At 62.8% G+C, this 84,908-nt stretch carries 39 protein-coding genes and 2 tRNA genes; 21 read left to right on the top strand and 20 right to left on the bottom strand.

The window, feature by feature from the left end; translation table 11 throughout:
* Nucleotides 1–66: 66 nt before the first annotated feature.
* From GE027_RS13315 to GE027_RS13305, 3 genes are all read right to left on the bottom strand, one after another.
* The gene (locus GE027_RS13315; protein ID WP_153557690.1) at nucleotides 67–1,647 is read right to left on the bottom strand and encodes a sulfatase-like hydrolase/transferase; all 1,581 of its coding nucleotides are present in this window, start codon (nucleotides 1,645–1,647) and stop codon (nucleotides 67–69) included.
* A 201-nt stretch (nucleotides 1,648–1,848) separates the two neighbouring features.
* Complete coding sequence (locus tag GE027_RS13310; RefSeq protein WP_153557689.1) at nucleotides 1,849–3,282, bottom strand: hypothetical protein; 1,434 nt, start codon at nucleotides 3,280–3,282, stop codon at nucleotides 1,849–1,851.
* Nucleotides 3,279–4,319 carry an alkaline phosphatase family protein gene (locus GE027_RS13305; protein WP_237607522.1) on the bottom strand — a complete coding sequence of 347 codons (1,041 nt, stop codon included), beginning with the start codon at nucleotides 4,317–4,319 and terminating at the stop codon, nucleotides 3,279–3,281. Before GE027_RS13305 ends, GE027_RS13310 begins: the two co-directional genes overlap by 4 nt.
* Nucleotides 4,320–4,630: 311 nt before the next feature.
* Here GE027_RS13305 and GE027_RS13300 point away from each other — a divergent pair, with 311 nt between their 5' ends.
* From GE027_RS13300 to GE027_RS13240, 13 genes are all read left to right on the top strand, one after another.
* Entirely contained in the window at nucleotides 4,631–5,227 is a 597-nt protein-coding gene (locus GE027_RS13300) for a superoxide dismutase family protein (RefSeq protein ID WP_237607521.1), read from the top strand.
* Nucleotides 5,228–6,052: 825 nt separating this feature from the next.
* Entirely contained in the window at nucleotides 6,053–6,535 is a 483-nt protein-coding gene (locus GE027_RS13295) for a Na+/H+ antiporter subunit E (RefSeq protein ID WP_153557687.1), read from the top strand.
* A 77-nt stretch (nucleotides 6,536–6,612) separates the two neighbouring features.
* Nucleotides 6,613–6,882, top strand: coding sequence for a monovalent cation/H+ antiporter complex subunit F (locus GE027_RS13290; protein ID WP_315852915.1), 270 nt, complete (start codon nucleotides 6,613–6,615; stop codon nucleotides 6,880–6,882).
* Entirely contained in the window at nucleotides 6,879–7,250 is a 372-nt protein-coding gene (mnhG, locus tag GE027_RS13285; protein ID WP_153557685.1) for a monovalent cation/H(+) antiporter subunit G, read from the top strand. Before GE027_RS13290 ends, mnhG begins: the two co-directional genes overlap by 4 nt.
* Nucleotides 7,247–7,822 carry a DUF4040 domain-containing protein gene (locus GE027_RS13280; protein ID WP_153557684.1) on the top strand — a complete coding sequence of 192 codons (576 nt, stop codon included), beginning with the start codon at nucleotides 7,247–7,249 and terminating at the stop codon, nucleotides 7,820–7,822. The genes mnhG and GE027_RS13280 overlap by 4 nt, the downstream gene beginning before the upstream one ends.
* A complete protein-coding gene (locus GE027_RS13275; RefSeq protein WP_237607520.1) occupies nucleotides 7,819–8,262 on the top strand; it encodes a Na(+)/H(+) antiporter subunit B in 444 nt (147 codons plus the stop codon). The genes GE027_RS13280 and GE027_RS13275 overlap by 4 nt, the downstream gene beginning before the upstream one ends.
* 9 nt (nucleotides 8,263–8,271) lie before the next feature.
* Nucleotides 8,272–8,823: a sodium:proton antiporter gene (locus tag GE027_RS13270; protein WP_153557683.1), complete on the top strand. Its 552-nt coding sequence runs from the start codon at nucleotides 8,272–8,274 to the stop codon at nucleotides 8,821–8,823.
* Nucleotides 8,820–10,301: a monovalent cation/H+ antiporter subunit D family protein gene (locus GE027_RS13265; protein ID WP_237607519.1), complete on the top strand. Its 1,482-nt coding sequence runs from the start codon at nucleotides 8,820–8,822 to the stop codon at nucleotides 10,299–10,301. The genes GE027_RS13270 and GE027_RS13265 overlap by 4 nt, the downstream gene beginning before the upstream one ends.
* Complete coding sequence (locus GE027_RS13260; protein WP_153557682.1) at nucleotides 10,298–11,779, top strand: monovalent cation/H+ antiporter subunit D family protein; 1,482 nt, start codon at nucleotides 10,298–10,300, stop codon at nucleotides 11,777–11,779. The genes GE027_RS13265 and GE027_RS13260 overlap by 4 nt, the downstream gene beginning before the upstream one ends.
* Nucleotides 11,776–12,051, top strand: coding sequence for a hypothetical protein (locus GE027_RS13255; RefSeq protein ID WP_237607517.1), 276 nt, complete (start codon nucleotides 11,776–11,778; stop codon nucleotides 12,049–12,051). The genes GE027_RS13260 and GE027_RS13255 overlap by 4 nt, the downstream gene beginning before the upstream one ends.
* Nucleotides 12,041–13,750, top strand: a complete 1,710-nt coding sequence (locus tag GE027_RS13250; RefSeq protein ID WP_153557681.1) for a Na(+)/H(+) antiporter subunit D — start codon at nucleotides 12,041–12,043, stop codon at nucleotides 13,748–13,750. The genes GE027_RS13255 and GE027_RS13250 overlap by 11 nt, the downstream gene beginning before the upstream one ends.
* Before the next feature lie 42 nt (nucleotides 13,751–13,792).
* Nucleotides 13,793–14,632, top strand: a complete 840-nt coding sequence (locus tag GE027_RS13245) for a histidinol-phosphatase HisJ family protein (RefSeq protein WP_237607516.1) — start codon at nucleotides 13,793–13,795, stop codon at nucleotides 14,630–14,632.
* 141 nt (nucleotides 14,633–14,773) lie between these two features.
* Nucleotides 14,774–16,498 carry an AAA family ATPase gene (locus GE027_RS13240; RefSeq protein WP_153557679.1) on the top strand — a complete coding sequence of 575 codons (1,725 nt, stop codon included), beginning with the start codon at nucleotides 14,774–14,776 and terminating at the stop codon, nucleotides 16,496–16,498.
* Nucleotides 16,499–16,674: 176 nt separating this feature from the next.
* Here the strand turns inward: GE027_RS13240 and GE027_RS13235 are convergent, their stop codons facing one another.
* On the bottom strand, nucleotides 16,675–18,108 hold the full coding sequence (locus GE027_RS13235) for a sulfatase (RefSeq protein WP_153557678.1): 1,434 nt from the start codon (nucleotides 18,106–18,108) through the stop codon (nucleotides 16,675–16,677).
* A gap of 99 nt (nucleotides 18,109–18,207) precedes the next feature.
* The gene (locus tag GE027_RS13230; RefSeq protein WP_162006718.1) at nucleotides 18,208–18,996 is read right to left on the bottom strand and encodes a class I SAM-dependent methyltransferase; all 789 of its coding nucleotides are present in this window, start codon (nucleotides 18,994–18,996) and stop codon (nucleotides 18,208–18,210) included.
* A gap of 138 nt (nucleotides 18,997–19,134) precedes the next feature.
* On the opposite strand from GE027_RS13230, the gene gap reads away from it, so the two are divergent.
* Together gap and GE027_RS13220 are read left to right on the top strand one after the other, a co-directional pair.
* Nucleotides 19,135–20,160, top strand: coding sequence for a type I glyceraldehyde-3-phosphate dehydrogenase (gene gap / locus GE027_RS13225; protein ID WP_153557676.1), 1,026 nt, complete (start codon nucleotides 19,135–19,137; stop codon nucleotides 20,158–20,160).
* A 96-nt stretch (nucleotides 20,161–20,256) separates the two neighbouring features.
* Nucleotides 20,257–20,760 (top strand): Coa1/Tim21 domain-containing protein, encoded by a 504-nt coding sequence (locus GE027_RS13220; protein WP_153557675.1) that lies wholly within the window; start codon nucleotides 20,257–20,259, stop codon nucleotides 20,758–20,760.
* Between the two features lie 191 nt (nucleotides 20,761–20,951).
* On the opposite strand, the gene GE027_RS13215 is transcribed toward GE027_RS13220, so the two are convergent.
* Nucleotides 20,952–21,785, bottom strand: a complete 834-nt coding sequence (locus tag GE027_RS13215; protein WP_202617406.1) for an ABC transporter ATP-binding protein — start codon at nucleotides 21,783–21,785, stop codon at nucleotides 20,952–20,954.
* A 126-nt stretch (nucleotides 21,786–21,911) separates the two neighbouring features.
* Here GE027_RS13215 and cbiE point away from each other — a divergent pair, with 126 nt between their 5' ends.
* Nucleotides 21,912–23,153, top strand: a complete 1,242-nt coding sequence (cbiE, locus tag GE027_RS13210) for a precorrin-6y C5,15-methyltransferase (decarboxylating) subunit CbiE (RefSeq protein ID WP_153557674.1) — start codon at nucleotides 21,912–21,914, stop codon at nucleotides 23,151–23,153.
* A 138-nt stretch (nucleotides 23,154–23,291) separates the two neighbouring features.
* On the opposite strand, the gene GE027_RS13205 is transcribed toward cbiE, so the two are convergent.
* Nucleotides 23,292–23,852 carry a TPR end-of-group domain-containing protein gene (locus tag GE027_RS13205; protein WP_153557673.1) on the bottom strand — a complete coding sequence of 187 codons (561 nt, stop codon included), beginning with the start codon at nucleotides 23,850–23,852 and terminating at the stop codon, nucleotides 23,292–23,294.
* 455 nt (nucleotides 23,853–24,307) lie between these two features.
* Here GE027_RS13205 and GE027_RS13200 point away from each other — a divergent pair, with 455 nt between their 5' ends.
* From GE027_RS13200 to GE027_RS13190, 3 genes are all read left to right on the top strand, one after another.
* Nucleotides 24,308–42,253, top strand: a complete 17,946-nt coding sequence (locus GE027_RS13200) for a tandem-95 repeat protein (protein ID WP_153557672.1) — start codon at nucleotides 24,308–24,310, stop codon at nucleotides 42,251–42,253.
* Between the two features lie 162 nt (nucleotides 42,254–42,415).
* Nucleotides 42,416–60,619: a tandem-95 repeat protein gene (locus GE027_RS13195; RefSeq protein WP_153557671.1), complete on the top strand. Its 18,204-nt coding sequence runs from the start codon at nucleotides 42,416–42,418 to the stop codon at nucleotides 60,617–60,619.
* 108 nt (nucleotides 60,620–60,727) lie between these two features.
* Nucleotides 60,728–60,801: transfer RNA gene (locus tag GE027_RS13190), tRNA-Val, on the top strand.
* Nucleotides 60,802–62,293: 1,492 nt separating this feature from the next.
* Here the strand turns inward: GE027_RS13190 and GE027_RS13185 are convergent.
* Nucleotides 62,294–63,427, bottom strand: a complete 1,134-nt coding sequence (locus tag GE027_RS13185; protein WP_153557670.1) for a hypothetical protein — start codon at nucleotides 63,425–63,427, stop codon at nucleotides 62,294–62,296.
* A 132-nt stretch (nucleotides 63,428–63,559) separates the two neighbouring features.
* Complete coding sequence (locus tag GE027_RS13180; protein ID WP_153557669.1) at nucleotides 63,560–63,940, bottom strand: hypothetical protein; 381 nt, start codon at nucleotides 63,938–63,940, stop codon at nucleotides 63,560–63,562.
* Between the two features lie 515 nt (nucleotides 63,941–64,455).
* Between GE027_RS13180 and GE027_RS13175 the strand changes: the two genes are divergently transcribed.
* Nucleotides 64,456–64,905 (top strand): hypothetical protein, encoded by a 450-nt coding sequence (locus GE027_RS13175; protein ID WP_153557668.1) that lies wholly within the window; start codon nucleotides 64,456–64,458, stop codon nucleotides 64,903–64,905.
* Between the two features lie 64 nt (nucleotides 64,906–64,969).
* Here the strand turns inward: GE027_RS13175 and GE027_RS13170 are convergent, their stop codons facing one another.
* From GE027_RS13170 to GE027_RS13150, 5 genes are all read right to left on the bottom strand, one after another.
* Nucleotides 64,970–66,127: a cytochrome P450 gene (locus tag GE027_RS13170; protein WP_153557667.1), complete on the bottom strand. Its 1,158-nt coding sequence runs from the start codon at nucleotides 66,125–66,127 to the stop codon at nucleotides 64,970–64,972.
* A complete protein-coding gene (locus GE027_RS13165) occupies nucleotides 66,124–67,623 on the bottom strand; it encodes an outer membrane protein assembly factor BamB family protein (RefSeq protein ID WP_153557666.1) in 1,500 nt (499 codons plus the stop codon). The genes GE027_RS13170 and GE027_RS13165 overlap by 4 nt, the downstream gene beginning before the upstream one ends.
* Nucleotides 67,624–67,663: 40 nt before the next feature.
* A complete protein-coding gene (ric, locus tag GE027_RS13160) occupies nucleotides 67,664–68,368 on the bottom strand; it encodes an iron-sulfur cluster repair di-iron protein (protein WP_153557665.1) in 705 nt (234 codons plus the stop codon).
* Nucleotides 68,369–68,482: 114 nt separating this feature from the next.
* A complete protein-coding gene (locus tag GE027_RS13155) occupies nucleotides 68,483–70,801 on the bottom strand; it encodes a nitric-oxide reductase large subunit (RefSeq protein ID WP_153557664.1) in 2,319 nt (772 codons plus the stop codon).
* Between the two features lie 2,882 nt (nucleotides 70,802–73,683).
* Nucleotides 73,684–73,767, bottom strand: a tRNA-Leu gene (locus GE027_RS13150).
* Between the two features lie 212 nt (nucleotides 73,768–73,979).
* Between GE027_RS13150 and GE027_RS13145 the strand changes: the two genes are divergently transcribed.
* Nucleotides 73,980–76,289, top strand: coding sequence for a response regulator (locus GE027_RS13145; protein ID WP_153557663.1), 2,310 nt, complete (start codon nucleotides 73,980–73,982; stop codon nucleotides 76,287–76,289).
* Here the strand turns inward: GE027_RS13145 and GE027_RS13140 are convergent.
* The 6 genes from GE027_RS13140 to GE027_RS13115 all read right to left on the bottom strand — a co-directional run bounded on the left by GE027_RS13140 (nucleotide 76,286) and on the right by GE027_RS13115 (nucleotide 84,498).
* Nucleotides 76,286–76,519: a hypothetical protein gene (locus GE027_RS13140; RefSeq protein WP_153557662.1), complete on the bottom strand. Its 234-nt coding sequence runs from the start codon at nucleotides 76,517–76,519 to the stop codon at nucleotides 76,286–76,288. The two genes, GE027_RS13145 and GE027_RS13140, sit on opposite strands and share 4 nt — an antisense overlap.
* Before the next feature lie 237 nt (nucleotides 76,520–76,756).
* Nucleotides 76,757–77,581 (bottom strand): formylmethanofuran dehydrogenase subunit C, encoded by an 825-nt coding sequence (locus tag GE027_RS13135; RefSeq protein ID WP_153557661.1) that lies wholly within the window; start codon nucleotides 77,579–77,581, stop codon nucleotides 76,757–76,759.
* Nucleotides 77,578–78,480, bottom strand: coding sequence for a formylmethanofuran--tetrahydromethanopterin N-formyltransferase (gene fhcD / locus GE027_RS13130; protein ID WP_153557660.1), 903 nt, complete (start codon nucleotides 78,478–78,480; stop codon nucleotides 77,578–77,580). Before fhcD ends, GE027_RS13135 begins: the two co-directional genes overlap by 4 nt.
* Entirely contained in the window at nucleotides 78,477–80,201 is a 1,725-nt protein-coding gene (locus GE027_RS13125; RefSeq protein ID WP_153557659.1) for a formylmethanofuran dehydrogenase subunit A, read from the bottom strand. Before GE027_RS13125 ends, fhcD begins: the two co-directional genes overlap by 4 nt.
* A 71-nt stretch (nucleotides 80,202–80,272) precedes the next feature.
* The gene (gene pepF / locus GE027_RS13120; RefSeq protein WP_390621596.1) at nucleotides 80,273–82,072 is read right to left on the bottom strand and encodes an oligoendopeptidase F; all 1,800 of its coding nucleotides are present in this window, start codon (nucleotides 82,070–82,072) and stop codon (nucleotides 80,273–80,275) included.
* Nucleotides 82,073–82,437: 365 nt separating this feature from the next.
* Nucleotides 82,438–84,498, bottom strand: a complete 2,061-nt coding sequence (locus tag GE027_RS13115) for a spermidine synthase (RefSeq protein ID WP_153557658.1) — start codon at nucleotides 84,496–84,498, stop codon at nucleotides 82,438–82,440.
* Nucleotides 84,499–84,908 lie beyond the last annotated feature (410 nt).

The raw sequence follows: 84,908 nt of genomic DNA, 5'->3' as shown, positions 1-84,908 counted from the left end.
AAATAGTAGCTCGGCTGTCCCAGCCGAGGATTAACCAAGACCCGTTCCAAACTCTGGCGAGTTCGGCTACGGCACTTCGGGGAAGACCGGCGTGGGATCGTCTTGGCTGGCGATCGGGTAGACGGCGTCGTGGGCTTTGAGCGACTTGCTCAAGGCCTGCATCATTCGCCGCAGCACCTCGGGACGCGATTCGGCCAAATTATTCTGTTCGAACGGATCTTCGCTCAGGTGGAACAGTTGGTAATGGCTGCCCGCGGAGACTTCGGGCGTCTGGGAGGGAAAGTAGTGGTAGACCACTTTCCAGTCGCCTTCGCGGTAGGATGTGAAGTAATCGCTGCGGTGAGGAGCGTGCGGGTAGTGCATCAGGAAGCTCTGGTGCCGCGAGTCGTCCGCTTCACCGCTCAGCAACGTGTCCAGCCGTTGGCCGTCGACGATGGGCCGGTCGTCCTCAGCGCCATCTTCTTGTTCGGCACCGGCCAGTGCGACCAGCGTCGGGTACAGGTCTTCGACGCTGGCGATCTGGGACTGGATCGTGCCTTGGGCGATCGGCAGTCGCTGTTGGACCGGGCTGGACGCTTCGGGCCGAGCCCAAGCGGCGATGAACGGCACGCGCATGCCGCCTTCGTAGTGCGAACCCTTCTTGCCGCGCAGCGGTGCGGATGAAGCCACGGCGTGTTGATGGCCCAGCGGTGCGTCGGAGCCGTTGTCGCCCAGGAAGATGACCAGGGTGTTCTCGGCGACGTCCAGTTCATCCAAATGATCCAGCAGGTCGCCCAGCGATTTATCCATGCCTTCGATCAGCGTCGCGAAGGCCTGCGCCTTGGCGGATTTGTCGCTGTCGCGGTAATTCGCGGCAAAGCGTGGATCAGAATGAAAGGGGGCGTGCACGGCGTAGTGGGACATGTGCAGGAAGAACGGCTGGTCGTCCTCGACCGCTTGTTTGACGTGGCGTTTGGCTTCGATCGTCAGGGCTTCGGTCAGGAAGGTTTCGCTGCCGTGATACTTTTCCAGGTCCGGCACCGCATGCCGTGCTTTCTTCCGGCCGTTGCCGTAGTTCTTCGTGCCGTAGTAGCTGGCTGGCGCCCCGAACGACGCTCCGGCGACGTTGATGTCGAAGCCCAGGTTTTCCGGATCCGCCCCTTCGCTTTCTTCGGGACCAAAGTGCGCTTTGCCGACGTGGATCGTGCGGTAGCCGGCCGCGCCGAGCACCCGCGGCAGGGTGACATCGCCGGAATCGAGTCCTTGCCAATCCCAATCCGGTGGGCCCAGCGGACCGCGATTGTCCCGGTAGGGATTGATCCAGTTGGTCGCGCGGTGCCGCGCGGCATTCTGCCCGGTCATGATCGAAATCCGCGTCGGCGAACAGACGCTCATCGCACAAAAGTTGTTGAAGCGGATGCCGCGGTCGGCCAATCGCTGCATGTTGGGCGTGCGGTAGTAATCGTTCAGCGGATAGCGTTTGGCTTCGCCCGCAGCGTCGGTCAGAAAGGCGACCGACGTATCCATCACGCCCATGTCGTCGACCAAAAAGACCATGATGTTGGGCTGGTCGTTGTCGGTCGCGTCGTCGGCCGGTGCGGCCAGCAGGGGCGATTGAAGGGACCCGATCAAGCCGAGAAGAAGCAGGAGGTAACGGAAACGCAACATGGCAAGCTCAGGGGGGAAAGGGTGCGAAGTTGGAAGGCTCTTTCTGAAAACCTGAGCCGAACGCGCCAGCGTCGGGCCCTACCAGCGAGCTGAACCATTCCAGCAATGTCTCTGCAGCGGCTCTTCAGATGTTCATTCCATTCAACCAGGTTTTCAGGCAGAGTCTAGGCGATTGTGTTGGAAACGGTCGAAAGCTGGAGGTCAATGGTCGAGCCGCCAGAGCCAGTACTGTTGTTGCTCGCGGGTACTTTCGTCCATCGACGCTAGGTCAGGCGGTTCGTTCGGGACAGCGTAGGGCGACGAAGCGGAGTGCAGATCGAAACCCCACAGCAGGGCATGGTCTTCGCCGGGGCGGTAGCCGAAGGGTTTCGTCCCCAGTGGCTGCAGCGGCGCGAGGTCCGTGTCCAGCTCGGCCAGTTCGTCCAGCGAGGCGGGCAAGCGGTCGAATTGGTGCTGGTACAGCCGGATGCCGATGGCCGTCTTGGCGATCCGCGTTTCCATTTCGGCACGCACGAAAGCTTGGCCAACAGCTCCCATGGCGGGAACCACTAGGCTGGTCAGGATCGTATCGTAACGGCGGAGCAGTCCGGCTTCATCTTGCTGCTGTTGAAACTCAGCTTCGATCCGCCGGGATTCGGCAATGAAAGTGTCCAGGGATTCGGTGTCGATCGTCTCCATCTGTGCGTACAGCTCCAGAGAGGCCAGTGCATCGATGGGACGGGGGCCCAATGGGCCTATCGGGGACATGTCCTCGTCAAGCTGTCCGGGATTATCAAAAGCCGGTAGCGCCATGGCTCGTTCGCCCTGAATCGCCCAGCGGTAACGGTCGCCTATTGGAGGCAGCTGTTGCAATTGGTCGAGCAGCGTGCGCAACTGGTCGTCGTTTAACCGGTCCAGTTCCAGCGACATCTTCAGCTGACGCAGGGCAACACCCAGCGTGGCCAGGTGCACCAGTTGCGAGATAACCAGCGGCTCCTTTTCCATCGTGCGGGACACACCGATCAGAGCCAGCAGGCTGCGGTAGGCTTGTTCATCGTCACCGCGGCGCACCGCGTCGATGTGTTCCAGGGTCAGGATGCGGGAGACGCCGCGGGTGGCTTGGATGTAGGGCAACAGCGTCGCAAACGAATCGAACTCGGTGTACGTCCAGATCGCACCGGTCTGTTCGGTAACGTCGTGGATGTCTTGCAGCAGTGACTCATGCTGGGCCAGAAAAGCTTCCACGTCCGCCGCGTGCCGCCACGGCTCGCCCGGCACAAACGGTTGCTCGTTTTGGGGAACGCCCAGGACCGGCAAGTGCTTCAGCGGATTGTTGAACTCGGTCGATTCGACGACCTCCAAGATCTGCACCCACGCATCGGACTTGTCCTTGTCCATCATCTGCTCGCGGTAGACTTCGAGCGATTCATCGTCGACCGGCAACTGTTGTTGCCGCAGTTCCGCGATTTTCGTGTCCAACTTTCGCGTGGCGACCGCTTGCCGGCCGAACCACCAGGTGAGCGGCCCAGCGCACAGTAGGACCAGCAAACCCAGGCAGACGACTAGAAGGATGCATCCCGTACGGCTCTTGCGAGGCGGGTCGACCGCCGGAGGCGCAGCGGATGCATCGGAAGGCGGGGGCGCAGAGGTGCTCATCGTCCAGAGGTTTCCTTGGTTGTCCGCAGCCATCCGGCCGCGCTGCCGGCCAGGTGCCAGTCGGGATTGATGTCGATGCCCAGGTGGGTCAGGGCCACCGCGACGATGTCCGTCGTCGCGGTGGGGCGAGCCACATCGGTGCCGCGAGCTGCGGCCGGACCGCTGACGATCATCGGCACGCGGTTGATCTGCGGGTTGTCGCGGCCGCCGCCGTGGCCCAGTCCTTCGCCGCCGTGATCGCTGCTGACGACGACCAGCCAGTCCTCCGAATCGCGGCTGGAACGCTGTTCGATGGCGTCGAGCAATTGGCCGATCAATTCGTCGGTGATTTCGATCTGCCGTGTGTACGGTTTGACCGAGGGGTGAAAGCCGTGGCGATGTCCCGTTTCATCACAGGCGCCATAGTAAACGAAGACAAAGTCGACGGGACGTTCGCGAAGGGTCGCCGCCGCCATGGTGGCCAGCGAGCGGTCCATGCCCACGTACTCGTTGACCGCTTTGTTGGGCGTGGCGATCACATTCAGATCCGCGTCGCGGACCACATGGTCGCCCAGCGGCGTCCAGTCCAAAAAGGAAGCCGTCTGCAGCTCCGGACGCTGTTGTTTGACCAGGGTGAACACGTGAGGGCCGCGTTCGCGGTCACGTCCCTTGAAGGTATTGTCGACCACGCCGTGGCGATCGGCCCAGACGCCCGAGAGAAACGTCGTCCATCCAGGTCCGCTGATCGTGTCGCTCTGACGGACATCTTCGGAGATCACGCTGGTTTGCAGATCGATGATGCCGTCTTCCGCCAGGGCATCCAGGTGGGGCGTGTGCGCGGCTTGGAAGGCATCGACGCGGAATCCGTCGATGCCGATCAGCAGGACTTTCGGAGTGGGCTCGCGGTCGGTCGCCGCGGCGGCGGGCTGCTGGGCCGGTGCCGGCGATGAAGTCAGGCAGAGCGCCAGGCAGGCTGCGGCGAGCAAGCAGCGGATCGAAGAGAGCAACAAGCGGGCGGAAGACACGCCGGGGGTGGAGAAACGCATCGGGACAAGCATGGTGGTACGCGGCGGTTGATGGGAAAGTGGAGGCCGTTCGCCATGGCGGCAACCGGTCCGGTGGCGGGATGCCGTTGGTGGGTCGGTGGCAGGCTATTCTAATCCGGCGGGGGACGGCGGATCTGATTGTAGCGGCCGGCGAGGCGGACGCAGGGTTTTCGAGGGAATTCGAGGGAATTCGAGGGATTGCGGTCTCTTTTTCGTTATTCTTTCACCAGCTTCACACCACCGCTCGTCGCAATCGCGGTACACTATCGTGGCGACGATTGGTTTGTGTGTTTTGGAAAATCACCTCAGGAGAAAAAACTGCTATGACACGAATGTTTACGTCTGTCACGATGATGTTGGCCGCCGCCTGTTTTGTGTGCTCGCCGGTCGCGGCCGATGATCACAAAGACGCCCACGGCGATCACTCCCACGCGCACGCCGAGGTCGAGCTACCCAAATTGGGGATTGCCGTGATCGTGCCGACCAAGGGCAACAAGACCCGCGGTACGCTGCGATTGATGCAGAAAGGCGGAGACCTGCACATCACCGGTAAGGTTCGCAATTTGAGCGAAGGCGAGCACGGTTTCCACGTTCACGAGTTTGGTGACCTGCGCGACATGGCCGAAGGCAAGAGCGCCGGTGGGCATTTCAATCCCAGCGGCACCGACCACGGCAAGCCGGGGCATGGGCACGCCGGCGACTTGGGCAATATCACCGCCGGTGCCAACGGAGTGGCCAATGTGGATCTCACCATCAAGGACACCAAGCTGCACTTCTTCCTCGGACGCTGTTTCGTCGTCCACGCCGACCGTGACGATTTGACCAGCCAACCCAGCGGCAACGCGGGTCCACGCATCGGCCTGGGCCTGATCGGCGTCGGCAACCCCGACTTCAAAGCCGCCGGCAAGAAGAACCGTTAACCAGCGGTTTGATCGGGCCAAGTTAATTGCGGCTGGGGTCAGACCCGGCCGCAACGGCCTCATAGGTGTTGGGGCAGGTCTGCGTGCACTGTCCCCGCGGTCTTTCGGTAGCTAGCAACCCTTGCCAGACGGTTGAGCGTGCCTGGTTCTGGCGGTCTCTTCCGCGGACTTCTTGTCGGAGCCAGTTCTTGTCGGGGCCAGAGGTCTCTAGCCGCTGGAAGCGGCGGCAGCCCCTTGCCGGTGGTGAAACCACCGGTCAGGTCCCTCCACTGATTTGCTAGCCTCGGAGCGGCGACAGCTTCGGCACCAGCCGGTCGGGGACAGTGCTTGCGCGGTCCGCCTGTCGCTCCTCCCGAGCTAGCAACAGAGCCGGGCGGGGACAGTGCTTGCGCGGTACTGCTGTCGCTCCTCCGGAGCTAGCAATTCGCTTCTTGCGGCCTCTGCCGGTGGCTTACCCGCTGGCAGAGGACTGCCCCCGCTCCATGGGGGTGCGGCGGCGTGCACTGTCCCCGGTGCGTATGCTGTCCCTGCTTCATGGGATTGCGGCGGCGTGCACTGTCCCCGCCCGGCCCCTGTCCCCGCCCGGCCCGTTCCGGTCGTGCACTGTCTTCGGTCCTGCACTGTCCCCGGTCGTGCACTGTCCCCGCCCTCGCTCGGGTTTTCGGGGGTGTTCGTGCTAGCAAAGCGGGGCTTTTCGGAAAACGGTCACTAGTTATCGTTTCTGGACGCGGTTGGCACTTCTAGCTTGTTGGCTGGGGCGTTATATTTCTCGCAGCGCCGTGGTCCGGCGCGGTTGCCCAAGCCGATTCGAGAGCCTGCTGGCACGTGAAATACTCGCTCACTCTTGTCGTCACCCTGGTCGCCACGTGGTTGATGTGGTCGGGGCATTTTGAAAACCCGTTTCTGCTGGGATTGGGTTTGTTGTCGTGCGCGTTTTGTTTGGCGGTGACGCTGCGGATGGGCATCGTGGACGAGGAAGGGGCTCCGGCGCAGCTGGGGTTGCGACCGTTCACCTCCTATGCCCCCTGGTTGATCAAGGAGATCGTGGTCTCGAACCTGGCGGTCACGCGGGTCATCCTGGCGCGTCGAATGCCCTTGGAGCGGTCGATGGTCGAGGTGACGCCGAGCCAGAAGACGACGATCGGACGCGTGATCATGGCCAATTCGATCACGCTGACCCCCGGCACCGTCTCGGTGAATATGCACGACGACCAGATCACCGTGCACGCGTTGACGGCGGCCGGTACGGCCCCGGACGCCAACGATGAAATGGACCGCAGGGTTTCTCGATTGGAAGGGGATTCCTGATGGTCGAGGCGGCCCCGATGTTGGTTGCGGCCGCCGAGGCGGTCGCTGCGCTGGGCGGAAGCCGACAAACCGAATGGATGTGTGCCGTTACCGCGATGGCCATCCTGGTAACGATGACCCTGGCTCTGGTGCGAGCGATGCTGGGGCCGACGGTGTTTGACCGCGTGCTGGCTCTGAATATGTTTGGCACCAAAACGGTGCTGTTGATCTGCGTGGTCGATTTTCTGCTGAACCGCAACGATTTTTTGGACCTGGCCCTGCTGTACAGCCTGATGAACTTCATCGGCATGGTGGCGCTGTTGCGGTTTACCGAGTACGGCAGTTTTGGCGGGGACCGCATCCGATGAGCTTGTTCGTCGACATCCTCAGCTGGGCCTTGCTGTTGGCCGGATCGTTTTTCTCGATCGTCGGAGGGATCGGGATCGTTCGTCTGCCGGAGTTTTTCTCGCGGATGCACGGCGGCGGGATCACCGACACGCTGGGAGCGGGATTGATCGTGACGGGATTGATCTTTCAAGCGGGCTGGACGCTGGTGGCGGTCAAGCTGGCCGCGATTCTGTTTTTTCTGATGATCACCAGTCCCAGCAGTTGCCACGCCTTGGCCCGCTCGGCGTTGGCTCACGGGCTGCGGCCGGAGCTGGATCGGCGACCCGATAAGCTGCCCGAGTTGCCGGGCCGGCGGCGTGAAGAACCCGATTCCGGAGCATCGCGATGATCAACGAATTCACCATGATCGACGTCGCGATCTTGACGTTGCTGGCCGCCACGGCGGTCACGGTCGCGCGCATCCGCGACCTTTGGGCGGCGATCATGTTCACGGGCATCTACAGCTTTTTGAGCGCCAGTTGGATGCTCAGCCTGGACGCTCCGGACGTGGCCTTTACCGAGGCGGCCGTCGGAGCGGGGATCGCTACGGTGCTGTTTCTGTGCACGTTGGCGCTGACGGGCAAGAACGAAAAACGTTTTCCTCGCTTCTCGCCGGTGCCCTTTCTGGTGGTCACGATCACCGGCGCGGTCCTGGTCTACGGCACGCTGGACATGCCGCACTTCGGCGATCCCGACGCCCCGGTGCATCAGTACCCCAGTCCGTCCTTCGTCGAGCGTTCCCAGGACGACATGCACGGTTTGCCCAACGTGGTCACCGCCGTGCTGGCCAGCTACCGCGGGTACGACACGATGGGCGAGACGGCCGTGATCTTTACGGCCGGAACCGCGGTGATCTTGATCCTGCGCAAAGAGGAGGATCCCGATGACAAAGCGGACGGATCCGAGGAGGAAGCGGCATGAGCATGAATACGTTTCCGATCATCCGCGTCGTCACCAAGCTGTTGATCCCCTACATCCTGCTGTTCGCGCTGTACGTCCAGTTTCATGGCGATTACGGCCCCGGTGGCGGGTTCCAGGCCGGAGTGATCCTGGCCGCGGCGCTGACGCTGTACGGGTTGGTGTTCGGACTGGAAGCCGCCAAACGCGTGGCGCCGCCGAAATTGATGCAGCGGTTGATGGCTCTGGGCGTCCTGATCTACGCCGGGACCGGCGTGGCAACGATGCTGATGGGCGGTAATTTTCTGGATTACAACCATCTGACCCACGACGTTTGGCCCCAGGTATTGCCCAGCGGCCAACACCTGGGGATCTTTCTGGTGGAACTGGGCGTGGGCGTCACCGTGACGGCGGTGATGACGATGATTTTTTATACGTTCGCAGGCCGGCAACACATCACTTAGGAAACGCCAATGAGCCTGGAACAGTTTCTGGGACTGTATAACTACTGGATCGTCATCTTTTTGATGATGACCGGGTTTTACATTGTGATCTCCCGCGGCAATCTGATCCGGTCGATCATCGGGCTGAACATCTTTCAGACCTCGGTGTTCTTGCTGTACATCACGATGGGCAAGATCAGTGGCGGAACGGCTCCGATCATTCCGCCGGCTCTGGCCGCCGCGCACAGCCCCCACGACGAACACACGCTGGACGCCCACGGCGAACACGCTCTGAACGGGCACAGCGTAGACGAGCCTGGCGCGGCCGCCGGTGAGCCCATCGCAAACGGCGCCGCCGAGCTGGCCGAGCACGTCGAGGAGATCGCCGAGCCGGTGTCGGCGGCGGTGACGATTGCCGACGGTCCGATCTATTCCAATCCCCTGCCCAGCGTGTTGATGTTGACGGCCATCGTGGTGGGGATCGCGACGACGGCCGTTGCCCTGGCGTTGATCGTTCGCATCCGAGAAGACTACGGCACGATCGAAGAAGACGAAATTCTGGCCGTGGATCGAAGGTCGTGATCGCAAGCCAATTACCCGTTCTATTGATCGTCCTGCCGCTGATGACCGCACCGCTGTGCGTGTTACTGGGTGGCCGGCGCCTGGCCTACCTGCTGGCTTTGACCGTTTCGGCCTGCGTGTTTGGCATCTCGCTGGCGTTGATGGCTCGTGTGCTGCAAAGCGGCCCGATCCACTACGACATCGGCGGGTGGCAGCCGCCCTACGGCATCGAGTACGTGGTCGATTACCTGAGCGGCTTTGTGATGCTGTTCGTCTCGGCAATCGCCGCCATCGTGCTGGCCTATGCGCCGCGGACTGTGGAGCTGGAGATCCCGGGATCCAAGCACACGCTGTTCTATGCCAGTTACCTGCTGTGTCTGACCGGGTTGCTGGGGATGTGCATCACGGGCGACCTGTTCAACGTGTTTGTGTTTCTGGAAATCTCCTCGCTGTCCTCCTATGCGATGATCAGTCTGGCGCGGACGCGGCGGGCTCCGCTGGCGGCGCTGCGGTATCTGATTCTGGGAACCGTCGGGGCCACGTTCTTTCTGATCGGGATCGGCTTGGTCTATCAGATGACCGGGACGCTGAACTTGGACGACATCGCCCATCGTTTGCCTCGAGAAGGCGGACCCCGCACGATCCTGGTGGCGTTTGCCTTCATGACGATCGGGTTGTGCATCAAGATGGCGGTGTTTCCGGTGCACAGCTGGTTGCCCAACGCCTACACCTACGCTCCCTCGGCGGTTACCGCGTTCATCGCCGCCACGTCGACCAAGGTTTCGGTCTACATCTTTATCCGGCTGGTGTATGACATTTTTACGCCCGAGTTCGCTTTCGATCTGTTGCCCCTGGACTCGGAGCTGACGACGCTGGCCTTGGTGGGCATCTTCGTCGCATCCACGTCGGCGATCTATCAGAGCGACGTCAAGCGGTTGCTGGCCTATTCCAGCATCGCGCAGATCGGTTACATGTTGCTGGGCATTAGCATGGGGACCCAGGAAGGCCTGACCGCGGGGATCGTCCATATGTTCAACCACGCGTTGATCAAAGGCGGATTGTTCATGGTCGTGGGTTGCTATGCCCTGCAGCTCCGTTCGGTGCAACTGGAAGATTGGCGGGGTGCGGGACGAACGATGCCCTGGACGTCGATGGCCTGGGCGCTGGGCGGGCTGGGATTGATCGGCGTGCCGGTAACGGTCGGTTTTGTCAGCAAGTGGTTGTTGCTGACCACGGCCGTGCAAACCGAACACTGGGCCGTGGCCGTGTTGATGTTGGTCAGTTCGCTGTTGGCGGTTGTGTATATCTGGCGAGTCGTCGAGACGTTGTATTTTCATGAGCCCAGCGGACGAGCGGCCCGAGCCAAGGAGGCACCGCTGAGCATGTTGGTGCCGACCTATGTGGTGATCGCGGCGACGTTGTTGTTCGGCGTCTGGACGACGTACTCGGCTGGCCTGGCCGGACGCGCGGCCGCGGCGCTGTTGGGAGCCGGTTCATGATCGATCCCGATAACCTGATTTGGATCACGATTGGGCTGCCGCTGGTGGCGCTGGCCCTGATTAATTTATTTGGACGCAGCCCCAACCTGCGCGAAGGCTGCACGATCCTCGTATCGAGCGTGTTGTTTGCCGGCACCTGTCTGCTGGCCACGGATGTCTTTGCCGGCGGACGTCCGCAGTGGACCGTGGGCGAAATGGTGCCGGGATTCTCGATCGCCTTTCGCGTCGAACCACTGGGAATGCTGTTCGCACTGGTGGCCTCGGGGTTGTGGATCCTGACCACCCTGTACGCGATCGGCTACATGCGCTCGCACAACGAAGGCCATCAGACGCGGTTCTACAGTTGTTTTGCGGTGGCGATTTTCGCGGCGATGTCGGCGGCGTTTTCGGCCAATCTGTTCACCTTGTTCGTGGCCTATGAGGTGATGACGATCTCGACCTATCCGTTGGTCACGCATCACGGCAATCGGGAGGCCCGCGACGGCGGACGCGTCTATCTGGGGATTCTGCTGTCGACATCGGTCGCCCTGTTCATGATGGCCGTGGCTTGGACGTGGTCGATCGCCGGCACGCTGGATTTCCAGACCGGCGGCATCCTGCGGACCGCTTTCGAGCGAGGCCAGATCAGCGAGACTCAGTTGGGCGTCTTGCTGGGGTTGTTTGCGTTTGGGATCGGCAAAGCGGCGTTGATGCCGTTTCATCGTTGGTTGCCGGCGGCGATGGTCGCGCCGACGCCGGTCAGTGCGCTGTTGCACGCCGTGGCGGTGGTCAAGGTAGGCGTGTTTTCGGTGATGAAGGTCGCGGTGTTCGTGTTCGGCATCGACTTGTTGGCCGAAACCGAAGTCAGCCGGTGGCTGTGTTACGTGGCCGGCGCAACGATCCTGCTGGGGTCGCTGGTCGCGATGACCAAGGACAACCTGAAGGCTCGCTTGGCCTACAGCACGGTCAGCCAGCTTGGGTACATCACCTTGGGGGCGGCACTGGCCACGCCCGACAGCGTGATCGGCGGCGGGATGCACATCGCGATGCATGCGGTGGGCAAGATCACCCTGTTTTTCTGTGCCGGAGCGATCTATGTCGCGACGCATAAAAAGAACATCAGCGAGATGCGGGGGTTGGGCCGCGCGATGCCCTTCACCTTTATCGCGTTTGCGATCGCGGCGATCAGCATCATCGGGCTGCCGCCCGGCGGGGGCGCCTGGAGCAAGTGGTTCCTGGCCGTGGGGACGGTGGAGAATCACCTGTACTGGTTGACCGCCGTGCTGATGATCAGCTCGCTGCTGAACATTGCCTACCTGCTGCCCATTCCAATGCGGGCCTTCCTGTCGCCGGCCGATACGAAACCACCGGCGGGGCTGCGCGAAGCGCCTTGGATGTGCGTGGTGCCGCTGTGCATCACGGCGGTGGGCACGGTCGTGCTGTTCTTTGCGTCGGAATGGATTTACAAAGTTTTGCTCCCCATCACGGCGGGCTCATGAAGACCGATCAAACATCCCACGAGGCGGACGCCGCGCCCAGTTGGTTCGAACGCCCCGAGAACATTCGGCGGATGATTTTGGCCCTGTGTGTCGCTTGTGCGATCGTGGTGCTGGCCGATTTGTTCTACGAAAACCATCACCCTCATTTCGATCTGGAAACCTCGTTCGGATTCCAGGCTTGGTTTGGGTTCGTCGCGTTCGTGGCCGTGGTGGCGCTGGGGACGGCGCTGCGAACGGTGGTTCGCCGCGAGGAGGATTACTATGACCGGTGATCTGTTCATCCCGCCCGGGTTGATCATGATCCTGGGCGCGTGGTTGTTGCCGTTTCTCGGTCGCCGCGTGCAGGCCTGGTCGGTGCTGGTGCTGTCGTCGCTGAGTCTGTTGGCGTTCGGATTGACCGCGGCCGACAGCTACGGTCAGATCGAATGGTTGGGCATCGAGCTGGTCGTCGCTCGCGTCGATTCGCTCAGCCGGATCTTCGGCGTGATTTTTCATCTGGCCGCCATCCTCAGCGCGATCTATGCGCTGCACGTCCGCGATGCGCGCCAGCATGTGGCGGCGCTGGTGTACGCCGGGGCGGCGATCGGAGCCTGCTGTGCCGGCGATCTCGTCACCTTGTTCGTCTACTGGGAACTGACCGCGCTGTCGAGCGTGTTTCTGATCTGGGCCAGCGACAACGAGCGGGCCTACCGCTCGGGCATGCGGTACTTGATCATCCAGGTCGGTTCGGGCGTGTTGCTGTTGTCGGGCATCATCGTGCGCTATGTCGCGACCGGATCGGTGGAGTTCGTTCGGTTCACGCCCGAGGGCGGTGCGATGGACGCGGCCGCGATGTTGATCCTGTTGGCGTTTGGGATCAAGTGTGCGTTTCCGTTGCTGCACAATTGGTTGCAGGACGCGTATCCCGAAGCCACGCCCAGCGGGACGGTGTACCTGAGCGGGTTTACGACAAAGCTGGCCGTGTACGCCTTGGCTCGCGGCTTTCCCGGCACCGAACTGTTGATCTGGGTCGGATGTGCGATGACGTTGTTTCCGATCGTCTACGCGGTGATCGAGAACGACCTTCGCCGCGTGTTGGCCTACAGTCTGAACAACCAACTGGGCTTTATGGTCGTGGGCATCGGGATCGGTACGGAGCTGGCCATCAACGGCACGGCGGCTCACGCCTTTTGTCACATCATCTACAAAGCGTTGTTGTTCATGTCGATGGGGGCCGTGCTGTACCGGGTGGGCACGGTCAAGGCGACGGAGCTGGGCGGGTTGCACAAATCGATGCCGTGGACGACCGGGTTTTGCATGGTCGGCGCCGGAGCGATTTCCGGCTTTCCGCTGCTGAGCGGGTTTGTCAGCAAATCGATGATCCTCTCCGCCGCCGGCGAGCAGCATTTGTTCTGGGTCTGGATCGTGTTACTGATCGCCTCGGCGGGCGTGATGGAACACTCCGGCATCAAGATCCCCTTCTTCGCCTTCTTTGCCCATGACAGCGGCAAACGGCCCAAGGAAGCGCCGCCGCACATGCTGGTGGCGATGGCCCTGGCCGCGGGACTGTGCGTGCTGCTGGGCGTGGCGTATCCGCTGCTGTATCGGTGGTTGCCCTATCCGGCCGACTACCATCCCTATACCGCGGCCCATGTGGTGACGCAGTTGCAGTTGTTGTTGTTTGCGGCGTTGGCGTTTGTGTTTCTGATGAAAACGGGACTGTACCCGGCAGAGCAGCGAGCCACCAACCTGGACACCGATTGGGTGTATCGCCGAGCCTTCCCGATGTTGATTCACGGCGGTTCGGTGGTCTTCGGTGGGCTGGATCGCGGATTGCGACGAGCGGCCCTGGGCAGCCTGCAGGCGTTTTTGCGAGGCGTGCGAACGTTGTTCAGCGAACACGGTCTGTTCGGACGCGCCTGGTCGACCGGCATCATGACCTTTTGGGCCACGATCCTGTTGGCGTTTTGCCTGCTGCTGTACTATCTCTAAGCGTTTTTGTCATCGCCACGTTTATGTCGAAAGGTTGTTTTGTTGACTGCCCCGTTGTTGTATGAATCCCATTCCCACACGCCCCTCTGTAAACACGCCGTCGGTGACCCCGGCCAGTACGCGGCGGTTGCCCAGCAGCGGAACCTGAAAGGGCTGCTGGTCACCTGCCACAACCCGATGCCGGGCGGTTTTTCCCATGCCGTACGGATGCGGGAAGACGAGTTCGAGCAGTACGTCGAGATGGTCCGGCAGGCTCGCGAGCAGTGGGCCGGACGAGTCGACGTGCGGCTGGGCCTGGAGGCCGATTATTTCGAAGGCTACGAAGATTATCTGCAAAAGCAGCTGGAGTCGGCCGAGTTTCATTACGTGCTGGGTTCGGTGCACCCGCAGATTCCAGAGTTTCGCGAGCGTTACTGGCAGGACGACCTGCGCGGCGTCCAGCGAACGTATTTCCAGTTGTTGGCCAAAGCCGCCGAGAGCGGGTTGTTCGATTCGCTGGCCCACCCCGACCTGATCAAAAACTTTACGGCCGAGGTGTGGGACCCGGAGGCGGTGCGCGACGTGATCGCCGCCTCGCTGGACCGGATCGCGGCGACCGGCATCGCGATGGAACTGAACACCTCGGGCCTGAACAAAACCATTTCGGAAATGAATCCGTTTCCGGCGATGTTGGTCGAAATGCGCAAGCGCGATATCCCGGTGACGCTGGGCGCCGACGCGCACCAGCCCGAACGGGTGGCCGACGGGTATGAAGCCGCGTTGGAATTGTTGGCCGAGTGCGGATACAGCGAAGTTAATTTCTTTCTGGACCGCCAGCGACAAAGCGTGTCGATCGAAGCGGCGCTGGAGAGTTTGGTCGCGTTGTCCCACAACGCTGAGTGACGAGGGCGGGCGGTTCACGCTTTGCAATCGACCGTCAAATCGGCGACACTGATAGCTCATCGGGCCGGTCGCGACCGCGCTGACAGGCTCGCCCAGGCCCGCCCTCTTTCCGCTCATCCCACCGCCGCGTTTGTCTTGTTGATGCTGGACGATAACGACCTGACCGCACAGCTGCGACGCGTCCTTCGTGATTGCCGCAAACTGTACGCAAACAGCGCTCGGCAGCTCAGTCGCCGCCATCCGCACCTGCTCGAGGGGCCGCCGCAACGTTTTGTGGAACTGATGGACGACCTGCATCGCGGCCTGATCGTCAAGGTCTACACCACGGTGGTCCGCAGCGATGGGCAGTGGAGCCGGATGGAGAAGTTTGTCGGCAGTTTGCTGATCGAACATCTCTGGGACCAACGCTTGAAAGGAGCGGCTCTGCGCGAGGCGGCCGAGAATCTGCTCGAGCAGGCCGACCATCTGCAGTGGGAAACACTGGTCGGCCCTTTCGTCCGCTTCGAACCGCTGCGCGATTCGATTTCCCATGTCGAGACCGTGGTGATGCGGCTGGCGAATCTGGTGGCCAAGTGCGACGGGCTGACCACGCCGGAAGAAACCCTGACGCTGCACACTCTGCAGCAGGACATCGACCTCGCGCTGCGGGGCAACGTCGCGGCGGACCCGTCGCCGGACGCCGTGACCGCCGGGGCCGGGGCGGGAATGCCGGGCAATTCCTCGGCAGCGGGCACATCCGCGACAGCGGGCAATTCCGCGACAGCGGGTGGGGCTGGCGTCGCGGGCCGTTCGGGCGTTGCTGGTTCGCCCGCGAGCGTGGGCCAAGCCGAATCGTCACCGCTGGCCGAAGTGGTCGAAGCGGAACCGCTGTCGGCCGAACAGCAGCTGCACAACGCCCTCGAAGAACTGGAGCAATTGATCGGGTTGGAGGAAGTCAAAGACCGGGTGCGTTCGCTGTCGAATTATCTGCGTCTGCAGCGCGAGCGCGAGCAGGCCGGGTTTCCGACGATGCCGATCAGCCTGCACATGGCGTTCGTCGGCAATCCCGGCACCGGCAAGACGACCGTCGCCAGAATCGTCGGCCAGGTGCTCGGCGCGATGGGCGTGCTGGAAAGCGGCCACTTGGTGGAAACCGATCGCAGCGGTTTGGTGGCCGAGTACGCCGGGCAGACCAGCGTCAAGACCAACAAACTGTGCGACGCGGCCCGCAACGGCGTGCTGTTCATCGACGAAGCCTACAGCCTGGTCGACGCCTCGGGCGACGATCCGTTTGGACGCGAAGCCCTCCAGACGCTGCTGAAACGTATGGAAGACGATCGCGATTCGTTGGTCGTCATCCTGGCGGGGTATCCCGACGAGATGGACGCGATGATCCGTTCCAATCCCGGGTTGTCCTCGCGGATCAATCATCGGCTGAAATTCGATGACTACGGACCGGCGGATCTGGGCCGCATCTTTGAATGCCTGTGCGAAGCCAACAAGTATCGCTTGCCGGCGTCCAGTCGGTTTCGTCTGCTGGTCGGCCTGGACGAACTGCATCGCGAGCGCGACCGGCACTTTGGCAACGGCCGGCTGGCTCGCAACGCGTTCGAAAACTGTGTCCGGCGGTTGGCCGACCGCATCGCCAGCATCGTTCCGCTGACCCCGCAGCTGCTCTGCGAATTAACTCCGGCCGATATCACCGTGCCGGGACTGAGCGACGAGCGGCTGGAGCAGTTGCAATCCGAATCGCTGACCTTGCGGGTCAGTTGTCCGAAGTGTGGCAAGCGGCTGAAGACCAGCGGCCGATTGCTGGGACGTCTGATCCGCTGTCCCAAGTGCCAGCATCCGTTCCAGTCTCCCTGGGCCGACGTCGAACGAGTCTAGTGGCATAGGCTTCCAGCCTGTGAACCCTCGAACACGATTACGAGTACTGTCGCTGTGCGACTGAGTACGAGCTGGCAGTGGCATAGGCTTCCAGCCTGTGAAACAGAGTCGCTCGGCTGTCCCAGCCGATTGACCTGACGGCTGAGACAGCCGTGCTACTTTGAAAGCCTGTACCGCTACTTTTCGGCTTTGGCGATCGCTCTGGCTTCGGCCTCGGCATCGAAGCGCGGGTTCGGCTCGCTGGGCACCGGCGCCCCGATGTCCGCTCGCCAGGCTTTGAGCTTGGCGTGCAACTGGGCCGCCTTCGCCGCATTGGATTCCGCCAGGTTACGCCTCTCGCCGATGTCCTCGCGCAGGTTGTACAGCTCCAGGTCGCCGCTTTCAAAATACTCGTGCAGTTTCCAGTCGCCCTGGCGAAGGATGCTGCAGGGCCGCGCGCGAAACAGCGGATCGCGCTGTTCGTCGGTGACGCGGTAGGACTGCAGGTAGGCCGGAAAGTGCCAGTACAGAGCACGCTCGGGCAGCCGATCCGTTTCTCCGCACAGCAGCGGCAGCAGATTCACTCCGTCGAGCGGTTGACCGTCTGGCAAGGACGCCCGGCCGAGGGCGCACAGGGTCGGATACAGATCGACGTTGCTGACCGGTATCGTGCTGCGGACGCCTGCCGGAATGCGGCCCGGCCAGGTAAAGAACAGCGGCACGCGGATGCCGCCTTCGTAGTACGTACCCTTGTACCCCTTCAAGGGATGCATGTCGGTGGCCGGACCGTAGCCGCCATTGTCGGAACTGAAGACGATGCAGGTCTGTTCGCTCAAGTCCAGGGCGCGCAGGGTTTCAACGATCCGCCCTACCCCGTCGTCGACGGCCTGGATCATGGTGCCCATCGCGACGTGGTCGTGCAGTCGGCCCGGCGGTTTGTTCTGGTACTTGTCGACCAGTTCCCGTTTGGCGTCCAGCGGCGTGTGAACGGCAAAGTGCGTCAGATACAGCGCCCAGGGTTTTTTCTGGTTCTTCTGAATGAAGGTGATCGCTTCGTCGGTCAAGCGGTCGGTCAGGTACTCGTCGCGCGGCGCATCCTCGAGGCCGGGAGCGCGGCCGTGCGGTGGGTAGTACCCTCGCGGTGGGCTGCCCGAGTGCGTGCCGCCGATGTTCTCGTCGAATCCGTAGGGCACCGGGTCGTCGCTCAGGTGCCACTTGCCGATTGATGCGGTGCGGTAACCGGCATCCTGCAATTGCTCCGCCCAGGTGCGAATCGACGGGTCCAGCGTGTCGGTGCCGGGAACATGCTGCAAGCGGCGATGCGCGGCCTTGCCCCGGGGGCCGGTGCCGACGTTGTAGATCTCGTGCCGCGGCGTGTACTGTCCCGACAGCAGGCAGGCCCGCGACGGGGCGCAGTTGGCCGCCGCGGCGTAGGCATCGGTGAATACCATGCCGGCGTTGGCCAAGCGATCCAAGTGAGGTGTTTCGTAGAAGTCGGAACCCATAAAGCCGGCGTCGCGCCACCCAAAATCATCCAGGTAGATAAAAAGGATGTTGGGACGCGAGTCGTCGGCGCAGAGCGGACCGGCCAGCAGCACCAGCGGAACCAGGTGAAGAAGCAGTCGCAGCATGGAGGCGGGCCCCTGTGGAAAGGACGGAGTGAGCGAGGATGGAACCACGATTGCGGTTTGCCGATTTTAACATGCAGCGGGCGCGCGCACCGGCGGCCCTTAGCGTTTGCTGGCAACCACGAAGAAGCCGCCGGCGATCTCTGGGGCGAAGCGCGACAGCACGCGTTCGCCGCGGATGTCCAGCCGCAGCAGATGGTCGATTCTCAGTCCGGCGTGCCGCACATCGGCCTTCAGTTCGCCGCGTGAGAACGAGTGTAGGAACATGTCCGACAGGCCCCGATAGGCGTACACCCAGTCGCCGAATTCGTGATCGGTTCGCCGCAGGCGGTACCAGAGGCTGGTCGCCAGGCGTTTCAGGCCGCCGGGGTGCCGCAACCAGGCTCGTCGATGATGGGCGTGCACCAGCAGGCGGCCGCCGGGGCGGAGGATGCGATGGCAATGGGCGAGGAACCGCCGGCGATTTTTTCGGCCGCGGATCATTCCCAGCGTGCTGAACAAACAAATCGCGTGGTCCACGCTGGCGTCGGCCACCGCTTCGAGCTGCACCAGATTGGCGCGCAGAACGTCCATTTCGACCCCGGCTTCGGCGGCCGCCGCGCGGGCCCGCCGCAGCATCGATTGGCTCAGATCGATGCCCAGGACGCGGTATCCGTCGGCCGCCAGAGGGATCGCCGAACGGCCGTTTCCGCACCCTAGGTCGGCGATCACGGTGGTTGCTTCTTGCCCTGGTGGCGGAAGGTGACGACGGGTCAACCGCAGGTCCAGCTGGACCAGGGGGGTGTCCCGCAGGACGGCATCGTAACCGTCGGCGATCGCCGGCTGGTGGGTGTAATCCCAGGTGCCCGGCGAGACGCCCGGAGGAAGCTGCCAGAGAGGGGGGCGTACCACGATCGTTGATCGCCTTAAAGTCGGGGGCTGGTTCGGTAAGAAATTTGACCGCTATAATCCGCGTCCGGTCGGTCGGCAACAGTGCACCCGGACCGACACCACTCTGCCTTCTAACGATACCAATCCGGGAGAAATACCGTGACGATTCGAGTCGCCATTAATGGCTTTGGACGCATTGGTCGATTGACGTTCCGCAACCTGATCGAGCGTGGAGACGATTTCGAAGTCGTCGCCGTCAACGACTTGACCGACAACCGCACCCTGGCCACGTTGCTCAAGTACGACAGCATCCACGGTCGCTTCGATGGCACCGTCGAATATGACGACGAAGCCCTGACGGTCAACGGCAAGAAGATCCACGCTCTGGCCGAGCGTGACCCCCGCAACCTGCCCTGGGGCAAGCACGACGTCGACGTGGTGATCGAGTCGACCGGATTCTTCACCGGTCGTGCCACCGCCGACGCTCCCGGCTATGACAGCCACCTCGAAGCGGGCGCCAAGAAAGTCGTGTTGAGCGCTCCGGCCAAAGACGGCGCGGACCTGACCTGCGTGCTGGGCGTCAACGACGACAAACTGACGGCCGACCTGAAGTGCATCAGCAACGCCAGCTGCACCACCAACTGCCTGGCCCCGGTCGCCAAAGTGCTGAACGATACGTTCGGCATCGAATCCGGGTTGATGACCACCGTGCACGCTTACACCAACGACCAGAACGTTCAGGACCAGCCGCACAAGGACCTGTACCGGGCCCGCGCCGCGGCCTTGAACATCATTCCTACCTCGACCGGTGCGGCCAAAGCCGTGGGCCTGGTGATTCCCGAGCTGCAAGGCAAATTGACCGGCATCGCCATGCGAGTGCCCGTGCCCACCGGCAGCGTCGTGGACCTGACCTGCAACCTGGCCAAAGACGCCGACAAGGATGCGATCAACGAAGCGATCAAGGCCGCAGCCGAAGGTTCGATGAAGGGCATCCTGTTCTATGCCACCGATCCGATCGTCAGCAGCGACATCGTGCACGACTCGCACAGCAGCATCTTTGCCTCCGATTTCACCCAGGTTTTGGGCGATTCGGGACGCCTGGTGAAGGTCGTCAGCTGGTACGATAACGAGTGGGGCTACAGCTGCCGTACGGCCGACTTGGTCGCCCGTATCGGCAAAATGTAGTCGCCGCGCAAAGCGAGTCATCGTGAATTCGAGGTCGAGCCGCCGGCGGGTCCCCGTCGGCGGCTCGGCCTATTTTCTCTTCCGGAGCCTTCGACGATGTCCAGTTCACCCTACTCCGCGACCGACCCCTCGCAAACGCCTCAGCAAGACAACACGTTAAAGATCGTCTTGATCGTTCTGGGCGTGGTGCTGTTGGCGGTGATGCTGGTTTGCGGAGGCATTATGGCCGCCGGTTATTTCGCCGTGCGACAGGTGGCTACCGAATTCGAAGAAGGATTCAGCGAAGCCTTCGGCGGCGGTTTCACACGGCAGTATTTGGACACACCGGAAGCGAAAGAGGCGCTCGGTGAAGTGCAGAAGACGGCGCTGTTGTTCGAAAACACCGCCGACGATGACGACGGCAATCTGGAGATCCGCGTCGAGGGCAGCAAGGGCAGTGGCACCCTGATCATCGGTGCCGACGAAGAGGGCAACGAACTGGTCCAGTTGGTCATGGATGATGGCCGGATCATCGATCTGCCGCCGGCGGCGGCCTATGAAGAGCCCAATCTGGAAGAGGCTCTGCCCGAGCAAGAGGTCCAGCCGCAACCGTTGAGGTAGGCGAGGGGGAAGCTCAGATTCGAGATTTGAGATTTCCGGCTCTAACGGATTTTATGTACGAGTAGAATCGTTTTCTCCCCTCTCCCCCGAAGCCTGGCGAGCCTAAGCGAGCCAGGCTTCGGGGGAGAGGGGAGAAGACATTGCCTTCTACCGCCTCAGCTGGGCAGCCCTGCGTCAGCCCTGGGGTTGGCCTATCGCCGGCCCGTTGCCCCTTCTCGTTCCACCCTCAGGGTCCAGTGTTGGTCGTGGCGGCCGACGGCGACGGGCGTTTCGAATACGTCGCTCAGCCGGTCGTCGGTCAGCATCTGCTCCGTCTCGCCGACGCCGTGGACGCGGCCCGCTTTCAGTAACACCACACGGCGAATCGCCGGAAGGATCTCTTCGACGTGGTGGGTCACCAACAGCAGCGTGGTGCCGCCGGCGGCCAGTTCGCCTAGTTGTTTCAGGAGGGTCGCGCGGGCGGCGATGTCCAGGCCTGTGGTGGGTTCATCAAGGACCAAGGCGGCGGGGCCGTGAACCAGGGCGCGGGCGATCAGGGTGCGGCGCCGCTCGCCGGTCGACATCGTTTCCAGCGTCCGCTCGGCCAGGTGGCCAGCGTCCATTCGCTCGAGCGCCTCGCCGGCTCGCCGCACGTCGCGCTTCCCATCGTATTTCAGGTGGCGGGCGAGGCGAACGCCGCTGAAGCCCGACAGCACGGTCTGCAGGGCCGTCATCCGCCCGCTGCGGCCGCTGGCAAAGGCCTGATCCAGTTCGTTGCTGACGATGCCCAGCTGGCGCCGCAGGCTGTCGATGTGCCAGTCCGAACGGCCCAGGATGCGAACCGTGCCCGCATGTTCGCCATCGACCGACGGATAAAACTGGCGGATCAATAATTTTAACAGGGACGTTTTGCCCGAACCATTGGCGCCCAGGATCGCGGTGTGCTGGCCCTGCGGCAGCGTGATGTCGACGCGATCGAGGATCCGCACCGGTCCGCGGGTGACGGTCACCTGTTCCAGTTCCAGCAGCGGCGGTGAGTGGGACACTTGTTCTCGTTGGTTGATGCGGTAACCCTTGTTGCCAAGAAGCCTTGTTGCCAAGAAGCTGGGCGGGCGGTCACAATTCTAGCGACCTGGCTTGTCCCTGACACTCGGTTTGAAAGGAAAACCGCTTTGAACTCCGCACCTCGCATCCAGATCATCGGCGTCGGCGACGATGGCCAGGACGGCCTGACCGGGCACGCCCGCCAACAGATCGAACAGGCCGATGTTTTGTTGGGGCCCGCGAACCTGCTGAAACGCATCAGTATCGGCCCGGAGCAGCGGCTGGAAATCGGCACCGACCTGCAGCAGCTTCGCGAGTCGCTCGAGCAGGTGGGCTCGCGGCGGGCGGCGCTGCTGGCGGTCGGCGACCCGCTGTTCTATGGCATCGCTCGCTACTTGACCGACACCCTGGGCAAGGATCGCTTTGAGGTGCTGCCGCACGTCAGCAGCATGCAGTTGGCGTTTGCCCGAGTGAAGGAGAGTTGGGATGACGCCTACCTGACGAACCTGGCCACCCAGCCGCTGGACCGGGTCGTGGACACGGTGCGCACGGCCGAACGCGTGGGATTGTTCACCACCGAGCAGCTGACCCCGTCGGTGGTCGCCGAAGCGTTGCTGGACCGCCGGATCGATTACTTCACCGTGTACGTCTGCGAAAACCTGGGTTCTCCGGCCGAAACCGTCACCCAGGGCGACCTGCAGGACATCAAGGGGCAGACGTTTGCGCCGCTGAACGTGATGGTCTTGGTCCGGCGGCGCGGATCGGCCGACCGGCCGGCCGGTCACGGCAAGCAGCGTCTGTTCGGAAACGCCGATGACCGGTTTCTGCAGTCGCGGCCCAAACGTGGTTTGTTGACTCCCGTCGAGGTTCGCTGCATCGCCCTGGCCGAGATGTCGCTGCAGGCCGACAGCACGGTCTGGGACGTGGGCGCGGGCAGCGGTTCCCTGGCGATCGAGGCGGCCTCGATCGCCCGTCGCGGCAAGGTGTACGCGATCGAGATGGACGCGGAGGATTACGGCCTGATGGTCGAGAACGCGCGCACCTTCGATGTCCCCTCGCTGGTTCCGGTTCACGCTCAGGCGCCCGAAGCCTTCGACGACTTGCCGGATCCCGACGCGATCTTCGTGGGCGGCAGCGGCCGTGCCGTGCCCGGTTTGGTGCGTCAGGCGATCAAGCGGTTGCCGCCGCAGGGGCGGATCGTGATCAACGTGTCCAGTCCGGACAATCTGCTGGCGGTTCAGCAGGAACTGGACGCGGCCGATCTGGTGCCGGAGGTGCGGATGATCAACATCGCTCGCGGACAGTACCAGCTGGATCGCACCCGGTTCGAAGCCCTAAACCCAACGTTTTTAATTTCCGCCGGCCGGTAAACAAACCAGCTCGGCTGTCCAAAGTAGCTCGGCTGTCCCAGCCGAGACAGAAACCAAGTAGCTCGTCAGCTACGGTCCAAAGTCTGGCGACTTCAGCTGCGATCCAAAGTCTGGCGACTTCGGCTACGTGCAGCGGCGTCACACGGCCAGATGGCTGAGAGCTTGGAAGGCGGGGTCGAAGCGGATGGGATCGAAGTCGGCTTCGGCGTCGATCCGGCAGCGAAGTTCCGGTTCCAGGTCCAGGGCCCAGACCAGTTCGGTGATCGCGTCGTCGCCCTGGCCCATGGCCGCCAAGTAGCAGGCCAGGTTGAAGTGCAGCGCCGCGTTATCGGGCGTGAAGTACAGGCCGCGGGTCACCACGGTGACGGCGTGGTCGAGGCGTCCGGTTCGGCGGAGGCACCAACCGAGAGCCAGCCAGATCCCGGGCCGATGCGGTTGGTCGCGGGCGGCTTTCCAGAGACAACCGGCGGCCGCGCCATAGCGCCGCAGCAACCGCAGGCATTGCCCCATCACCAGCAATCGGCGCCATGCCAGGACTTCGGGGACCGGGGCATCGCGAGCCATTCGCAGAGATTTCAACGCCAACTGTCGCCTCAGGGCGGGTCGCAGGCCCAGTTTGGAAGCCACGGACGTAATCAGCTGCAGGTAACCTTCAGCCTGTTCCAGTTGCTGGCAGCCTTGAAAGCGGTGGTCGTTCATCGCGGACGTTCCCCGAAAGCGAACTGCGTGGTGTCGAAGCTGTATTCTACCGCCCGAGGCAAGCGGGAGAAGGGCGAAAATGGGTCGATGCGCTCGGAGGAACCGTAACGATTGGGAAGTTTTTCTGGGGAACTTTCCATTTTTCCTGGCGTCCAAGGCTCGACGCGAAAGTCTGTCCCGATTGAGAGGGGGCCTGCGGGGCCGACGGTGGCCCGCCGGGTGCGGGGGGGGCGTCGTAGACCGTTTGATCACTACAGCCGCACATGTTCGGGTCCGCCACGACGTTTGAATGCGTCATTTCGGACCGGAAATTTGCGGGCTCTGCGGCCCCAACTATACTCGCAACTGCTTTTATTGGCGGACCTCCTTCGCGCCACCGGCAAACAACGACTGAACTAATCCCCGCTGGTTGTTCCTCGAACGGCCAGCTGCAACACGCTTCGTAAGGTTGGTTTATGGCCTCCCGTAAACGGCAACGCTCGCTGCTCGAATCGCTTCGCAATTCCGCACTCAAGACGGGCACCCGTCCCCAGAGGGCCACGCGTGATGCGCGGCGCCGCAATCTGCTGGAGAAACTGGAGCAGCGTCAGCTGTTGGCCGGTCCCCAGTTGATCGGTATCCAGCCCAACGAGGGGGCGTTGATCATCGATGGTACGGTCCGCGAGGTGTCGCCTCGCTTGTTGACCTTCCGCTTTGACGAAGATCAATCGATCAGTTCCGCAACGACCGACGCGATCCGGATCACGCGAGCCGGCGAGGACGGCGCGCTCGGCACGGCCGACGACCAGGTCGTGTCGCTGCCCGATGGTTCGGTCGTGGTCAATAGCGAAGCGTCCAACGAGGTCCTGGTACGCTTTCCCAACGCCTTGCCGGACGATCGTTACCGCATCGAAGTCTTTGGTTTCGATGATCCGGGCCGTGGAATCGTGGGCCTGCGCAATACGGCGGCCGACGGCAGCCCCGGCGACCTGCTGGTGCCCAGCGAAGCCGGCGCGCGGAAAGAGCAGGTGGATTTCGAGCTGCGATTGGGGGCTTTGGTCGAAGCCGTCGTGCCGCAGCCGGTGGTCCGCTTGGCCGATGGTTCGCTGGAGCAGCGTCGTGATCAGGTCGTCGTGTACTTTAACGAAGACGAGTTGTTTGCCGAAAACGATGCGTCCGGTAATCCGACCTTGCGCTCGGTGGAAAATCCTCGCTTCTACCAGTTGCTATATACCCGGGACACGGTTCGCACCACCGACGACGACCTGTACCTGCCCACCAATGTCCGCTACGACGCGGCCAGCCACACCGCGACGCTGACCTTCCAGGACGACATCAGCAACCTGGCCGGCGCGGCCAACGTGACGGCCGGCCCGGCATCGATCAGTGGCGGTACGTTCCGCCTGCGCGTGGGCACGGCGGTCGACGATCGGGCCGAATTAATTATCCAGCCTACGAATGTGGCCGTGGTGGCTTCGGTCACCAGCGATCTGTTGACCCGTGGCGCGGCCAGCGTCACGTTCGTCTCGCGCGTGGCCGGCGAGGCCGGCAGCGGCGCGTCGGTGCGGTTCGAGCGAACCGGCACGGCGACGACGACGGTGCGGGTCGAAAACGATCGCGAGGTCGTCATCAGTTTGGCCAGTGGTGCCGAAGTCTCCGATGTGCGCGACGCGATGTTGGCTTCGCCCGAAGCCAACGCGCTGTTGGAGGTGCGGATCAGCGGCGATCCCGGTGCGGCGGTCGGCGAGGGGATCGAGTTTCTGCCGGCCCTCGAGGTGGTGGCCGTCGGCGACACCTTCGAGACCGCCTTCGATGTGGGCACGTTCGGCGAGAGCACCGCGACGCTGACCAGTTTGATCGTTTCGGAGCAGATCGATCCGCAGCCCTACCTGTTGGAGCTGCTCGGTGGCAACGACGACCCCGGCCACCGCCAGTTGGATGATTCCGCCGGTTCGGGCCTGCGGCAGCACATCTCGCACTTTCTGACCCCGGACATAACCGCGGGCATCACCACGATTCCCTATAACTTCCAGACGGTTTACGGAACGACCAACACGGGGGCCGACGCGACCAACAGCATCACGCCCGGCCAGAAGGAACGGGTCCGCGAAGCGTTGGCGTTGTACGCGGCGGAGATCGGGGTGCAGTTCACCGAAACCGCCGATCAAGGGATCACGTTTGCCGTTGGCGATCTGAGCAATCTGCGCGGCGGCAATGTGTTGGTCACGCCCGGGTTCGGTTTGGGCATCCGGATCGATCCGACGTTTGCCACCAGCGCGGTGGTGTTGAATTCGCAGATTCCGTTTAGCAACCAGTACGGCGAGCGTTTCTTCCGTACCGCACTGTTGGGGATCGGCGATGTGTTGGGGCTGGAGCAGGCGGGCGAGTTGCCCATGTCCACGCTCTCCACGCGAACGATTGAGTTCCTGACCGGCACGATCGACCAGAACCTGACGAATCTGGATCGCGACTTGTTGTTGCCGGCCGGGCCGTTCCCCGGAACCGATACGGAGCTGATGGCCGCTCGGCCGCTGGAGCCGATCTTCCCGGGCGATCACGACATCCTGCATGCCAAGTACCTGTACAATCCGGACAGCATCGATATCGATCTGTACCGCTTTGAAGTGGACCTCGGCGATGGCGATAAGGTCGGTTTGCTGACCGCCGAAACCTTTGCCGAACGGTTGTCCGACAGCAGTCTGTTGGACACCACGTTGACGTTGTACCAGCAGCAGCAAGCGACCGTGACGACCGATTTCGAAGTCGGCACGGATCTGTCGGTCGAGTTCGAAGCGGTCCGCCCGGCGCTGCTGGGGAACCGGACGCAGATCGAGTTTGCCCAGGTCGACCGCATCGGCGGCAGCACCGCCGTAGAGGTCGTGCCGACTTCGGAAAACTCGTTCCGTGTCGAGATTCCTCGCCAGAGCCTCAGTACCGGTTTGCCGGTGGTCACTGTGGGCAGCATCCTGGATGCGATCAACAACGACCCCTTTGCGTCCTCGTTGGTGACCGGCCGCATTGTCAAAGGCGATGCTGGCATGGATGTGGGCGGTTTGAGTTTGGACTTCAATCCGCTGATGCTCAGCGGTGGCGACCTGATCGAGCTGTCGCGCAACGACGACTACTTCAGCGAAGATTCACGAATTCGCGCGACGCTTGGAAACGGCGTGTATTACGTCGGCGTGGCGGCCAGTGGCAACGACCTGTACGACCCCACGATTCCCGGCAGCGGTTTCGGCGGACGCAGCCAGGGCAAGTACGACCTGCAGTTCGTGTTCGAAGCCCAGGTCGACGAAGTGGACGTCATCCGTGATCTGGACAGCGGTCGCGCTGGCGTGCCCGGGGTGGCCCTCGACGGCGACGGCGACGGGGTTCCCGGTGGCGCCTACAACTACTGGTTCCAGTCGCGTCCGCTGCAGCGACAGGTAGAGTTCAGTGCCGGTGGCGACGGCATCACACCGTTGTCGACGATCCGCATCGAAGGCGGTCAGGGCGTCGAGCGGGTGTATCAGTTCGTGCCTCAGGGCAGCACCGGCGACCCACGGTTCACTTCGGTGATCTATCGCACCGATGATTCGGCCGCGGTGCTGGCCATCAAGTTACGCCAAGCGATCAACACCAACACCGGCTCGACCGGCGTGAGCGCCGCGAGCAGCAACGGCATCCTGACGCTGAGCAACGAGCGCGAGATCGACCTCTCGCCGGGCTTCGTCGGTGCCGAGGTGCACGGCAAGACGATCTTCGTCGACAAACTGGCCGGTCCCAACGCCGACGGCACCACCGCCCGGCCCTTCAACAATATCAGCTCTAGCGACGTCGCCAATGCGTTCGACGCCGCCGAACCGGGGGACATCGTGCGGATCGTTGGCAACGGCGGCAGCGACCAAACGCTGGCCACCGAAGCCGATAACTTTGCCTATGAGTTCGGGTTCGCCGAAACGGCCGGACAGATTCTCGAAGACGGCGCAGCGATGGAAGTGCCGCAGGGCGTGACCACGATGATCGATGCGGGAGCCGTCTTCCGGTTCCGCAACTCGCGGATCAGCGTGGGCAGTTCGGACCTGTTGGTCGATCGCAGCGATGGGGCCCTGCAGGTGCTGGGCACGCCGCGGTTGCTGGACGTTAACGGTAACGTGACCAGCGAAGACGGCAGCGTGATCTTCACCAGTACGCGCGACAGAAGCGCCGGCCAGGCGCTGCCTGCGAATTCGCCGCCGGCGGCGCCCGGCGACTGGGGCGGCTTGGTCTTCCGCAGCGACTTCGACGATGCTCAGGGCCGGTTGAACCTGGAGGACGAAGGCATCTTCCTGCAGTACGTCAACCACGCCGACATCCGGTTCGGTGGCGGCGGCAACGTCAAAGTGGGCGGGTTCCAGCAGATCGTTAATCCGATCCAGATCATCGATACGCGGCCGACGATCACCTTCAACCGCATCTCGCGCAGCGCCGGGGCGGCGATGAGCGCCGCGCCGAACAGTTTCGAAGAAACCAGTTATCAGGCGCCTCGCTACCAGCAGGCCGGAGCGTTCACCAGCGACTACGATCGCGTCGGGCCGGACATTCACTTCAACGAATTGATCCAGAACAGCTTCAACGCCCTGTTCGTGCGGGTCGACACGCTGTTGGGATCCGAGCCGCGTGAGTTGACGTTGGCCGGTCGCTTTGACGATACCGACGTCGTGCACGTGTTGGCCGAAAACCTGAAGCTGGCCGGTACGCCCGGCGGAGCGATCACCGATGGTATCCAGCCGGCGGTGGACCTGATCAACGCCGCCTCACGCGATGGCGGAACCCTGACGCCCGGCGATTACGCCTATCGCATCACGTTTGTCGACGCCAACGGTTTCGAGAGTTTGCCGTCGGACGCCAGCAGCACGTTTACGGTGGCCAACGGTGACAACGCGATCCTGCTGAGCAATCTGCCGCCGGCGGCGGAGGGTTATCAAACGCGGCGCGTCTATCGGGCCTCGCTGGGCGGACCGCATCCTGGTGAGTTCCGCCTGGTGCGGGAAATCGACGCCTCGAGCAGCACCTTCTTCGACGACGGTCAGACGACCGAAGGCGTGTTGGATCTGACTCGCAATGGAACGCGGGGGCGATTGGACGCCAGCCTGGTCTTCGATCCGGGCCTGGTTACCAAATTGATCGGCTCACGCTTGGAACTGGGCGTCGGAACTCAGGTGCTGGCCGAAGGTTTGCCCGGCCAGGAGGTCGTGTTCACCAGTATCAGCGACGACCGCTACGGCATCGGTGGCACCTTCGATACCAACAACAACGGCAACCCGGCCGGCGACGCCAAACCCGGCGACTGGGGCGGCATCTATGTGGGCCCGACGGCGCATCTGAGCCTGGACAACGGCGTGGTGGCCTACGGTGGTGGACTGACGCGAATCGAAGGTTCCTTCAAAGCCTTCAACCCCATCGAACTGCAGCAGGGTACCGGGCGCATCACCGACACGGTGTTCAGCGACAACGCCAACGGTCAGGGCGGACAAGGGCCGACGGGACGGTTCGGACGCTTGGCCAATACGCCGGCGACGATCTTCGTTCGCGGCAGCCAGCCGACGGTTGTTAACAACCAATTTATCAATAACGGCGGCAGCGTCATCGATATCGATGCCAATAGCATGGTCGCGGACTTGAGGCCCGATATCGGTCGTCAGACCGGCGGAATCGAACGGCTGTCGACGCTGGACGACAACAGCGGACCGCTGGTTCGCCGCAACCGCTATGACAACAACGACATCAACGGGATGGAGATCCGCGGTGCGACGTTGACCGTGGAAAGCATTTGGGACGATACCGACATCGTGCACGTGGTCTACGATCCGATCGTCGTCGACAACATGCACTCGGCCGGTGGACTGCGGCTGGAAAGCCGACCGGACGAGAGTTTGGTGGTCAAGTTCTCCGGTGGCGCTACTCCCTACGCGGCCGAACCCGGCACGGGGCTGACCGCCAAGGGGACCCCCACGGACATCCGTGACCGGATCGGCGGTACGTTGCACATCATCGGCCAACCCGGATTCCCCGTCGTTCTGACCAGTTTGAAGGACGATACTGTAGGGGCGGGCGTCAAACCCGACGGCTCGCGGCAAACCGATACCAACAACGACGACCTGGACAGCCGCCCGGAACCCAACGACTGGCGGGGCATCCTGCTGGACGAGTACAGCAACGACCGCAACGTCGAAACGGTTCTGGAGCTGGAAAGCAGCGTCGTCGAAGCTCGCGGCACCAACGGCACGGTCGGCACCGCCCAGGTGCTCGGTGACTTGGCCCCGAACTTCTATTCCACCGACGAATACCTGCGGCTGGGCTTCACCGTCGATGGCTACCTGGCCAGCCCCAGCGACGTGGACGTTTACAACTTTACGGGCGAAGCCGGCACGGTGGTGTGGTTCGACATCGACAAAACCACCCATTCGCTCGATACGGTCATCGAGCTGCTCGACAGCGATGGCAATCTGCTTGCCCGTTCGAACAACAGCACCGGTGAAGTCACTGATCCCTCGGGCATCGTGATCCGTTCGCCGCTGGTCGAAGGGCGCGTCGGGCCGCTGGCTCGTGGCGACGAGGCGTTTCATCGGTTGGGCGTCGAAGGCCAGTACAAAGACTACGGCACGACCAATCCCCGCGATGCGGGTTTCCGCGTGGCCTTGCCCGGCGTGACCGGCAGCCGCTCGGCCTACTCCTTCCGCATCCGTAGCGCCAGCGTGCAGCCCGATGACGTCGGCGGCGGCACCACGCACGGGGCCTACACGGTCCAGTTGCGGCTGCGCGAGGACCAGGAGTTTGGCGGATCGGTGGTGCGTTTCGCCGACATCCGTTACGCCAACCACGGCGTGCACATGCGGGGCGTGATGCAGAATTCGCCGCTGTTGGGCGATGCTCAGGAGAACGAAGAGGTCGATGATTTCCGGTCCAGCAACGATTCGCTGGTGTTCGACCAGGACCGCACCGGCAACCGTCCCCAGTACTTGGGCAACCTGCTGGAGACCGACGACGTGTCGCTGACCGTCGGCGGCAATCTGTTCAGTTCTGGCGACGTGGACTTCTATAAGTTCGATATCGACTACGAGGACCTGCCGGGCGAATTCAATCCCCTGCAACACTTCTCGACCGTGTTCGATGTGGACTATGCCGATGGTTTGGCGCGGCCCGACACCAGTCTGGCCGTGTTCTGGGACCCGGACGGCGAGGTCGACCAGAATTTCAATCGCGAGCGAGCTCGGCTGGTGCTGTGGAGCGAAGATGGGAATATCGGCGAAGACCAGACCAGTCCGCTGGGGCCGGATCCGGCCGAGTTGTTCGAGCGCGGTTCGCTGGGCTCCGGCGACCCGTTCATCGGTCCGGTCTCCGTCCCGGCAACCGGCGTGTATTACGTGGCGGTGGTCAGCGACTCCCGGGCTCCGTCCGAACTGCTGAACAACCCGACGGTGCGGCGAGACCCGCTGCCGAGTGTCGCCCGAATTGCCGACGACCAGATCGATACCACCGGAGCCCACACGGCCGAACCGCCGGCGGTACCGGTTCTGATCCCGCGGACCGGCCTGCCGGCCGATTGGCAGATCGGCAACCAACGCAGTGCCAATGGTGGACATGGCGACCCACAGTACTTCGACAATACCAATACCGGGCTGACCAACCCGGGCCCGACGATTGTCAATGAGTTTGAACGCAATGACCCGCAGCTAAGTCGCGCCCAAAACCTGGAGTTCTATGATTGGAACCTGAGTTACGACGGCGATGTGGGTGACACCAGTCGAAATACATCCTTGTTGTATCCGTGGATCAAAGTCCGAGGCACGGGTGACGGAACGATCGACGCCTATTCCTTTACCGTCCCGGCCGATGGCAAGGTCATCATCGACGTCGACGAGGTCTCCAACGGGTTCACTCAGGAGGACGATGAGTCGCCGTTCCTGCCGGCGGACCTGCGATTGGTGGTGGTGGATTCCGCCGGCACGATCGTGGGCACCGACGACAGTTCGCCGGCCTCCTTCGGTGCCGGCGGCAGCGACAGCAGTCGCGACCCCTTCCTGGAACTGGACCTGACGGCCGGTACCTACACCTTTGCGTTGGGGCTGGATGACCTGAGCTTTTCCGATGGCGCGTTCACCGGCGAAGGCGTCACCGACCAGACGCTGTACACGGTGAACGTCTCGGTCGAGGGCCACAGTTTCCGTCCCAATTTTGGGGCCAACCAGGCGCTGCAGTTCGTGCCGGCGACGACCGCGCCGTCGACCTTCGAAACCAACGCCTTTAATCTTGGCAACTACACCGCCCAGGACCAACCGTATCTGTACTTCAACTATTACCTCGCCGAGACGGCGTTCACCTCGTTAGAGGTTCAGGCGGTAACCGACAGCGGCACGTTCGCCCTGCCCTTCGCGTTCCAGCAGAATTATTTCGGCTCCTTCCGGCAGGCTCGGATTTCGCTGGATCCGGTGGTTGGCCAAGACAACATCCGGCTGCAGTTTGTCGCCCAGTCCAACCGGGTGGCCAGTCCGGCTTCGCCCCCGCTGACCTTGGACGATTTTGTGATCGGCTTTGCGGAACGCGGCGAGCGGATCTCCAACGCCTCGCCCGGTCAGGACGGATTCAGCTTTACCGGATCGAGCAGCTCGATCCTGCAGGGCGAGTACCAGCTGGAAATCCGTCAGGGTGCGAGCTACTCGACCAGCCAGAACGCGACGCCTCAGCAGGTCTTGACCGAGACGTTCGACACCAATGCTCGCTTGGCTCCCGAATCGGTGACGTTGATCGCCCCGGCCGGCCGCGACCTGCGCGACGGCGACTTCTTTGAGCTGAGCGACGGTGCGACCACGGTGCGGTTTGAGTTCAACAGCACTGGCGGCGTGTCGCTGGGCAGTCTGCCGGTGCCGTTCACTGCCTCCGACACCGACTACGAAGTCGCCCAGGCCATTCGCAATGCCATCAACGGGTCGACTGTCCAGGCGGTTCTAAATATCGAAGCCTCCACCAGTGGCGGCATCGACAATGGTCCCTCGCGGGACAACCGGATCGATCTGTTTGGACCGGTCGAAGCCGATTTCAACGCGGTCCAGCCGACTCCGCTGGTCGTCACGGCTCAGAACGACCCGGTGCAGCTGGCCGATGCGGTCAGCGGTGGCGGGATCGCCCGTCTGGGTGGCGAGACGGCCAGTGGCGGCGCTGGTTTGGGACAGTTCGTCGACGGAGCTTACAGCATCAATCTGGATCGCGGCGTGATCCTGTCGACCGGTCGGGCTGCCGATGCGGCCGGGCCGAACCTGTCGGAAACCACCTCGGGGACGGCCAGCGGCAGCGGCGACGCCGATCTGGATGCGGCCACCGGCATCGCCTCGGTCGACTCGTCCTCGTTCGCCTTCGATTTCCAGCTGGCCGGCAGCTCGCCCTCGCATGTCTACCTGCAAGCGGTGTTCGCTTCGGAAGAGTACGTGGGCGACGCGACCGCTCCGGAGGACCAGGTGGCCGTGTTGATCACCGACCTCGATTTCGGCGGCACCGTCAACCTGGCGCTGACGCCTTCGTCCGATCCGGTCAACAGCACCAGCATCGCTCCGGGATCCTCGCTGTACAACGACAACAGCCCATCGCGGGGCGGTAAGCAGTTGAATGAGTTCGGCCTGGACGGCTACTCACAGGTGCTCACCTTCAGCACCGAGAACACCGATTCCGGCTCGATGATGCTGCAACCCGGACGACGTTACTCGATCAAGTTCGTGGTCGGTGACGGCGAATCGGACGCGATCGATTCGGCCTTATTCCTCGGCGCGGAATCGTTCTCGACCACCGCTCCGGCAGACGTCAACCGGGCAGCCGATCCGGCGACCGGACGAGTGACCTTCGATGCGCGGGTGCAGAACAGCTTTGGTGACCGTAACGTGGCCCGCACGCAAACCCAGATCATCATCGATTCCAGTACGATCAGCCATTCGCATGTGTACGGCATCTGGTCGGAACCGGCGCGCCGCAAGATCGACTTTACCGATGCTCGCTATGACAACCCGTTGTTCGGTTCGCAGACCTTTGTGAACGACTACATCCAGACCGCCCGCTTGGGCAACACGGGGATGGGCGCGGTGCGCAATTTGCCGACGCTGAACGACAGCGTGATCGGTGGTTTGGCACCCGGACCGTACATCGTCAACAACATCATCGACGATGCGCAGTTGGCCGGCGTCAACATCCAGGGCGAATTGCGTCCCTGGGTGATCGATCCCGATTCCAGTATCTTGGATCCCGATTCGGTCGCGGTTCCGGCAGGCACCTGCGTGGTGCATCACATCGGTGACTGTGTCGTCGATGGCGCGCTGTTGACGATCGACGCCGGGCGGACGCGGGTGGTCTTTGAATTTGAAGACATCCAGTCGGGACCGGGCGGTGGCGGCGATGGTGTTCGCGATGGTCACATCCCGATCTACTACCGCCCCGAGGCCGGAACCCAGAAGAACCGTCGTAATTACGGTTACAACAAGCACGAACTGCTGTTGTCGATCCGCGAAGCGATTCTGGCCAGCCCCTTGGTCCAGAACGACATGGTCCAGTTGGTCGATCCGGTGATCGCCAACAATGTGGTGACCAGCAGCCCGATCGATCGGATCCGTAACGATTTCAACTTCTTCAACAGGTTCACCACGTATCAGGAACCGGCCCTGTACCTGTACGGTGCGACCAACGTCTATATGACCGCGGGCATCCCGGTCGCCACCTACCAGGCGCCGATCCATGAAGGCGTCCAGCCGTTTGCGCGGTTGGTCAACAACACCATCGTGGGCCGTGACGGCACGCTTTCGACCGCGGCCGGTTCGGCCACCGATGAACCCAACGATACGATCGCCACGGCCGTGGAAACGCAGATGGGCGTTTCCCACACGCCGGATCTGTATACCACCAGCGGTACCATCGGCGACAACCAGTTGCTGGACGCCGATCAGGACGTCGACTTCTTCAAGGTCGAACTGAACGTCGGCGATCGGCTGCGAGTCAATGTCGACACCGACGGCAGCGTGGATACCGTGCTGCGGCTGTTCAACAGCAGCGGCCAGGTGGTCACGTTCTACGACGCCCAGAACAACCCGTTGACGGTCAGCAACAACGCGGCGGCTCCGGGCGAGACCGTCGGCGTCGACCCCTATATCGACTACACCGCCACGGGCAAGGACAGCTACTACGTCGCGATCAGCGCCTCGGGCAATGACCAGTACGACAGCCTCTCGCTGGGGCAACGCTTGCCCGGCAGCGGCACCGGCGACTATGACCTGTCGATCGAAGTGCTGGCCCCACGCCAGTTCGTGATCGATGCCCAGGCCGGCAGCGCCTATTCCGATGGCGACCAGTTTACGATTTACCAGGTTCCTGATCTGCCGGCGGGCAAACAGGCACCGGTTGCCGCCGGGGCCAACGCGGTGGTGTTCGAATTCGTGTCGGGCACCGGCGGCAGTTCCGCGGGAACGATTCCGATCAACTTCGACGCCGACTACACGCCCGCCGACATGGCTTTGGCGATCGCCGGTGCGATCAATGGTTTTGTCAATAATCCCCGGCTACCCAACCACGAGGAAACCGATCTTCCCGATGGTCGCAGCGGGCCGATCGACCGCGTCACCGCCCAGGTGCTCGGTGGGATCGCGGCCGACGACCAATTCCTCGAGAACTTTACCTTGCGTCCGCATCACGCCGGTTCCAATGCGACCGCGCCGGAAAACATCGGCAGCGACTCGCGCAACGGCTACGGCTTTGATGACGTCGATACCGGCCGGCTGTCGGTTACCAGCAGTGGCGAGGGCGAGACCGAACGCTATGTGATCGTCAAACGCGCCGCCCATATCGATCCCAACGGTTCAATCCGGCTGGATCCGGTACCGGGCCGCAACAACGACCAGTTGATTCCCGAGACCGGCGTGCTGGCGACCCAGGGAGCCAGCCCGACGCTGCTGAACAACGTGATCATCAACACCAACGGTGCGGTGGTCAACGAAGAGACGCGGTTCAACGGGTTTGGTCCCAATCGCGGCACCGACCGTCATCCCAAAAAGGGCGAGGTCGTTGTCGGGGGGTCGATCTTCCAGGCCACCGAGAGCGAGAACTTGTTGTTCCGGACGATCCCGCGGTTCTTCACTCGGGACATCGGCATCGAAGCCGGACCGACCAACACGAACAATCCCAGCGACGACTTCAACGTCGTGTTGAACGTCGGAGCGGATTCGTTGGTCAATCCGCTGGGCGGCGATTTCCTGCCGATCGGCGGATCCCTGGTCATCGACAGCGCGATCGACTCGCTGGCCGAACGCTCGGCTTTTGCGACGCTGAAGCAGTCGCTGGGGATTGCCGTGTCGCCGATCCTGGCGCCCAATCGCGACAATTCCGGGCAACTGCGGGCCGACGATCCGGACACCCAGACGCCGCCCGGACTGGGGGCCAACGTGTTCAAAGACCGCGGTGCTCTGGACCTGGCCGACTTTGTCGGTCCGGTGGCCACGCTGGATGTACCCAAGGACAACGATGCCGAAGGCGTCGATACCGATCCGGCGGTCAGCTTCCTGCAGTTGAGCGACGGCTCCTACAGCCAGTTCCGCATCCAGTTGACCGATGCCGGTGACGCTTCGGATCCGTTCCCCGGCAGCGGCATCGACGACGACACGGTGGTCGGTCCGGACATCCCGGGACTGCGCAAAGAAGGCGCGGCGGTGACCGTGTTCGAAAACGGTCGCTTGCTGACCGAAGGCATCGATTACCGCTTTGCCTACGATGCGACCAAGAATCAGATTCGTTTGACGCCGCTGGCCGGCATCTGGCGAAACGATCGCTCCTACCGCATCCAGTTGAACAACGAAGATCGCTTTGTGGTGATCGCGCCTTCGGCAGCGACCATCAACGATGGCGACCAGTTGACGATCACCGACAACAACGGTGGCGTGATCTCGCTGGAATTCGAAGCCGGCTATGAAGTGGAACTGCCCGAGATCCTGACCTTGATCGTACCTCCGGCCGGGACCGGCGCGGGCGGGATCAGCGATTCCGATCGCTTTGTCATCGACGACGGTACCAACGCCCCGGTGACGTTCGAATTTGACTTGGCAACCGAAAACAACATTCTGCCTGGCAGCGTGCGGGTGCCTTACAACCTGAGCGACTCGCCGGCCGATTTGGCCGCGGCGGTCGCCACCGCGATCAGCTCGCAGACCGGCTTGAACGTCGACGTGACGGTGCAAGGGTCGGAAGTCTTGATCGGTGCCGAGAGCGGCGCTTCGGTCGATGCCTTCGACAGCGGCTTGCTGCAGACCGGCAAGACGTTGGCCCTGCAGCCGCCAGCGGCCGGGGCCGGCCCCGGCGGAATCCAGGACGGGGAAACCTTTACCATCAACGATGGTACCCGCACGGTGACCTTCGAGTTCAACTCGACCGGTGGCGTGCAAGCGGGCAACGTGGCTGTCTCGGTGGCCGGTGCCACCCAGGCGGTAACCGTCTCTCAGGCGATCCAGCAAGCGATCGCCGGAACGAATCTGAACGCTTCGCCGGTGTTGGTTGGCGACCGTCTGTTGCTGGGCTTGCCGGCCGGTGCTTCGGCCACGGCCGGAGCGGGCCAGTTGCGAGTGGTGGGATTGTCCCAGACGTTGACCGATGGCACGACGTTGACCTTTACGCCCACCGATGGCGGCGACGACGTCGTCTTCGAACTGAATCGTACCGATACGGCGAACAACGATGGCGTGGCCCCAGGTTCGGTCGCGGTCGACTACACCCGCAACACCACGGCCGATCAACTGGCCCAGCGGATCGCCGCGGCGATTCGTGCCGAAAACATTGCCGGAGTCACGCCCAGTGTGGTCGAAGCCATCGGCAACGGCGTCGTTGCCATCGGTGGCGATCCCGGCCTGGGATTGACCGCCACGGGATCGTCGGGGTTGGTGGTGACCGGTGAACCCGGCGTCGCCGACTTCAGCAACCTGCAGATCTTCGGTTCGCTGGAATTAATTTTGCCGCAGCTGGGCGGTCCGTCGATCACGCCGGGCTCGCAGTTCGCGCTGGCCAACGCCGATGGATCGCAGACGGTCACCTTCGAATTCACCGAGAGCGGTGTCGCGAACGACCCGAACGCGGTGCCGATCACGTACAACGTCAACGACTCGGTCGATGTGGTGGTCGCTGCGACGGTCGCCGCGATCAACGGCACGTCGCTGGGCATCAATGCGGCGACCGACCCGGCTCGTCCGCAGGTGGTGTTGCTCGGTCAGATCGACGACGCTCAGGTGCAGACGCTCAACAGCGGTTTCTCGACGCGTCGCGGGACGGTCAACGATGGCGACTACATCACGATCTCGCAGGGCTCCGAATCACGGACCTTCGAATTCGATCTGGCGGTCAGCGGCGGCGGGCTGACCCAACCCGGCGCGGTCCCCGTCACGTTCCAAGCCGGTTCCTCGGCCGACGTGGTCGCTTCGGCCCTGGCCGCGGCGATTCGCAACAACCGCGGTCAACTGCGGTTGGATCCGGTGGCCAACGGCGATCAGGTCCTGCTGAACGACGTGCCCGGGACGAACGTCAACGTCTTCAACGCCCCCACGCTGCTGCTCAGCGGTGTGCCGGGCCGGGCCACGCCGATTCTGGTGAACCGGTCGTTCAGTTCGGTACAGATCAAGGAAGCGTTGATCGATGCGATCAACCGCATCAACGACAACGTCCGGCCTGGCGATCCGCCGTTCACCGACGTGCGAGCGGTCGACCGCGGCGGCGACACCCTGTTCGTGGAAAACGCCCAGTCGATCGGACCGGAAGTCCAGAATTACTTCCTGCAGTCGATCGCCGACGAAGCCGGACGCGATCTCAAACCGAACCGCGCGGACAACACCACGCAGTTCACGATCCTGATGAACGAGATCAGTCTGGACTTTGGCGACGCACCGGATCCGGTCAGCGGCGTGCGAGGTCGTTACCCGACCCTGTTCGACGTCGATGGAGCCCGGCACGTGATCGGCCTGGGGCCGGTCTTGGGCAGCCGCGTCGACGGGGACGTCGATGGCCAGCCCACCACTCTAGCCGATGGCGACGACACGTCGATCGATGTGGTGGGCAGCACCGGCAGCTCGTTCGTCGTGACGCAGCAGAGCGGTTCGGTTACCGTGGCCGTGACCGCCGGGGTCGACGGCGATACGCTGACCCTGGACACGGGAACGGCGCGGGCCACGTTTGAATTCGACACCGACGGAATCTTCGAGGAAGACAATTTTGCCGTGGCGGTCCAGCCCGGCGAAACCATGGGCGAGGCCTTGCTGCGAGCCTTCGAGGAGAGCCCGTTGCGGCCGGCGGAATTGGTCGCGGGCAGCGATTCCCTGCAGGTGATCGTCGACGACGAAGACGGCGTCAGCTTCCCCGACGGCGTCGCCTTCCCGGGGGTCCAAGACCCGGTGGCGGTGTTCAACAACAGCCCCGGCTTCCGGACGCCGATCACCGTCACGGTGACCGGTACCGGCATCCTGGACGCCTGGGTCGACTTCAACGGCGACGGCGACTGGTTGGATCCGGGCGAGAAGATCATCGGTCGCGGGATCGATACGTTCGATGCCGACGGCAACCTGGTCAGTCCCCTGTTCGTCGACGACGGTCAGGGTTTGACGCGAACCTTCAGCATCGCGGTTCCCACCACCACGGCCGCGCCGCTGGGACCGCTGACGACCTACGCCCGATTCCGGTTGAGTGCCGAGGGTGATTTGGCTCCCACCGGGTTGGCCCTCAGTGGCGAAGTCGAAGACTACCTGGTGCGTGTGTTGCCCGGACAACCGCCCGCGGTGCCGGTCGGATACCAGTTGACCTACGACGCCCTGGAAGACACGCGTCTGGATGCTTTTGATGCCGACGGTTCGACGCCGCCGGACAACAACAACGGCATCCTGGCGGGCATCGTCGATCCCGATGGCGATCCGATCGCCGTGTACCGCGAGGACGTCGGACCGCGACGCCTGGAGAACGCCGCCGGTAACGGTGGCGACCTGGTGCTGAATTCCGACGGGACGTTCAGTTTCACGCCTGACCCGGACTTCGCCGGTCAATTGAGCTTTACCGCTCGCGTGACCGACGTGCGGGGGATGGGGCGCGAAGGCGAACAGTTGGTCAGCCCCAATCGGGTGAACGTGGTTTTGAACGTCCAATCGGTCAACGACCCGCCGCAGTTGGTCGGTGCGGGACCGAACTTTACGCTGAATGAAGACGAGGTCCGCGTCTTCACTGCCGCCGAACTGACCGACGGCGTGTTCTCGCCGGGCCCGGCCAACGAATCGGATCAGGCGCTGATCATCAAGACCGTGGGCTATGACAACAACGGAACATTCGTGCCGTTCGCGTCGGCCCAGGGTGGCAGCCTGCAGATCTTGGACGACGGGACGTCGGTCCGTTACACGCCACCGGCAGACTACAACGGCAGCACGCCCGACACGTTTGTTTACACCGTCGAGGACGTGCCCACCGGGGCCGGCGAAGTGCCCGAGCTGGGCAATGCTCCGGCCACGGCGACGATCACCCTGAATGCCGTGAACGATCCGCCGACGGCCGTCGACGATGTTTATGCGGCCACCGAGGACGATCCCGATGGTCTGAAGATTCCGATCGATGGCACCAACGGCATCCTGGACAACGACAGCGCGGGACCCGCCGACGAGGACCAGACGCTGAACCTGGTGTTAACCGATTTCCCGATGATGACCGCCCGCGGTGGCAGCGTCCGGTATGTTGCCGCCAGCGGAAGCGAACCGGCACACCTGCTGTACATGCCCGCAGCGAACTTCTCCGGTGCGGACCAGTTCACCTATCGCGTTTCCGACAGCGACGGTGCGATCGGCAGTGCAACGGTCGTGATCAATGTCGGTGGAGCCAACGATCCGGCTCAGTTTATCGGGATCAACGGCCAGGTCGGCGAGGACTCGATCACTCGCAACGAAGCCGGAGCGACGCCGGTGGTGGTCACCTACGACTTGAACACCTGGTTCAGCGATCCCGAAGGCGATCCGCTCAGCTTTGTGGTCACCACCAGCGATGCGGACGTGGTGACCGCCGAGGTCAGCGGCAGCCAACTGCGTTTGACCTATCCGCCCTATGGATTCGGTACCGCAACGTTGACCGTGACGGCCGACAACTTGCCGGCCGGCACTGCCCCGTCGACCCAGGTCACGATTCCGGTGACGGTCAACAACGTGCCCAACCCACCGCGGTTGATCGGTACCTTGAACCCCTTGTCCGGCCAGGAAGACACCGACGTGGTGGCGGATCTGTCGACGGTGTTCGAAGATCCCGATCGCACCCAGTTGACCTACCGAGTGGTTTCGCCGGCCAGTTTCGCCAACTCGCCGCTGATCGAATCGATCGAATTCGACGGCGACCAGATGACGATCAAGCTGCGTCAAGATGCCAATGGGTCGGCGACGGTCACGATCGGTGCGACCGACGATGTGAACAATCCGGCACGCGAAGTGACCGACACGTTCACCCTGAACATCGCGCCGGTGCAAGACGCGCCGACCGGCGTCGCCGACTTCTACAATGTCGCCCTCGGTGCTCGCCTGAGCGTCCTGGATCCGCAACAAGGTGTGTTGGCCAACGACTTCGATCCCGATGGCGACGACTTCAATCTGGAATTGGTCTCCGGGCCCAGCCGAGGGACTGTGGATCTGCGAGCCGACGGCACGTTCGTGTACCAGAACACGGACGGGGAAATCGGGGATACGGACGTGTTCACCTATCGCTTGCTGGACGCCACCGGTGCCAGCGATCCGATCTCGGTGACGATCAACCTCGGTCGATCGAGCTACCAGAATCCGAGCCCGAATACGATGGAGCAGTTGGATAACGGGACGCTGGTCAATACGGACGTTTCGGCGGACGGATTCCTCGCCCCCAACGACCTGCTGTTGGTGATCAATCAACTGAACCGCACCGGTTCGATCTCGGTCAGCGAGTTGAACACGCCGCCGCCACCCTATGTGGACGTCGACGGTGATGGCCAAGTCCTGCCCAAGGATGCCGCGATCGTCTTGAACGCACTGAACCGGCAGAGCCGGCAGCGCAACGCTTCGCCGCAAGGCGAAGCCGCTCAGGGCGAAGCGGTGGCGGGTACGACCGTGTCCTACGCGGCGATCGATCCGGTGAATCTGCCCCAGTCCAACCGGGTGGTCTCCGGACCACAGCGAACCGAGCGAGTTCAGGGCGAACGGGCCCAGGGCGAGCGGGTTCAGAGCGAAAACGCTGCTGCCGACGGCTCGTCCAACTGGCAAGCCGGATTCGTGGCGGTCGACAACCGCGTCGAATCGGCCGTGGATCAGTTGGTCGCCGGACTGCGGTCCGGCGGCGAAACCGATCGCCAGGAAGCGGCCACCGACAGCGCGTTGTCGGAGCTGTTAGATGAGATTAGTGTAGACCTTCCGTAGTCCGTCCTTCGGGACGGGCCAAAACGGATGGACCAAATCGTTGCATTATTTGCGGGGACGCGTCTTACTGGACGGTCCCCGAGCGGAGCCCACCTGTTTTGCGGGGGCGGCTCGTAATTTTATTCCCACCCTGTTCGACTCCCATCGCTTTTCGAGTTACTCATGGCAAAACGACGCAAGCTTCGGCGACGTCCTCTTCACGATGCATCTCGGCGGCTGCAGCACGAGACACTCGAGAAACGCGAGCTGTTGGCGGCGGGGCTGGGCGGCTTCGATGGCAACGGCTCGGCCGGTCCGCTGGCCCTGCACGGATCCTTCGTCGCCGGCGCGGCGGCGGCCTTGAGCGGACCGCGGTTGGTGGGCGTGAGCCCCGATGCCGAAGGGCTGCTCAGCGAAGTCGATCTGAACCGCTTGACGACAGCACCCAAACAGTTGACGTTCCGCTTCGATGGGCAAGCCCAACTGGATCCGTCGACCCTCGATGGGATCCAATTGCTCCGCGCCGGTGGCGACGACAGCTTCGACGACGGGAATGAACAGGTCGTCGTACCGGGATACCTGGCCCTGGCCGAGGATTCCGACCGCATCGTGGTGATGCGGTTTGCCCAGTCGCTTCCGGATGACCGCTACCGGATCCGCATCTCGGGGATCGACGACGCGAGTCGAGGCTTGTCGGCCTTGCGGAGTTCCGATGGCACGGCGTTCCGGACGATCGACGGCCAACCGCTGCAGACCATCGATTTCGATCTGGAACTGGGGGCCAAAGTCACCGCCGTGGTGCCCCAGCCCATCGACGCGGTCGACGGAACCCTGGTCCGCCGGGATCGTGAGATCGACGTGTACTTCGACGACGCGGACCTGTTCCGCACCGGATCGAACGTGGCCACGCCGGCATTCTATCAACTGGTCGATACGCAAAACACGGTGACCACCCAGGACGATATGGCGTTTCTGCCGGACAATGTCCTGCTGGATCCGGCGGCCAAGAAGGTCACCCTGCAGTTCTCCGACAGTCTGGAGAATCTGGTGCCCGGTACCGACAGCACGTCGTTCCGCCTGCGGATCGGTGACGATGCTCGCTTTGAAACTCGCACCGTCGTGCCGTTCAGCCCGTTTTTCGAGCCCGGGATCACCGCGGCGACGGCCTCCGATTTGACTCCCTCGGCCAACCTGTTGGCCACAGCCGGCAGTTGGTCGGTGTTGGTGAACCAACAGATCAGTAACAACGGCCTGCAGCCGTTGGCCGACAACCCGGGCGCGCTCGATGAAATCGGTCACCGCGAGATCGAAGTCGAACAACACATCGGCGGTGGCGATTCGGACAACCAAATCACGCAGATCCCCTACACCTTCCTCCGCAACCAATCCTACGGTCTCGATGCCAACGGGGATCCGGTTTACAACCAGATGAACGAGGCCCAGGAGCAGCGTTTCAAAGAGGTGCTGGAACTGTACGGGGAACAGTTCGGGATCGATTTCTACGAGACCGAGAGTTCGGGATTGCAGCTGATCGTCGGCGACCTGTTTGTGGCGGATTCGTCACGGGTCAGCGGTCCGGGCGGCGTGGCGGGCTTGGGCGGCCCGGGCGGCGTGATCATGGACTTTGCCGATTTCACGACCAGCGCTGCGAACCGCTTCGGCGGCGGCTTCTTCAATGTCGCCCTGCACGAGATCGGTCACGCCATCGGCATGGGGCACTCCTACGACCTGCCCGGCGCGGTCCAGGGCGGCGGTGGCGGCGGGGATGTCTTCCCCAGCCCCCACGACTTGGTGCACGGCGAGTTCCTGCATCAGAAAGAAGCCTTGGATGTCGACCTGTATCGGATCGATATCACCGAAGTCGGCACGTTGTCGGCCCAGACCGTGGCCGAGCGGTTGGCCAATGCCAGTTTGCTGGACACGCGGTTGACGCTGTTCCGTCAGAATGCCCAGGGCCGCTTCGACCTGGTCGCGGCCAACGACGATTACTTCGGCACCGATTCGATGTTGGAAATCGAGGTCGAACCCGGCACCTATTTCGTCGGCGTGGCGGCCGAAGGCAATCCGCTGTCGGAAATCGAGTCCGGTCAGACATCCGAGGGCGGCGTCAGCGAGGGGCAATACGATCTCCGCGTCGAATTCCAACCACGCGGCCGAGGCGATGCGCTGACCGATGCGGCCGGCACGATCTTTGACGGTGACCGCGACGGCACGCCCGGCGGCAACTACAGTTTCTGGTTCGAAGCGGCTCGTCCGGAGGATACGCTGTATGTCCGCAAACCCGACAACGTCACCGACGCCGGTGGCGATGGGACGCTGGCACGGCCCTTCGACAACATCGACGACGCACTGGCCGTGGCGGCGACCAAAGCCAATGCCGTGGTACGCGTCCTGGCCAACGATGGCCTCGACAATGACGTGACCACTCTGGAAGACAACGAAGCCTACGAGCTGGGCTTCTCCAGCGTCACCGGCACGCTGGACGACGGACGCAATTTAATCGTGCCCGCCAACACGACGCTGATGATCGATGCCGGGGTGATCATCAAATCGCTCGATGCGCGGATCAGTGTCGGCAGCGATGTGGCTTCGTTCGATCGCAGCGGCAGTTCGATTCAGGTCTTGGGCACACCCGATCTGCCGGTGTACTTCACCAGTTACAACGATCCGACCAAGGGGACCAACGTCAATCCGGTCAACACGACGCCCGCGGCCGGCGACTGGGGAGGAATCGAGATTCGCAACGATGTCGATCGCGCGCAGGGACGCTCTGGCGCCGAGCGGCGGGGGATTTTCCAGAACTACATCAACCATGCCAGCTTTGAATTCGGCGGCGGTCAGGTCAGCACGGTCAATCGGGTGATCGATCCGATTTATCTGTCCCAGGCACGCGCCGAGGTGTCCTACAACACGATCACCCACAGCGATAATGCGGCGGTCTCGGCCGACCCGGACACGTTCGAGGTCTCGGCGTTCACCGCCGAACGTTTCCAGCGGAACGTCCTGGGCGGCGTCGGCTTTGTACCCGACTACGATCGCGTCGGTCCGGACATCTACGGCAACACGTTGCTGGAGAACCGCACCAACGGCTTGTTTGTACGCATCGATACGCTGCCGGGAAATCGCTTGGAAACCCTGCAGGTTTCCGCTCGCTTTGACGACACCGACATCCCGCACGTGCTGGTCGAAAATCTATTGCTCCAGGGCCAGCCCGGTGGCCCGATGGTGGAACAGGTGCGACCCAGCCAGATTTTGGGGCTGACCGATGTGGGCGGTGGGGCGATGACCGGCGGCACCTACCGCTATGCCTACACCTTTGTCGACGCCTTCGGGAATGAATCGGTGACCTCGCTGCCGCAGGTCGTCACGGTCAGCGGTGTTGGTCGGGCGGTGCAGTTGACCGGGATCACCGCAGCGACCGGCGATTTCGTGGGTCGCCGGCTGTATCGCAGCGACAACGGCGGAACCTACCGGTTGATCGCCGAACTGGACGGCAGTCAGACCACGCATCTGGACCGGGCCGCCTTGCCCGCGGCGACGGCTCCGACGATCGATACCACGGTCAGCGTTAAGGTTCGCAGCCGTCCCGACGCCGGTTTGATCGTGGATCCGGGCATGATCATCAAGTTGGACGAGTCGCGAATCGAGCTCGGTTTCGGTACGACATTGGTCGCCGAAGGGCACGCCGGAAACGAAGTGATCTTCACCAGTCTCAACGACGACCGCTACGGCGCCGGCGGGACGTTCGATACCAACAACGCCAGTGTCGCGGCCGCGGCGGCCGACTGGGCGGGGATCTATGCGAACCGCACCAGCCGCGTCAGTTTGGATCACGCGGTCCTGGCCTACGGTGGCGGCGTGACCGGTGTGGGCGGATCGACCGCGGGCTTTAACGTCCTGGAGATCCATCAGGCCGAAGCACGCGTTGCCAACAGCCGCTTTGAGTACAACGCCGGCGGCAGTGGCGGACAGTCCCCGGGCGTCCGCGAAGGTCGATTGTCCAACAGCTTTGCCACGATCCACGTGGCCGGTGCACAGCCCACGATCGTCGACAGCACTTTCGTGCACAACCGTGGCGCGGCGATCAACATCGATGTCAACTCGCTGAACTCGTTCCTCCGTGACGATGGCGGACGGCAAACCGGCGCAATCGATCTGTACGACGTGCCCGTGGGCAACGCCGGACCGATCTTCCGCGGTAATCGGCTGGACGACAACGACATCAACGGTTTGCAAGTCCGGGGCGGGACACTGTTCACCGAATCGGTCTGGGACGATACCGATATCGTGCATGTGGTGCGCGGCGATATCGTCACGACCAACTTCCATACCTACGGCGGACTGCGGCTGGAGAGCAGCAGCGACGAATCGTTGGTCGTCAAACTGGATAACGACGCCCAACTGCTGGCGACCGGTGCGACGCTGGACATCACGGACCGAATCGGCGGTCGCATTCAGGTCCTGGGAACGCCCGGCCATCCGGTCGTTTTGACGTCTCTGAACGACACGACCGCGGGCGCCGGATTCACCCCCGACGGGCAGTTCCAGGTGAATACTTGGGCTGGCAGTCAGAACCAAGCCGCGCCCGGCGATTGGCAGGGAATTCGATTGGATCCGTCCAGCCATGACCGCAACCTGGACACGGTCAAGGAGTACGAGAAGGACGCGGACACCAATTCGATCATCGGTAACCACCAGCGACTGGGCGAATTGGCACCCGATGAGTTCTCCGGCGACGAAACCCGCCGCCTGGGCTTTACCATTCTGGGCAAGATCGGTTCGGACAGCGATCAGGACATCTACAGCTTTGAAGGTACCGCCGGCACGATGGTCTGGCTGGACATCGACCGCACGGACGAAGCCCTCGATACGGTGCTGGAGTTCCTCGATGGCGACGGCAACGTGCTGGCGCTCAGCGACGATTCCCGCAACGAAATGGGTGGGCTGACGTACGTCAATCCGCTGGACCCCAACAACGGCGACTTCATCGGATTCGCGCCCGGCCATGCCCTGCCGATGCCCCTGAATCCGGACATGACCTTCAACGCCGCCGGTGGCGGCAACCGCGATCTGTACAGCTTGAACAACGGCGATGCGGGGATGCGCGTCGTTCTGCCCGGGGTGACCGGATCCAAGGGCACCTACTACGTTCGCGTCCGCAGCAGCAACCCGGCCAACCTGAGCGACCCGGCACAGATCCAGGCCAGCGTGGCCGATGGCCAGACCAGCGGTGCGTACCAACTGCAGATTCGGCTGCGGGAAACCGACGAGATCGGCGGTTCGGTGATCCGCTATGCCGACATCCGTTACGCCACGATCGGGATCGAAGCGATCGGCCTGCCGGCTCACTCTCCGCTGGCCGGCGAACTGTACAACCCCGGCGGCAACGTGAATCTGGGCAGTTTGGCCAACACCGATCGCGGCGCCATCAGCGTGGGCGGCCAGATCGACAACTCCGCCGATTCGTACACCTTCACCGTGGGACGCGATGGCATTCAGGGTGTCCCCGGTGGCGCCAACGCTGCGGCCGATGATCACAAGGTCTCGACGGTGATCGACGTCGATTACGCCGACGGTCTGTCACGGCCTAATACCGGCGCGTTTCTGTACCACGATGGCCAACTGGTGGCGATCGGTACCGATTCGAACGTGTTGGATGATCGCAACAGTCCCGAGATCTTCAATCAGGTCAGCGACCCGAACGAGCTCAGCAGCGGCAGCTTCGGGGTCAAGGATCCGTTCATCGGGCCGCTGGAACTGAGCACGTTTGGAACCTACGAGGTGGTGATCGCGAACAATTCGCAGATTCCGCCCGAGCTGCGTCAGTTCACCGATTCGAATCCGCCCAACTCGTTGGTGCGACTGGAACCGCTGGATTCGACCATCCGGATCGCCGACGACCGCTTTGACGTGGGGAACAAACCCCTGCCGGAATCCTATCAGGGACCCCGTGCGGTGCAGGTGGCCTTCGAAGACAATGGCAGCAACGTCCTGCCCTGGCACTTGGGCGATATCCCGTTGATCGGCTTGACGGAAACCAGTGCATCGGATCGCCGTTTGTCGATCTTCAATCCGTTCACCGGGCGGCATGATGCGGTGATCGATCGCGTCACCGACGCCCCGATCGGCGCGATCGCGGCGTCCTTGCGCGGCGACATCATCGCGATCCGCGACAGCGGCAGTGCAAGCCGCAACGACGCCAATACCTCGACCACCTACCGCGTCAATCCGGACGGCACGATGACCGCTCTGGGGGCCACGGGGATCGTGACCTACGAGTATTTCCTCAGTGGCGCCAACCATACCAACCGCGTCGACAACGAAGGTATGGAGTTCAGCGCGTTGGCGTTTTATAACGACAACGATTCGCAGACCCGGTTCCTTTACGGGTTGGCCAATCGCGGCACGTTTGAAGGCAGCAACGTGGGTTCCAACGCCAGTGGGGCCGATATTATCGCTGGTTCCGCCGGCAGCGTAGACGCCAACAATCTGATCTATCGCCTCGACCCCGATAGCGGGACGGCGATCAGCCGCAACGGCGACAATATGCCGGGCGGTTTTGAGTCCGCCAATCCGCGCGATTCGCGGATTCTGGACAACAACGGAATCGACTATCCCGCGGAAACGCCTTGGGCCGGCACCAACGTGGTGGCGCAGATCCAGATTCCCACCACGTCACCGACGACCGGTGGCAATACCGGCGACGTGGTGGACATCATCGCCGATCCCGCCGGCGGGACCTCCCTGTATGCCTTCACCGAGACCGGTGCGGTTTGGGAGGCGACCTTCAGCGACACCGCCACTGGCAATACCTATGCCGCGGGGGACATCCGCGGTGAAGCGACCCTGATCTACGATCCGACCACGGTCGGTGCCGTGGCCGGCACGGACTTCATCGTCGATCCGTCCGATGCCACGGGTACTCCGATCGTCTTCGAAAACGTCACGCGTGGTCCTGCCAATTACCAGCACCCCGACAGCGACTATGACGTACGCAACTTGATCTTCGGCGTCGGTCAGACCGCTGCCGGCGTGAAGAGCTTGTATGCGTTCGATATCGCCGGCGGCGAGGCCCTGGGCGTGTTCCGCGACGGAGCGACCAGCATGCCCGTGGACACCACGCATGCGACGGGCGATTTCAATGCGTTGTTCTTCAGCTCGCTGGACCAATCGCTGTGGCACGTGTCCGATACTCTGGAGAACGCCCCCGGACACGGGATGCCGGAACTGGACAACCAGGCACGCCCGCGAATCGGCGGCGGGGCTTCGCTGCGGTTTGGCTTTGATGCCCTCAACGATGACTACAACCACCTCAGCAGCGGTGTCGTCGATAACGATCTGGACGCGTCCGATCTGCAGGACTTCCAAGGGTACAACTTCCTGGGCGGTGCCCACGGCACGGTGCAGAGCAATACGCTGGACCTGACCGGAATCGTTGCCGAAGACCTGCCCACGTTGTACTTCACCTACCTGCTGGACAGCGAAGGTCGTAACAGTGGCAATCGCCTGGACCAGCAACCGATGCGCGACTCCCTGCGGGTCTTCGTTGCCGGCGACGACGGCGACTGGCAACTGGTTGCCACCAACAACTTCGATGCCGATGCCGGAAACATCGACTACAGTCCCGAGCACCCCCGCGAGTACGATTCGGCGGTCAGCGGCTATGGCAACAAAGGCTCCAATCGCCGCTATGTCCAGCAGCTGTTCGACGGCGACGAATTCCGCCAAGCTCGCATCGACCTCGGTCCCTGGGCCGGACAGCAGAACGTCACGATTCGATACGAGTTCTCCACGGCCGGAGAATCGCGTCCGGACCAAAGCGAGATCGTGGCCCTGGCCGGCAATATGATCGACGATGGACACACCATCACGATCCGCGGTGACATGCCGGATAAGGACACGACCAACCGTGGTGATGCCCTGCCGACGCTGACCAAGGTCTTCGAATTCGACGTCGCCGGTGATGGCATCAGCGCCACCAGCGATGCGGCGATCACTATCGACGAGAACATGACCGTCGCGGAGGTCCGCGATGCGATCCAGCAGGCGCTGGCCAATGAAATTCGCTTTGCCGACGCGGTGGCCAATTGGGTTGGAAATTACAGCACCAACTCCTTCCCGGTCGTCGGCGATGCGGTGCGGATGTACGACCTGGAGATCAGCCAAGACACGTCCGGTCGTTCGTTGAAACTCGTCCAGGGCGAATTCAGTCACGGCAGCAGCAACCTGCCGGCCAACCAGTTTGGCCTCTATCAAGGCGGCGTGGATACGCTGGAGGAACTCGAGCGGGCCGGCCAGCGAACCATGGGCCTTGGCGGCGACCACGGCGTCTACATCGACGACATCGTGATCGGCTTGGCCGAGCGTGGCGAAAGCGTCGGCGGTGCCGGCACGCAGGGCAGCCCGCGGACCTCGCTGACGTCCAACCCCTTCTTCCAGCCTGAATTCAACGAATTGATCCGGCCGGAGATCGTCGCCGGGGCCTACCAGGCCGAAGTACGACTGGCCCGGGAATATGGCAATCCGAATATTCAGGACACGGAAGAGCTGGGCAAATTGGGCTTTGCTCGCGTCGAACTCAACGAGCGGCTGGCCGAGGGGTTGAATCTGGAAGTCGTTAGCGCTGGACGCGACATCAACGATGGCGACCTGTTCACGCTGTCCAACGGTGCCGATACGCTGACCTTCGAATTCAATTCCGTCGGCACGGTCGCCCAAGGCAACGTGGCGGTGCCCTTTACCGCCGCCGACATTCCTTCAGAAGTCGCCAGCTCGATCCGTAACGCCATCAATACGGTGGCCGTCAACGGGGCCCTGGGCATCCTGGCGACCAACCGCGGCGGGCAACTGTTTACCACCGGCTCGCTGGGCTCGAACTCCTTCCGGTTACCGACCGACCCGGTGGTCGTGATCCATGGTTTTGCCGCGGCAAACAACCTGGGTGGGCTGAACTTCGGGCCGCACATCGACGCCCAGCTGACCGGACAGGATATCGTGTTCGGCGAAGACAATGGCGACCTGAATCTGCATCGCGATCAGGGCCAATTGCTGATCGAATCGAACCTGGTCAGCAATTCCGCGGGCTATGGAATTGTGGTCGATGCGGGACCGGTTGCTCCGGTCGGTCCGTTCAATGCCGGTAATCAGGAAGGCAACCGGCCCAAACCGGGGGCGGTCCTGCGACTGCCGACGCTGAACACCACCGAACAGATTCCCGGTGCCGTGGTTCGCAGCAACCTGTTGTACAACAACCGCGACGGGATCCTGCTCAGCGGCGACACGTCCACGGGCGCGCCCTCGGCATTCTCGCGGGTGCTGAACAACACGATCTATGGCTCGGGGACGGGCATCCGTGTCGAAGATGGTGCCTCTCCGGCGCTGCTGAACAACGTGCTGATGGAGAACAGCGTCGGCATCGCTGCGGCCGGTCAGGGCGAGACGTTGGTGCGGGGGAATCTGTACGAGCGCAACGGTTCAGATACGCAGAACATCGGCGTGGGAACCGAAGCGATCATCGATGCCGGCGTGCCGCTGTTTGTCAATCCGGTGACGGCCACCTTCGATCCGACCGCCGGCCAACCCAACTTCTATCCGGTCGCCGGCAGCCCGGTGATCAACAACAGCATTCCGCGGCAGGACGATCGACCGCTGTTGGCGTCGGTCAAACAGGTCGTCGGGATTCCGGAAAGCCCGATCCTGGTGTCCGAGCGCGATCTGTACGGCCAGCCGCGTGGCCAGTTGGATTTCGCCGACCGCGGTGCCGTTGATCGGCTGGACCAACAAGGTCCGTCCGCCCAGTTGATCCGTCCGCTGGATAACGACGCCGCCGAAGTCGATTCGGATCCGACCGCTACGGTCGTCCAGTTGACCGCCGGTGAACTCGGCTCGTTTGATATCCTGTTGACCGACGAGCGCGGTACCGGTCCCAACGCCGCGACCGTGACGTCCGAGCAGTTCCGGGTGACCGAGAACGGCCGGTTGCTGCAGGTCGGCACCGACTACACGTTCGCCTACAACTCGACCAGTCAACTGCTGCGGATCACGCCCCTGGCTGGCGTCTGGCGGCAGGATTCGGTTTACGAGATCACGCTGAATAACCGCGATCGCATCGCGCTGGAGGCACCCGCCGGAGCAGTGATCACCGATACGGACCAGTTCTCGCTGGTCGACAGCGACGGCGCCGAGGTGACGTTCGAATTCGACAGCGGGTACGTCCTGCAGTTGCCCGAAAAACTCTCGCTGGGTGTTACCGGCGACGTGACCCAGTTCAACGACGCCAGCACGTTCACGATCACCGCTCCCGGTGGATCGGCCGAAGTGACCTTCGAGTTCGAGAAGTTCGGTGGGTTGGCCAACGGCAGCAACGTCGCGATCGATCTGACGACCGCCGTCACGGCGACGGACATTCGCGATGCGATCCTGGCGGTGCTGGACGATCCGGCCGTCAAAGGACCGCTGAACCTCCAGCCGGTCGCCTTGGGCAGTACTCAGATCCATCTGGGCGCGATCAGCGGTCACGCGGTGACCGAGACGCTGGGTGGTCTGGAAGTCAGCGGTTCGGCCGATGGCATCGTCGACGGCGATCGCATTGCCTATACGACGGCCGCCGGCGAGACGACCTTCTTCCAGTTCCGCGATGTCGGCTACGACCCGGCAACGGTGACGCCGGCCGGCGATGTGGTAATCGAACTGGATCGGCGTGATTCGACCGACCAACAGAACGCCCGCATCGTCGCCGCGCTAAAGGACGCCGGTCTGGGACTGACCACGGCCCGCGTGCTCAGCGATGGACGAATTTATGTTGGCGGCCGAGCCGGCGACGTATTCCAAGTCCTCGAGGGTGACGACTTCGGCATCCTGGGGACGCCCGGCGTGACCGGGGGCCTGACGCTCAGCGTTCCCGATACGGCGACCTCCGATTCGCTGGATGGGCAAACGTTTGCCGTGACCGTGGCGGGCACGACGACGACCTTCGAGTTTTCGACCGATCCGGGGCGCGTCACCCCCAACCGGATGGTCGTGCTGCCGGCCGGTGTGGACGCAGCCGCCGTCGCAACGCTGGCCGCCGGCGTGATCGGTTCCCAGTTTGGCCAGCTGAATCCTGCGGCCAGTGGCACGGTGATTACCCTGAACGAACCGAGCGCTCTGACTGCGCCGCTGATCAACGTTTCACTGGATCCGCTGGCCAGTCTCTTGACCGTCGCCGGTGTCGATGGCGGGGCCGTTCCGATCTCCTACGTCCCCGCTTTGGACTACTCGGCCGACGCCGTGGCCGGGCAGGTCATCGCCGCAATCACGCGCAGCGGGCTGCGGTCCAGCGCGTTCGCCGCCGGCGGCGGTACGGTTTATCTGGACGCGACGGCATCGGCCAACGGTTTGACGAACGAACCGGTGGGCGCGATCCGCGACCTCTCGGGCAATCCTTTGCAGGCGAATCGTCGCAACCGCGAAACCCAGTTCACGATCCTGATGCCCGGCGTCCAGCTGGACTTCGGCGATGCTCCGGATCGTCCGGCCGGGAATCCGGCCTTGCCGCCGATCTATCCGACCCTGACCGGCAACAACGGTGCTCGGCACACCTTGGGTGGCGGCGACACGCTGCGGCTGGGTGCGGAGATCGATACCGAACTGGATGGACAGCCCATCGGCGATGACGACGCGGTCGATGCAATCGGCGGCACCGCCGACGCGTCCTTTGTGCTCGCCGCCCAGAGCGCGAATGAATTGCGGGTCGAGCTGGCAGCCGCCCCGGTTGTCGGTGATACGTTGACCGTTTCGATCGGCAGCGTTCCGGCGTTCACCTTGGAATTGGTGTTTGCCGGCCAGACGGCCAGCGGCACGAACGTGCCCGTGTTGTTCAGTCCCGACGAACCGGCCACAGCGCTGCTGGATCGGTTGGACGCGACGCTGGAAAGCGAATACCGCTCGCGGGCCGTCGCAGCCAGCTTGTCGCTGCGGACCTCGATCGATCGAGTGGGCGATGCCGTGGTGATCCGCAGCGTCGACGACGAAGACGGTGTGAACATCAGCACCTTGGCCGATGGGGTCGATGGTTTGTTCCTCGATCCAGACGGCAACGTGCTGGGACTGCTCAATCCGCTGGACGATCGCGGCTCGGAAATCTCCGTAACGGTTGCCGGATCAGGCTTGCTGGATGCCTGGATCGACTTCAACCAGGATGGCGACTGGAACGACGCCGGCGAACAAATCCTCCGCAACGCCGCCGTACTCGACGGCGACAACCGCTTCCTGATCGATTCGCCGGCCGCGGCCTTGGAAGGACTCACCTGGGCACGCTTCCGCTTGTCCACCACCGGTAACCTGCGGCCTGATGGCGTCGGGATCGGTGGCGAAGTCGAGGACTACCAGGTGCGGGTGACGCCGTTCCAATTGCCCGAACCGATCGACGACGGTGGCGCGGGCTATGAGACCGACGAAGATACCACGCTGGTCAGCAGCGGATCGGTCCTGGACAACGACATCCTCTCGCCCAACCTGATCAACGAGCGTGCGGAACTGGTCGATGATGTGGAAAACGGCAGCCTGGTGTTCAATGCCGACGGCACCTTTACCTACACCCCCAACGCTGACTTTAACGGGACCGACACCTTCACCTATCGCGTGAAGGGCGATCGGGTGGTCAATACCGGTGCGACGCCTCCGCCCTCGTTCGAGGCGACTTCGGCCACCGTGGCCACCGTGACGATCACCATCAATCCGGTGAATGACCTGCCCGAGTTCACGCTCACTTCGCCGGTCGATGTGCTGGAGCAGGACGACCAGGCCGAACGCGGTGTGCAGGTGTTGTCGGACATCCGTCCCGGTCCTGTGACCGCCACGGACGAAGCCGGACAATCGGTCGCGTTCAACGTTACCTCGGTCGCCGCCAATCCGGCGGATCTGTTGATCGGCAATGTGACGATCGACAGCAGCGGTGTGCTCCACTACACGACGAGCGCCGACGCGGTGGGAACCTTCGACGTGTCCTTCACGGCCACCGATGGCGAGACCACCACGCCGGTCTCCACGATGACCGTCAACGTCCGCCCGGTAAACGATGCACCGCGTATCGATCCCGCCGTCGCCGATACGCCGCTGACGGTGAATCCCGCGGACGCCGACGATGCCTACAGCGTCGACGCCAACGGCCAGATCACCTACGTGCTGCGAGAAGACAACACGCAGGCCGGCGGAGCCGCGGCGCCGTACGTGATCGATCTGCGAGACACCAGCGGTGCCGCCTACGGCCGCATCGGTCTGGAGGATGTCTTCCTGCCCGGTCCGGCCAACGAAGCCGGTCAGAGCATCCGTGTCGATTCCTTCGATACGGTCAGCACGATCACGACCGATCTGGGCGGGACGGTGACGGCCGAGCGAGATCTGGGCGGCAACCTGGTGCGACTGCTGTACATGCCGCCGGCGGACGCCAACAACCCCACGCAAGGCCTCGACTCGTTCACCTACTCGGTGATCGACGATGGCCAGTCCTGGGACTTGGGTGCAGCGGCGTTGGTCGATGACTTCCAGAGCACGACCAATCGGGTGTTCCTGCAGTTGCAGCCGGTCAACGACGCCCCGCTGTTCAATCAACTGTTCACCGAATGGATGTCCGGGGAAGACGATCCGGAGGTGCAGGTCCAGTTCGCCGACAATGTCACCGCGGGTCCCCTGACCGCCATCGACGAGAACGATGCGGCCAGCGGTCAGAACGTGTCCTTCGTGATCGAACCGGTCGACGCGGCCAATGCAGCGACCGCGGCCAGGTTGTTTGGCGCCAATCAGCCGCAGATCGCAGCCGACGGAACACTCACCTACACCGCGGTGCCCGATCAGGTCGGCTCGGTGATGTTCAATGTGAGGTTGCTGGACGATGGTGTGGAGGATCCTGCCCGCGGCGATCTCAACCAAAGCCCAACCGTGCCGTTGACGATTCATGTCCAGCCCCAGAACGATCCACCGGTGATCGATCCGGCCGTGCTGGACACTCCCCTGACGGTCAATCCTGCAGATCCCGACGACGCCTACAGTGTCGACGGCAGCGGCCAGATCACCTACGTACTGCGAGAAGACAATACGCAGTCCGGCGGCGTTACTTCGCCGTATGTGATCGACCTGCGCGACACCAGCGGTGCGGCGTACGGCCCGATCGGTCTGGAGGATGTCTTCCTGCCCGGTCCGGCCGAGGAAGTGGCCACGCAGACCATTCGCGTCAATACGTTTGATTCGGTCGAAACGATCACGACCGATCTGGGCGGGACCGTGACGGCCGAGCGAGATCTGGGCGGCAACCTGGTGCGACTGCTGTACGTGCCGCCTACGGACGCCAATAACCCCACGCAAGGCCTCGACTCGTTCACCTACTCGGTGATCGACGATGGCCAGTCCTGGGACACCGCTTCGGGAATGCTGGTCGATGATTTCTTGACCGCCGAGAACCGCGTGTTCCTGCAGTTGCAGCCCGTCAACGATGCTCCCGAGTTCAACCAGCTGCTGACCGAGGTGACGTCGCTGGAAGACCTGCCCGAGGTGCAGTTCCAGTTCGCCAACAACGTCTCGGCTGGTCCGTCGGCGACCGCCATCGACGAGACCGATGCGGTGACCGGACAGAGCGTGTCGTTCCTGGTCGAACCAGTCGACGCGGCCAATGCGGCCGTCGCCGCCACGCTGTTCGGCACCAACCAACCCGAGATCAGCCCCGACGGAACGCTCCGCTACACGGCCGTCGCCGATCAATTCGGTTCGGTGACGTTCAATGTGACGTTGTTCGACGATGGCGTGGAAGACCTGGGCCGCGGCGACATCCGCCGCAGCTCCACCGTGCCGTTGACGATTCATGTCCAGCCGCAGAACGATTCGCCGGTGATCGACCCGGCGGTGCTGGATACGCCGCTGACGGTCAACCCGGCCGACGCCGACGACGCCTACCGTGTCGACGGCAATGGACAGATCACCTACGTGCTGCGAGAAGACAACACCCAGCCCGGTGGCGGAACCTCGCCGTTTGTGATCGATCTGCGAAGCACCGGCGGTGGGACGTACGGTCGCATCGGTCTGGAAGACGTGTTCTTGCCGGGACCGGCCAATGAGGCGAACCAGGACGTCCGCGTCAACACCTTCGACAACACCGACACGATCACAACCGACTTGGGCGGAACGGTCACGGCCCAGCGAGACACGAGCGGCAACCTGGTGCGGTTGCTGTACGTGCCGCCGACGGATTTGAACAGCAACATGCGCGGCTCGGACTCCTTCATCTACTCGGTGATCGACGATGGACAAAGCTGGGACACCAACGCCGGGATGTTGATCGACGACTTCCTGACCGCGGAAAACCGTGTGTTCCTGCAGCTGAATCCTGTGAACGACGCGCCGCAGTTCAACCAACTGATGTCCGACGTCACGTCGCTGGAAGACCAACCCGTGGTGCGGGTCCAGTTCGCCGACAGCGTGACCGCCGGTCCGCCGCTGACGGCCACCGATGAGACCGATTTCGTGACCGGCCAGAATGTGTCGTTCCTGGTCGAACCGGTCGATGCCGCCAATGCCGCGATCGCCGCGACGCTGTTCGGCGCCAACCAGCCCGAGATCAACCGCGACGGCACGCTCAGCTATACCGCCGCGCCCGACCAGTTCGGTTCGGTCACGTTCAATGTGACGCTGCTGGACGATGGGGCGGAGAATCCGGCCCGCGGTGACATCAACCGCAGCCAGACCGTATCGCTGACGATCACGGTCCAGCCGCAGAACGATGCCCCGCGGTTTGCCAACGACCTGCCCGTGGCGTTTGATCTGGATGAAGACACGTCGATCCTGATTCCTTACCGGGCGCTGCCGGGTGAGCCGCAGGGCATGCTGGACAAGTTCCTGCCCGGTCCGGCCAACGAAATAGGCGGTACGGCCGTCGGTGGCAATCAGACGCTCAGCCTCGGTACGCCGATCCTGGCTTCGACCGTCGCCGGCGGGACGTTGACGCCGGTGACCGAAAACGGCCGGCAGTTCCTGCGCTACACGCCCAAGGCCGACTTCAATGGACTCGATACGTTCGCCTACAGCGTCATCGACGACGGCGTTTCGGTCGATGCCGATGGCAACGTGACGGTCGATCCCAAGCGGGCCTTTTTCAGCGTGGAATTGAACGTGCGTCCGGTGAACGACCCGCCTCAGTTCGGCGGGGCCGGCAACGTCAGCGTGGACGAAGACGCCGGCGAGAACGATCCGCAGGTGCCGCCGGCCGATGTGGGGCTGACGGTCATCCCCGATTGGGCCACCAACATCCAGCCCGGGCCTCCGGGTGCTGTGGACGAAGCTCAGTCCCAGACGGTGACCTTTACCGTCACACCGGCCACCGCAGCCGATGCGGCCCTGGCGGCGCAGATCTTCGTGGCCGACAACAACGGCGAGCCCGATGTTACGGTCGATTCGCAGGGCACCCTGCGATTCCAGACCCTGCCCGACGCCAATGGCGATGTGACGTTCACGATCGTGGCCGACGACAACAGCGGACTGCCGCTCAGCACCAGTCCGGTCAAGACGTTTACGATTTCTGTGCGGCCGGTCAACGATCCTCCGACCTTCACGCCGGGAGCCTCCACGGTTTCCCATGACGAGGACTCGGGAACCTACAGCGACGTCTGGGCGACGGACATCTCGGCCGGTCCCTTCGAGGAGAACACCGGAGTCCAGACGGTCCGCTTTGACGTCAGTATCGATCCGGCCGATGCCGCTCTGTTCCAGACCCCGCCGACCATCGACGACTCCGGCGTCCTGCGGTTTGTTCCCGCTCCCGACGCCAACGGTACGGCCACCGTCACCGTGCGAGCGATCGACAGCGCCGGCGGCATTTCCGATCCGGTCTTGTTCGACATCATCATCAACCCCGTGGTCGATACGCCCACCGCGGTCGACGACGTGTTCGAGGTCGACGAAGACACGGTGCGGACGTTGCTGCGACAAGAGTTGTTGGACAACGACATCGATCCCGACCTGCCGGACGACGTGTTGACGATCTCGCTGGTTTCGACCGTTACCCGCAGCGGTGCCAGCGTCACGCTCGACAGCGACAACAACGTGGTCTACGACCCGACGCAGTCTTCGGTGCTGCAGTCGCTGGCGCCCGGCGAAACCGCGACCGATACGTTCAGTTATGTGTTGATCGATTCGTTCGGACGGGTCAGCCAACCGGCGGTGGTCAGCATGATCGTCTCGGGCGTCAACGACGCCCCGCAGTTGCTGCCCGATAATCCGGACGTCCAGCCCACCGGTTCGACGATCCTGCGACCGCTGGACAACGATTCGGACATCGACGGAACCCTGGACGTATCGACGTTGGAAATCACGCTCGATCCGGCCTTCGGGTCGGTGACCTTGCCCGGCGACGGGACGATCATCTACACGCCCTATGCCGGATTCCGCGGTACCGACACGCTGCGTTACACCGTGAAGGACAACCTGGGTGCGGCCGGGCCGGAGACCCTGATCAGCATCCGTGCCAACGCGGCACCGGTGGCCGCGGACGATCGCGGCGGAACGTTCCAGAACGAAGCGGTCGACATCGACGTGTTGGCCAATGATTCCGACCCGGACGGCGACGATACGCTGAACCCGGATTCGATCGTGATCGTCCGTCAACCCACTTCGGGAACGGCCTTTGCCCTCGGTGGCGGTCTCGTGCGGTACGTGCCGGCCGAAGGATTCAACGGCAACGACTCCTTCACCTACACGGTTTCCGACAATCTGGGCCGGCCCAGCGAACCGGCGACGGTACGAGTGCAGGTGGTCTCCAGCCGGGCTCAGAACCCGCTGAACAATATGGACGTCAGCGGCGACGGTGAAATCTCGCCGATCGATGCCCTGTTGACCGTCAACCTGCTGAACCGACTGGGGACGGTGAACATCAACAACGCGGGCGTGTGGCAACCCGACGAGACGTACGCTCTGGGCGACATCGTCCAGGTCGGCGACCAATCGTGGCTGGCCGAAGGCACGCCGACCGTTGGACAGCAGCCCGGTCCGGGGACGGTTTGGGGCGAGGTCGGCAAACCGTTCTACGACGTCGACGGCAACCGCCGCATCGAACCGCTCGATGTGTTGACCGTGGTCAACGAACTGAACCGGCGAGCTCGCCAGGGCCAGGGCAGCGGTCAGGGCGAAGCGGTTGCGGGCCTCGAGCGTCGCAGCGAGGAAGAAACCCAGGTGGCGTTGGATCTGGCCCACACCCTGCCGCCGGCTCCGCTAGGAAAGCTGGTCAGCACCGACGCCGCGGTGGTCGAAGTGGCCGATCTCAGCGACGACGACCAGCTGTTCGAGACGCTGGCTCGGGACAAGTCCAGCGAGGCGGCGGCCGAGGACGAAGTCGTCGTGGACAGCCTCTGGCGGCACTACCGCTAGGACGCCGGAAAATCTTCATCGCTCGGCGGGCAACAGCCGTTGCTCGCCGCCCGCCGGGCGTGTATCTTTTGACTCATGCCGAGCCGCCCGTGCGGGGCTCGCATCCGAGGGCGATTAGCTCAGTTGGTTAGAGCGCTGTGTTCACACCGCAGAGGTCACAGATTCGAATTCTGTATCGCCCACTTTTTCTATGCCGCTCGAGTCGCAAGCGGTCCGCCGAAAGCATCTTCGGCTTCTGAGTCCCCCGGGCCCGCAGCAAAGTAGCTCGGCTGTCCCAGCCGAGACGAAGCAACGCGTGCGAAGACTGTCCCCGGCCGCAAATAACGCTGCCGGCCGCGCCGAATCGCGAAGCGATGGCAGTTGATAGCCTCGGATGCCAATCCGAGGTAGGAGGCTCCCAAGAGACGTCGGAAGTCGCGGAGCGACGGCAGTCGGTCTCGATCGCATCCCACAACGTCAACCGAGGACGTGCGTCGCGAAAGCCAATGGCTTGGGGGGGGGGAAGAGCCGGCCTCGACGTGCCGTGCTAGCAACCAGCTTGTGCGATGCCTGTCCCCGGCCCGCAGCAAAGTAGCTCGGCTGTCCCAGCCGAGACGAGGCAACGCGTGCGAAGACTGTCCCGGGTCGCAAATAACGCTGCCGGCTGCGCTGAATCGCGAAGCGATGGCAGTTGATAGCCTCGGATGCCAATCCGAGGTAGGAGGCCCCAAGATACGTCGGGAGTCGCGGAGCGACGGCAGTCGGTCGCGATCGCATCCCACAACGTCAACCGAGGGCGTGCGTCGCGAAAGGCAATGGCTTGGGCGGTGACAGAGCCTGCCTCGACGCGGCGGGTTGGCTGCTGGCGACCACCTTGTGCGGTGACTGTCCCCGGGCCGCAATGTCATGTCGCCCTTCCAGGGCTTGTCGGGTGGTTTTGACTGCGTTTCCCCAGGCTCGCGCCTGGGGCTACCACAGACAATCGCTCTGCGATTCCGGAAGACAGCAGACGGGGACTGTCCCCGGTCGCAAATAACGATGCCGGCTGCGCTGAATCGCGAAGCGATGGCAGTTGATAGCCTCGGATGCCAATCCGAGGTAGGAGGCCCCCAAGATACTTCGGGAGTCGCGGAGCGACGGCAGTCGGTCTCGATCGCATCCCACAACGTCAACCGAGGACGCGCGTCGCGTAAGCCAATGGCTTGGGGGGGGCAGAGCAGACCTCGACGTAACGTGCTGGCTGCTAGCAACCAGCTTGCGCGATGACTGTCCCCGGCAGCAGTCCCCGGCCGCAATGTCATGTCGCCCCTCCAGGGCTTCTCGGGCGGTTTTGACTGCGTTCCCCAGGCTCGCGCCCGGGGCTACCACATGCCATCGCTCTGCGATTCCGGAGCGTTTGAGTGGGGACAGAGCCTGCCTCGACGTAACATGCTGGCTGCTAGCAACCAACCTGCGCGATGACTGTCCCCGGCCGCAATGTCATGTCGCCCCTTCAGAGCTTGTCGGCCGGTTTTGTTTGCGTTTCCCCAGGCTCGCGCCTGGAGCTACCACAGACAATCGCTCTGCGATTCCGGAAGACAGCAGACAGGGACTGTCCCCGGTCGCAAATAACGCTGCCAGCTGCGCTGAATCGCGAAGCGATGGCAGTTGATAGCCTCGGATGCCAATCCGAGGTAGGAGCCTATGCCGACCTGCTCAATACGGCTTGAATCGGAACGAGTAGATATCGCACTCTCGCATCACGAATCTCAGGCGGACCGGGCGGCCTGCCTGTACGTCAAGGTTTGAGTCTTTCCGCCAACGAACCTTCTGTTCGATGTTGTCGCCGATGATCGGCGTGCAGTCTTTCAGCGTAAGGCCTGGCAGGGGCTGGCCGTTCGCGTCCTGTACCTCGACCTGAACACTGCCGGCCGCAGAGGTGCTGACATTCAGGATTAACTCGTCTCCCTCAAAGATCAGGGGACGCGTCAGCAATTCCCCGCTCTCGAGACCAGCATGGACCGAAACAAATCCGTCGGTACGCAATACGTGTCGAACACCGCTCTTGGCATGATAGATCGACATTTCGTTCTTGCTGGTCGGGACAACATTGCGAACCGCGTAATTGGAACGGTTTCCCCAACGCTTTGAGGAGAGTCCCGGACGTATGAACGCGCTTTTGAACAGACGGCTATACGATGCCGAACCCGCCCTCGTTGCCATGAACAGAATGTCGGTGGAGGATCCGCGATCAGGCATGAAGCGGGTGGGAGTCGCAATGTAGATATGCGGCGCGCGGCAATAGGCGTGAGTCTGGCTCGTATAAAGGTGCTCGCCCGGTAGGTTTGGTTCCATCGCGACCGGCTCACTCCAGTTTTTGAAGTCGGGCGAGGTCAAGCGACTGATGGTGCGCAAGCCATTTCGAATGCCGTCTCCTCCTGTATGTGGATTGCGCCAGGTGCGCACGTAAGCGACGTACTGGTTCTCGGCTTCCGACCAGAAGGCGACGTTCTGGGAATCAAACGCTTTCCCGTCGGGAACGGGAATGACCGGCCTGTCGCTGACGCGTTTCCAGCGAATACCATCAGCTGAAACGAAGGCGAACACGCCTCCGGGCAGATCGGCGACATAACCATATCGTTCCAATTCCGCTTTGGATGCACCGTGTTTTCGAGCCCAGCTGAGGTAATAGTCCGAGGGCCGTTCCACGCCGGCAAAGGCTTTGAAACGCTCTTCCGCCGGGCAGCCCGGACGCTCGTCAAGAAAGGGGGCGAAATTGTGTGTGAAGGGAGCTGCTGTCCAGATGACATTATTGGCTCCTCTCGCCTCGCTTAGTTTGAAGAGGTTCAAATCTGGTTTGGTCCATTCGTGTCCGTCCCTGCTCTCGGCGTATCGGTAGAGTTCCTGCGGCCCGCCGGTTCCATGACCTCCATGCCTGCGTCCCGCGAGCGTATAATCCGGGTCTTTCGTGCGATACCAGGCTCAGTAAAGTACCCCTTCGTTGTCACGGTCTTTGATGACCGTCGCGTAATCGCCAATCAACGGCTCTTTGGCCATCGGCATCGGCTGGGGGTGGTGCAAACGAAACTCCACCCCTTGCATCTCGTCAACAAGAAGACGATCGACAAATAGTTCCAGCCGAGACCCGATTTCAATCTCGCTATCGACGGCCTGGGTTCTGGCATTCAGGTTGCCAATCGATGTTCCGCTGTCAGCCTCCCGCTGTGCCCACAGGGAGGGGGCGAAACCGCAGAGCACCATGCCAACGCACGCCATGACGATCGACTGAGTAGGACGCCGCGAATGTGGCATTTTTAACATCCCGCTGTCTTTCAAAATCTTGCCTCGGGCCAGAAAAATCATTACGGCTACGGTACTTGGAGGCTTCGAGTTCGGAAAGGCAACCAAGCGGAAAAAGGCAACCAAGCGGGGACAGAACTACCTCGACATGGCGTGCTAAGCACGACGGCATGAATCTTTCGGTGAAACCTCGCGACAACACCCTCCCGCGCAGCGGGAGGGTCGGGCTCTTAGGCCCGGGGAGGGCCCTGCGAAAACCCTCTCCGGGCCTAAGAGCCCGACTCTCCCAGAGGGAGAGTAATGCCGAAGTAAATGTTGCGACGTGCTGGCAACTAGCTTGTGCGGTGACCAGCTTGTGCGGTGACTGTCCCCGGTCGGACTGGTGCCCGGCTGGATCGTGGCCGCGGTTGCCCAGATGTCCATCGGCCTTGGGTGCACCTCGGAACCGTGGCGAACACCAGAACGACTGCTTTCCGAGGCAGACCGCCTGCTGGAATGTGCATGAAGTGGTATACTATGTGAGTTGTGTGGCGTGTTTTCCAAGTTTTTTGTGGCCTGGAAGGGGAGCGAGCCGAGCGATGAACCAACCGCGAACCGTCGACGATGTGTTGAAGATGTTGGGCGATTACCATCAGCAGCGTGGCGAGCGGTATCGGCAGCTTGCCGATGAGAGTACGGATCCGTTGGCCGACCTTCTTCTGGAACATCTGGTGGAACTGGAGTCGCAGTCGGTGCGGGTCATTCGTACCGAGCGAGAGCGGTTGGCACCGGCCCACGCGACGTACCTGATTTCGGGACCGCAGCTAAGCAGCGAAGCCCTCCATGCGGCGGACTGCTCTTGCGGCCACGACCCCAGCTTTCAGGATGCCCTGGGCTGTGCGCTCCGCTCGGACCAACGCCTGGGCGAAATCCTGGATCGGCTGGCCAATTGCTCGGCCGCCGGTTCGGTAGTCGAGCTGGCCGAACGCTTGCAAGCGTTCGAGACGACCAAGGATCGCGAAATCGCCAAGTACGTGCGGCAGGACTGAGCCGCGGTGGCCGCACGCGGTCCACTCGGCCGCAGGAAAGCCCTCGCGGGCACCGCGTACGCCCTCAGCGCAGCTCCAGCACGACCGACGAGAAGCCGCTGGCGGGATAGGTTTCGCGGATCGGCGGCTGCTTGGGCTGAGGAGCGATCTTTGTGGTCCGGGCGAACAGCGATTGCAGGAAGACCCGCAGTTCCATCCGGGCTAGCGGTGCGCCGGGACAGACGTGGATCCCCGCTCCGTAGAGCAGGTTCAGGGACGGGTCGCGATCCAAACGGACTTCGTCGGGGTCGCCGAACACGCTTTCGTCGCGGTTTGCGGAAATCCAGTTGATCGAGAGTTTTTCACCCGCGTCGAGGGGCTGGCCACCCAATTGCACGGGGCACTTGGTGACGCGCCGATTGCTGGCCAGCGGATTGTGGGTACGGAGGATTTCGTCGATCGCAACGGGCAGCAGGTCCGGTTCGTCGCGGAGTTGCGTCTGGAGGTCGTCGTGGTTTGCCAGGTAGTTCAGCAGGATGCCGATCGAAGCGGAAAGCGTACCGATTTCTCCGACGGTCCAGTTCCGGAAGAGACTGGACAATTCTTCGTTGCTGAGCGGGCGGTCGTGGACCTGTTGTCGCATCAGCGATTCGGTGACGTCATCACGCTGTTGTTGCTTCGTCGCCCGTCGTTCGTCGATAATTTTGTCGACGATCGCTTCGAATTCACGTGCCAGGGTCGAGAGCGCCTCGCGATCCCGATTTCGGACCGCGTCTTGGTTGCGGTTGGTCCAGGAAATCAGCGTCTTGTGCAGGGATTCGGGCCAACCGAGAAAGACGCACTGGGCTCGGGCGGCGAACGGCGCGGCCAATTGGCCGATCACCTCGACCCGCTGCTCGGCGGCCAACGCCGCATCGACCAATTGGTCGGCGATTCCGCGGCACACCGGTTCGAACTGCCGCATTCGTTCGGCCGTGAAGTACTGTTCGATCATCTTCCGATACGGCGTGTGCTCCGGCGGGTCCATCCCGTTGGGGACCGACAGGTGTCCGGAAACCACATTGCTGTAGGAATCGTGGTCGTTCAGAACGCGTAGCACGTCCTCGTGCCTGAGGACGGACCAGCCGCGGGATTCGCTCCATGCCAACGGGCCGCGGCGCCGCAGTTGGTCGTAGGCCGCGACCTGATCCTCTTGGACTTCGGCGGCGTCGGGATTCCAGTCTGGTCGTTTGGGCTCGTTCATTGGCTCACGCAGTAAAGGTGTTGTCCGGTGCGGATCAGCAGGCGATCCTGGGCCACGGCGATTCCGTAGACCAAGGGGTCTCCGTAGCTGAACATCTGATGTAGTTGGCGCTCGGGCATCCCGGCGAGCACCTGTTCGGGGCCCTTTTTGGGCGGTGCTTCGTCGGCGGGAACCGTGTTGGCGCGGCGTTGTTTGGCGGCCGATTCGCGAGCCGCCAGCATGGCTCGGGCATCGTAGAGTTGATTGCGGGCCACTTGGTCGTACTGGTCGCCGGGCCGGAGCACGATTGTAAAGCCGTTCTTGGTGACGAAATACACCCGTTGCTCGCCTGCGGAGTCCGTCACGCCGACGGCCGACGCCCAGCAGGGGTTGCCGATGCGTTTGGCAAACAATCGCTCGCCGGTATCCTGATCGACGCAGTACAGGACCCCCGCCTTATTAACGTAATAGACGTAACCGGCGAAGGCCAACGGAGTCGAGTAGTAGGAATTGGCGCGGTCGGCTCCCCAGCGAACTCGATAGCCGGGTTGGCCGTCGTCGGTCAATTCGATACAGCAGTTCGAACCGGCGACCGCGTCGGCATCGGTCGCACCGCCATACATGGTGGTGGAACCGGTGTAGATCCGCGTTCCGGAAACCGTCGCCGAGGGGATGTGGTTGCCCTGCAGAGCGTCGATCTGCCACAGCGCCTCGCCCGTGGCGGCGTCGTACGCGTCGACGGTGTCGGCGGAGCTGGTGATGACGAGGGAGCGTCCGTGGAACCGGGTGACCACGGGCGACGACCACGAGGGGACGCGTTGGCCGCGGTCGGCTTTCCACGCCACCGTGCCGTCGGACTTGTCGATCGCGACCAAGTAGGACGGGCCATGATGATCGACTAAGGCGAACACGTGGTCGTCGGTTTGGGCAAGCGAACTGGCGATGCCCCGCTCGTTCTCGACCTCGCCATAGGTTTGGATCAGAGGGGTGCTCCAGCGGATTTCGCCCTCGTGGTCCATCGCCGTCACGTCGCCGCTGGCAAAAAACGAATACACGCCCCGCGCATCCACACAGCAGGTCGGGGCAGCCCGGCTGTTGCGAAAATAGTTTTCGAACTTGGTGGTCGCCGCCACCTGCGTCGTCCACAGCTTGCGGCCACTGTGCAGGTCGAAGGCGTGGACTTGGCAGTCCTGTTGCCAAGGACCATCGCTGCTGGTCAAGTACACACGGTCGCCCCAGATGACCGGCGAGGACTGGCCGTAGCCGGGAATTTCCGCCCGCCAGGCGATGCCTTGTTCCGGGGACCAGGTCTCGGGAAGATCGGCGACCGCGGTGCTGCTGCCGTCGCCGCGAAAGGCGGTCCACGACGGCTGGGCGGCCAGGGTCGACAGGAAACCCAATTGCAGCACGATGGGCAGGACCACTCGCGCCCGCAGCCAGTGTCCGGGGGTTCTGGCTGCGTCCAATGGGTCGCCGAGCAGCGCGGCGGTCGCGACGTGTGACGTGTGGATGGCCATGGTCGTGCCTGTTGCAAAAGGGAAAACCGGGCGGATCGAATTATTCCAGTTCGATCGCTTTGACGAACAACACGTTGTTCTCCTTGTGAATGTGCTGGTGCATGTCGGCTTCCAGCCGAGCCAGCGAGTCGAGCATTGCGCGGTACGTATTGCAGGCCCACTCGGGCGGCGTGTAACCGTCGGTCGATTCGCTCAGGATCGCCAGGGCATCGCCCGACTGATCGTGCTCGTGTTCCATCTGGCGAATCGGGTTGGCGATGCTGCCGCAGTGAGACTCGGGGCGTTCGGCGGAAGCTTCCAACTGGCGGACCATCGGGAACAGCACGCGTTCTTCCTTCAACATGTGCGGTTCCAGTTCGGCGCGCAGCGCGACGAAGGCTTGCCGCATCTGGTGCAGTCGAGCGTCTTTGTCGCCGTGGACTCGAGAAACTTTCTCGGTCAGAAAATCCAACCGCGGCAGCTCTTCGCGAAGGTACGCGTGATGCGTCGTTTCGATGTGGTCAGCCAGTTCGGTCAGGGTCATCGCATCGACGTCGACCAGGGTATCGCTGGCGGCCGCCGCATCGCAGGCTTCGATTTGTTGCAGCACGTTGTCGGCGTCGATGCCGCGTTTTTCACAAACCCGAGCCAGGGGGAGCTTGCCGCCGCAGCAGTAGTCGATGCTCAGCCGTTCGAAAACGCGAGCTCGGGAGGGATTCTGACGAACGAATTCACCGACGGATTGGTTGGGGTCCAGCGTGAGCATGATAAACCTCGTAGGGAAATGGGTGTGGTGTAGAACCGCATAAAGAAGAGGTTCGAACCGCTCCGCCGGTCCGAGGAAAGTTTTCGATCGGCGGAGCGATCAAACGAACTTGGGTCAGGAGATGTGGGCTGGTTGCACAGCAGGTTCCTCCGTTGCGTCGTCGAATTCATCGCCCTTGCCGGAGAACGAATGTCCGGTCCACAGGCCAAACACGAACCACACCAGGGCAACCGCCCCGAAAAAGAAGATCGTGTCGCCGGGAACCCGCAGCCAACGCAGGGTTTGCATCAGGTCGGTCTGCATGAATTCACTGCTGCGGGCATACCAGTAACCGGTTTCCACCGAAGCCTTGGTTTGCAGCAGCCCGACCGGCAACAAACTGAGCACGCACATGGCCAGCAGGCCGATGTTCATGCCCCAAAAACCAACGCTCAGCATCCCGTCTTTCCAGGGTTTGCCCGGGATCAATACCCGCAGACACATCAGCATCAACCCGATGCCCAGCATCCCGTAGACGCCGAACAGGGCGGCGTGTCCGTGCAAGGGCGTCGTGTTCAGGCCCTGCATGTAGTACAGCGCGATGGGGGGATTGATCATAAAGCCGAACAGTCCCGCACCGATCATGTTCCAGAATGCGACCGAGACAAAGAAGTAGATCGGCCACTTGTAACGCTGGACCCAGGGCGAAGCCTTGCTGCGGCGGAGGTCTTCCATGGCATCGAAGCCGATCAAGGTTAGAGGAACCACCTCGAGGGCACTGAATACCGAACCCCAAGCGAGCGCCACGGTCGGGGTGCCCGAGAAATACAGGTGGTGCAGCGTGCCGATGATCCCGCCGGACAAGAAAATCGTGGCCGACAGCAGGGCCGCGGCGGCCGCCAAACCGGGACGGATCAGATTCAAACGCATGAACACAAAGGCGATGACCGTGGTCGCAAAAACCTCGAAGAAGCCTTCGACCCAGAGGTGGACCACCCACCACCGCCAGTATTCCACCATCGTCAGGTGCGAGTGCTGGCCCCAGGTCAAGCCCGCGCCGTAGAACAGGGCGATGGCACCGGTCGAGACGGCCAACAGAATTACCAAGTGACGCTGGGAGTAGGCTTCGTTTTGCTGGGCCGCAAAGGGGTCGGCCTGGGCCGGTCGCCGCAGTGCCGGCCAAAGGACTCGCAACATCAAAACCAACCACAACAGCAACCCGGCCATCAACGCCAACTGCCAGATCCGCCCCAGTTCCACATATTCGTAACCCTGGTGCCCCAGGTAGAACGAAACCGTGTCCGGCATGTAATGCTTGACGCTCAACCATTCGCCGGCTAACGAGCCGACGACGACCAACAGCAAGGCGGCAAACAGGACGTTGACGCCCAGCCGTTGCAGCTTGGGTTCGTGGTTGCTGACCAAGGGCCCGATGAACAGTCCGGCTGCCAGCCAGGCCGTGGCGATCCAGAACAGGCCCAGTTGAACGTGCCATGTTCGCGAGACGCTGTAGGGCAAGTACTCGGCCAGCGGAAACCCGTAAAACCCTTCGCCCTCCACGCCGTAGTGAGCCGTGACCATGCCCAAGCCCATCTGAGCAAAAATCAACGCCGCCACCACCCAAAAGTATTTGATGGTGGCTCTCTGGGAAGGCGTCGCTCGCCAACGAGCCAGCGGGTCCGAGCCGGCGATTTCGTCGTCCTTCTCCTCCTCTTCGCGACGCGTCGCGTACCACCAAGCCATCGCCGAAATCCCGGCCAACAACATGATCACGCTGACGCCCGTCCAGACCACGTTGTCGCCGGTGGGGCGATTGCCCACCAACGGCTCGTGCGGCCAGTTATTGGTATAGCTGGCAATGTCGCCCGGACGAAGCGTCGAAGCCGCCCAGGATGTCCAGAAAACGAACTTGGAAAACTTGCGAAGCCGCTCTTCGCTGCTGATCGAATCCGGCGGGATCGCGTAGTCGGCGTTGCCGTCCATGAATACGCTGCGGTAGTGCTCGACGTTGGCCTCGAAGGCTTCCACGCGGATCGGATCCAGGGTGACCACGCCGCTGGACGGGTCGTAAGTGTTGGTGCGCATGATGCCGGTCAGCCGGCCCGACAGTTGGGCCTGCTGCTCGGCGGATAAATCCTCGTACGGTTTCTCGAATTCTCGCTTGGCCCATCGATTCAGGATGTACTCCGCCTCGCGGTGCAACCAGTCCGCGGTCCAGTCGGGGGCCACATAGCTGCCGTGCCCCCAGATCGAACCGACCTGCATCCCACCCAGGGATTGCCAGACGTTCTGGCCGGCGATGATCTCGCCGGAGTCGATCAGCGTGACGCCGTCGGTCGTCACGTACTGTTCAGGGATCGGCGGCATCTCCTGATAGATGCGTGTTCCGATCCAGCCAAGGATCAAGAAGGAGACGATCATCACTGCCGCGAAGGCAAGCCAAAGTCGTTTCATGCTGCTGCGTCAGTCGTGGTGCGAGAGGATGGACGCGAGGGCTGTCACGTAAGCGGCCGCCCCGCCAAACGAAGTCGCTCGGCAAAATCGCCGAAAGTCTAATCTGCACCTAAAGGTATACATTGCGGCGAGCCTGTCAAGACGGATTCGCAGTGGTTGCGCAGCTGGCCGGAATTTCGCCGAAGCCGCAGGCGGCGACCGCTTCTTTCCGCCACGAACTGGGGTGACTGACGTGCGGCTGGTGCGTCCGCGCGGTAGAAACCGAACCAGACCGAACCAGACGGGGACAGTGCCTGCCTCGACGTGGCGTGCTGGCTGCTAGCACGCCACCATGTGCGATGACTGTCCCCGGTCACACGCAGCAGAGTAGCTCGGCTGTCCCCGGTCACAAACAACGCTGCAGCCGCGCTGAATCGCGAAGCGATGGCAGTTGATAGCCTCGGATGCCAATCCGAGGTAGGAGGCTCCCAAGAGACGTCGGAAGTCGCGGAGCGACGGCAGTCGGTCTCGATCGCATCCCACAACGTCAACCGAGGACGTGCGTCGCGGAAGCCAATGGCTTGGGCGGTGACAGAGCCTGCCTCGACGCGGCGGGTTGGCTGCTGGCGACCAGCTTGTGCGATGACTGTCCCCGGCCGCAATGTCATGTCGCCCTTCCAGGGCTTGTCGGGTGGTTTTGATTGCGTTTCCCCAGGCTCGCGTCTGGGGCTACCACAGACAATCGCTCTGTGATTCCGGAATGAAGAGCAGACCTCGACGCGGCGTGCTGGCAACCAGCTTGTGCGATGACTGTCCCCGGCCCGCAGCAAAGTAGCTCGGCTGTCCCAGCCGAGACGAGGCAACGCGTGCGAAGACTGTCCCCGGCCGCAAAACGCTGCCGGCTGCGCTGAATCGCGAAGCGATGGCAGTTGATAGCCTCGGATGCCAATCCGAGGTAGGGTGCCCCAAGATACGTCGGGAGTCGCGGAGCGACGGCAGGTGATCGCGATCGCATCTCACAACGTCAACCGAGGACGCGCGTCGCGAAAGCCAATGGCTTGGGCGGTGACAGAGCCTGCCTCGACGTGACGTGCTCGCAACCATCTTGTGCGATGACTGTCCCCGGCGCAACGCCTGTCCCCGGCCCGCAACGCCATGTCGCCCTTCCAGGGCTTGTCGGGTGGTTTTGTTTGCATTTCCCCAGGCTCGCGCCTGGGGCTACCACATGCCATCGCTCTGCGATTCCGGAATGAAGAGCCGACCTCGACGCGGCGTGCTGGCTGCTGCCGACCACCTTGTGCGACGACTGTCCCCGGCCCGCAGCAAAGTAGCTCGGCTGTCCCAGCCGAGACGAGATAACGCGTGCGAAGCCTGTCCCCGGTCGCAAATAACGCTGCCGGCCGCGCTGAATCGCGAAGCGATGGCAGTTGATAGCCTCGGATGCCAATCCGAGGTAGGGTACCCCAAAATACGTCGGAAGTCGCGGAGCGACGGCAGGTGGTCGCGATCGCATCTCACAACGTCAACCGAGGACGTGCGTGGTGAAAGGCAATAGGTTAGGACGGGGACCGAACCGGCCTCAACCTGACGTGCTGCCTGCTAGCAACCAACCTGTGCGGTGACTGTCCCCGGGCCGCAATGTCATGTCGCCCTTCCAGGGCTTGTCGGGTGGTTTTGACTGCGTTTCCCCAGGCTCGCGCCTGGGGCTACCACATGCCATCGCTCTGCGATTCCGGAAGACAGCAGACAGGGACTGTCCCCGGTCACAAATAACGCTGCCAGCTGCGCTGAATCGCGAAGCGATGGCAGTTGATAGCCTCGGATGCCAATCCGAGGTGGGGTGCCCCAAAATACGTCGGGAGTCGCGGAGCGACGGCAGTCGGTCGCGATCGCATCCCACAACGTCAACCGAGGACGTGCGTCGCGGAAGCCAACGGGTTAGGACGGGTACCGAACCGGCCCCGACGCGGCGTGCTGGCTGCTGGCGACCGACCTGTGCGGTGACTGTCCCCGGCCGCCACTGTGGTCAAGCATCCATTGCACGAGACGCCGCTCCTGTTCGGTGAGTTGGCGGTTCACTTCATTGCATCAAAAGGGTTTAGTGGCAGAACGTCGGTGGTCACACGGCGGCGATCCTGGATCTGGTGAACACGACGCGACCTTGCCGCCGCTCGTGTGCACCACATGGTTCTTGCGCGGCGTTTGCATCGGCGGACGGTTTCGCCAAGGCTGCCGATCTAGCTCAACTTCAGGATACCGGCCGGATCGGGACCTAGCAACAATTGACCACGCAACCTGCAAGTCACTACGTGTATTTTCCTACCTCCATTTTCCTACCATCTGCTCGCTAGGGACAGGTAGGAACATGGAGGTAGGAAGATATGTGGAGAGCGAGATTTATGACCAGTTCTCGCCCAACGGCAGGAGCGAAGACTAACGGGAAGTCCAGCAACCATCGGGAATCTTGGCAGTCGACCGGGCATCCAATACGGATCTGACTCTTCCGAGGTTTGGCACTTGCGGATCGGGGCGTTCGACCGCGCAACGACAGACAGCAAGAACTCGTTTCTCACCTGACGGACCGGGTAAGAATTTGGGTTCTGAGGATGTTCTCGGGCTTGTGCGGTGAGAACAATTCTCGCTGGAGCCACTTGTTCTCACCGCGCCGTCGGTTCCTTCGGTCACTTATTCTCACCGCTTGACCCGGCGCTAGCAAGTCTTTCGGCCTGCTGCCCTCGGCAGCGGTCGCTGACGGCCACTGCCGCGGGAACCTTTCTCGCCGCTCGGCTCGACGTGTTCGGGCTGGCCCTGAAAACGCCTCTCTTGACGTTGCTGTGACATGGGGCGTGAGGAAACCGCCAATGGCTCAGCTCGAGCCAAAGAATCGCTGGTGATCCAGCGAGTACCGGAGGTGGGACTCGAACCCACACGACCTTGCGGCCACTGGATTTTGAATCCAGCGCGTCTGCCAATTCCGCCACTCCGGCTTGTTTCTCCAGCATTTGGGCGGGGATCCACCCGCTGGAAAGGCAAAGTATCCTCAAACCCGCGAGCCTCTGCAAGCCGCCCTGAGGCTGTTTTCTGGATTGGACAGGGGTTTCTGCGGTAGAATCACGGGGGGGCGATCCCCGCTTGGAACGCGGGTTGCACAGCACATGCTCCCGAGTCTCTTCGCTTTCGTTCTGTTGATCCCAGCCTCATGCCGCCTCCAGATTCCGGCCCAACCGATTCGCCTGGCAAACCGCATCGTTTGTTGCGGTGCTTGCAATTGGATTTTGCCTGCATCGAGGATGTCGAGCGTCGCAATCGCGCCATCACGGCCGGGCTGTTCGGGTTGTCGATGGCGTTTTGGGCAGCCGCTTTCACCCCGGTCTATTATCTGATGGGCAGCGAACGGCTGATGTGGCTGACGGCCCTGGCCGGAATCGCCTGCCTGGCCCTGGTCTTCTGGCTGCACAGGCGCCAACACGTCGGACTGGTCAGCAACGCCCTGGCTGCGCTGGTCCTGTTTACTTTGACCGTCCAGTCGTACTATTCGGGCGGCTTCTTGGCGCCGGCGATGATCTGGTTGCCGGCCGTTCCGATCATTGCCACGCTGCTGAGCGGGTGGCGAATTGGATTGCTCTGGACCCTGGTCACCGCCGCGGCCGCCCTGGCCGTGCTGGCCCTGGACCGCTCGGCCAGCCTGCCGCCCAGCGATCTGGAGCCCGACAGTTTGACGTTGCTGTATGCGCTGGCCCTGCTGGGCATCATCACCTGCACGTCGGTGCTGTGTTTTATTTTCGACGCCAACGCCCGAGCCATTCGTAAGAAACTGGACCAGGCACGAAAGGCGGCCGAGCTGGCCAACGAGGCCAAAAGCCAGTTCGTGGCGCACATGAGCCATGAGATCCGCACGCCGATGAACGGTGTGATCGGGATGCTCGAATTGCTGAACAATTCTTCCCTGGACGAGGAGCGGGCCAACTACGTCAACCTCGCCCGTCAATCGGCCGATTCGCTACTGCGGATCCTGAACGACATCCTGGACTTCTCCAAAGTCGAAGCCGGCAAGATGGAAATGGAACGCATCGCGTTCTCGGTTCGCGAGGTGATGGACGAAACGCTGCAAGCGATGGAGATCAAGGCGTCGGAGAAGCAGCTGGAACTCCTGTCAACAATCGCTCCGAACGTCCCCGATCGATTGGTCGGGGACCCCGGACGTCTGCGGCAGGTGATTGTCAATCTGGTGGGAAACGCTATCAAGTTCACCCAGCAAGGACAGGTCGCGGTCAGTGTGTCGCCCGATGCCGTCGGCCCCGATCTGGACGCAGAACCGGACGTCGTTCGGTTGGTTTTCGAAGTCCGCGACACCGGTGTGGGCATCCCTCAAGACAAACAGCAACAGATCTTCGAAGCCTTTGGGCAGGCCGATACCAGTACCACGCGCAAGTTCGGCGGCACCGGCCTGGGCCTGACGATCTCTCGAAATCTGGTCGAAATGATGGACGGCCGCCTGGAACTGGTGGACCTCTCGCCTCCCGGCACCACGTTTCGGTTCACCGCCTGCTTCCGGCGTCCTTCGCAGGCCCAGCGCACGGCGGCGACGCCTCGGCCCGCACGCGCCGCCGCCCCGGTGCCCGCCGGGGGGGCTCGCATCCTGCTGGCCGAAGACGGCAAAATCAATCAACAGGTCGCCAAAGGATTGCTCGAGCGAGCCGGACACCAGGTGACGGTGGTCGAAACGGGACAGCAGGCCGTGGAAGCGGTTGCGGGGGAAACGTTCGACCTGGTGCTGATGGACGTCGAGATGCCCGTCATGGACGGTCTGGAAGCCACGGCAGCGATTCGTTCCCGCGAAGACGAAGCCGCGCCGCGCTTGCCCATCGTGGCCATGACCGCTCATGCGTTGAAAGGGGACCGCGAACGTTTTCTGAAGGCGGGAATGGATGACTACGTGCCCAAACCGGTCGACCCCGCGAGACTGCTCGAGCGGGTCGCGGAGCTGGCCGGGCCACGCGCCGCCCGGCGGGCCGACCCGGCTTCCATCACGCCCACCGGACCGAGGCACCGAGACCGTTCGCAGCGTCCGTCCACCCTCCAACCGTCCGCCGGTTCCTCCGCTTCGCCCGAGGCAGCGGCCGGGCGCGCTGATGAAAACGATCAAGTGATGCATCTGGACCGAGCTCGGAAGCGAATGCCCGGTGGCGACGCGGTGATGGTAGAGATCGCCGAAGCGCTTCGCGAGGAATCCCAAAGACTAGGGGCGACGATCGAGCGGGCTGCGGCCGGCCGAGATGCCCAGACATTGCAGCGGGCTGCCCACACCCTGAAGGGCGCCGCCGGTGTTTTCGAAGCCAGCCGAGTCGTCGAAGCCGCCCGTCGACTGGAACACGAAGGTGCCGCGGACCTTCCCGATCCCCAGCGAACCGACCAACTGGTGGAAGAACTGCGCTACGAGATCGCCCGTTTGGTCAGCGCTCTGGACGATGTGATCGCCGGTTCCTCGTTCAGCGACGCCGCGCGTTAGATCCCGAAAGTCAGGATATTCTCCAGCTGTTCACTGATCTGCCCGGCTTCGCGTGACAGCTCTGCCGCTCGCCCGGCATACTCGGAATGTTCGTACTGCATCTGGACACTCAAGACGCACATGCGGATCTCCAAGGCTTCGATCGCCTTGGCAACGCGTTGTAGGTCGCGGACCGCTTCGGGAGAAACGGTGTAGGGTTCATTCTGTGAGGAAGCATCCGAACGGGACATTGCCTGGCACCTGTACATAAGGAACAAAGGGAACAGTCCTGGCGACACGACCACGCGCCGACGCCAATCGTCGACGGGACGCAAAACACCGCTTTGCCTGACATCCCGAAACAACCAGGGATCGATTATGTAACCCGCTCAGTCGGCGCAAAAGTCGAAATTACCCCAACCTGTTATCAGGGAACTCCTGACGACGCCCCGCCATTGGATCACGGATGCCCCGCTGCAGCATCCGCTCTACCACAGCAGCTCGCCCATCCCGTCCACGACGCGATCGCCCAGACAGCGGTAAACATCGCGGGTCGGCTCCAGCGTCGGGAACGCGGCATCGGCCAGCAGGCGGCGAAGACTGTCTCGCAGCAGCGGCATCACCGAAGGCGTTTCCCGCCGTGGCTCGCTGAACCCTTCGAGCGGCAGATTCGGCGCCGTGCCCAGAATCACGGTTCCCCGCCGCATGCCGACGGCCAGTCCCGCGTCGGCTGCCGAAGCGACGACCAATGTTCCGGCGACCATTTCGGCCGCCGCAAAGGGACCGGCCGAGCCCGTGATGGCGATGGTCCCGCGGCGCAACCGGTAGGCCGCATGCGAACCGGCACCGCCACGAATCAGGATCGTCCCGCCCGACATGCCGCTGCGCTGCCCCGGCGAAGGTCCGCCGACGTAGTCACCGGCATTGCCTTCGACGATCAACCGCCCGCCACGCAAGTCGACACCGGCAAAATGACCACAATCGCCACGAACGCACAGCACGCCGCCACGCATCTGCCGACCGACCTCCGTTCCTGCCGCTCCTTCGATCACCAACGTCCCGCCCTGCATGCCTCGGCCCAGCGATGTAAAGCGACCGCAATCGCCCACGAGGGTTACTGTGGCGGAATCGTTGTCGGTGGAGTCCACGCGAACCGAAAACAAATCACCCACGCACAACGCTTGTCGACTCCCGGGCAGGGACATCGCCGCGATCTGTCGCTCGGACAATCCGGCCAGGTTTTCCGGGGACAACGATTCACCCCACAGGGTGCAAGGCGGCGTCGAGCGAAGCGTCAGCGTGACGGAGTTCATGAGGTCTTCAACAACGCATGCAGATGAAAATGATGTCGTCCCAGTTTGCCGCCGTAGTTGCCCGCCCCGATGCCTACCAGCGCCCCGGGGCGACCGGCGTGACAAGCCGCCCCGATGCCGGCATGCATGGCTTGGCCGACCGCGGAATCGGTCAGAGCGTCGATGACCAGTTCCATCGTCACGTTCGTGCCTTCGGGCAGCCGCGTGGGGACCAACCCGCGCATCGTCGGACAGTAGGCTTCGTTGGTCGACGCGTGCAGTGCGGCATATTTCGAACCGACCTTGGACCCACTGCGGGTTGCGCTACCGGGAAACGGCGCAATCGCACCGGGCACCTTGGCAATCGCCGCGGCGGCCGCGCGACAGGCGGTCGTCACCGATTCGACGTCGCGGCCGAACAAAAAGAAATTACCTCCGCCCACCGCGTCGACGCGGCCGGTGTCCTCTTCGCACAGAAACTCTCCGTCCATCACCGGGATCCGCCAGTAACGGCGGCCATCGATCCATTTGCTGATCTGATAACCGTCGCCAAAGTACCGCAGACTCTTGCCCAGCGGTACGCGTTTTTCGCCCTCGATCCCCGCGAACAGGGCGGTGGTCGGACAGGTCAGGACGCACTGGCCGGCCCGCCGCGGGATTTGTTTCTCCAGTTCTTTTCCCGAAACGGCAAAGGCCAGCACCGACACGCCGGGCCGCCCATCGGGCGTCGCGTCGGCCGGCAATTCCATCTCCACAGCCATCTCGATGCCACAGGCGATGACGCTGGTACCGAACCCGACAAACGCCGCTGCCGCCGCGTGCGCCCACTGCAAATCGGCGGCGGTGATCACGACCCGCGTTGCCTTCATATCAAAGGCTTCGGCAAACGTCGCTTCGATCGGGATGCCGTTGATCTTCATCCGACGCGCATCCCCGCCGCACACAGTTCCGTGCCGATCGTCTCTGACATTTCGTCCTCGTTGATCACCAGTTGATCGATTTGAAATCCGGCGCACCAGTAATCCGACCCGTCGAGACGCCGCGGCGTCTCGGCGGCACAGTCCGGGTTGGCCGCAAAGGTCACGGTGCGAGGCAGTCCGGCCGGCGCCGCGCCGAGCGAACCGGCCGGCGCCGCGCCGATCGACCCCGCCCGCGCCGCGCCGAGCGTCATCGACGGGCCGACCCAGCGTCCCTCGCGCACCAGCGGACAGCCGCGGCGGAACACCGTATCGGGCCGGGCAAACATCCGCTGTAAATCGACGTCGTTGCGATAGACCACGACGTCGGCGACCGCGCCGGGCGTCAACCGTCCGACGTCGGGCAAGCCGAGCAACGCGGCCGGTGCGGAGCGGGTCATCGTGGCGATTTCCAGCAGGTCATACTGACGCTCCAGTCCGGCCAACTGACTGGCCGCTGCCGCATCGGCGTGGATCTCGGCCAGGGCCGTCTCGCGGAAACTGCGGTCGCCCAGCAAACGGATCAGATGCGGGTACGTGGTGAAAGCGCCCCCATTGGGATGATCGGTGGTCAAAAACACGCGTGAAGGATCGTCGACCATCAAAAACAATTCCAGTCCAATCGCCCACTGCAGCGCGCTGACGAAACGCTTTTTGCGATAGCGGAACGGCACCACCCCGCAACCGGCTTCGCATTCCACGTCCACGATGATGCTCTTGCGGGGCGTGGCGTAGCGGCGGTTGGCCGACTGATGAGCCGAATCGGCCGAGATGGTAACCGTCTGTCCGAACATCACCTGTCCGACATCGACCGTGACGTTGGGGTGCTGCTCGAGGGCTCGAGCGACGCGCTCGGCGGCGGATGAAAAGCCGTGTGTGCCCGAATCTCCATAACTGTGAAATTGCACGTGCGTCAGATGAACGGGATAGCCATCGGCCGCGGCGATGGTCTTCAGCGTCGATTCGATATTCCCGGCCACGCCCAGGTTGCTGCAGTGAACGTGCAGCGGATGCACGAGCCCGATTTCCGAGACGGCTCGAGCCAAGCGGCGGATGATCGTGGCCGGCGTCACCCCGTAGTGCGGGTGAGGCGTATCGACGTCCAGCGGTTGGCCGTCGAACTTGAAGGCGCTGATCCCGCCCGCGTTGACGACCTTGACCGCGATGCAGCGCGTGGCCCGCACCATCCAGGCCACGTAATCATTGATCTGCGGCTGGGGAACCTCGTCGCGGAGCATCCGCAGCAGGCAATCGTCGTTGCCCAACAGACAGTACCCGCCGGTGTCGACGTAAGGGGTGTCGGCCATTTCGGCATGAGCGGCCCGGGCGTTGCTGGCGATCACGGCCGGTTCGAAACAAGCCGCGTAGCCCATCTCGGCGTACTTCCGCCCGGTGACCCCAGCGGTGGGCAAGAACCCTGCGACACCGTCCTCACAGCGATGCCGCTGCATTTGTTCACTCAACAGCATCTTGGCCAGCGTCAGTTTTCCGCCGCCGATATGGGTGTGCAGATCGATCGCACCGGCCATCACCGCCATGCCGCTCAGGTCGATGGTTTCGTCCGCCTCGCGTCCCGCCGGCACGCAATCGACGAGGCGCTCGCCATCGATCACCAATTCCCCCACTTCGCCACGGAGCCCCGAAGCAGGATCGTACAAGCGACCGCCGATTAATCTTCGCAGCATGGAGGTGAACCGTAGGGACGATAGGACATCAACCTGCGCGCCGCCCCGCCGTTAAGCGGCGGCACAGCAAACTAAATCAAGCGATCCAGTTCCTGGGTCAGATCGGCAAAACGCTCGAGCGTCGTGGCGACCGGTTCCGGAGCGGTCATGTCCACGCCGGCATCCTTCAACAGATCCAGCGGGTCTTTGCTGCAGCCCGAGGACAGGAAGCGAAGGTAATCGGCCAGTTCCTGCTGGCCACCATCGAGGACGCGTCGCGACAGGGCCACGGCGGCACTCAAACCGGTCGCGTACTTATAGACATAGAACGCCCGATAGAAGTGCGGGATCCGGAAACATTCCAGTTCCAATTGCGTGTCGATCACGAAGTTCGGTCCGAAGTACGCTTCCAACAACTCGCGATACGTGCTGCGCAGCGACTGCACCGTCAGCGGCTCGCCGGCTTCGGCCATCTCGTGGGTGCGTTTCTCGAACTCGGCAAACATCGTCTGCCGCACGACCGTCGCCCGGATGCTGTCCAGTTCGTTGTTGATCAAGTAAGCGCGATGGTTGTCATCGGCGGCATTCTTGATCAGGTAATCGGTCAACAGTTGTTCGTTGAACGTGCTGGCGACCTCGGCGACAAAGATCGTGTAGTTGTAGTACTCGAAGGGCTGGCTGCGGGCCGAGTACCAGCTGTGCATCGAGTGCCCGGCTTCGTGCGTCAACGTGAAGACGTCGTTCAGCACCTCTTCTTTGAAGTTCATCAGGATGTAGGGATCGCCGTCAAAGCTGCCGCAGCTGAACGCGCCGCTCTGCTTGCCGCGGTTGGGGTAGCGATCGGCCCAGCGGCCGCGGAGCCCTTCTTCCAGGACCCCGCAGTATTCGCTGCCCAGCGGTTCCAGCGACCGCAGCACCACGTCCACGGCTTGGTCCCAGGTGTGGTGCTGTTTGATGTCCCGCAGGATCGGCACGTAGGTGTCGTAGTGGTGCAAGTCGTCCAGGCCCATCTTGCGGCGGCGGACGTCCAGGTACTGATGCACCGCGGGCAGGGAGTCGCGCACCGCGCCGATCAGGTTGTCGTAAACACTGGCCGGCACGTTGTCGGGAAACAGGGCTGCGGACAGGCTGCTGTCGAAGTTCCGAGCACGAGCGTAGTAGACATCGCTTTGAATGCTGCCGCTGAGGGTCGCCGCCAACGTGTTTTCGTGAGCGCTGAACTGGGTGTAGTACTGTTCAAAGGCGTTGCGGCGGACGTCCCGATCCGGGCTGATCAGGAACTGTGCGAACGTGGCGTGGGACAATTCGATCGTGCGACCTTCGTGATCGGTCAGCTCGCCGAATTTCAGGTCCGCATCGTTCAGCTGGCGGAAGGCATTACCGGCCGCCCCGGCCATCTCGCCCTGCATCGCCAACAGCCGCTCTTCGCGATCGCTCAGCGTGTGCGGGCGATAACGCAGCAGCCGTTCCAGCTGCAAACGGAAGGGGGCCAGGACCTCGTCCTGCATCATCGCCTCCATCTGCTGCGGCTCGATCGCCAACAGTTCGGGCCGCATATAGCTGGCCGTCTGAGAGGCTCGCACGGCTTGGTTCTGGTAACGAGACTTCAGGGCCTGGTACTTGCTGTCGGCTTGGTCTTCGGTGGTTTTCAGGAACGCGTAGATCCCCAGTCGTTCGCCGCGGCGGTCGAATTCGCTGTCAAAACGCAGCGCCTCGGCCAGGGTCTGAGCCGATTCGCCCAGCCGCCCGCGATACGTCTCATAGGTCGCGATGGCCGCATCCTGACGCTGGAAGTCCGCCTCCCAGGCGTCGTCGTCGGTGTACAGGCTGGACAGATCCCAGGTGTGTTCGGCGGGAACTTCGTGGCGTGCGGGCAGCGTAGCGGTAGCCATAGGGCGTGCAATCCTTCGGCACAAGCGGAACGGGTCGGTTCGACGGTTTTCAACCATTGTACCGCTTCGGTCCGCTTTACCCAGGCGGTAGCTGCAGTCCAGCCCTCGGGCGATTTCGGCGCTGGAGTGTAGCCTTTAGGCGATTTCAGGCGCTGGAGTGTAGCCTTTAGGCGATCCCGGGCGCTGGAGTGTAGCCTTTAGGCGATTTCAGGCTGCAGATACGAACCGGGCGGCTAAAGCCTGGACTCCAGCGATCCCGGCGCTGGAGTGTAGCCTTTAGGCGATTGCGGGCTGCAAATACGAACCGGGCGGCTAAAGCCTGGACTCCAGCGATCCCGGGCGGCTAAAGCCTGGACTCCAGCGATTCAGAAGGCGCGCAGGGCACTCAGCAAATCGTGGTATTGATCGGTCCACAGCGGAGCCTGTTGGACCTCGGCCGGTGCGGGCCGTAGGGCGTCGGCAAACGACGCGTCGTCAAAAAACGACTCGTCCTCCGCCGCGATGACCCACACCGCGGCGGTGCTGTGGATCGCATCGTCCTGGCGCGTGGCCACCCGCCGGCTGTAGAGTCCCAACCGATCGGTCAAGCGATGCACGATCGGAGTCAGGTCGAGGTAGTTGTTGGAGACGTGAAAGGCCAGCACGCCGCCCGGCTTCAACCGCTCGCGGTACAACTCGACCGATTCCAGCGTCAACAGATGGGCGGGGATGGCGTCGCTGCTGAAGGCATCCAGCACCAATACGTCATAGAGTCGCTCGGGACGTCGCTGCAGCACCAAGCGGCCGTCGCCCTGGAGCATATTAATTTCCGCCGCGGAGTCGTCCAGATAACTGAAGTGGCGTCGGGCCAGGTCGATGACCGCGGGATTGATTTCGATGTAGTCAATCGTATCAGCGGGGCGACCGTACACCGCCAATACTCCACAGCCGAGTCCCACCGCACCGACGTCCAGACGCCCCTGCTTGCCTTTGGCCGCCAGCGTCCGCCCGATGCCGCTGTTGTGGGTGTAGTAGGTCGTCGGTTGACGGGGCGCACTTTGGTACTGGCAACCGTGAACCGTTTGGCCATGCACCATGCTGATCCGATCGCCGCGATGAATGATTCGCAAGACGCCGAAGAAATTGCGGTTGGTGGCGATGTCGTCGCTGGCATCGCGGTACTCGACGACGAACAACATGGCGGCGCTCAGCACTCCGCCGGCCAACGTGATTCCCCGTACTCGAGCAAACTCAAATCGTCCGTTTCGCCAGGAGCGATGGCCCATAAACAACATGAACGCCATCATCGTTGTGGTCGCCAGCCCGATCGGCATCTCGATGTACGAAGAGAACACCAGCGGGCACACCAGACCCACACACAGACCGCCCAGGGCTCCGCCGGCCGACAACAGCACGTAGTACTGCGTCAGATAACGCGACGAAGGTTTTAACCGCGCCACCTCACCATGGCAGAGCATGCATACCAGGAACAACAACACCAGATATCCGGCCCCCTGGAACAATAATGTTCCCAGCGTGGGCCGCAGCGACAGCACGGACACCAAGGCCACGACGAGGATCGCTGCCATCGCATAGATCTTGGGTTGGTACCAGGCGGGTTTGTCGAAGCTGACAATGAAACTGATCAAATAAAAGCTCAGCGGCAACACCCACAGGAAGGGAATCACCGCGACCTCCTGCGAGATGTGATTGGTCACTGCCAACAGCATCAACGACGCGAAGGCGGGCAGCAGCAGCCAGGCGGCGCGACGCTTCCAGGTGGGCGGCGGATCGGCCGACACCGTCGACTCGCCCGGGCCAGCGGCCGGGCGGACATCGCCCATCCGAAACAGCCCGAAAACCAACACCGCTTGCAGCAGGGCAAACGCGCAGAACATGACCGACCAGATGCGCGACTGATCGCTGACCCCCAGCACCGGCTCGACCAGAAACGGATACGTTAGCAGCGCGGCCAAGGAGCCGACGTTGCTGAGCGCGTACAAGCGGTACACGCTGTCGTCTTGCTTGCGATAGCTGAGCCAGGCTTGCACCAAGGGACCGGTGCTGCTGAGCACAAAGTAGGGCAGGCCGACGTGGACGGCCAACAATCCCAGCAAATGCAACACGGGTTGTTCGTCACCCAGCGGTTTCCACTCGCCTGTGGGATTGATCGGCAGCAGGATCACGGCCAGGATCAACAGCGAAGCATGAATCAAACCCTGGACGCGGGGCGTAAAGGTCCGGCTGAGAAAATGGGCATACAGGTAACCGCCGAACAGCAGCACCTGGAAGAACAACATGCACGTCGTCCAAACCGCGGGCGAACCGCCAAACCACGGCAGCACCGCCTTGCTGATGATCGGCTGGACCTGAAACACCAGGAAGGCGCCGAGCAGGGTGGCGGCGGCAAACGGCAGCAGGGCGGACAGGCTTCGCGGTTGGCTCATGAGATGGTTCGCTCGCGCGGCAATCGACACGGGACGGCAACACTTGCCGGCAACATCGAAACCTAGCACGCGCTCAACTTGCAGGACGGCCCGAAGCGGGGCAAAGAAAGGCTCGCCAACCCGCATTCTTTGCCGCCGCACCGAAAGATACGGCACAAACATCGCAATAGATCCGCCAGGCGGGATGAGCCGGGCGGCCCAGAAGGGGTAGCCGCAGAGGCAGCTCAGCCGCGCGGCGCAGAGTTGCTCGGCTGTCCCAGACGAGTACAACACGGGGCACAAGTGCTGCGTCAACACTTGATCTTAGGGTCTGGCCGTGAAGTCGCCAGACTTTGGGCCTGCTTGCCGCTACCGTCCAATCTCTGGCGAGATCAGCGACCCGAGAATAAGACCTAGACGCACCACTGGAG

Source organism: Roseimaritima sediminicola, assembly GCF_009618275.1.
GTDB classification, from domain to species: domain Bacteria; phylum Planctomycetota; class Planctomycetia; order Pirellulales; family Pirellulaceae; genus Roseimaritima; species Roseimaritima sediminicola.
This window is presented reverse-complemented; position numbering and strand designations above follow the sequence as displayed.

Coding starts and splice junctions, on each gene's coding strand:
- GE027_RS13315 (WP_153557690.1), bottom strand. CDS start 1,647: ATGTTGCGTTTCCGTTACCTCCTGCTTCTTCTCGGCTTGATCGGGTCC.
- GE027_RS13310 (WP_153557689.1), bottom strand. CDS start 3,282: ATGAGCACCTCTGCGCCCCCGCCTTCCGATGCATCCGCTGCGCCTCCG.
- GE027_RS13305 (WP_237607522.1), bottom strand. CDS start 4,319: ATGCTTGTCCCGATGCGTTTCTCCACCCCCGGCGTGTCTTCCGCCCGC.
- GE027_RS13300 (WP_237607521.1), top strand. CDS start 4,631: ATGACACGAATGTTTACGTCTGTCACGATGATGTTGGCCGCCGCCTGT.
- GE027_RS13290 (WP_315852915.1), top strand. CDS start 6,613: ATGTGTGCCGTTACCGCGATGGCCATCCTGGTAACGATGACCCTGGCT.
- mnhG (WP_153557685.1), top strand. CDS start 6,879: ATGAGCTTGTTCGTCGACATCCTCAGCTGGGCCTTGCTGTTGGCCGGA.
- GE027_RS13280 (WP_153557684.1), top strand. CDS start 7,247: ATGATCAACGAATTCACCATGATCGACGTCGCGATCTTGACGTTGCTG.
- GE027_RS13275 (WP_237607520.1), top strand. CDS start 7,819: ATGAGCATGAATACGTTTCCGATCATCCGCGTCGTCACCAAGCTGTTG.
- GE027_RS13270 (WP_153557683.1), top strand. CDS start 8,272: ATGAGCCTGGAACAGTTTCTGGGACTGTATAACTACTGGATCGTCATC.
- GE027_RS13260 (WP_153557682.1), top strand. CDS start 10,298: ATGATCGATCCCGATAACCTGATTTGGATCACGATTGGGCTGCCGCTG.
- GE027_RS13255 (WP_237607517.1), top strand. CDS start 11,776: ATGAAGACCGATCAAACATCCCACGAGGCGGACGCCGCGCCCAGTTGG.
- GE027_RS13250 (WP_153557681.1), top strand. CDS start 12,041: ATGACCGGTGATCTGTTCATCCCGCCCGGGTTGATCATGATCCTGGGC.
- GE027_RS13240 (WP_153557679.1), top strand. CDS start 14,774: ATGCTGGACGATAACGACCTGACCGCACAGCTGCGACGCGTCCTTCGT.
- GE027_RS13235 (WP_153557678.1), bottom strand. CDS start 18,108: ATGCTGCGACTGCTTCTTCACCTGGTTCCGCTGGTGCTGCTGGCCGGT.
- GE027_RS13220 (WP_153557675.1), top strand. CDS start 20,257: ATGTCCAGTTCACCCTACTCCGCGACCGACCCCTCGCAAACGCCTCAG.
- GE027_RS13205 (WP_153557673.1), bottom strand. CDS start 23,852: ATGAACGACCACCGCTTTCAAGGCTGCCAGCAACTGGAACAGGCTGAA.
- GE027_RS13200 (WP_153557672.1), top strand. CDS start 24,308: ATGGCCTCCCGTAAACGGCAACGCTCGCTGCTCGAATCGCTTCGCAAT.
- GE027_RS13195 (WP_153557671.1), top strand. CDS start 42,416: ATGGCAAAACGACGCAAGCTTCGGCGACGTCCTCTTCACGATGCATCT.
- GE027_RS13180 (WP_153557669.1), bottom strand. CDS start 63,940: ATGATTTTTCTGGCCCGAGGCAAGATTTTGAAAGACAGCGGGATGTTA.
- GE027_RS13175 (WP_153557668.1), top strand. CDS start 64,456: ATGAACCAACCGCGAACCGTCGACGATGTGTTGAAGATGTTGGGCGAT.
- GE027_RS13170 (WP_153557667.1), bottom strand. CDS start 66,127: ATGAACGAGCCCAAACGACCAGACTGGAATCCCGACGCCGCCGAAGTC.
- GE027_RS13165 (WP_153557666.1), bottom strand. CDS start 67,623: ATGGCCATCCACACGTCACACGTCGCGACCGCCGCGCTGCTCGGCGAC.
- ric (WP_153557665.1), bottom strand. CDS start 68,368: ATGCTCACGCTGGACCCCAACCAATCCGTCGGTGAATTCGTTCGTCAG.
- GE027_RS13155 (WP_153557664.1), bottom strand. CDS start 70,801: ATGAAACGACTTTGGCTTGCCTTCGCGGCAGTGATGATCGTCTCCTTC.
- GE027_RS13145 (WP_153557663.1), top strand. CDS start 73,980: ATGCCGCCTCCAGATTCCGGCCCAACCGATTCGCCTGGCAAACCGCAT.
- GE027_RS13140 (WP_153557662.1), bottom strand. CDS start 76,519: ATGTCCCGTTCGGATGCTTCCTCACAGAATGAACCCTACACCGTTTCT.
- GE027_RS13135 (WP_153557661.1), bottom strand. CDS start 77,581: ATGAACTCCGTCACGCTGACGCTTCGCTCGACGCCGCCTTGCACCCTG.
- fhcD (WP_153557660.1), bottom strand. CDS start 78,480: ATGAAGATCAACGGCATCCCGATCGAAGCGACGTTTGCCGAAGCCTTT.
- GE027_RS13125 (WP_153557659.1), bottom strand. CDS start 80,201: ATGCTGCGAAGATTAATCGGCGGTCGCTTGTACGATCCTGCTTCGGGG.
- pepF (WP_390621596.1), bottom strand. CDS start 82,072: ATGGCTACCGCTACGCTGCCCGCACGCCACGAAGTTCCCGCCGAACAC.
- GE027_RS13115 (WP_153557658.1), bottom strand. CDS start 84,498: ATGAGCCAACCGCGAAGCCTGTCCGCCCTGCTGCCGTTTGCCGCCGCC.